Below are 110,145 nucleotides of genomic sequence, written 5' to 3' on the forward strand. Positions count from 1 at the left end.
GAAGCGGCCCTTGCCTCCAGCCAGGGCGCACCTTCCCGCTTGGCGCGGGCGGTGCTTTGCCACCATTGGGCCCATTCGCCGGCCGGCGCGATGCCGTCCACCGTGTCGGGGCCGGTGATCATCGCGGCCTGCGCGGGGTCGGCGATGCCGGGCGCCACGCCGCCGTTCTGCACGGTCTCAATCGCTTTCAGCAGCACGCGGCGGTTCGCCATGATGACCTTGTCGGAGGTGGCCAGGTGCTCGCGCGTGCGGTCCTGGATCGCGCCCATGCTTTCCACGGCCCACTGGTCGTGCACATTGATGTCTTCCTCGCCCATGCCCAGGTAGGTGCTGCTCATCTGCTCCTCGGCATTGAAGCCCCAGCCGTTGTGGCGGCCGGCTTTGGGGACGTAGTCGGGCAGCGCGATGAACTGCTGGCGCTGCGCGCGCATGCTTTCGCGGTCCAGCGGGCCGGCGAAGCTCGTGAAGAAGGTGTACCAGTAGGTGTTCGTGTCGTCCACCGGCACATGCATCTGGGTGATGGTCATGGTTTCCGACAGCGGAATCACAAAGGTCGCCGGGAAGATGGCGTTGGTCACGCGCACGTGGGTCAGCTTGTCTGTCATGGCGCGCAGCGCGGTCAGCTGCATGCCCCAGGGCTTGTTCTCGAAGCTGATGTCGGGCTGGGCGAACTCGCGCATGATGCGCGTCATCGGCCACTGCTCGCCGTCCTTGCTGCCGGCGCTGGCGCTGCGGAACTGCTTGCCGGCCGGGTTCTGGCCGATTTCGTCCAGCGGGTTGTCCTGCAAAAAGCGGTGCAGAAAAGACGGGTGCGCCGGGTCTATGCCGACCTCGAAGGCCTGCAGCCAGTTGGCGTTCCACAGGCCCTTGAAGGCAAAGCTGTGCGTGGCCGGCGCGTTGAAGCAGTCAAACGCGGGGAAGGGCGGCGGTGTGCTGCCTTCGTCGCCCAGCCAGGCAAACAGCACGCCGGCTTTTTCAACGACGGGGTAGCTGCGCTGGCGTATGCGTTCGCACAGCTTGCTGCCGGTGGGCTCGGCCGGTGTTTCGAGGCAGCGGCCGTCGGTCGCGAATTTCCAGCCGTGAAAAGGGCAGCGCAGGCCGCCGCCTTGTTCCAGGCTTTCCCGCCGTCCGAAGGACAGGTCGGCGCCGCGGTGGGCGCAATCGCGGTCCAGCAGGCCCCAGGCGCCCGAGGCGTCCTTGAACAGCACGAGGTCCTGGCCGAAGAGCTTCAAGGCCTTGACTGGGCGGATTTCCATGCGCGGGTCCAGCGCCGGGTTGAACTCGTCCACCAGCGCGGCGGGTTGCCAGTACTGCCGCAGCAGCCGGCCGCAGGGGGTGCCGGCGGTGATGCGGGTCAGCAGTTCGTTTTGTTCGGCATTCATGCGTGGGCCTTGTGGTGCAGGATAAACCTTGAAACGGTATCCCAAATTTAAAATTCAGTGTACATTCACCGCCATGAACTTGCAAGAAACCGTTTTGATGCAGTTGCGGGACCTGATCCTGCGTGGCGAGTTCGAGCCCGGCCAGCGCCTGGCCGAGCAGCAACTGGCCGAGCGCCTGGGCGCCTCGCGCACGCCGGTGCGGGCCGCGCTGGTCACGCTGGAGCAGGAGGGCTTGGTCGAGGCCAACGACACCGGCAAATACCTGGTGCGCCAGTTCACGCCCCGCGAAGTGGCCGACGCGATCGCGGTGCGCGGCCACCTGGAAGGCATGGCGGCGCGCCTGGTGGCTGAACACGGCGTGTCGCGCCAGCTGCAGCTCGATCTGCAGTCCTGCCTCGACGAAGGTGACCGCGCGCTGGCGGCCAACCCGCTGGGCTATGAGAACTACGCCGCCTATGCCGCCATGAACGACCGCTTCCACGCGCTGATCCTGGAGGCCAGCGGCAACCGTGCACTGCAGCGCGCCATCGAGCTCAACGACAAGCTGCCTTTCGCCTCAGCCTCGGCCATGCTGCCCATGCAGTCCACGCTGGAGCAGGACCGCGACTGGATGCACTACGCGCACCGCCAGCACCACATGCTGTTCGCAGCGCTCAAGGCCGGTGAGGGCGCGCGCGCCCAGGCCCTGGCGGTGGAGCACACCGAGGTCGCGCAGATGAATATGCGCATGGCCCTGGAGCGGCGCGCTGAAACCCAGAGCCTGATGCCGGGCTTGCGCCTGGTGGTCGGGGGTTAGCGCTCGCCCAACAGCAGCTTCAAGTCCACCGAATCGGCCACAGCCTTGTTGCCGGCATCGCCCAGGTGCAGGTGGTCGCCCGAGTCATAGGCCGGCAATATCCTGAGCGCGTTTTGCGGGTCGCGCACCACCGCGTCGAAATCCAGCACCGCATCGAATTCGCCGCTGGCGCGTATCCATGCATTGATGCGCTGGCGCAGCGCATCTTTCGCTGGGCTGTAATAGTTCGTGATCGGTGAGCCCTGCATGGTCAGTGCGCCTTCGAAGGGCGTCAAGGTGGCGCCGACGATGCGCACGCCGCGGTTGCGCGCGCGGGTGATCAGCTGGCGGTAGCCGGCGATCAGGGCCTCGGCCTGTGTGGCCGGCTCTTGCGGTTCAAGCGTACTGCCGGGCCAACTGATGTCGTTGATGCCCATCAGCAGCACCACGCTGGCCACGCCGGGCTGGCCCAGCACGTCGCGGTCAAAGCGCGCCAGTGCATTGGGGCCCATATGGTTTTTGAGAACCCGGCCGCCCGAGATGCCGGCATTGAGCACGGCCACGTTCCGGCCGGCCAGGCGGCGCGCCAGGAAATCCGGCCAGCGCTGGTCCGTACCCGGTGTGGAGGCCGCGCCGTCGGTGATGGAATCGCCAAAAGCCACCACGCTGCGTGTGCCGGGCGCGGCTTCCACCAGCACCGCGCTCAGGAAGAGGCGGCTGTTCACCACGCTGTCAGCTTTGACGCTTGCCGCGCCGGCCGCATTGCCCGCCGCGACCTGCGCGGGTTGCAGGCCGTCCCAATGGATCGTCGTGAGGGGCGTTGCCTGCGGAAAGTAGAGGCTGACGGCCAGGCGCTGCAGCGGCGCAACGTCCATCGCGACCGGGTCGCTCACGAGGGGCGCACCTGCCGGCACGGTGGCCGTGGTGTGGCCGCCAAAGGTCAAGGCCAGGCTGGGCCCGCTGGTGCTGCCATCGGCATTGCCCGCTACCGCGATGCGGGCCGCGCCAATCTGCAAGGGCTGCCTGCCGTACTCGTTGGACAGCACGATGCGTACGCGCGAGCCGCCCACGCCGGCGCGCACGACCTGGCGCACCGTCTGGTCGCGCAGGCTGGCCGGAAGGCCCAGCGGCAGGACAAAGTCACCGGCCCAGACGGGCTGGGGGCTGGCCGTCCAGGCGGGGACCCAGTTGCCGTCGGCCGCTTGCGCCTGTGGAAGCCAGGCGGCGCACAGCAGCGTGAGGCAAAGGGTGGATAGAAGGGCGCGGAATTTCAGGAAGATGTTCATGGTGGCGGCGCTCAGCAGGTGACGGTGTTGACAGGCAGCCTGGCCTTGTCGCGTGACAGGCTGTACAGCGTGATGGCAATGCCCGCGACGGTGATCGATGCTGCCAGCCAGCTCAGTCCGCCCAGGCCGAAGGAGCTGCTCACGACCAGGCCGCCCAGCCAGGCGCCCAGCGCATTGCCCACGTTGAAAGCGCCTATGTTGAGGCTGGCCGCCAGGTTCTGGCCCGCGCCGTGCGCTTGCTGCAGCACGCGCATTTGCAGCGGCGCCACCGTCGCAAAAGAGGCCACACCCAGCAAGCCGACGAAGAGCACCGCGGCCACCGGCGAATGCAGCACAAAACCCATCGCACCCAGCACCAGCGCCGTCGCGCCCAGGGTGACCAGCAGGGACATCCTGAGGCCGCGGTCGGCCAGGCGCCCGCCCAGCAGGTTGCCGATGAAGATGCCGCCGCCGAACACCAGCAGGATGGGCGACACCGCGGCCTCGCTGAAGCCGGTGAGCTGGGTCAGTATGGGCTGGATGTAGGTGAAGATCGCGAACACGCCGGCAAAACCGAACACCGTCATCAAGAGGCCCAGCATCACTTGCGGGCGGGCCAGCCCGGCCAGTTCCTGCCGGATGGAGCCGTTGCCGTTTTCCGCCGCGCTGCGCGGCACGAAGACGGCCAGCACCAGAAAAGCCAGCAGGCCGATCAGCGCCACCACCCAGAAGGTGGAGCGCCAGCCGTAGTGCAGGCCCAGCCAGGCGCCGGCCGGCACACCGAGCAGGGTGGCCAGCGACAGTCCGCTGAACATGATGGCAATCGCCGAAGCCTTGCGCTCGGGCGCGACCAGGCCGGTGGCGACGATGGAGCCCACGCCGAAGAAGGTGCCGTGCGCCAGCGAAGTGATCACGCGCGCGGCCATCAGGCTGCCGTAGTCAGGCGCCAGCGCGCAGGCCAGGTTGCCCAGCGTGAAGATGGCCATCAGCGCCAGCAGCACGGTTTTGCGCGGCAGCTTGCGCGTGGCCAGCGTCAGCACGGGTGCGCCCACCGCCACGCCCAGCGCGTAGCCGGAAATCAGCAAGCCTGCCGAAGCGATGCTGACGCCGAGGTCGGCGGAGACCTGCATCAGCAGGCCCATGATGACGAACTCGGTCGTGCCTATGCCGAAGGAGCCGACGGTGAGGGCCAGCAGGCCTAGAGGAAGTGAAGTGGTTGATTTGCGCGCATCCATGAAAGTCGCCTGTGAAAAAGAGGATGCGACTAGTGTGGAGACGGAGCGGCATCTTGACTAGAATGTCCTGAAGACAATGATTTGTGAATTGAATTCACAATAAACCGCGCCAGAATACCCACCATGCCCCGCATAGACGTCAACCGCTCCGGCGAGATGGAAGCTTTTGTCCAGGTGGTGGACAAAGGCGGTTTTTCGGCCGCGGCGCGCCAGCTGTGCATGACGCCTTCGGCTGTCAGCAAGCTGGTGACCCGGCTGGAAGCGCGGCTCGGCACGCGGCTGGTGAACCGCTCCACCCGCAAGCTGCAGCTCACGCCTGAAGGCACGACGTTTTACGAACAAAGCACGCGCGTGCTGGCCGACATGGACGAGGCCGAGCGTGGCGCGGCCGCTGGCGCCATGCCACGCGGGCGCGTCAGCATCAACGCCAGCATGCCGACCGCGCACCGCCTGCTGCTGCCGCTGGTACCGGCCTTCCACGAGCGCTATCCCGACATCTCGCTGGACATCACGCTGACCGATCGCGTGGTCGACCTGCTGGACGAACGCACCGACGTGGCGATACGCTGGGGGGCGCTGGCGTCGTCGCAACTGGTGGCTCGGCACCTCGGCGACACGGCGCAGCTCATCGTCGGCAGCCCCGCCTACCTGGCACGCCACGGCACGCCGCGCACGCTGCAAGACCTGGAGGCGCACCAGCGCCTGGCCCACACCTTCAAGCGCAACATGCATTACTGGCCGGTGCGCGTGGACGGCCAGATCCAGCAACTGCCGATCACCGGCTATGCGCGCGCCAGTGACGGCGAGGCGCTGCGCCACCTGGTGCTCGCGGGTGCGGGGCTGGCCCGCATGTCCATGTTCCACATCCGCCGCGACCTTGATGCGGGCCGCCTGGTGACGGTGGCAGAGGACCTCAACCCGGGTGAGCGCGAGCCCATCCACGCGGTGTTTGTCGGCCGGGGCGGCCGCCTGCCTGCGCGTGTGCGCGTGCTGCTGGACTTCCTGGTGGAGCAGGTCACGCAGGAGGTGCTCGATGCCGGCGGCGTTGGTCCGGATTACCAGCCCTGACAGCCCCGGGGGCGGCTTGCAGGAATACCCCATCAGTACTTGCCACTAGATAGCTTCCCTATGGTTGCCGCGGCACAACTTGCCTAGCATTGGTAACAAGTCGTAAGGCAACAAGGGCCGCTCCGGCCATGGAGGATGTCTATGCACCGCATTCCTGTTCGCATCCTGGGTTTTGCCCTGTTGCTGCTGTCGCTGGCCGGCTCCGGCTTTGCGCAGGAGCGTTTCACGCCTTCCGCCGACGGCCAGGAGGTCACCGACAGCCGCACCGGCCTGATCTGGCGCCGCTGTGCCGAGGGCATGGTCTTCAAGGGCAAGGCCTGCACCGGGCAGGCAGCTTTCCTGAGCCAGCCCGATGCGGCCACGCGCGCCAAGGCGGCTTCCGCGCCGGGGGTCGAATGGCGACTGCCCATCCTCAAAGAACTGTCCAGCATCGTTTCTGCACGGGAAGCTGACGTCGACAAGGCGGCGATAGACCCCAATGCTTTTCCCGCCACGCCGGTCGCGCGCTTCTGGACTTCCAGCAGCACCGGCCCCGGCTATTTCACCTTTGTGGGGTTCAGCGACGGCAGCGCCGGTGAAGCCCCGCGCGCCACGACCGCCGCGGTGCGGCTGGTGCGCGGCGGCAAATAAGAAGAATTAGAAAGAAGAAAGGGTCTCAGTCCGCCGCCACCTGCAGCACCAGCTTGCCGAAGTTCTCGCCGTTGAAGAGCTTGAGCAGCGTCTCCGGGAAAGTGTCCAGGCCGACGACGATGTCTTCCTTGCTTTTCATGGAGCCGGCCTTGAGGTAGCCGGCCATCTCGGCCACGCCGACGTGGTAGCGGTCGGCGTAGTCGAACACCACGATGCCTTCCATGCGGGCGCGGTTCACCAGCAGCGACAGGTAGTTGGCCGGGCCCTTGACGGGTGTGGTGTTGTTGTACTGGCTGATCGCGCCGCAGATGATGATGCGGGCCCCGCGCGCCAGGCGCGCCAGCACCATGTCGAGGATTTCGCCGCCCACGTTGTCGAAGTAAATGTCTATGCCTTTGGGGCAGTGTTCCTTGAGCCCGGCGCGCACGTCGCCGTTCTTGTAGTCGATGCAGGCGTCAAAGCCCAGTTCCTTGACCACCCAGTCGCACTTGGCCTTGCCGCCGGCGATGCCGACCACGCGGCAGCCCTTGAGCTTGGCGATCTGGCCTACCGTCTGGCCCACCGCACCGGCCGCGCCCGACACCACCACGGTTTCGCCCGCCTTGGGCAGGCCGACTTCCAGCAGGCCGAAGTAACCGGTCATGCCGGGCAGGCCCAGCACATTGAGCCAGGAGGTCAGGCCCAGGCGCGGGTCTATCTTGAACATGCCGCTGCGTTTGACCTGGTCGGCCGGGATCAGGCAGTACTCCTGCACGTCGAGCGCGGCGTTCACATAGTCGCCCACGGCAAAGGCCGGGTTCTGCGAGGCGATCACCTTGCCCACGCCGCCGGCGCGCATCACGGCGCCGATTTCCACCGGCGGGATGTAGCTCTTGGCGTCGTTCATCCAGCCGCGCATGGCCGGGTCCAGCGACAGGTACAGGGTCTTGACGAGCACACCGCCCGGGCCGGGTTCGGCGACGGGCTCGGTGGTGAAGTTCCAGTTGTCGCGGGTGGGCAGGCCGACGGGGCGGCTGGCCAGGCGTATCTGGTGGTTGCTCAGGCTGGTGATGGCGCTCATGGTAGGTGTCTCCGCTGAATCCGTTGAGAAGGGTGTCGCGGCAATGGTAGTGGCGGCATGGCCTTGCGTCAGTCGCGCAGGCGATTCGCGCAGCGGGCCGCGACGGTTTCGGTTTATGCTTTAGAGATGAAACTCCACAACTATTTCCGCTCTTCTTCGTCGTTTCGTGTACGCATCGCGATGGAGCTCAAGGGCCTGAGCTACGACTACATTCCCGTGCACATCGCCAAAGGCGAGCACAAGCAGCCGCCTTACGCCGCCCTGGCCGCCGACACCCTGGTGCCGCTGCTGGAAGTCGACGGCGAAAAACTTTCGCAGTCCATGGCCATCATCGAATACCTCGATGAAAAACACCCCACGCCGGCCCTGTTGCCCGCCGACGCGCTGGGCCGTGCCAAGGTGCGCGCGCTGGCCCAGTCCATTGCCTGCGAAATCCACCCCATCAACAACCTGCGCGTCCTCAAATACCTGGTCAAGGAACTCAAGCTCGACGAAGCTGCCAAGAACGCCTGGTATGTGCACTGGTGCCGCGAAGGGCTGGAAGCCTTTGAGCGCCAGCTGACCCAGTTGCCCGCCTCAACATACTGCTACGGCGACACGCCCACGCTGGCCGACTGCTGCCTGGTGCCCCAGATCTTCAACGCCAAGCGATTCAACGTGAGCTTTGATGGGCTGCCGCGCACCATGGCCGCCTTTGACGCTTGCATGGCGTTGCCGGCTTTCCAGAAGGCCCAGCCTTCTTCCTGCCCCGACAACGAAGCCTGAGCTCGCCGTGCATGCGGATTGGCTGATTCCCGACTGGCCTGTGCCGGCCGGTGTGCGGGCCGTGTTCACCACCCGTGCCGGCGGCCTGTCGGATGCGCCTTATGACAGCATGAACCTGGGCGACCACGTCGGCGACCTGCCGGCCAAGGTGGCTGCCAACCGTTCTTTACTGCGCCAGGCTTTGGGCGGCCACGTGGTGTTCCTGCAGCAGGTGCATGGCAGCGAGGTGCTCGCGCTCGATGCCGCCACGGACGACGGCCAGCAGGCCGATGCCTGCGTGACCCGGGATGCCGGCGTGGCCTGCACCATCATGGTGGCTGATTGCCTGCCGGTTCTGTTCGCGACTGAAGACGGCGCGATGGTGGCCGCCGCGCATGCAGGCTGGCGCGGGTTGGCAGGCGACAAAGGCGGAAAGGGTGTTCTTGAGTCGGTGCATGCCGCGATGAAGACCGATGCCCACATCCTCGCCTGGTTGGGCCCCTGCATAGGGCCTTCGTCTTTTGAGGTCGGCCCTGAAGTCAAGGCGGCATTCGAGGCTGTTCAGCCAGAGGCTGCCAGCCTGTTCGTACCCACCGGCGCGGGCAAATACCTGGCCGACCTGCCGGGCTTGGCGCGGCTGCGCCTGCAGGCGATGGGCATTACCGATATTTATGGCAATGACGGCAGCGATGCCTGGTGCACGGTGCTGAATCCTTCGCGGTTTTTCTCGCACAGGCGCGACGCCGGTCCCACCGGCAACGGCTTCGGCACGACGGGACGCATGGCCGCCTGCATCTGGCGCGCCTGAAGCGCTTCCGTCAGGGATTTTTGGGCGTTGCTTCCGCGGCAGGCACTTGGACTTCGGCGGTTTTTTCGCGTGCGGCCTCCGCATCTGCAGTTTGCTGCAGGAGTTCTTGCGCCGCGCGCTTTTTGAGGGCCTTGCTGCGCGCGGGCGCGCCCATCAGGTAAACCACCAATGCCACAGGGCCCAGTCCATAGAGTACAAAGGTAAACACCGCCCCGAGGACCGTGCCGTTGCTGTTAGTAGCTTCGGCAACGCTCATCATGAGCACCACATAAATCCAGGCGATGACAACCAAATACATAAATACTTGAAACTCTGCGTGCGGTCAGTAATTTTTAAAGCAAATCCTACGATACTGATGGTGTGCTCAAAAGAGTCACCGAGACTCAACATGATCGGGGAGACAGATGAATTCTGACGCAAACCGGGCCCAGGCGGCCCGTCAGATGCAAGAGACCTTTGCCGCGGGCCTGCAGCAGGCCATGGGCGCAATGGCAAACGGCGGCATGCCGCCTGGCTTTGGCTTCCCCAACGGCGCGAATGGGGCTCAGAGCGCCCAGGGCCAGCCCCTGCTGCAGTTCGACCCCACCAAGCTCCAGGAATTGCAGCAACGCTACATCGCGGACGCTTCAGCCCTGTGGAACCAGGGCCTGCAAGACGGCGCCGACACTCTGGTGGCCTCCGACCGGCGGTTTTCCAATGAAGCCTGGAAGGCCAACCCGGTCTCGAAATTCTCCGCTTCCACCTACCTGCTGAATGCGCGCACGCTGATGGAACTAGCCGACGCCGTGCAGGCGGACGCGAAGACGCGCGCGCGTGTGCGCTTTGCCGTCGAGCAGTGGATGGCGGCCACCGCGCCCAGCAATTTCCTGGCGCTCAATGCCGAGGCCCAGCAAAAAGCCATCCAGAGCCAGGGCGAAAGCATTGCACAGGGCATCACCAACCTGCTGCACGACATGAAGCAGGGCCACGTGTCCATGACCGACGAACGTGTCTTCGAGGTCGGCAAGAACGTCGCCACCACCGAAGGCGCGGTGGTGTTTGAAAACGAATTCTTCCAGCTGCTCGAATACAAGCCGCTCACGCCCAAGGTCTATGAAAAGCCCTTTCTGCTGATCCCGCCCTGCATCAACAAGTTCTACATACTTGATTTGCAGCCCGAGAATTCGCTGATCCGCTATGCGGTCAGCCAGGGCCACCGCACCTTTGTGGTCAGCTGGCGCAACCCCGACGAGTCCATGGCCGGCAAGACCTGGGACGACTACATCGAGCATGCCGCCATCAAGGCCATCGAGGTGGTGCAGGAGATCACCGGCGCCAAGACGCTGAACGCCCTGGGCTTTTGCGTCGGCGGCACCATCCTGGGCACGGCGCTGTCGGTGCTGGCCGCACGCGGCAAGAAGCCGGTGGCCAGCGCCACCTTGCTGACCTCATTCCTCGACTTCAGCGACACCGGCATCCTGGACATCTTCATCGACGAAACCTCGGTCAAGTACCGCGAAGCCGAGATGGGGCAGGGCGGTTTGCTCAAGGGCCAGGACCTGGCGTCCACCTTCAGCTTTTTGCGGCCCAACGACCTGGTCTGGAACTACGTGGTGGGCAACTACCTCAAGGGCGAAACGCCGCCCCCCTTCGACCTGCTTTACTGGAACAGCGACTCCACCAACCTGCCCGGGCCTTTTTACGCCTGGTACCTGCGCAACACCTATTTCGAGAACAACCTCGTCAAGCCCGGCAAGGCCGTGGTCTGCGGACAGAAGGTCGACCTGCGCAAGGTCGACATCCCGGTCTACCTCTACGGCTCGCGCGAAGACCACATCGTGCCGGTTGGCGGTGCCTACGCCTCCACCCAGCACCTGCCGGGCCCCAAGCGTTTTGTGATGGGCGCTTCGGGCCACATCGCCGGCGTGATCAACCCGCCGGCCAAGAAAAAACGCAGCTACTGGACGCGCGACAAGCTGCCCCAGGGCAAATACCCCGCCACCCAGGCCGAATGGCTCAAGGGCGCGACCGAGCACCCCGGCAGTTGGTGGACGGACTGGTCGGACTGGCTCAAGGGCCATGCCGGCAAGCAGGTCACCGCGCCCAAGGCCTACGGCAGCCGCAAACACCAGGTCATAGAACCCGCGCCGGGCCGCTACGTCAAGGCCAGGGCCTGAGGCACCGCGCGCGCAGCCCTGTCATCATCTTTTAAAAACCATCTCCGAAACTTCATAAGGGAAACACATCATGGAAGACATCGTTATCGTTGCAGCCGGCCGCACCGCCGTGGGTAAATTCGGCGGCTCGCTGGCCAAGATTCCCGCGACCGAATTCGGCGCGGCCGTCATCAAGGGCGTGCTGGAGCGTTCCGGCCTCAGCGCCGACCAGATCGGTGAAGTCATCCTGGGCCAGGTGTTGACGGCCGGTGTCGGCCAGAACCCGGCGCGCCAGTCCGTCATCAAGGCCGGCTTTCCCAACGGTATCCCGGGCTTGACCATCAACGCGGTTTGCGGCTCCGGCCTCAAGTCGGTGATGCTGGCGGCCCAGGCCGTGGCCACGGGCGACAGCGAAATCGTGATCGCCGGCGGCCAGGAAAATATGAGCGCCGCGCCGCACGTGCTCAACGGTTCGCGCGACGGCCAGCGCATGGGCGACTGGAAGATGGTCGACTCCATGATCGTCGACGGCCTGTGGGACGTCTACAACCAATACCACATGGGCATCACCGCCGAGAACGTCGCCAAGAAATACGGCATCGACCGCGCGGCGCAGGACGCGCTGGCCCTGGCCAGCCAGACCAAGGCCGCGGCCGCGCAGGACGCCGGCAAATTCAAGGATGAAATCATCCCCATCACCATTCCCCAGAAGAAGGGCGACCCAGTGGTGTTTGCCGCCGACGAGTTCATCAATCGCAAGACCAGCGCCGAAGGCTTGGCCGGCCTGCGCCCAGCCTTCGACAAGGCCGGCGGCGTGACGGCCGGCAATGCCTCGGGCCTGAACGACGGCGCCGCCGCCGTGATGGTCATGACGGCCAAAAAAGCCGCGGCGCTGGGCCTCAAGCCCCTGGCGCGCATCGCCAGCTATGCCACCACCGGCCTGGACCCGGCCTACATGGGCATGGGCCCGGTGCCGGCCTCGACCAAGGCGCTGCAGCGCGCGGGCTGGAAAGCCCAGGACCTGGACCTGCTCGAGATCAACGAAGCCTTCGCGGCCCAGGCCTGTGCGGTCAACAAAGAAATGGGCTGGGACACCAGCAAGGTCAACGTCAACGGCGGCGCCATCGCCATCGGCCACCCGATCGGCGCCTCCGGCTGCCGCATCCTGGTGACGCTGCTGCACGAGATGGCGCGCCGCGACGCGAAAAAAGGCATCGCCAGCCTGTGCATAGGCGGCGGCATGGGGGTTGCCCTCACACTGGAGCGCTAAGCTTGCGGTAACTATGTTCCAACAGGCACATATCGTGCATACGAAGCGATAGCGTTCAGGGAACGCAGTGGAACAGTTCTACGGTATTCAGAGAATTCACAAAATCATTCAAGGAGATCGCAATGGCAAAAAAAGTAGCGTACGTCACGGGCGGCATGGGCGGCATTGGAACCGCCATCTGCCAGCGCCTGGCGAAAGACGGGTTCACGGTGATCGCGGGCTGCGGGCCCACGCGCGACTACACCAAGTGGATTGACGAGCAAAAAGCGCTGGGCCACACTTTTTACGCCTCGGTGGGCAATGTCGGCGACTGGGATTCCACCGTCGCGGCCTTCGACAAGGTCAAGGCCGAACACGGCCCCGTGTCGGTGCTGGTCAACAACGCCGGCATCACGCGCGACGGCCAGTTCCGCAAGATGAGCAAGGCAGACTGGGACGCGGTGATCTCCACCAACCTCAACAGCATGTTCAATGTGACCAAGCAGGTCATCGAGGGCATGATCGAAGCGGGCTTCGGCCGCATCGTCAACATCTCGTCGGTCAACGGCCAGAAGGGCCAGTTCGGCCAGGTGAACTACTCCACCGCCAAGGCCGGCCTGCACGGCTTCACCATGGCGCTGGCGCAGGAAGTCGCGGCCAAGGGCGTGACGGTCAATACGGTGAGCCCCGGCTACATCGGCACCGACATGGTCAAGGCCATCCGCCCCGACGTGCTGGAAAAAATCGTGGCGGGCGTTCCGGCCAAACGCCTGGGGCAGCCCGAAGAAATCGCCTCCATCATTGCGTGGATCGCATCCGAAGAAGGCGGTTATGCCACCGGCGCCGACTTCTCGCTCAACGGCGGCCTGCACATGGGCTGAGTGCCGCGGGCGCGCTTGCCGCGCTTGTTGAAAAACCCGCTTCGGCGGGTTTTTTTATGGCCCGACGACCGCCGCGCCTGGGGGTTACGCGAAAAAGTCAGGGCAGAGCTTCGAAAGAAACATAGCGTCCCTTGACCTCAAGCGCGGTGTCGGGCTTTTCCGGCGTCTCCGCCGCTTGCTGGAATCCCAGCGACAGGAAGATGCCGTGCTCCGGCAGCCATACGTACTCCGAGCGGCGTTCGGCGGACTGCTCGCTGGTATGGCTGCGGCAACTGATCTTTGAATAGGCGCCGCTGAAGCCGGCGCCAATGCTCGTGCCGTCCAGCTGGCCCGAGCGCTCGCAATGCTGGCGGCGCTGGTAGCGCGTGGTTTGCAGCGTCAGGCTCTTGCCGTCTGTGTCGGATAAGCGGTCCATCACCAGGTCCAGCTTCCATGCGGCGGAGTCGGGTGCCCCGCCTTCGGGTTTGCCGCTGAGGGATTCAGCGGAGTCGTTGTACCAGCCGACCCGCCCCAGCAGGTCATGCACCAGCGGCGCGACTTCGCGGCTGCGCGTGTGCACCGAAAACAGGTTGCGAAAAAGGACGTAGCGCTCCTGGTAGATCACGCTGCGGCCTCCCAGGTCATACCAGTCGTCCTGGCGCATGACCAGGCCATTGCCCATGGGTTGCAGCGTCACGCGGATTTCAACTTCCACCAGTCCGGCCGGCGAGGAATAGCTGCGCCGGGTGGCGTACTTGAATGAGCGTGTGACGGGTTTGCCGAACGACGGATCCAGCACGGCTGCCGTGGCGACCACCTGGGGCGAAATGTCCGAGAGTGCCAGCGGCTGGTAGGGATGCAGGTAGGCGGCTACAGCCAGCACTACCGCGATCAACATCAACGGCGCCCACCAGTAGCCGATCAGCCGGTTTCGCGTGACGGAGGGCGTTGAAGTCGGCATGCGGCAATTGTAGGCAGCGCCATGCCGCCGGCCCCCTGGTTTACCCTCGATGGCGAGAGTTCGATTGGCCCTCTCCATGGCAAACGTCCTGCAAGGGCGTGGGGGTTTTGGCGGATGCCCGGCCGCGCATCTGTAGTAAATTCATTGAACGTGTTCTACGGGGACAGCCCGCTTGCCGGGCTGCGTCGCAGGCCTTCCTTGGAGCCTGAAAGGGTTCTTCACCGTTTCCAGAAGGAATCCCTCTCGCATGCCCCATAGCGTCTCCCTGATCAGCACCATCGCCGCCGGCCTGGGCCTGGCCCTTGTGTTTGGTTTTCTCGCGGTGCGGCTTCGTCTGCCCGCGCTGGTGGGCTACCTGCTGGCGGGCGTGATCATCGGGCCCTTCACGCCCGGCTTCGTGGCCGATGCGGAGATCGCCAGCCAGCTCGCCGAAATCGGCGTGATGCTGCTGATGTTCGGCGTGGGCCTGCATTTCTCGCTCGACGACCTGCTGGCGGTGCGCAAGATCGCGGTGCCCGGCGCCGTCGTGCAGATGACGGTGGCGACCGCGCTGGGCATGGGCCTTGCGCACTGGTGGGGCTGGAACCTGGGCGGCGCGCTGGTGTTCGGCCTGTCGCTTTCGGTGGCCAGCACCGTGGTGCTGCTGCGCGCGCTCGAGAGCCGCGGCATCCTCGATTCGGTCAACGGGCGTATCGCCGTGGGCTGGCTGGTCGTCGAAGACCTTGCCATGGTCCTGGTGCTGGTGTTGCTGCCGCCGCTGGGCGGCTGGCTGTCGGGCAAGGTCGATGCCGACGTCAACGCGCTGTGGAAAACGCTGGGCATCACGCTGCTGCAGGTAGGCGGTTTTGTGGCCCTGATGCTGGTGGTGGGACGCCGCTTCTTCCCCTGGGTGCTGTGGCAGGTGCAGCGCACCGGTTCGCGCGAGCTGTTCACGCTGTGCGTGGTGGCCGCCGCCGTGAGCATCGCCTTCGGCGCCACGGCGCTGTTCGGTGTGTCTTTTGCGCTGGGCGCTTTCTTCGCCGGCATGGTGATGCGGGAATCCGAGTTCAGCCACCGTGCCGCCGAAGAATCGCTGCCCCTGCGCGACGCTTTCGCCGTGCTGTTCTTCGTGTCGGTGGGCATGCTGTTCGACCCCTGGGTGCTGCTGGAGCGGCCGCTGCAGGTGCTGGCCGTGGTCGGCATCATCATCGTGGGCAAGACGCTCGCGGCCGGCGTGCTGGTGATGGCCTTCCGCTATCCGCTCAACACCGCGCTCACGGTCTCGGCCAGCCTGGCGCAGATCGGCGAGTTTTCCTTCATCCTGGTCGGCCTGGGCGCTTCGCTGGGCCTGCTGCCGCCCGAGGGGCAAAGCCTGGTGCTGGCCGGCGCCCTGATCTCGATCGCGCTCAATCAGCTGGTGTTCAAGGCGGTGGAGCCGCTGCAGCAGTGGATACTGGCCAAGTCGCCGCTGGCGCGCAAGCTCGAAGCGCGTGACGACCCGACCGCCGAACTGCCGGCCACCACGGACGAAAAATACCTGTCGCACCACGTGGTGCTGGTCGGCTACGGGCGGGTGGGGCGTCGCATCGCCGAGGCGCTCAAGGAAAATCACATCCCTTTTGTGGTGGCCGAGCAGAACCGCGAAGCGGTGGAGCGGCTGCGGGCGCAGGGCATGGCCGCCGTGTCGGGCGACGCGGTGGAGGCCGAGGTGCTGGTGCAGGCGCACATCGCGCAGGCGCGCATGCTGGTGATCGCCACGCCCGACACGCTGGACGTGCGGCAGATGGTGGCGACGGCACGGGCGCTCAACCCGGCCATTGAAATCGTGGTGCGCACCCACAACGAGGCCGAAGCGCGGCTGCTAGCCAGCGAGAAGGCCGGCAAGATTTTTCTCGGTGAGCATGAACTCGCGCAGTCCATGACCCGCCATGTGCTGGAGCGCTCCGGCGCGGCCGCGTCGGCCGCAACACCAGGCGCAAGCCACTAGCGCTGCCTCAGGCCGCGGCCAGCGCCGTGTCCATGAAAGGCGTGATGTTCTTCATCGCGCGCGCGACGTAGTCTTCTTTTTCTCCCACGGGTGCGACGTAGTGCATCGCGCTGCGCGCTTCCTCCAGGCCCACCAGGCGGGCAATCACCCAGGCGGCCAGGTACTGCGACGCCAGGCAGCCGCCCGCCGTGGCGACATTGCCCCTGGCCACGAAGGGCTGGTTCAGCACCTCGACACCGGCTTCCTCGACCCAGGGTTTGGTCGTCAGGTCGGTGCACGCCGGCACACCATTGATCAGGCCCAGTTTTGCCAGCACCAGCGTGCCCGAGCACTGCGCGCCCAGCAACTGGCGTGAAGGGTCCAGCCGCAATTGCGCCATCAAGGCCGCATCGGCGACCACTTCGCGCGTGCGCATGCCGCTGCCGACGATGACCGCGTCGGCCGTGCCGGCCTCGGCAAGCGAGGCTTGCGCTTCAAGCACCACGCCGTTCATGGACCGGACGCGCACGGCCGGGCTGGCGATGGAGACTCGCCAGCCAGGCAGCTTGACCCGGTTGAGGATGCCGAGCGCGATCAGCGAGTCGAGTTCGTTGAAGCCTTCGAAGGTGAGGATGGCGATGTGCATGGTGGAGGATTCTTTGTGATGGATATGGACGCGCGGCCTTAATTTTTGGCCCTGGCCCGCAGCACGGCCGAGCGTACCAGCGCCAGCCTGTCGTTGCCGAAATACATGTCCTCGCGGACAAAAAAGGTGGGCGAGCCGAAGGCGCCGCGGCGTATGGCTTCGTCGGTGTTGGCTTTGAGCTGCTCCTTGATGCCGGATGTGGCGATGCCCGCCGCGAACGCTTCAGCGTCAATCCCAACCTGGCGGCAAATGGCGGCCAGTACCTCGTCCTGCGAGATGTCTTCCTCGCGCGTGAAGTAAGCGGCGAAGGTGGCTTCAATGAAGGCCAGGTAATGCGGGCTGGCCGCCGCATCCTGCGCGATCCACAGGCAGCCGCGCATGGCCTTGACGCTGTTGACCGGAAATACCTTGGGCGGGAAGGCGATCTTCAGGCCCGCTTCGCGCGCGTTGTCTTGCACGTCCTTGAGCGTGTAGCGGTTTTTGGGAGTGTCCTTGTCTTCGCGCGCTGCGTAAATGCCTTTGTTGACGCTGTTGAAGATCCCGCCCACCAGCACCGGCTTCCAGGCTATGGTTTCCTGAAGCTCGGCCGCCAACGGCTGGATGTTGCGAAAGGCGATGTAAGTCCAGGGGCTGGAGCAGTCGAAGAAAAATTCAATCATGGTCTGTCTCTTGTGGGGGAAATCAGGAAGCCTTGTGAGCGCCTTCGCGCACGCTTTGCGCGGTCTGCCCGAACAGGGCCTTGCGCGCCTCTTCGGTCAGCGCCGGCGCGCGCAGCTCCTTGCCCAGGTCCAGTCCGCGTCTGACGGCGGGCCGTTCAAACAGGGCGTCGTACCAGCGCTGCACGTGGGGAAACTTTTGCAGGTCCACCTGCTGGGCCTTGTGCGTGCGGACCCAGGGGAAAATGGCCATGTCGGCAATGGAGTAATCGGTGCCGGCCACATGTGCGCCCGTGCGCGCCAGTTGCGCATCGAGCACGCCGTAAAGCCGGTCCACCTCTTTGCCGTAGCGCTCCATGGCGTAGGGGATTTTCTCGGGTGCGTACAAAAGAAAGTGGCCGTTTTGTCCCGCCATGGGGCCCAGCCCGCCCATCTGCCACATCAGCCATTGCAGGGCCTGGTAGCGCTCACGCAATCCCGTGGGCAGGAAGCGGCCGGTTTTTTCGGCCAGGTAGAGCAGGATGGCGCCGCTTTCAAACACCGGTACGGGGGCGTCGCCGCCGGCGGGCGCATGGTCGACGATGGCCGGCATGCGGTTGTTGGGGCTGATGGCCAGGAACTCCGGCGTGAACTGCTCACCCTTGCCGATGTTGACGGGCACCAGGCGGTAGGGTAGGCCGCATTCTTCGAGCATGATGGAAATTTTCCATCCGTTGGGTGTGGGCCAGTAGTGCAGGTCGATCATGGGGTTCTCGAGGTTCTTGAATGTTGGGAGCTTAGATCAAGGATGCCAGTTGCGGATGGTCGGCGGCGATGCGCAGGGCTTCGCTACCGCCGGGCTCCATCATCCGGAAATCCGAAAAATCAAATCCCGGCCCGACCATGCAGGCCACGAGCGTGTGGCCCGTTGTGTCTCCGGCGTTGGGCCTGGCGGCTTGCCACAGGCCGGCCGCGACGACGTGCTGAGGAATGGTGGCAGCGCTTACAGGGCCCAGCATCGCGCCGTGCAGGCGGCTGTCCGCCGCGTCCCAGGTCCAGAGTTCCAGCGGCGCGCCTTCCAGGTGTACCCATACCTCGTCGGACAGCACGCGGTGCCAGCGCGAGTGCTGCGCGGCTTCGAGCAGGAAATAAATCGAGGTCAGGGCGCTGCGCGCGGGCCTGCCGTCCTGCGGCATGACCTGGCCTTCGGAGCGGAACACCTCGCGATACCAGCCGCCTTCAGGGTGGGGCTGGAGTTGCAACTGTTCAATCAGTTGCTGCGCGCGCGATGTGGGTGTGGAGGCAGAATGGCTGGGCTGGGGCATGAGGCGCAGTGTGCCTCAAAGCCGGGCCGGATTTCTCAGGCAGCGGCGATTGCCCCTTGGCCTCTGCAGGACAGGCGCTACTGCAGGACGCTATTCGAGGTCTTCGATAGCCAGGCTGTGGTACTTCTGCGCGTAGGAGAAGGGCACCTTGCGCACCACGGTCATGATGCGCTCCGTGGCCTCCTTGTTCGGCACGGGAATCATCAGCGCATGGTGGCCCTCGCGGGCCAGGTCCACGTATTTATGGACGGTGGCGCCTTCGGTGCCGACACGCGGCAGGCGCACGTCCGAATGGCCGTCGGCGGGACTGATGCTCTCGATGACCTCTTCCGGCGTCAGCAGCATGACGCCGTCGCTGCTCACCTCCAGCTCTTGCGCCACCTGCCTGGCATCCTCGGCATCCGGGAACATGATGAAGGCGTAGCCGGTGGGGTAAAACGTGCCGCCCATACTGAGCATTTTTTTGGTCATTTCAAAGTGCTTCATGGCGAGTCCTTTCATGCATTGCGTTGCATCAACGAATCATTAAGGCGCGGAAACCCAGGGGTTTCCGGTCAGCGCTTACATCCTCTTCCTGTAAGACGCGGTCGTCAAGTCTGTGCCGTTGGGTGCATGGGGTTTCCCCCTTCAAGCAGGGGCCGCGGAACCGGCTTTGCCGGGCCGCAGGCGCAGCGCCCCCTCGGGGGGCAGAGAGTTACACGAAGTGAACGAACGTGGGGGCTAAAGATCCTCGAGCTTGATCGTCGGCTCGGCCATCACGCGCACCGTGCTTTGCAGCCCGCGCAGGATCTGGTTGGCAAAAAAGCTGCTCTGGGTGTCCGGCTCCAGCGCCGCCACCACCAGGTTGGCCATGGGCTGGTTGAGCGGCACGTAGTAGCTGCCGCGCGGAACATCGACCACGCCGCGCGTCAGGCTGACCTGCACCTTGATGATGGCGTTGCCGTCGGCGATTGCGCCGCGCACGTCCTGGCGTTCGCCTGAGGTGCTGGCGGTCTCGCGGTAGCTGTCGCCCAGCATGGAGCCCTGTTCGGCAACGCGCATGACCTGCACGCCGTGCAGCCGCAGCCGGTCGACCGCCACGGTGGAGGCCGCCGACAGCCAGTAGCCGCAAGGGCGGGCCCGTGCCTTCAGGGTGCGCAGCGCCAGCGCCGAATCCCAGTCCACGTTGACGGCCTTGTCGGCGCCGGTGACCGGGTCCAGCATCAGCAGTTCGTACTGGGCGGCGGTGGGGCCGGCCTCGATGACGGCCTGCTCCTTGCAGGCCTGGGCGCTGACTTCCTTGTCGAGGTAGGGGCGCAACTGGTGCAGTTCATTGGCGCGCTGGGCGGTGCTGGCCAGCACGCTGGTGATCGCGGTGACCTGGGTGTGCACCCGCCGCTGGATGTGCAGGCGGCCTATGCCGACGCCGCGCGTTTCGATCAGCAGGCTGACGGCGTTTTTCAGGCCGTTCACGTTGCGGCCGGTGTCGGGCTGCGTGCCGCCCATGGAGATTTTTTTGTCGGCCAGGTCGCTGGACGTGGTGTAGTACCACTCGCTGCTGAGGTTCTGGCTCTTGAGCGCGGCCAGCATTGGGCGGCGGTACCACTCCTCGGCGGCCTTGGTCAAAAACTCGGGCAGGTTGGCGGTGGTGGCGTACTGGAACAGCGCGTCGAATTTCTGCACCGTGCCGAATTTCTGCAGGTAGCGGCCCACCACCGTGTATTCATGGGCGTCGACCACCACGGTCGGGTTGTAGTCGCGGGCCAGCCGGGCCAGGGCCTGGGCCTCGGGCGTGTTGAGCAGCAGGTGGTCGCGGTTCATGTCCAGCCCGCCGCTGGTGGCGCGCTGGTCGCCGGCGGCGCCGTCGGGATTGCCGCGCGGGACGATGACCACGTTGATGCGCTCCAGCACCGGCTGCAGCAGGCCCTGGGCGAGTTCACGGGCGATCACCAGCAGGGCCTCGCTGCCGGCAGGCTCGTCGCCGTGCTGCTGGCCGACCAGCAGCACCGTGGGTTTGCCCGCGGCCTGCATGACGGCGGGGTCGGTGCCGCCGGCACGAGTGAGGACCAGCGCTTCCAGCGTTTCGCCGCGTTGCGAGCGGCCTATGGGCAACACACTGGCCCGGATGCCCGGCGTGCGCGTGGCGGCCGCCGCCTGTTCACGCAGCCAGGCCTGGATTTCGGCCTGGGTGGTGAAGGCGCTACGGCCGGCTTGCAGGCCGGGGGTGCTGTAGCTCACCGATGGCGCCGGGAAGCGGGCGGCCACCGCGGCACTGTAGGGGGCGGGCATGTCGGCCTGCGGGGCGGACGGGAAAGGTTGTGCGGCCGGCGCGACGGGCGTCACCTGCACGGTTGCGGGCGGAGTCGCTGCGGACGGGCGCTGGGCGGCCGGCGCGGGGGCCGCAACGGCGGCAGGCTGGCCGGAGGGCGGTGTCCAGGGCGGCAGCGGAACCGAGCTGCAGGCGGCCAGCAGGGCCAGCGGCATCAGCAGCGCAAGCGGGCGCAGGCCGTGATTACGCGAGGCGGAAAACTGTGTCTTGTGTGATTGCGGCAGGGTGGTCGTCATGGATTTCTGCGCCTCAAGCGTGGCCGGGGGCTATGGATGGGACCGCTCATGTTACCCGCCTTGCGCGGCCCGCGCCGTGTTGGTTTGCGCCGCCGCCACAGTGCCGTGGCCTGCTTCGTGTTTTCCTACATGACGCCTCCGGGGCGTCCCACACCAAGCCTATTGCGCACCGCCTAAATTGGCTCAGCGGTCGGCTTCTGGCGGCCGCCTTCATTTGTAAAGCCGATAAACCAACGACCAACCCCCAAGAGGAAGCCCATGAGCAAAGCACCTGCGAAAAAACACGATGCCGTCGACCTGCTCGACGCCGACCATATCGCCGTCAAAAAACTTTTCACGGCTTACAAAAAGCTGTGTGACGGCAATGCGCCCGCCGAAGACAAGCGCGAAGTCGCCGACCAGATCTGCCAGGAACTGACGGTGCACGCGCAGATTGAAGAGGAAATCTTCTATCCCCAGGTCCGGGCGGCCATCAACGACGACCCGCTGCTTGACGAAGCCGAAGTGGAGCACGCCACGGCCAAGGACCTGATCGCGCAAATTTCGGGCATGGACCCCGAAGACGACCTGTATGACGCCCGGGTCACGGTGCTGGGTGAATACATAGATCACCACGTCAAGGAAGAGCGTGAGGAAATTTTCCTCAAGGCCCGCAAGTCCGAACTGGACCTGGTGGCCCTGGCCGAGGAGCTCAGCCAGCGAAAAATGGAGCTGATGGACGAGCTCAAGACCGCTCATGCCTAGCCTTTGGCGGCTGGCGTCCCGGCGGCAAGAAGGTTCTTAAACCCCGCACTGCCGCCGGCAACGCCCTTTCTGGGAAAATGGGGCATGTCCGTTCCGTTTTCCCCTGCCAGCCTCTCCGGTGTTCCCGTTTCGGCGTCCAGCCATCCCTGGCGCCTGAGCGTGGCGCCCATGATGGACTGGACCGACAGGCATTGCCGGCATTTTCACCGGCTGCTGTCGCGCCATGCCTTGCTGTACACCGAGATGGTGACCACGGGCGCCTTGATCCACGGCGACGTGGAGCGCCATTTGCGCTTCAATGCCGAAGAGCATCCCGTGGCACTGCAACTGGGCGGCAGCGAACCCGCGGACCTGGCGCGTTGCGCCCAGCTGGGTGAGCAATGGGGCTATGACGAAATCAACCTGAACTGCGGTTGCCCCAGCGAGCGCGTGCAGCGTGGGGCTTTCGGCGCCTGCCTGATGGCCGAGCCGCAACTGGTGGCCGACTGCGTCAAGGCCATGGTCGACGTGGTAGACGTTCCGGTCACGGTCAAGCACCGCATCGGCATCGACAAGGCCGAGAGTTATGAGTTTGTGCGCGACTTCGTCGGCACCGTCAGCGAGGCCGGCTGCAAGGTCTTTATCGTGCATGCCCGCAACGCCTGGCTCAAGGGCCTCTCGCCCAAGGAAAACCGCGAGGTGCCGCCGCTGCGCTATGAACTCGTGCACCGCCTCAAGAAGGAATTCCCGCAACTGGTGATCTGCATTAACGGCGGCATCAACACGCAGGAAGAGGTGGCCGGGCATCTAGCCGCACTCGACGGCGTGATGATAGGCCGCGAGGCCTATCACAACCCCTGGTCGCTGGCCTCCTGGGACAGCGCCTTCTTCGGCGCCGCCGAATCCCCGCTGACCCGTGAAGCCGTGGAAGCGCAGATGTGCGACTACATGGTGCGCGAGGCCGCCGAGCACGGCACGCCCAAGAGCGCCATCGCGCGCCACATGCTGGGCTTGCGCAACGGCCTGCCCGGCGCGCGGCGCTGGCGCCAGGTCTGGAGCGACCACCGCCTGCGCGACATGCCGCCGCATGCCGTGATGGCGCTGGCGCATGAAATGCCGTCCTCATCGCCGTCGGTGCTTGCCGATGCCACCGCCATGGCCGATGCCTGATTCCGCGCAAAAACAGGCGCGCCAGGCGCTGGCCCTGCTCTGGCTGGTGCCGGCGCTCTGGACGGTCAACTACATCGTGGCGCGCAAGGCGCCGGGCGTGATCGGCCCTTATCTGCTGGCCTTCGGGCGCTGGGGCCTGGCGGCGTTGTTCCTGCTGGTGCTCACCCGGTCGGAGCTGTGGCGCCAGCGCGGCCACATCGCCAAGGTGTGGTGGCAGTACCTGGTGCTTGGCACTCTGGGCATGGTGATCTGCGGCGCCTGGGTCTACCAGGGCGCGCGCTCCACCGGTGCGATGAACATCGCGCTTATTTATGCGGCGTCGCCGGTGCTGATAGGACTGGGCGCGGTGATCTGGCTCGGCGAGCGCCTGGGCTTGCGCCAGGGCCTGGGTGTGGTGCTGGCCATCGCCGGTGTGGTGCATGTCGTGGTCAAAGGCCAGTGGACAGCGCTGGCCGGTGTGCAGTTCTCGGCGGGAGACCTGTGGATCGTGGCCGCCACGGTGTCCTGGGCGGCTTATGCCTTGCTGCAAAAGCAGTGGCCCAGCCCGCTCGGCGCCACGGCCCGCCTGGCGGCCATCTGCATTGGCGGCACGCTGGTGCTGGTCCCCTTGACGGCCTGGGAGATGTCACGAGCCGACGCCTTGCCTTTGAGCGGCTACGGCCTGCTGCTGATCGTGGTGGCCGCGATCGTGCCGGGACTGGGCGCCTACTGGATTTACGGCTGGGCGCAGAAAATCCTCGGCGCCAGCCGTGTAGCGGTGTCGCTTTACCTGGGCCCTCTGTATGCGGCGCTGGCCGCCTGGGGTGTGCTGGGCGAACCGTTGGGCTGGCACCACGCGGTGGGTGCCGCATTGATCTTGCCGGGGGTATTTTTTGTAACGGGCGTCGGCAAGGGGCTGACTAAAAAACATTCAAGGCCGATACTGACAAAAGGCGCTTGAAATTGCTGACACACGTTGGCGGTTTCATCTTGCGGCCTCGCTGCCCGTTCATGAAATGCGCGTGCATGAGCCTTGCTTTCTTTATGCGACCCGGCTTGTGGCGCTGATGCCAGTGGGCGAATTTCTCTTCAGTAAATTAGCCTGTAGCTGCTTGATTTCCTGAGCGCACAGCTATTGAAAACATAGCAACGCCGTCGAGGCGATACGTTCGATGCGCACCGAAGCCTGCGTGAGAACATGCACATACACATCCTCCGGTTTCTTTAAAAAAATTGACTGTACGTATTCGCGCATTTGGAAAATAATGGAGTCGATAGTTCATTGGAACTTTCCATTGATGCTGCGGTCTATCACTCACTCGATGTGAGACAACAGTTCGATGCATAGCGCGGAATCCGGGGCGGATTTTCATCACGGGCCAGGGTTCCTTCGGTTCCCGCGCGTATAGGAGGATTTATGGATGTCGTCCGTAATTTTCTGACGCGTTATGAACAGACGCGAGAAGAGGAACTGTCCATCGAGGACTACCTCGACGCCTGCAAGCGCAGTCCTCTCGTCTACGCCACCGCGGCCGAGCGCATGCTCGCCGCGATCGGCGAACCCGAACTGCTGGACACGCGGCATGACCAGCGCCTGTCGCGCCTGTTCGGCAACAAGGTCATCAAGATCTACCCGGCATTTCGCGACTTCTACGGCCTGGAGGACCCCATCGAGCAGGTGGTTTCCTACTTTCGCCATGCCGCGCAGGGCCTGGAAGAGAAAAAGCAGATCCTCTACCTGCTGGGCCCGGTGGGCGGCGGCAAGTCGTCGATCGCCGAGCGGCTCAAACAGCTGATGGAGCAAGTGCCTTTTTATGCCTTGAAGGGTTCGCCCGTCAACGAGTCGCCGCTCAGCCTGTTCAACAACGCCGAGGACGCTCCCCTGCTCGAATCCCAGTACGGCATTGCGCCGCGCTACCTGCAGCGGGTGATGTCGCCGTGGGCGGTGAAGCGCCTTGAGGAGTACGGCGGCGACATCCGCCGCTTCCGTGTGGTCAAGCGTTTTCCTTCCATCCTGAAGCAGTGCGCGATCTCCAAGACCGAGCCCGGCGACGAAAACAACCAGGACATTTCTTCGCTGGTTGGCAAGATCGACATCCGCAAGCTGGAAACCTATGCCCAGGACGATCCGGATGCTTACAGCTATTCAGGCGGGCTGTGCCTGGCCAACCAGGGCCTGCTGGAATTTGTCGAGATGTTCAAGGCGCCGATCAAGGTGCTGCACCCCTTGCTGACCGCCACCCAGGAGGGCAACTTCAAGGGCACCGAAGGCTTTGGCGCGATTCCCTTCGACGGCATCGTGATGGCGCACTCCAACGAAAGCGAGTGGAAGGCGTTCAAGAACAACAGGAACAACGAGGCTTTCCTGGACCGGATCTACATCGTCAAGATTCCGTATTGCCTGCGCGTTTCGGAAGAAGTGAAGATTTATGAAAAACTGATCCACAACTCGTCGCTGCACAACGCCATCTGCTCCCCCGGCACCTTGAAGATGATGGCGCAGTTCGCCGTGCTGACGCGCCTCAAGGAACCCGAGAGCTCCAGCATCTTCAGCAAGCTGCAGGTGTATGACGGCGAAAACCTCAAGGACACCGACCCGAAAGCCAAGAGCTACCAGGAGTACCGCGACTACGCGGGTGTCGATGAGGGGATGAACGGCATCTCGACGCGCTTTGCCTTCAAGATTTTGTCCAAGGTGTTCAACTTCGACTCCACCGAGATCGCGGCCAACCCGGTGCACCTGATGTATGTGCTGGAGCAGCAGATCGAGCGCGAGCAGTTCCCGCCCGAAACCGAGCAGAAGTACCTGGCCTACATCAAGGAAATCCTGGCCATGCGTTACGCCGAGTTCATCGGCAAGGAAATCCAGACCGCCTACCTGGAATCGTATTCGGAGTACGGGCAGAATATTTTCGACCGCTACGTGACCTACGCCGACTTCTGGATCCAGGACCAGGAATACCGCGACACCGATACCGGGGAAATCTTCGACCGCTCGTCGCTCAATGCCGAACTCGAAAAAATCGAAAAACCGGCCGGCATCAGCAACCCGAAAGACTTCCGCAACGAGATCGTCAATTTCGTGTTGCGCGCACGGGCCAACAACGCGGGCAAGAACCCGGTCTGGACCAGCTATGAAAAGCTGCGCACCGTGATCGAGAAAAAAATGTTCTCGAACACCGAAGACCTGTTGCCGGTGATTTCCTTTAATGCCAAGGCCAGCGCGGACGAGCAGCAAAAGCACGAGGATTTCGTCAACCGCATGGTCGCCAAGGGGTATACCACGCGGCAGGTCCGCTTGTTGTGCGACTGGTACCTGCGTGTACGCAAGAGTTCCTGAGGCCCGCGGCGCGCCGTGGCGGGCGCGTCATGTGTATGTGACCGGAGATCACCGTGCTCCAGCAAGTCATTGACAGGCGCTTGTCGGGAAAGAACAAGTCCATCGGCAACCGCGAGCGTTTTCTGCGCCGCTTTCGCGAGCAGATACGCGATACCGTGCGCCGTGCCGTTGCGGGCCGCAGCATCCACGACATCGAGCAGGGCGAAGACGTCACCGTGCCGCGGCGAGACGTTTACCAGCCGGTGTTTGGGCACACCGGCGGCACACGCGAGACCGTGCACCCCGGCAACCGCGAATACGTGCGCGGCGACCGCATCGCGCGGCCCCAGGGCGGCAGCGGCGGCGGCTCGGGGGGCGAGGCCAGCCCTGACGGCGAGGGTGAGGACGACTTTGTCTTTCGCATCACGCGCGAAGAGTTCATGCAGTACTTCTTTGATGATCTTGCGCTGCCCGACCTCATACGCACCCAGCTCTTGCCCGATGCGCCGGAATGGAAATCCCGCCGCGCCGGTTTCATCTCGGACGGAACGCCGACCAACCTGCACGTGGTGCGTTCGCTGCGGGTCGCGCTCAGCCGGCGCATCGCCATAGGCGGGGAGACGCGGCGGCAGGTGCATGAGCTCGAGGCGCAACTGGCGCTGGCCCTGCGCGACGCGCCGGATCTGCCCGACGAGATTCTTTCCCTGAGGACGCAGATAGACACGCTTCGCCGTCGCCTCAAGACCATTCCCTTTTTCGATCCTTTCGACCTGCGTTACCGCAACCGGGTCAGGGTGCCGCAGCCCACCTCCAAGGCGGTCATGTTTTGCCTGATGGACGTCTCGGGTTCCATGGATGAAACGCGCAAGGACATCGCCAAGCGTTTTTTTATCCTGCTGTACCTGTTCCTCAGGAAACATTACGAAAAGACCGACGTCATCTTCATTCGCCATCACACCCAGGCCACCGAAGTGTCCGAAGATGAATTCTTCCAGTCCACCGAGACTGGCGGCACCGTGGTGTCCAGCGCGCTGGCCTTGATGCACCAGATCATCCAGGAGCGCTACCCGCCCGGCGACTGGAACATCTATGGCGCCCAGGCTTCGGACGGCGATAACTGGCACCAGGATTCGGCGCGCTGCCGTGAACTGCTGGTCAACAAGCTGCTGCCGGTTTCACGCTATTTCGCCTATGTCCAGGTGGGCGAGGAAGACCAGAACCTCTGGGAAGAGTACACCCAGGTGCAGGAGGCCAACCGGAACTTTGCGATGCGCAAGGTGGGCGGCGCGGACGAGATATTCCCGGTGTTCAGGGAGTTGTTCAAAAAAGGCGTGAAGCCATGACAAAGAGCGCGAAGAAACCTGCCGAAGTGGCGGCGCCGGGCTTGGCTGGCACCGGGCGCCGGCATGCCTGCCTGCCCAGTCCGTCCGACTGGTCCTTCGAGTTGATCGAGCTCTACCACGGTGAGATTGCGCGAAAGGCAAAGTCCTTCGGCCTGGACACCTACCCGGTGCAGCTCGAGGTCATCACCGCCGAGCAGATGATTGACGCCTATGCCTCGGTGGGCATGCCGGTGAACTACCGGCACTGGTCCTTCGGCAAGCAGTTCATCTCGACGGAAAAAAATTACCGGCGCGGCCAGATGGGGCTGGCTTATGAGGTCGTGATCAACTCCAACCCCTGCATCGCCTACCTGATGGAAGAAAACACCATGCCCATGCAGGCGCTGGTGATGGCGCATGCCTGCTACGGCCACAACTCCTTCTTCAAAGGCAACTACCTGTTCCAGATGTGGACCGACGCTGCGGCCATCGTGGACTACCTGGTGTATGCGCGGGCCTATATTGCAGAGTGTGAGGAGCGCCACGGCTGGGAGGCGGTCGAGCAACTGCTGGATTCCTGCCATGCCCTGATGAGCCACGGCGTGGACCGCTACCAGCGTTCGCAGAAACTGTCGCTGGCGGAGGAAGAGGCCCGCCGCAAGGACCGCGAGGCCTATCTGCAGCAGCAGCTCAATGACCTGTGGCGCACGGTGCCCAAACCGGCCGACAAGCCGGCCGAAAAAACGAGTCGCCGTTTTCCGCCGGAGCCGCAGGAAAACATTCTGTATTTCATCGAGAAAAACGCGCCCCTGCTGGAGCCCTGGCAACGCGAGGTGATCCGCATCGTGCGCAAGATCGGCCAGTATTTTTACCCGCAGCGCCAGACCCAGATCATGAATGAAGGCTGGGCCACCTTCTGGCACTACACGCTGCTCAATTCCCTGTACGACGAGGGCTTGCTGACCGACGGTTTCATGATCGAATGCCTGCGATCCCACACCAACGTCATTTACCAGCCGCCGGTAACGCATCCGGGCTACAACGGCGTCAACCCCTACGCGCTGGGGTTTGCGATGTTCAGCGACCTCAAGCGCATCTGCGAGTCCCCCACGGAAGAAGACCGGCAGTGGTTGCCGGACGTGGCCGGTTCCAACTGGCTGGAGACGCTGGACTATGCGATGCGGCATTTCCGCGATGAAAGTTTCATCGGGCAATACCTTTCGCCGCGCCTGATACGTGAATTCCGCCTTTTTTCAGTGGTGGATGACGCGAGCAGGTCCGAGCTTGAGGTGGCGGCCATCCATGACGATGCCGGTTACCGGCACGTGCGCGAGGCGCTGTCGCGCCAGCACGACCTGAACTACCGCGAGCCCAACATACAGGTCTGGGACGTGGACGTGCGTGGGAACCGTTCGCTGACCTTGCGCCACAGCCGCCACAACGACCGGACGCTGACGGACGACGTCCAGGAGGTGATCAAGCACATCGCGAGCCTGTGGGGTTTTCGCGTGCAGCTTGAAAGTGTGGACAAGCACGGCAAGGTGGTGCAGCACTGGGAGGCGCTGCCGCAGGCCTGACGCCTCAGGCAGTGAGCCGCACCTCAGCCCGCGGCTTCCAGCCCGTTCCTGAAGTGCTCGCGCATGCGCTGCGCGGTGCCGTCGGCGTCGCGCGCGGCCAGCGCCTGCATGATGGCGCGGTGCTCGGCCAGGGATTCTTCGATGCGGCCGCTTTTGAGCAGCGAATTGTGGCGGTTGAGCTTCATCACCTTGCGCAGGTCGGCCACCATCTGGTCGCGCCAGCGGTTGTTGGCGATCTCCAGCAGGCGCATGTGAAAGGCCTCGTTGATCTCGAAAAAGCGTTCGCGGTTGCCGACGGCTTTCTCCAGCTCCTCATGCAGGCCCTGCAGTTCCTTGAGCTGCGATGGCGTTGCCTGCGTGGCCACCACGCCGGCCGCGTCGCTTTCCAGCAGGGAGAGCAGGTGGTAGACGTCGGCCAGGTCGCGTTCGGAGACTTCCGTCACGTAAGCGCCGCGCCGTACCTTCATGGTGACAAGGCCTTCGGTGGCGAGCACCTTGAGGGCCTCGCGCAACGGCGTGCGGCTGATGCCGTATTCCTCGGCCAGCTTGAGTTCGTCAATCCAGCTGCCCGGCGTCAGCTCGCGGTTGAAAATGCGCTGGCGCAAAAGCTCGGCGACTTCTTCATAAAGCGCTCGAGGAGTCAGGGACACGGCGGCCATGGACATAGGTGTTTTTAGTGGATAAGGCGAGCTTGGTGCAGGCTGCTTCCTGTCAGCGCTACAGGCATCTTACTCGAAACTGAATTTTGCATCAATAATTATAAATGATGTAAACTTGGAGCGATCACGAATCCCATCTCCAGGGTCCTGGTGTGCATCGCCAGCCTCTGCAGATCCTGTTACGGTAAACATCCATGTCCAAGCGTCCGCCCGAATCTGAATTTCCCGCCGCCAGCCTTGAGGCCTGGGCCAAAGCGGCCGCCAAGTCGGCCCCAGGCGGAGACCTGGATGCGCTGAACTGGCAGACGCCGGACGGCATCAGCGTCAAGCCGCTGTACACCGCCGAAGACACTAAAGACCTTCCCCATACCAACACGCTGCCGGGTTTTGAGCCTTTCATCCGCGGCCCGCAGGCCACCATGTATGCGGTGCGCCCCTGGACGATCCGCCAGTACGCGGGCTTTTCCACGGCAGAAGAGTCGAATGCCTTCTACCGCAAGGCGCTGGCCGCCGGCGGGCAGGGCGTGTCGGTGGCGTTTGACCTGGCCACGCACCGCGGCTACGACAGCGACCACCCGCGCGTGACCGGCGACGTGGGCAAGGCCGGTGTGGCCATCGATTCGGTCGAGGACATGAAGATACTGTTCGACCAGATCCCGCTGGACAAGGTCAGCGTCTCCATGACCATGAACGGCGCGGTGTTGCCGGTGCTGGCGGGTTATGTGGTCGCAGCCGAAGAGCAGGGCGTGAGCCAGGACAAATTGAGCGGAACCATACAGAACGACATCCTCAAGGAGTTCATGGTCCGCAACACCTATATCTTCCCGCCCCAGCCCAGCATACGCATCATCGGCGACATCATTGAATACACGGCGCAGAACATGCCGAAGTTCAATTCGATCTCGATTTCGGGCTACCACATGCAGGAAGCCGGCGCCAACCAGGCGCTGGAACTGGCCTTCACGCTGGCCGACGGCAAAGAGTATGTGAAGACCGCGCTGGGCAAGGGCCTGGACGTGGATGAATTCGCCGGGCGCCTGAGCTTTTTCTGGGCCATCGGCATGAACTTCTACCTCGAAGTCGCCAAGATGCGCGCCGCCCGCCTGCTGTGGTGCCGCATCATGAAGGGCTTCAATGCCAAAAGCCCCAAGAGCCTGATGCTGCGCACGCACTGCCAGACTTCCGGCTGGAGCCTGACCGAGCAGGACCCGTACAACAACGTGGTGCGCACCACCATAGAGGCCATGGCCGCGGTCTTTGGCGGCACGCAGAGCCTGCATACCAACTCGTTTGACGAGGCGATTGCCTTGCCCACCGAGTTCAGCGCGCGTATCGCCCGCAACACCCAGCTCATCATCCAGGAAGAAACCCATATCCCTCATGTGATTGACCCCTGGGCCGGCAGCTACATGATGGAAAAGCTCACCCAGGACATGGCCGATGCCGCCTGGGCCATCATTGAAGAAGTCGAAGCCATGGGCGGGATGACCAAGGCCGTCGACAGCGGCTGGGCCAAGCTCAAGATCGAGGCCGCCGCGGCTGAAAAGCAGGCGCGCATCGACAGCGGCAAGGACGTCATCGTCGGCGTCAACAAGTACAAACTCAAGACCGAAGACGCCATCGAATCGCGCGACATCGACAACGTGGCCGTGCGCGATGGGCAGATCACTCGCCTGAAAGCCATCAAGGCCAAACGCGACAGCGCGGCGGTGCAGGCCGCGCTGGACGCCTTGACGGCGGCGGCCGAGAATAACAATGGCAACCTGCTGGACCTCAGCATCAAGGCCGTGCGCCTGCGCGCCACGGTGGGCGAGGTCAGCGATGCCCTCGAGAAAGTTTACGGGCGCCACCGCGCCGATACACAAAAGGTGACCGGTGTGTACGCTGCCGCTTATGACTCCGCCGAAGGCTGGGAAACCCTGAAGACCGAGATCAATGCCTTTGCCGAAGCGCAGGGCCGCCGACCGCGCGTGATGATTTCCAAGCTGGGCCAGGACGGCCACGACCGCGGGGCCAAGGTGGTGGCCACGGCTTTCGCAGACCTGGGCTTCGACGTGGACATGGGGCCGCTGTTCCAGACACCCGAGGAATGCGCGCGCCAGGCGATTGAAAACGACGTGCATGCGGTGGGTGTCTCCACACTGGCGGCCGGCCACAAGACGCTGGTGCCGGCCATCATCGCCGAACTCAAGAAGCAGGGCGCCGACGACATCATCGTGTTTGTCGGCGGCGTGATTCCGCGGCAGGACTACGAGATGCTGTATGAGGCCGGCGTGAAAGGCATCTACGGCCCGGGCACACCAATCCCGGCCAGCGCGAAGGACGTGCTGGAACAAATACGGAAAGCCGTTAATGCCTGACCCTCAAAAAAAAGATCCTGTTGGGCGGTGGGTCTGCGCTGGCCTACTTTTCATTATTGTGTTCCCCCTTGGGATTTTCATGATGATCGCGGGCCAGATTTTTGGGGCGATTCTTATGTTGTTGCTGCTGTTTGGGTTGGTTGGTGCTTTGCTTTTTGGCTCTGATGAGCTGCTGGAAAAACTGGCACGGTTGCCGAGTTTCTGATGTCGCGGGTTGTTGATTTTCATGATGACGTGTTGGGGCAGAGTGCGGGCGCTGCCCCGCGCCGCGCCATCGCCAAGGCCGTCACGCTGGTGGAGTTCATCCGTGTTGATTCTGGCCGGCACCGCGGATGTGCGGGACCAGATTCAAGCCGCTGTTGCGAAAGGAGTGTGCGGTGACGGATATCAGTTCCCGCCTGTCCTTGCAGCCGGTTGTTGCCGGCGACTTCGAGGACATGCTGGCCTTGCGCATAGACGCGATGCGGCCCAGCCTGGAGCGTGTCGGCCGCTTTGACCTCGCACGGTCGCGCGAGCGCCTGTCCGCGGGGTTTTTTCCGCAGTACATGCAACACATCCTGCTGGACGGTGAGCGCGTGGGTTTTTTCACGCTCAAGCCCGAAGGCGAGGCGACCCTGCGGCTTGACCATCTTTACCTGCGCAGCAAGGCCAGCGGCCAGGGCATAGGCGCCTGGGTGCTTGGCCAGGTGCTGGCCCAGGCGCGCGAGCGCGGTCTGGCTGTCAGGCTGACCGCGCTGAAAGAAAGCGATGCCAACCGCTTCTATTTGCGCCACGGTTTTGTGCTGCAAGGAGAAGAGGGCGTCGACCTGCATTACGAATGGCCCGCGGTGGAGCGCGTGGCGTGATGGCAGCGCCTGATTTCCTCCAGGCCATCATGGGCCCGGACGCGATGGCCCAGCGCCGCGCCATCGCCAAGGCCATCACGCTGCTGGAGTCCACCCGCGCCGACCACCGCGCCCAGGGCGACGAACTGCTGACAGCCTTGCTTCCCCACACCGGCAAGGCCATGCGCCTGGGCATCAGCGGCGTGCCCGGGGTCGGAAAATCCACCTTTATCGAAGTGCTGGGCTTGTACCTGATCGCACAGGGTCACCGTGTCGCGGTGCTCACCGTCGACCCTTCCTCTTCCGTCTCGGGCGGCTCCATCCTGGGCGACAAGACCCGCATGGAAAAGCTCTCGGTGCACGAGCGTGCCTACATCCGGCCCAGCCCCTCCAGCGGAAACCTGGGCGGCGTGGCCGAAAAGACGCGCGAGGCCATGCTGGTCTGCGAAGCCGCCGGCTACGACGTGGTGATCGTCGAGACCGTGGGCGTGGGCCAGAGCGAAACCGCCGTCGCCAACATGACCGACATGTTTGTGCTGATGCAGCTGCCCAATGCCGGCGACGACCTGCAGGCGATCAAAAAAGGCGTGATGGAGCTGGCCGACCTGGTCATCATCAACAAGGCAGACATCGACGCCGACGCGGCCATGCGGGCCGAGGCGCAGATCACCTCGGCGATGCGCCTGTTCGGCCTGGTCAACAACGCCATGGACAGCGCGCAGGCCGCCAACTTCGACAAAAACTGGCATCCGCAGGTCATCCAGCTCAGCGCACTTCATAACAAAGGCGTGGACGTCTTCTGGAAAGCCGTGACGCAGTTCAAGGCTTTGCAGGCCGCCAACGGCCGCCTCGCTGCCCGGCGCCAGCAGCAGTCGCTCTCCTGGATGTGGGAGCGCATAGATGCCGGCCTCAAGCAGGCTTTCCGCCGGGACCCGCAGGTGCGCGAGCGCCTGCCCGGCCTGCTGGCCGAGGTGGCGCGCGGCGAAGTCGCGGCCTCGACAGCCGCCCGTAGTTTGCTGGCGCTTGCCGCCAAGGGATGGGACCAATGAAGAAGATAGCCATCCTCTGCGTTCTGCTTTTGCAGGCCTGCCTGGCCTGGGCGGGTGGCATGGTCGCCGGCGAGCCTCAGAGCTTTGTTTTCACGGACAAGGGCTATTTCGCGGACAAACCGGTCACCGTGCATTACTACAAGGCACGCAGCGCCGGCCCCGATGCCAGGGTGATGATGGTGATCCATGGCGCGGAGCGCCAGGGTTCGCGCATGCGCGACAACTGGATGCCTTTTGCCGAGAAAAACAAGCTCATCGTGCTGGCCCCGGAGTTCGACGAGGCGCGATTTTCTTCCCGGCTGTTCAATATGGGCGGCATCGAGACGCGCGACCGCAGCAAATGGTCCTTCCAGATCATCGAACATCTTTTTGACTTCGTCCGTGCCGAAGAGCGGCTCACTGCACCCGATTACCTGCTCTTCGGCCACTCGGCCGGCGGGCAGTTCGTGCATCGCTTCATGCTGCTGACGGATGCGCCCCGCGTTTCCGTCGCCGTGGCGGCCAATGCCGGCAGTTACACCATGCCCCGCTATCCAGGCCTGATGGACGACAAGTTTCCTTACGCGCTGGACGAGAGCATCGTCAGCCCCGACAAGCTCAAGCAGGTTTTTGCGCGCAAGCTGGTCGTGTTGCTCGGTGAAGCCGACATCCAGACCGACGCGGCCAACCTTCCCAAGGCCAGGCAGGCCACGGCACAGGGCGTAAACCGGTTTGAGCGCGGCTCCAACTTCTTCGCGCAGGCCCAGGCGCAGGCGCAGAAGCTGGCTACACCCCTGGCCTGGGAGCGCGTCACGGTGCCGGGCGTGGGGCACGACTCGCGCCGAATGAGCCAGGCCGCCGCGCGCCTATTGTTTGATTCAACCAAGTAAGTTTTCACTGTCGACACTGCGGAACACACCATGCAAGAAATCCTTGAGCAACTCGAAAAGAAACGCGCCGCGGCACGCCTGGGCGGCGGCCAGAAGCGCATAGATGCGCAGCACGGCAAAGGCAAGCTGACGGCGCGCGAGCGGCTGGAGCTGCTGCTGGATGAAGGCACGTTTGAAGAATGGGACATGTTCGTCGAGCATCGCTGCACCGACTTCGGCATGCAGGACAACAAGATTCCCGGCGACGGTGTGGTCACCGGCTACGGCATGATCAACGGCCGCCTGGTGTTTGTTTTCAGCCAGGATTTCACGGTGTTCGGCGGCGCCTTGAGCGAAGCCCATGCCGAGAAGATCTGCAAGGTCATGGACCAGGCCATGAAGGTGGGGGCACCCGTCATCGGCCTCAACGACTCGGGCGGCGCCCGCATCCAGGAAGGCGTGGCCTCGCTGGGCGGCTATGCCGACGTGTTCCAGCGCAACGTGATGGCTTCCGGCGTGGTGCCGCAGATCAGCATGGTCATGGGCCCCTGCGCAGGCGGCGCGGTGTATTCGCCGGCCATGACCGACTTCATCTTCATGGTCAAGGACAGCTCCTATATGTTTGTCACGGGCCCCGAGGTCGTCAAGACCGTGACGCATGAAGAGGTCACGGCCGAGGAACTGGGCGGTGCCACCACCCACACCACACGCAGCGGCGTGGCCGACCTGGCGTTCGAGAACGACGTCGAGGCGCTGCTGATGCTGCGCCGCCTGTACAACTACCTGCCGCTGAACAACCGCGAAAAAGCGCCCATACGCCCCAGCGCCGACCCGGCCGGCCGCATGGACCTGAGCCTGGACACGCTGGTGCCTGAGAACCCGAACAAGCCGTACGACATGAAGGAACTCATCGTCAAGACGGTGGACGACGGTGATTTTTTCGAGATCCAGCCCGAGTATGCAAAGAACATCATCATCGGTTTTGCCCGCATGGAAGGGCAGACGGTGGGCATCGTCGCCAACCAGCCCCTGGTGCTGGCCGGTTGCCTGGACATCAAGAGTTCCATCAAGGCCGCGCGCTTTGTGCGCTTTTGCGATGCCTTCAACATCCCGGTGATCACCTTTGTCGACGTGCCCGGCTTCATGCCAGGCACCAGCCAGGAATACGGCGGCATCATCAAGCACGGCGCCAAGCTGCTGTACGCGTATGCGGAATGCACCGTGCCCAAGATCACCGTGATCACGCGCAAGGCCTACGGCGGCGCCTATGACGTGATGGCGTCCAAGCATCTGCGCGGCGACGTCAACTTCGCCTGGCCCAACGCCGAGATCGCGGTGATGGGCGCCAAGGGTGCGGTGGAAATCATCTTCCGTGAAGACAAGGGCGACCCGGCCAAGCTGGCCGCCAAAGAGGCCGAATACAAGGCCCGCTTCGCCAACCCCTTTGTGGCCGGTGCGCGCGGCTTTATCGACGACGTGATCCTGCCGCACGAAACCCGAAAGCGCATCTGCCGCTCGCTGGTCATGCTGCGCGACAAAAAGATCGAGAACCCGTGGCGCAAGCACGGGAACATCCCGCTGTAAGCCATGTCCGGAATTTCCGCCTTGGACATTTCTGGCCCGACACCCGGCAGCTACCGTGCAGGGGCCATGCGCTGGCTGCAGCTGGCGATCGGCCTCCTGTTGCTGGTCGACTGCCTTTACCTCGTGACGGTCAAAGTCACGCACCTCGGCGTGATCGTGCCGGCAGTCATCGCGACGGCGCTGATCGCGCTTTCATTGTTCGCCGAACGTTGGCATAGGTGGCTGCGCGGACGCCGCTGGCGATTGTTCGCCTGGCGGCTGGTACTCATCGGGTTCTTCCTGTGGCTGGCTTCCCTGCTGGTCTTTTTTGTCGTCCTGCAGCGGCTGCAGCCCTCGGCTGCGGGAGATGCAGACCCGCGGGTCATCGTGGTTCTTGGCTCAAGCACGCCGAACGGGCAAGCCTCCCCGACCCTGGCGGAGCGCCTCAAACTGGCCTATAGCCTCGCCGGGCAACATCCCCGGGCGCGGGTCGTGGTCAGCGGCGGAACGGACTTCAAGCAGAAGATTCCTGAAGCACGTGTGATGGCCGACTACCTGGTCGGCCTTGGGCTGGATGCCGCGCGCATCAATCTGGAAGACCAAAGCACGAGTACGTATGAAAACCTGGTGTTTTCGGCGCGTCTGTTGGAGGCTGCGGGTGTGAAACGGGATGTGCCCATGGTGCTGGTGACCAGCGACTTTCACACGCTGCGCGCCGGCTGGATTGCCGAAAAATCGGGCTGGTCCCATGTGCGCACGGCGGGTGCCTTGACACCGCTTTATATGCGCTACAACGCATGGACACGCGAGTATTTCGCCTGCTTTTCAGGCTGGTTGCTGCGGGAATACTGAGCTGCCGCGTATCAAAAAAGAAAATCGACTGGAAATATCATGTTTACCAAAATACTCATTGCAAATCGAGGTGAGATCGCTTGCCGCGTGATCAAGACCGCCCGCAAGATGGGCATCAAAACCGTCGCGGTGTATTCCGACGCCGACAAGGACGCACGCCACGTCGAACTGGCTGACGAGGCCGTCAACATAGGCCCGGCGCCCAGCCGTGATAGCTATCTGCAGGCCGACAAGATCATCGCGGCCTGCAAGCAGACGGGCGCGCAAGCCGTGCATCCAGGTTATGGATTCCTTAGCGAGAACGCGGGCTTTGCCAAGCGGGTCGAAGAAGAAGGCATTATCTTCATAGGCCCCAAGCATTATTCGATTGCCGCCATGGGCGACAAGATCGAGTCTAAAAAGCTGGCCGGCGCGGCGGGGGTCAACTGCATTCCCGGCGTGAATGATGCGATTGAAACCGCCGAGAAAGCGGTGGAAATTGCCAAGGGAATTGGCTACCCGGTGATGATCAAGGCCAGCGCGGGTGGCGGCGGCAAAGGCTTGCGTGTGGCCTTCAACGACAAAGAGGCGTTCGAGGGCTTCACTTCCTGCCGCAATGAGGCGCGCAACAGCTTTGGTGACGACCGCGTCTTTATCGAGAAGTTTGTCGAAGAACCCCGCCACATCGAGATCCAGTTGCTGGGCGACAGCCACGGCAATGTGGTCTACCTCAACGAGCGCGAATGCTCCATCCAGCGGCGCCACCAGAAGGTGATCGAAGAGGCGCCGTCGCCCTTCATCAGCGACGCGACGCGCAAGGCCATGGGCGAGCAGGCGGTTGCGCTGGCCAAAGCCGTGAAATACCAGAGCGCCGGTACGGTGGAGTTTGTGGTCGGCAAGGACCAGAGCTTTTACTTCCTCGAAATGAACACCCGGCTTCAGGTCGAGCACCCGGTGACGGAATGCATCACGGGGCTGGACCTGGTGGAGCTGATGATCCGTGTGGCGGCCGGCGAGAAGCTGCCGATCGCGCAGAAAGACGTGCAGCGCAATGGCTGGGCCATCGAATGCCGCATCAACGCCGAAGACCCGTTCCGCAGCTTCCTGCCTTCGACGGGCCGGCTGGTGCGCTTCCAGCCGCCCAAGGAAACCATGTTCGCGGCCGACACCTCGCAGCTGTTCGGCGTGCGTGTGGACACCGGCGTGCAGGACGGCGGCGAGATCCCGATGTTTTACGACTCGATGATCGCCAAGCTCATCGTGCATGGCAAGGACCGCAAGGAGGCGATCGCGAAAATGCGCGAGGCGCTCAACGGCTTTGTGATCCGCGGGATCTCGAGCAACATTCCTTTCCAGGCGGCCTTGCTGGCGCATCCAAAATTCGTCGCGGGCGATTTCAACACCGGTTTTATCGCCGAGAACTACAGCAAGGGCTTTCACGCCGAGGACGTGCCGCACGAGGACCCGTCTTTCCTGCTGGCGTTGGCGGCCTATGTCAATCGCCGCATGCTGGGCCGCGCGGCCGGCATCAGCGGCCAGTTGCCGGGCCATGGCGTGACGGTGGGCGAAGAATTCGCCGTGGTCGGCCTGGGTGCGGCCGGGCAGAACACCACACACCCGGTGACGGTGCGCAACTACCAGGCGCAAACCGGTTCCGGCACGGTCGAGGTGGGTGCGCAGAGTTATGAAATCTGCAGCAACTGGCACCTGGGCGGCGCGCGCATCCGCGGCACCGTCAACGGCCAGCCTTTTGCGGCGCAGGTGGAGCGCGGCGTGGGCCGCAATCCGCTGGCCATCCGCATCGCCCACAACGGCACACGCCTGGACGCGCTGGTGCTGACGCCGCGCGCGGCGCAGCTGCATGCCCTGATGCCTTACAAGGCGCCGCCCGACATGAGCCGTTATGTGCTGTCGCCCATGCCAGGCCTGCTGGTGGACGTGGCGGTGCAGGTGGGACAGAAAGTACAGGCCGGCGAGCGCGTGGCCGTGATTGAAGCCATGAAGATGGAAAACGTGTTGTTCGCTGTGGCCGACGGTGTGGTCGGCAAAGTGCTGGCCGCCAAGGGCGAATCGCTGAGCGTGGACCAGCCGATTGTGGAATTCGTCTGAATATGTGGCCCCCACGGTCGCTCGCTTCGCGTAGCTTCCTGCCCCCCGAGGGGGCCGCTGCGCCTGCGGCCCGGCAAAGCCGGTTCCGCGGCCCCTGCTTGGAGAACTCCCCGCCCCTGTCAACTTGGGTTGCCGGCGATAGTAATTGTTGGTTGAGGAAAATTAAATGACGCGTCCATTCAAGGTACTGGGTATCCAGCAAATCGCCATAGGCGCCGCCAGCAAGGACCGCCTGCGCACGCTGTGGGTCGACATGCTGGGGCTGGAAATCACCGGCAACTTCGTCAGTGAGCGTGAGAACGTGGACGAGGACATCTGCGCCATCGGCAGCGGCCCGTTCAAGGTCGAGGTCGACCTCATGCAGCCGCTGGACATGGACAAGAAACCCGCGGTGCACACCACGCCGCTCAACCACGTGGGCCTGTGGATAGACGACCTGCCCAAAGCCGTGGAATGGCTTACGGCCAAGGGCGTGCGTTTTGCGCCGGGCGGCATACGCAAGGGGGCCGCGGGATTTGACATCTGCTTTTTGCACCCCAAGGCCAGCGACGAATTTCCGATTGCGGGTGAGGGCGTGCTGGTCGAGATGGTGCAGGCGCCGCCTGAAGTCATCAAGGCCTTCGCGGCCCTGGGGTAAACGCGGAGAGGGCAGGGGGCGGGCCGGGCCGCCCCTGAATGAGGGCGCGCTTAAGCCCTCTTTTTCCTCAATTGGCCGCCGCGCAATTCTTCACAATGGTTTCAAGAGAAGCACAGCCTGCGCTTCCACCTGAAGAAGACTCTCTGATGAATCCCGGCACGCTGTTGAATCCTGGCACCCGGCTGCTCCGTCGCCTGCAGCTTGGGGGAAAGCTCGCGTGGCTTGCGGTTTTGTCGGCCCTGCCGCCTTTGCTCGTCGTGCTGCAGTTCACGCTGGCATCCAGGCCGGCTGAGGGCCTGGCTGCGCTGGCAACGGCATGCGGCTTGATTCTCGCGCTGCTGCTTTACTTTCTGCTCGCCTTCCGTTGCGTGATGGCCGACGGCATCGATCAGCTGGCCAGGGCCACGGGCAAGATGGTGGCCGGCGATTTGCGCCTCGAGCCCGCAGGCCGCGGCGCCGACGAGTTGGGCCGCCTGCTGGCCTCCACGTCCGCACTCAGCCACACACTCTCGGGCATGGTGGCCAATGTGCGCAGCAACGCGGCATTTGTGGCGCATTCGGGCCAGAGCATGGCCAGAGGCAACCGTGAGCTGTCGGACCGTACCGAACAGCAGGCCGCCAACCTGGAGCAGACGGCGGCCAGCGTCGAACAGCTGTCTTCCACCGTCCGGGACAACGCCGGCAGGGCCGGCCAGGCCAATCTGCAGGCAGCCCAGGTGCGGGACCTGGCGGAGGCCGGCGCCTCGGCCATGACCGAGGCCGTCGCTTCCGTGGAGGCTATTCATGGCGGCGCCAGGCGCATGGACGAGATCGTCGGCGTGATCGACAGCCTGGCTTTCCAGACCAATATCCTGGCCCTCAATGCCGCGGTGGAGGCTGCCCGAGCGGGCGAGTCGGGCCGTGGTTTCGCGGTGGTGGCCGCCGAGGTGCGCTCGCTTGCCAAACGGTCGGCCGAGTCGGCGAAGGAAATCCGCCAGCTGATCGGCGAGTCTTCGCGCCAGGTGGAGGCCAGCGTGCAAACCATACGCACGGCGGGAAGCAGCATCACGCACATGGTTTCCGGCATCCGCGACGTGGCGACCAATATGGCGCAGATTTCGAAGTCCAGCACCGAGCAAAGCGCCAGCCTGGGCGAAATCACGACGGCGGTCCGGCAGCTCGACAAAATCACCCAGGACAACGCGCAGATGGTGGAGCGCGCCGTGGCACAAGCCACCAGGCTTGAGGGACGGGCAAGCACCCTGGTCCAGTCGGTGGCCGGCTTCAGGCTGCAGCAGGGATCGGCCGAGGAGGCGTGTGCCATGGTGGGGCGGGCCATCGCGCATGGCCGCAACATGCCCAGGGATGTTTTCCTGCGCGACCTCACCAACCCCGCCAAGGGTTTCCATGACCGCGACATGTATGTCTTTGCGCTGGACAGCCGCGGCACCTACCTGGCGTTTGGCGGCAACCCGGCCAAGCTGGGCACGCGTGTGCAGGACATCCCCGGCATCGACGGGCAGGGGCTGCTGGAGGCCATTGTTTCGCAGGCCGGCGAGGAGCCGGGCTGGGTCGAGTACGACATCACCAACCCGGCCACGGGCAAGGTCCAGACCAAGATGTCCTTTGTGCAGCAGGCCGGGGATATCTTCGTGGGCTGCGGCGTCTACAAAAACATCGTGTCAGCCTGAGGCGGCGGGGCCGCGCTTGGCGCGGGCGCGTGCCAGCGCGGCTTCGATCACGGCGCGCTTGCGCTCGGTGCTGCCGTCATCGGTTGACGAAGCGGATGCGGGAGCGGCCGGCCTGTCGTCCGCTTGAAACTGCTGGGAGCTTTCGGTGGTTTCCTGCGGGATGGCGGCGCTTTCCCTGGGGTAACGCCGGCTGTGAAACTCATAGCGGCTGCGCGCCGTGTCGGCTTGCTGCGGCGACCATGCGTCCCAGCCGGTGCGCGCGCCAGTGATGTTTTCCAGGCTGATGCAGTCGACCGGGCATACCGGGATGCACAGCTCGCAGCCCGTGCACCAGGGCTCGATCACGGTGTGCATCATCTTGTTGCTGCCCATGATGGCGTCGGTCGGGCAGGCCTTGAGGCACAGGGTGCAGCCTATGCACCAGTTCTCGTCGATGACGGCCATGGCGCGCGGGCCTTCCGTGCCGTTGGCGGGATTCAGGGGCAGGACGGGTTGGCCGGTGATGGCCGCAAGGCGCCGAACGCCTTCGGCGCCGCCCGGCGGGCATTGGTTGATGGCGGCGTCACCGGAGGCCATGGCCTCGGCATAGGCCGCGCAATCGGGATAACCGCAGCGGGTGCACTGGGTCTGGGGCAGGGCGGCATTGAGCCGCTCAGCCAGGCGGGAGGCTATGGGGGAAGTCACCGGCCTATTGTCCTACCAGTCATGGCCCCAGGGCCTGCCGCTAGCGGCGTGTTCAGGCTTGTTTGCTGTGCGCGGTCTTTTTTGTCGCTGGCTTTGCAGCGGGCTTGGCGGTGGATTTGGCGGCAGGCTTTGCCGCTGCGGCCCGTTTCGCCGGAGCAGAAAGCTTGTTGTTCTCAAGAATAAAAGCCTTGACCTGCGGGTAGACGATGTCGCGCCAGCGGCGGCCGCTGAAGATGCCGTAGTGGCCCGCGCCCTTGACTTCGAGGTGCTTTTGCAGGCCCTTGGGGATGTTGTAGCAAAGGCTGTGGGCCGCCTCTGTCTGGCCCGAACCGGAGATGTCGTCGAGTTCGCCTTCGACGGTGAAGTGGGCCGTGGTCTTGATGTCTTCGGGGCGCACGCGCTCGAGTTCGCCGTCCACGTTCTTGACGTCCCAGTTGCCGTTGACCAGCTTGAATTCCTGGAACACCGTCTTGATGGTTTCCAGGTAGTAATCGGCGTCCATGTCGAGCACGGCGTTGTATTCGTCGTAGAACTTGCGGTGTGCCTCGGCGCTGGCGTCGTCACCCTTGAGCAGGTCCTTGAAGTAGTCGTAATGGCTGCTGGCGTGGCGGTCGGGGTTCATCGCGACAAAGCCGGTGTGCTGCAAAAAGCCGGGGTAGACGCGGCGGCCGGCGCCCGGGAAGTTGCTGGGCACGCGGTAAATCACATTGTTTTCAAACCACTCGTAGCTCTTGTTCATGGCCAGGTTGTTCACGGCCGTGGGCGATTTTCGCGCATCGATGGGGCCGCCCATCATGGTCATGCTTAGCGGGGTGGTCTCGCCGCGCGAAGCCATCAGCGACACGGCCGCCAGCACCGGCACGGTGGGCTGGCAGACGCTGATGACGTGGCAGTTGCCGTAAATGCCCTGGATGTGGCGAATGAATTCCTGCACGTAGTTGACGTAGTCGTCGAGGTGGAAGGAGCCGTCGGACAGCGGCACGGTGCGCGCGTTTTTCCAGTCGGTGATGTAGACCTTGTGGTCCTTGAGCATGGTGCGCACGGTGTCGCGCAGCAAGGTGGCGTAGTGGCCGGACAGCGGCGCCACGATCAGCACCGCGGGCTCGCCCTTCAGGCCCGTCAGCGTGGCGGGATCGTCGGTGAAACGCTTGAAACGACGCAGTTCACAAAAGGGTTTGTCGATTTCCACGCGTTCGTGGATGCTGACTTCGGTGCCGTTGACGTCGACGGTGCGGATGTCGAAGGCCGGTTTTTCATAATCCTTGCCCAGCCGGTAAATCAGGCTGTAACCGGCCGCCACGCGCTGGGCGAAAGGGTTTTGCCCGAGCGGCGACAGGGGGTTGCCGTAGAGCTTGGCGGCAGCCTGTGCGAAGTCAACAAAGGGCTCCATCAAGGTGCGCTGGGTTTCATAGACTTGGTACAGCATCGGGGATCAACCTTGGTTATGTCGTTATGAAGTAAAACGTAGTATGTTGCAGTGCAATATAACAGGCAGGTGCCGCACTGATTTGAGGATAACCACCAATTCCGGGCGCTTTTCACGGGATTGGTGCCAAAGCGCCACGCAGGCGGGCCGGGGCTTGTTTACCGATAAACCGCCGCCACCTGCAAAATTGTAGGAACACTTACCATTCTGCCTCCGGCCAGCGGTTTTGCCGACCCTCTGGGACCGCAGACCCGAACAGGAAACAACAACATGCTCCCCACTATTGACGCCTCCGCGCTGGACCGACTGGCCTCCCTGAAGAAATCCGACAGGATGCCGGTGCTTTTTGTGGGCCACGGCAGCCCCATGAACGCCATCGGCGACAACGAATACCGGCGCAGCTGGCAGGCGCTGGGCGCCGAATTTGGGACGAAATACCCCAAACCGCAGCTGATTTTGTGCATTTCCGCCCATTGGCTGACCGAAGGCTGGTGGCTGACCGGCATGGACAAGCCCAAGACCATCCACGACTTCGGCGGTTTTCCGCAGGAGCTGTTCGACCAGCAATACCCCGCGCCCGGTGATCCGGCCGCCGCGCAGGCCATCAGCCAGCTGGTGCGCCAGCGGGCCTCGGCGCCGCTGGGCATCGATGAAGGCGAATGGGGGCTGGACCATGGTGCCTGGTCGGTGCTCAAGCCCATGTTCCCGGATGCGGACATTCCGGTGATCCAGCTCAGCATGGACTACGGCCGCGCACCCGAGGACCACTACGCGTTGGCAAAACAGCTCAAGGCCTTGCGCGAGCGCGGGGTGCTGGTGGTGGCCAGCGGCAACATCGTGCACAACCTGCGCCAGATGCAGCGCGGCGCGACGGGCAGCCAGGCTTACGACTGGGCGCTGGAGTTTGACCAGATCACGGGCGGCTACCTGCAGCAGGGCAACCTTGATGCGCTGCAGAACTTCCAGAAGCTGGGCCAGGTCGCCAAAATGGCACATCCCACCCATGAGCACTACTTGCCCCTGCTGTATGCCGCAGGCGCCGCCGACGGGAAGGAGGCTATGCGCTTTTTCAACACCAGCTTCCAGGCGGGGTCGATCTCGATGCGCTCGGCGGTGTGGGGTTAGGCGTTCAGGTGCTCATCCGCAGCCAGGGCCAGCGCTCTTGGTAGGCCCTGGCCTTCTTTTCAAACAGCGGCAGGTGAGGGCACAGCGGATTCGGTCCGAGCCGGCCCTGGTACAGGTCGTCCAGGCTGTTGGGCGCATAAAGCTCAAGGCCTGAGCTACCCGCCTTCACGCCCACACAGGTGCTGGTGACCAGGAAACGGTCAATGCCGTCCCGGGAACTGTTGAGGGCTGGATAGGGAAAACTGAAGTAGTCCTGGTACCAGGTATGGACCCGGGCCTGGTTTTTCGCTTCCACCGTGATGCCCTGGCTGGCAAAACAGGACTGCACCCGATCATTGACCCGGACTTCAGCCGCCTCCGAAAGATCGGCGGGGTCGAAGTAGAACAGGTCGTAGTCCTTGATGTGGGCTTCGGGCGGGTTGCCTGAGCGCAGGTTCCAGACAGTCTGGAAGAGGCAGCCCGCGACCAGCCAGGCATCCGGCAGGCCCAGGGCGGGCAACTGCGCCAGGATGCGCTGGTTGTGGCGGTTTTGCAGGGCGTCCCGGATGAAGCCATCCGGGCTGGCAGGCTCAGAAGGCGTCAGGAAAATCAGACGACCTTGGCGATCGACGCGCAGACGTAGTCGATGTTCTTGCTGTTGAGCGCGGCCACGCACATGCGGCCAGTGTCGGTGCCGTAGACGCCGAATTCATTGCGCAGGCGCACCATCTGGTCCTTGTTGAGGCCGGAATAGCTGAACATGCCGATCTGGGCGGTGATGAAGCTCATGTCTTCCTTGACGCCGGCGGCCTTCAGGCCGTCCACGAGCTTTTGGCGCATGGCCTTGATGCGCACGCGCATTTCGCCCAGCTCCTGCTCCCATTGGGTGCGCAGCGCCGGCGTATTGAGCACCATGGCCACCACCATGCCGCCGTGGATCTGCGGGTTGCTGTAGTTGGTGCGAATGACCAGCTTGAGCTGCGACAGCACGCGGTCAGCCTCTTCTTTGGACTCGCAGAGCACCGACAGGGCGCCCACGCGTTCGCCATAGAGGCTGAAGCTCTTGGAAAAAGACGTCGACACGAAAAAGCTCAGGCCGGCGGCCACAAACTTGCCGATGACGGCGCCGTCTTCCGCAATGCCGTGGCCAAAGCCCTGGTAGGCCATGTCGAGGAAAGGCGTCAGCTTGCGCGCCTTGACGGCGGCGATCACTTGGTCCCACTGGGCGGCGGTGATGTCGTAGCCGGTCGGGTTGTGGCAGCAGGCGTGCAGCACGACGATGGTGCCTTCGGCGGCCGCATTGAGGGCGGCGAGCATGCCCTCGAAGTTGACGCCGCGCTTGGCTGCGTCGTAGTAAGGATAGCTTTCAACGACAAAACCGGCCTGGCTGAACAGCGCGCGGTGGTTTTCCCAGCTTGGGTCGGAAATCAGCACCTTGGCATTGGGGCTGAGCTTCTTGAGGAAGTCGGCGCCCACCTTGAGGCCGCCGGTGCCGCCAATGCCTTGCACGGTGGCAACGCGGCCGCTCTTGACGGGCTCGCTGTCAACGCCGAACACCAGGCCCTTGACGGCGGCGTCGTAGGCGGCGATGCCGTCGATCGGCAGGTAGCCGCGGGCCTTGGGGTCGGCCATCATCTGTTTCTCGGCCGCCTGCACGCACTGCAGCAGGGGGAGTTTGCCGTTGTCGTCGTAGTACACGCCTACGCCCAGGTTGACCTTGGCGGGATTGGTATCGGCATTGAACTGCTCATTCAGGCCCAGGATGGGGTCACGCGGGGCCATTTCGACAGCGGTAAACAAAGACATGAAATATCCTCAGAGAAGTGAAAAGAAGGCGAAAGCGACGATAGGGGATTCAGGCCACGGATTTAGGTCACAAGCTGACCGGAAAAAAAGGCTACAAGAGGTATCAAAAAGGCGATCCGGCGGCTATTGGGGATTGCAATTCCCATTTTCGGCCGAATGTCGTATTCTGTTTGGTTGCCCTGAATTTTAACGGGGCTTGATCGAGGTTTTATGCCAGAAGCTATAGAAGTCATAACCGAGGTGGCAGGTTCGGCCCCCGGCGAGGGCCAGTTCATCCGTTTCCCGGATTCGCCGTTCGAATTGTTCCAGCCCTATCCGCCGGCGGGCGACCAGCCGCAGGCGATTGAGCAGCTGGTAGAGGGCGTCAACGACGGCGAGGTGTTCCAGACCCTGCTGGGTGTGACCGGTTCGGGAAAGACCTTCACCATGGCCAATGTGATCGCCCGCCTGGGCCGCCCGGCCATTGTGTTTGCGCCGAACAAGACGCTGGCGGCGCAGCTGTACAGCGAATTCCGCGAGTTTTTCCCCAAGAACGCGGTTGAATACTTCGTCAGCTATTACGACTACTACCAGCCCGAGGCCTATGTGCCGCAACGCGACCTTTTCATTGAAAAGGACTCGGCCATCAACGAGCACATCGAGCAGATGCGCCTGTCGGCCACCAAGAGCGTGCTGGAGCGGCGCGACACCATCATCGTCGGCACGGTCAGCGCGATTTACGGCATAGGCGCGCCGGAAGATTACACGCAGATGCGCTTTATCGCGCGCATAGGCGACAAGATGGGCCAGCGCGACGTGATCGCGCGGTTGATCCGCATGCAGTACACGCGCAACGAGCAGGACTTCGCGCGCGGCACTTTCCGGGTGCGCGGCGATGTGATCGACGTCTTCCCGGCCGAGCATTCCGAGCTGGCCATACGCATCGAACTGTTCGACGACGAGATCGAATCGCTGCAACTGTTCGACCCGCTGACGGGCCGCATCCGCCAAAAAATCCCGCGCTTTGTGGTCTATCCCAAGAGCCACTACGTCACGCCGCGCGACAAGGTCATGACGGCGGTGGAAACCATCAAGCTGGAGCTGTCCGAGCGCGTGGCACAGTTCATCGCCGACGGCAAGCTGGTGGAGGCCCAGCGCATCGAGCAGCGCACCCGTTTCGACCTGGAAATGCTCAGCGAAATCGGCCACTGCAAGGGTATCGAGAACTACACCCGCCACCTGAGCGGTTCGCCACCGGGATCGCCGCCCTCGACACTATGCGACTACCTGCCCAAGGACGCGCTGATGTTCCTGGACGAAAGCCACGTCATGATCGGCCAGCTCAACGCCATGTACAACGGCGACCGGGCGCGCAAGACCACGCTGGTGGAATACGGCTTCCGGTTGCCCAGCGCGCTGGACAACCGGCCGCTGAAGTTTGAGGAGTTCGAGGCCAAGATGCGGCAGGCCATTTTTGTCTCGGCAACGCCCGCGGCCTACGAGCAGGAGCACGCCGGCAAAGTGGTGGAGCAGGTCGTCAGGCCGACCGGCCTGGTCGATCCGCAGGTCGAGGTGCGGCCGGCCACCCACCAGGTCGACGACGTGCTGCAGGAAATCCGCATCCGGGTCGAGAAAAACGAGCGGGTGCTGATCACCACGCTGACCAAGCGCATGGCTGAGCAGCTGACCGACTATCTGAGCGACAACGGCGTCAAGGTGCGTTACCTGCACAGCGACGTGGACACCGTCGAGCGCGTGGAAATCTTGCGCGACCTGCGGCTGGGCGCTTTTGACGTGCTGGTCGGCATCAACCTGCTGCGTGAGGGCCTGGATATTCCCGAAGTGTCCCTGGTGGCCATCCTGGACGCCGACAAGGAGGGTTTTTTGCGCGCCGAACGCAGCCTGATCCAGACCATAGGCCGGGCCGCCCGCAACCTGAACGGCCGTGCCATCCTGTATGCCGACCGGATCACCGACTCCATGAAAAAAGCCATGGGCGAGACCGAACGGCGGCGCAACAAGCAGATCGCCTTCAACCTCGAGCACGGCATCACGCCACGCAGCGTGGTCAAGCGCATCCGTGACCTTATCGACGGTGTCTACAGCGAGAAGTCAGGCAAGGAAGCCGAAAAGCTCGAGATGCAGAAGGCGCTGGTCGAGGACATGAGCGAAAAGGACATCGCTCGCGAAATCAAGCGCCTGGAAAAGCAGATGATCGAACACGCCAAGAACCTGGAGTTCGAGAAAGCCGCCCGGGTCCGAGACCAGTTGCACAGCCTCAAGGAGCAGGCTTTCGGTGCCCCTGGCACCGACAACGTGCCGCCCGTGACCGTTGCGGGCCAAGCCCGGCTCTGAGCCGCAACCGCGCCAGTGAAGCCCCTCATCGCACCATATTGGTGCAATGAGGGGCTGAGTCTACGGGTTAGCCCCATGTTTTTGGCGCCGCCAGCGGGAAAAACCCTGCTTGTGTTATACTTGACGAAAACAGTCAAGAACAATACCAGAACAACAAAAAGCCCCCGCGATACCGGTTGACTGACCTGGGCGGCTGGAGGAAGAGTTCCCTGTAAGCCACAAGCTTGCAGGGTGAAAACGACAGTCAAGCCATTTAAAGGAGCTTGTTATGCGCCTCACAACCAAAGGCCGCTTTGCGGTCACCGCGATGATTGATTTGGGACTGCGCCAAAACAACGGCCCGGTCACCCTGGCTGCGATCAGCCAGCGCCAGCAGATTTCCCTTTCTTACCTCGAACAGCTCTTCGGCAAGCTGCGCCGCCACGAACTGGTGGAATCCACCCGTGGCCCCGGCGGCGGTTACACCCTGGGTCGCAAGGCTTCCGAAATCACCGTGGCCGACATCATTGTGTCGGTGGACGAGCCTATCGATGCCACCCAGTGCGGCGGCAAGGAAAACTGCCTGGGCGAAGGCGGCCGCTGCATGACGCACGAGTTGTGGGCATCGCTGAACAGCCGCATGGTGGAGTTCCTGGATTCCGTGACCCTGCAAAAACTGGTCGAAGACCAGCTTGCCAAGGGCGTGGTGATCGAGAACACCCCCCAGGTGAAAAAAGCCATTTTCACGGCGCCGGCGGTCAAGCCGATTCGCGTGAACGCGCCGAACTCGGTCTTTGCCCTGGGCAATGCATTTTCCAAATCCTGATGGATCCAGGCCGGGCGTTCGCCCGGCTTCATCCCTTTGTGAACTGAAGCATTGACCCTTGATCGCGCTGCCAGCCAGCCCGTGAATTAAAAAAGCTAGCCACATGGACACCCCACACTTTCCCATCTACATGGATTACAGCGCCACGAACCCCTGCGACCCGCGGGTGGTGGACGCCATGATTCCCTGGTTGCGCGAACACTTCGGCAACCCCGCTTCCCGCAGCCACGCCTGGGGCTGGGAGGCGGAAGCCGCCGTCGAGAAGGCGCGGAGTCAGATCGCCGACCTTATCGGTGCCGACCCTCGCGAGATCGTCTGGACCAGCGGCGCCACCGAGTCCAACAACCTGGCACTCAAGGGCGCGGCCCATTTCTACAAAACCAAGGGCAAGCACATCATCACGGTCAAGACCGAGCACAAGGCCGTTCTTGACACCTGCCGCGAGCTGGAGCGCCAGGGTTTTGAAGTGACTTACATGGACGTGCAGGCCGACGGCCTGCTGGACCTGGAAGCCCTCAAGGCCGCTATCCGCCCCGACACCATCCTCGTCAGCGTCATGTTCGTCAACAACGAAATCGGTGTGATCCAGGACATCCCGGCCATTGGCGCCCTGTGCCGTGAAAAAGGCATCATCTTCCATGTGGATGCCGCCCAGGCAACCGGCCGCATCGACATCGACCTAGCCACCTTGCCGGTCGACCTGATGAGCCTGACTTCGCACAAGACCTACGGCCCCAAGGGCATTGGCGCCCTGTACGTGCGCCGCAAGCCGCGTGTGCGCCTGGAAGCGCAAATGCACGGCGGCGGCCATGAGCGCGGCATGCGTTCGGGCACGCTGCCCACGCACCAGTGCGTGGGCATGGGCGAGGCCTACCGCATCGCCAAGGCCGAGATGCACGAAGAAAACAAGCGCATCCGCGCCCTGCACGAGCGCATGCTCAACGGGCTCAAGGATGTGGAAGAGGTATTCCTCAACGGCCATGCCGACAAGCGCGTTCCGCACAACCTGAACATGAGCTTCAATTTCGTCGAAGGCGAGTCGTTGATCATGGGCATCAAGGGCCTGGCGGTTTCCAGCGGTTCGGCCTGCACTTCGGCCAGCCTGGAGCCAAGCTATGTGTTGCGCGCCCTGGGCCGCAGCGACGAACTGGCGCACAGCAGCCTTCGCATGACGATTGGCCGCTGGAGCACCGAAGAAGAAATTGACTACGCGGTCGCCACCATCAAGGAAAACGTGGCCAAACTGCGCGAACTGTCTCCCCTGTGGGAGATGTTCAAGGATGGTGTTGATTTGTCCACCATCCAGTGGGCTGCTCACTGAGCGGCGCGTCGAACAGCTTAAAGAGGTAAACAAAATGGCATACAGCGAAAAAGTGGTGGACCACTATGAAAACCCCCGCAATGTCGGCTCTTTTGAAAAGGGCGACGAATCGGTAGGCACCGGCATGGTCGGCGCGCCGGCTTGCGGCGACGTGATGAAGCTGCAGATCAAGGTCAACCCGGTAACGGGCGTGATCGAAGACGCGCGCTTCAAGACCTACGGCTGCGGTTCCGCGATCGCTTCCAGTTCGCTCGTGACCGAGTGGGTCAAGGGCAAGACGCTGGACGAAGCGGCCAGCATCAAGAACAGCGCGATTGCCGAAGAACTGGCATTGCCGCCCGTCAAGATTCACTGCTCCATCCTGGCGGAAGACGCCATCAAGGCCGCCGTGAACGACTACAAGCAAAAGCACGCGCACTGATCAACGCATTCCCGTCACCTGTTTCATTTTTGAGTGATTTAAATGTCCGTAACCCTCACTGATGCGGCTGCCCGGCACGTGACCCGCTACATGACCAAGCGCGGCAAGGGCGTCGGCGTGCGCCTGGGTGTCAAGACCACCGGTTGCTCGGGCCTCGCTTACAAGCTGGAATACGCCGACGAGATCGCGCCCGAAGACGTCGTGTTTGAAGACAACGGCGTCAAGGTGCTGGTCGACCCGAAGAGCATGGCCTACATCGACGGCACCAAGCTGGATTTTGTCCGTGAAGGCCTGAACGAAGGCTTCAAGTTCATCAACCCCAACGAGCGCGACCGTTGCGGCTGCGGTGAAAGTTTCCGGGTTTGACGGGCGAGCGATCTTACGCGTGCTGCACCCTTACCGAAGCCGCCTCCACTGATTGTGCTGGCGGCTTTTTCTCGGCATGAATCTTCAATCCAATGACTTCGAGCTTTTCGGTGTGCCCCAGCGCTTCGCGCAGGATCGCGCCGTGCTGGACGCGCGCTGGAAGGACCTGCAGCGCGAGGCGCACCCCGACAAGTTCGCCGCCCAGGGCGCGGCGGCGCAGCGGGTGGCCATGCAATGGTCGGTGCGCATCAATGAAGCCTACCAGCGCCTGAAGGACCCGCTCAGGCGCGCCAGCTACCTCTGCGAACTGAACGGCGCGCCCATCAACGCCGAAAACAACACGGCCATGCCGCATGATTTTCTGGTGCAGCAGATGCAGTGGCGTGAAGCGCTCGATGAAGCCGAGACTGCCGGGGATTTTGAAGAGATCGCCTCGCAAGCCGCCATGAATGGACGCGAGAAGCTGTCAAAGATAGAGCAACTGCTGGACATGGACAGGGATTTTCCCGCTGCCGCCCGGCAGGTTAGAAGCCTTATGTTTATTGAGCGCTTTGCCAGCGAGGTTGATGCGCGCATCGACCAGCTGGGACAATAAAAGCATTACAGAGAAGTACAACGACCGCGCATGGCACTCCTGCAAATTTCCGAACCCGGCCAGACGCCTGACCCGCACCAGCGGCGCATCGCAATCGGCATTGACCTGGGCACCACGCACTCGCTGGTGGCCAGCGTGCGCAATGGTGTGTCCGAATGCCTGCCTGACGAGCAGGGAAGGGTGCTGCTGCCGAGCGTGGTCCGTTATCTTGAGGCCGACAAGCGCCAGATCGGTTATGAAGCCCTGGCGGCGCAGGTGGATGATCCGCGCAACACCATTTCTTCCGTCAAGCGCCTGATGGGCCGCGGCATCCATGACATTGGCAGCCGGGCCCAGTTGCCTTATGAATTGAACGACAAGCCGGGCATGGTCACGCTACAGACCGTCGCCGGCGAAAAAAGCCCGGTCGAGATCAGCGCCGAGATCCTGGCCACGCTGCGCTACCGCGCCGAAGACACTTTCAACGACGACATATACGGCGCCGTGATCACCGTGCCGGCCTACTTCGACGACGCCCAGCGCCAGGCCACCAAAGACGCTGCGCAATTGGCCGGCCTGAACGTGCTGCGCCTGCTCAATGAACCCACGGCGGCCGCGATTGCCTACGGCCTGGACAACGCCAGCGAAGGCGTCTACGCCGTCTATGACCTGGGCGGCGGCACCTTCGATATTTCCATCCTGCGCCTGACGCAGGGCGTCTTCGAGGTGGTGGCCACCGGCGGCGACTCGGCACTGGGCGGTGACGATTACGACCGTGCGCTGGTCGACTGGGTGCTGGCCAAGGCCGGGCTCGCGGCGGAGACGCTCACGCCCTCCGACAAGGCGGCCCTGCAGCGCGCCGCGCGCGGCTGCAAGGAAGCCCTGTCGGCCGCAGACCCCGTGCCTTTTTCGGTGCAGTTGGCCAAGGCCCTCGTCAACTTCGAGATGAAGGCCGAAGACTTCGAAACCGCGACGGCCCACCTGACCCAGCGCACGCTGGCGGCCGTCCGCAAGGCCTTGCGCGATGCCAAGCTGGCCAAGGAAGATATCCAGGGAGCGGTCCTCGTGGGCGGCTCCACGCGCATGCCCCAGGTGCGCAAGGCGGTCGCCAGCTTCTTCGGTCGCGAGCCCTTGGTTAATCTCAACCCCGATGAAGTGGTGGCGCTGGGCGCGGCCATTTCCGCCAACCAGCTGGCCGGCAACAACACGGGCGATGAGCTGCTGTTGCTGGACGTGATTCCTTTGTCACTGGGCATTGAGACCATGGGCGGGCTGGTCGAGCGCATCGTGCCGCGCAACCAGACCATTCCCACGGCCATGGCGCAGGACTTCACCACCTACCAGGACGGCCAGACGGCCCTTGCCCTGCATGTGGTGCAAGGCGAGCGCGACCTGGTGGCCGATTGCCGCAGCCTGGCCCGCTTCGAGCTCCGCGGCATCCCGCCCATGGTGGCCGGTGCCGCTCGCATCCGCGTGACCTTTACCGTCGATGCCGACGGCCTGCTCAGCGTGAACGCGAAAGAGCAGGTCAGCGGCGTCGAGGCACGTATTGACGTAAAGCCTTCCTACGGCCTGTCGGACGAGGATATCGCGCGCATGCTGCAGGACAGCTTTTCCACCGCCCAGCAGGACATGAATGCCCGCGCCCTGGCCGAGGCCCGGGTTGATGCGGACCGCATGATCCTGGCCACGCAAAGCGCCCTGGCGGCGGACGCCGATCTGCTCAGCCCCAACGAGCGCGCGCAGATCGACAGCCTCATCGTCGGCCTGGCCGACACGCGTGCGCACGGTGACGCGGCCGCGATAGAAGCGGCCACCCAGGCGCTGGCCAAAGGCACCGAAGCCTTTGCCGCCCAGCGCATGAACCGGGGCATCAAACAAGCCCTGGCCGGTAAAAACATCGAGGCCGTCTGAACCGACTGAAAACCATGCCCATCATCAAAATACTGCCCCATCCCGAATACTGCCCCCAGGGCGCTGAAATCAGCGCACCGGCCGGCACCTCGATTTGCGAAGCCCTGCTCGACAACAAGATCAACATCGAGCATGCCTGCGACTTGAGTTGCGCCTGCACGACCTGCCATGTGGTTGTGCGCGAAGGCTTTAATTCGCTGAACGAGCTCGACGAAAGCGAAGAAGACCTGCTGGACCGCGCCTGGGGCCTGGAGCCCAATTCGCGCCTGAGCTGCCAGGCTTTCCTGGCCCAGTCCGACGTGACGGTGGAGATACCCAAATACTCCATCAATCACGCAAAGGAAAACCACTGAGTTTTCGGGAAAAAGCGGGCAAGAACCGCCCTGCGCGAGAGCGATAATCCAGCCATGCGCCAAATCGTTCTTGACACCGAAACCACCGGTCTTTCCGCTGAAAACGGCGACCGCATCATCGAAATCGGTTGCGTGGAGCTGGTGGCCCGCAAGCTCACCGGCAACAACCGCCACTTCTACCTGAACCCGGAGCGCGACAGCCATGAGGACGCGCTCAAGGTTCACGGCATCAGCAATGAATTCCTGAAGGACAAGCCCAAGTTCTCGGCCGTGGCCGAGGAATTGCTGGAATACCTGCAGGACGCCGAAATCATCATCCACAACGCGCCTTTCGACGTCAGCTTCCTCAACAAGGAGCTCGAGCTCATAGGCAGGCCGCCCATCAAGCATTGCGTGGCCAAGGTCACCGACAGCCTGATGATGGCCAAGGAGCTGTTCCCGGGCAAACGCAACTCGCTGGACGCCCTGTGCGACCGCCTGGAGGTCGACAATTCGGGCCGGACCCTGCACGGCGCCTTGCTGGATGCGGAATTACTGGCCGACGTCTACATCAACCTGACCCGCGGGCAGAATGCGCTGGTGATGGACGTGGACGATAGGGCCCAGGAAGGCCAGGTCTCGGCGCCGCAGATAGACCTGAGCACGTTTGAGCTGCCTTTGCTGGCGGCCAACGACCAGGAAGCCGCCGAACACGAGAAGCTGCTGGCCGATATCGACAAGTCCAGCAAAGGCAAGACGGTCTGGCGGGCCCTGGTTGCCTGAACTGAAGCGCAATTCCGGGGGCGGACCGAAAAACCGGCCCAAAACACCATATAATCGTAGGCTGACCAATAGGGCGGTTAGCTCAGGGGTAGAGCACTGCATTCACACTGCAGGGGTCGCAAGTTCGAAACTTGCACCGCCCACCAGAATTTGACGAACAAAAAGGCCAAGTCTTGCGACTTGGCCTTTTTTCATTTCGGCGCCAATCGGCGCCGTTTTTCATGGATTTAGAGGACTTCGCTCGCGAAATCGGCCAGGCGCGACCGTTCGCCGCGTGCCAGCGTGATATGTCCGCCATGCGGCCAGCCCTTGAAGCGGTCGACGGCAAAGGTCATGCCCGACGAGCCTTCAGTCAGGTAGGGCGTGTCGATCTGCGCCAGGTTGCCCATGCAGATGATCTTGGTGCCCGGACCCGCCCGCGTGATCAGCGTTTTCATTTGCTTGGGCGTCAGGTTTTGCGCCTCGTCGATGATCACGTACTTGTTCAGGAAGGTGCGGCCGCGCATGAAGTTCATGCTCTTGACCTTGATCCGCGAGCGGATCAGCTCGTTGGTGGCGGCGCGGCCCCATTCACCCGAGCCGCTGTCGGTTTTGCCCAGTACTTCGAGGTTGTCGTCCAGCGCGCCCATCCAGGGGCCCATTTTTTCCTCTTCGGTGCCCGGCAGGAAGCCGATGTCCTCGCCGACACTCACCGTGGCCCGCGTCATGATGATCTCGGTGTAGCGGCGGTCGTCGAGCACCTGCGTGAGGCCGCTGGCCAGCGCCATCAGCGTCTTGCCCGTGCCGGCCGTCCCGGCCAGGGTGACGAAGTCCACCTCCGGGTCCATCAGAAGGTTCATGGCGAAGTTCTGTTCGCGGTTGCGCGTGGTGACGCCCCAGACGGCATTTTTGAGGTGGTTGTAGTCCTTCAAGGTCTTCAGGACGGCGGTTTTGGCCCGGATTTCCGTCACACGGGCATACAGGGGCGGCTCTCCGGGGGCCTCAAAGAACACGAACTGGTTGATCAGCAGGCTGCCCACGATGGGTCCCGTGATGCGGTAGAAGGTGTGGCTGCCTTGCTGCCAGCTTTCGATGGTCTTGCTCTGGCGCGTCCAGAAGTCTGCCGGCAGGGCCAGCGAGCCGGAGTACAGCAAGTCGCCATCTTCCAGGGTTTTGTCGTTCTGGTAGTCGTCGGTTGCCAGGCCCAGGGCGCGCGCCTTGACGCGCATATTGATGTCCTTGGACACCAGAACCACTTCGCGCGGTGCGTATTCCTTGCGCAGGGCTTCGACCACGCCCAGGATCTGGTTGTCGGCCTTGCCCTGCGGCAGGCTCATGGGCAGCGTGTAATCCAGCGGTTTGGTCTGGAAAAACAAGCTGCCGCCGGCCTCGGGATGGCCTGTGGTGTCCAGCTTCAGGCCTTTGGCGATATCGGCGCCTTGGGCGCCTGCCAGCGCGTCCAGCGTGCGGCTGGTCTGGCGAGCATTGCGCGCCACCTCGGTCATGCCCTTTTTGTGGCCGTCGAGCTCCTCGAGCACGATCATGGGCAGGAAGATGTCGTGTTCCTCAAACCGGAACAGGCACATCGGGTCGTGCATCAGCACATTGGTGTCGAGCACAAACAGCTTCGCAGGGCCGGTGCGTTTGGCCTTCTTGGGTTTGGCCGCCGGTTGCGGCAGGGAAATGCTCTCTCTTTTATAGCTGGCGGGAGCCGGCTTTCCGGGGTGAGTGGCTTCCTTTCCTTTAAAAGCCGAAGGATGGCTGCCTTCACCCGCCGCCCGGCTATCAAACAGGTCCATCACCGGGGGCTTCTGGGCGGATTCAGCACTTTCCGTTTTTCGTGCGACTTTTGAGGGTGAGCGGGCTGGCGCGTCAAGCGCATCAGGGGAGAGCAGGGCGGCACGTTTGGTCGGGGCGGGGGGCAGGGGCATAGTGCTTAAGACTCTCTAAAAAAAGAAGGGTTCCAGAAGCGAAAAAGCCGCCTTGAAACCAGGGCGGCTTTTTCTTTTGGCGCAGTTGCGAGTGTCAACAGCATGAGTTCATTATGCACAACTCAAGTGACAGGGCAATCCTTTGTTGCTAACTGGCCTCAATATGGTTTCAGGCAGCCTTTTTGAGGGCTTTGACGGCTTTCAGCACGTCGTCCACATGGCCGGGCACTTTCAGTCCGCGCCATTCCTCTTTGAGCAGGCCGTCGGCGCCCACCAGGAAGGTGCTGCGCTCGATGCCTTTGACCTTTTTGCCGTACATGATCTTGTTTTTGACCACGCCGAACATGTGGCACATTTTTTCTTCGGTGTCCGCGATCAGCTCGAAGGGGAGCTCAAGCTTGGACTTGAACTCGTCGTGGGACTTCATGTTGTCGCGGGAGACACCGAATACGGTGGCGCCGGCCTTGACGAAGTCCTTGTAGCGGTCACGGAATTGCATGGCTTCCGTGGTGCAGCCCGGCGTGTTGTCCTTGGGATAGAAGTACAACACCACGACTTTGCCCAGGTGGGACTGGTTGGAAACCTTGATGCCGCTGGTGGCGATCGCTTCAAATTCGGGGAGTGGTTTATTGACGACGACTGCCATACTGAGTAGACCCTGACGAAAGTAGTTGTAATTAGCCGCGCCTTTTGGCAAACGGCCCGGGATTTCCATCCCGGGATGTGCTGCCAAGTGCAACCCTAGATTTTACCCTGAAAGAGAGGGCATTTCAGCCTTCTGTTCCTTCTGTTTCAATCAGCAGGGCGGCAATTACTTGCCGGCCTTCACCCGCGAGGATGTTGTAGGTCCGGCAGGCCGCGAGCGTGTCCATGGTCTCAACGCCGATGCGGTGCTCCATCAGGACGCGCAAAAACGCCGGCGGCACAAAGCGCAGGCGGGCGCCGCTGCCGAAAATCACGAGTTCGGGCCGGGTTTCGGCCAGCAAGGCGAAATGCTGTGCGGTGAGCTGCTCAAAGCGCGCGCAGTTCCAGTCGAATTTCTCGCCTCGTGAGCCGATCACCACGCTGTGCTCTATCTTTTCCGCCACCCCGTCGCGCCCCAGGCCCACCCAGCCGGGGCCGTAGCCGAGGATGGACTGGACGTCGAGGCGGTCTGGCTGAAGTTTCATGCGGAAGGTCCGGGCGTTGTGAGGGCGTGGTGCGACTGTGCGCGGGGTTTTGCGTGCTGGTGTTTGCCAGCGAAAACCCTCTTTTATGTGGTCAAATTATAGATTCCGCCCGAATTCCCCGCCGCAATGCGCCGCATCTCCCCGGTTGCCGGCATGGTGGGCGGTGCGGCCCCCGTCCACAGCTTCTGAACGTTTCATGAAATCGATCACCAAATCCGCCAAGCTTGCCAATGTGCTTTACGACATCCGCGGCCCGATCATGGACGCCGCCAAGCAGATGGAGGAAGAGGGCCAAAAGCTCATCAAGCTCAATATCGGCAACCTGGCCGTGTTTGGCTTCGATGCACCGGAGGAAGTGCAGCAGGACATGATCCGCAACCTGCCCGCCTCTGCCGGATATTCGGACAGCAAGGGCATTTTTGCGGCACGCAAGGCCGTGATGCACGAAACCCAGAAGCAGGGCATCAAGGGTGTCACGCTGGACGACATCTACCTGGGCAACGGCGCGAGCGAGCTGATTTCCATGGCCACCAACGCCCTGCTCGACGATGGCGACGAACTGCTGCTGCCGGCGCCCGACTACCCGCTGTGGACCGCTTCCACCAGCCTGTCGGGCGGCACACCGGTGCATTACCGGTGTGATGAAAGCAATGGCTGGATGCCCAACCTGGACGACATCCGCGCCCGGATCACGCCCCGGACCAAGGCCATCGCGGTCATCAACCCCAACAACCCGACGGGCGCGCTGTATTCCGACGAGCTGCTCAAAGGCATCATCGACATCGCGCGCGAGCACGGCCTGGTCATCCTCGCGGACGAGGTCTACGACAAGGTGCTGTACGACGGCGTCAAGCACACCGCCATCGCCAGCCTGTCCACCGACGTGCTCACGCTGACCTTCAATTCGCTCTCCAAGAGCTATCGCTCCTGCGGCTACCGCGCCGGCTGGATGGTGGTGTCCGGCCCCAAGAAGCAGGCGCAGGACTATATCGAGGGCCTGAACATGCTGGCCAACATGAAGCTGTGTTCCAACGTGCCGGGCCAGTGGGCCATACAGACGGCGCTGGGCGGATACCAGAGCATCAACGACCTGACCTGCGAAGGCGGCCGCCTGCGCCGCCAGCGCGACATGGCCTACGAGCTCATCACCGCCATCCCCGGCGTCACCTGTGTCAAGCCCAGCGCGGCGCTCTACATGTTCCCGCGCCTGGATCCCAAGGTCTACCCGATCAAGGACGATCGCCAGTTTTTCCTGGAGCTCCTCAAGGAGACCAAGGTGATGCTGGTACAGGGCACCGGCTTCAACTGGCCCGAACCGGACCATTTCCGCATCGTCTTCCTGCCGCATGAGGAAGACCTGCGCGAGGCCATCGGCCGCATTGCGAAGTTCCTCGAGAACTACCGCAACAACCGAACTTGACCCTGTACCCGGCCCTTCACTCTTCAGTCCCCTGCGCCCCTTGAGGCGGCAGGCCTCCAGATCACACCAAAGCAAGACTTCAGCACTATGAAACCGACGAATTTGAGCCCCATCCGCGTAGGCCTCCTGGGCATAGGCACCGTGGGCAGCGGCACCTACAACGTATTGCAGCGCAACCAGGAAGAAATCCGCCGCCGCGCCGGCCGCGGCATTGAGATCACCATGGTCGCCGACCTCGATGTGGCGCGCGCGAAAGCCGCTGTCGGTCCAGGCGTTCAGGTGGTCGACGATGCCCGCAAGGTCGTGGCCAGCCCCGACGTCGACATCGTGATCGAACTCATTGGCGGCTATGGCATCGCCAAGCAACTGGTGCTGGAAGCCATCGAGGCCGGCAAGCACGTGGTCACCGCCAACAAGGCGCTGCTGGCCGTGCACGGCACCGAGATCTTTGCCGCAGCCCACCGCAAGGGCGTGATGGTGGCCTTCGAGGCAGCCGTGGCCGGCGGCATTCCCATCATCAAGGCGCTGCGCGAAGGCCTGACGGCCAACAGCATCCAGTGGATCGCCGGCATCATCAACGGAACCACCAACTTCATCCTGTCCGAGATGCGCGACAAGGGCCTGGACTTCGACGTCGTGCTGAAAGAAGCGCAGCGCCTGGGCTACGCCGAAGCCGATCCCACCTTCGACATCGAGGGTGTGGACGCCGGCCACAAGGTCACCTTGATGTCGGCCATCGCTTTCGGCATCCCGGTGCAGTTCGACAAGGCTTACGTCGAGGGCATCACCGGCCTGGCCGCGCAGGACATCCGCTACGCCGAGCAGCTCGGCTACCGCATCAAGCTGCTGGGCATCACCAAGCGCGCCGCCAACGGCATCGAGCTGCGCGTGCACCCCAGCCTGGTGCCGGCCAAGCGCCTGATCGCAAATGTGGAAGGCGCGATGAACGCCGTGGTGGTGCAGGGCGATGCCGTCGGCACCACGCTGTACTACGGCAAGGGCGCGGGCAGCGAGCCCACCGCCAGCGCCGTGATCGCCGACCTCGTCGACATTGCGCGCCTGCACACGGCCGACCCTGAGCACCGCGTGCCGCATCTCGCCTTCCAGCCCGACGCGATGAGCGACCTGCCGGTCGTCCCCATGTCCGACGTCGTCACCAGCTACTACCTGCGCCTCAAGGTCGCCGACGAAGCCGGCGTGCTGGCCAAGGTCACCGGCATCCTCGCCGGCTCGGGCATCAGCATCGATGCCGTGCTGCAGCGCGAAGCCGATGAAGTCGGCGGCGAGGGTTCCACCCACACCGACCTCATCATCCTCACGCATGAGTGCGTGGAAGCCAAGATGAACGGCGCCCTGGCCCAAATGCAGGCCCTGCCCACGGTGCTGGCCCCCATCACGCGCATCCGCAAGGAGGAGCTGGCCTGATGCTGTACATCTCCACGCGCGGCCATGCCGACCGCAAGCGCTTCTGCGAAATCCTGCTCGAGGGCCTGGCGCCTGACGGCGGCCTCTACCTGCCCGAGCAATATCCGCAAGTGGATGCCGTGACGCTGCAGAAGTGGCGCGGCTTGTCTTACGCTGAACTGGCCTTCGAGGTTCTTTCACTGTACGTCGACGACATCCCCGCCGCCGACCTCAAGGCGATCTGCGACAAGACCTATACGGAAGCAGTGTTCGGCACCAAGGCCATCGTCCCGCTGAAAAAACTCGAAGACGGCCTTTACCTCGAAGCCTTGTCCAACGGCCCCACGCTGGCCTTCAAGGACATGGCCATGCAACTGTTGGGCAACCTGTTCGAATACGAACTGGCGCGCCGCGGCGAAGAACTCAACATCCTGGGCGCCACCAGCGGCGACACGGGCAGTGCGGCCGAATACGCCATGCGCGGCAAGAAGGGCGTGCGCGTCTTCATGACCTCGCCCAAGGGCCGCATGAGCCCTTTCCAGCAGGCCCAGATGTTCAGCCTGCAGGACGAAAACATCCACAACATCGCGGTCGAAGGTGTGTTCGACGACTGCCAGGACATCGTCAAGGCCGTGTCCAACGACCTGCCTTTCAAGCGCCAGTACAAGATCGGCACCGTCAACTCCATCAACTGGGCGCGCCTGATGGCACAGGTGGTCTACTACTTTGCTGGCTACTTCCAGGCCACAAGCAAGAACACCGAAAAAGTCGACTTCACCGTGCCCTCGGGCAACTTCGGCAATGTCTGCGCCGGCCATGTCGCCCGCATGATGGGCCTGCCGATCGGCAAGCTCGTGGTGGCCACCAACGAAAACGACGTGCTCGACGAGTTCTTCCGCACCGGCGTTTACCGCGTGCGCGGCAGCGCAGACACGCATGAAACCTCCAGCCCCTCCATGGACATTTCCAAGGCCTCGAACTTCGAGCGTTTTGTGTTCGACTTGCTGGGCCGCGACGGTGCCAAGACCAAGGCCCTGTTCCACGACCAGCTCGGCAGCCAGGGCCGTTTTGACCTGAGCGCTGAGGCGGCGTTCAAGTCAGCCGCGCAGCGCTACGGCTTTGTCAGCGGCAAGAGCACCCACGCCGACAGGCTCGCGACGATCCGCGACACGCACAAGCGCTTCGGCACCACGATTGACACCCACACCGCAGACGGCGTGAAGGTGGCGCGCGAGCAGCTCCAGCCCGGCGTGCCCATGCTCGTGCTGGAAACCGCGCTGCCCATCAAGTTCGCGGCCACGATTGAAGAGGCGCTGGGCCACGCGCCCGCGCGGCCCGCGAAGTTCGAGGGCATCGAAGATCTGCCCAAGCGCGTGCAGGTGCTGCCCGCCGATGCGGCCGTGATCAAGCGCTACATTGCCGACCATGTGCATTGACGCGGGCCGCGGTACCGCCTGGAAGGCCAAGCCATGAACGTTGTCGGCTTCGCCGGTTACTCCGGCTCGGGCAAGACCACCTTGGTGGAAAAGCTGATTCCCGCGCTCAAGGCCAGGGGCCTGCGCGTCTCGGTGGTCAAGCATGCGCATCACAAATTCGACATCGACCATCCCGGCAAGGACACCTTCCGCCACCGGGTGGCCGGCGCCTTTGAGGTGGTGGTGGCTTCGCAGAACCGCCTGGCGCTGATGCGCGAGTTTGAAAAGCCATCCGAGATGACGGTGCACCAGTTGATCGCCGAGCTTTACGGCGGCGTCGACTGGGTGCTGGTCGAGGGCTTCAAGAGCAGCGACCTGCTCAAGATCGAAGTCTGGCGTGGTCCTTCGGCCGATTACCCAGGCAAGCCCGCCCGCTACATGGACGACGATTTCATTGTCGCCATCGCCACTGATGCTCCCGATCAATTGCCCGAAGCAACCTTGCGTCCGGTGCTGGATTTGAACGACGGCGAGGCCGTGGCCGACTACCTGGTCAACAATCAGGAGCGCTTCGCTTATTCCTTCGAAGACCGTTTCGGCTAGGCCTGGGTAAAGGTAGTGAAGGCCAGCCCTGACGCCAGCCCAGTTCCGTTCATGCCTTTGTTCTGGACATCCCGACCATGAGTTCTGTTCCCGCTGCATCCGCCGCCCGCGCACCCCTGAAGCCTTTGGACCAGGCGCTGGCCGAGTTGCTGGTCCGCGCGGCAAGCTTGCCCGGTGTCGAAACCGTCTCCACCTTTGACGCCGACGGCCGCGTGCTGGCCCAGGACCTGGTCTCCAGCCTCGACGTGCCGGCCCATGACAACAGCTCCATGGACGGCTACGCGTTGCGCACGGCTGATTGGGCCGAGGGCGCTGTGTTGCCGGTCAGCCAGCGCATTCCGGCGGGCAGCAGCGGCCATGCCCTGGCACCGGCCTCGGCGGCGCGCATCTTCACCGGCGCGCCCATCCCGCCCGGCGCCGATACGGTGGTGATGCAAGAAGACTGTGAAGCCGTGAATGAGGGCGTGCGCATCAAGGCCAGGCCCCAGCCCGGCCAATGGATTCGCCGCCGCGGCGAGGACGTGGCCGCCGGCGCCGTAGTGCTGCACCGCGGTGAACGCCTGACGCCCGCCTCGCTGGGCCTGGCCGCCGGCATTGGCTTCGACAAACTCCAGGTCGCGCCCCGGGTGCGCGTGGCTTTGTTCTCCACGGGCGACGAGCTCGTCATGCCCGGCGAGGTCGCACCGGCCGACATGAAGCCCGGCGCCATCTACAACTCCAATCGTTTCTTCTTGCGCGCCTTGCTGCTGCGCCTGGGCTGCAGCGTGACCGACCTCGGCATCGTGCCCGACCGCCTATCCGCCACCGTCGCCGCGCTCAAGGGCGCCAGCGAGCAGCACGACCTGATCCTGACCAGCGGCGGCGTCTCGGTCGGCGAGGAAGACCACATCAAGCCCGCCGTGCAGGCGCTGGGCGAACTCGCCCTCTGGCAGATCGCCATGAAGCCGGGCAAACCTTTCGCTTGCGGCAAGGTCGGCGGCGCGCACTTCATCGGCCTGCCGGGCAATCCGGTGTCCAGCTTTGTGACCTTCCTGGTGCTGGTGCGGCCCTTTTTGCTCAGGCTGCAGGGCGCGACCGACGTGGCTCCCGCTTCCATCGCGCTACCGGCTCATTTCGACTGGCCCAAGGCCGACAAGCGCCGCGAGTTTTTGCGTGCCCGGCGTAATGCCGCCGGTGGGCTCGACCTGTTCAGCAACCAGAGCTCGGGCGTGCTGACTTCGGCCGTCTGGGGCGACGGCGTCATCGACAACCCGGCCGGCCAGGCGATTGCCCATGGCGACACGGTGCAGTTCATCCCGTTTTCGGCACTGATGGCTTAAGGCGCCGCATAAAGGCTTCCCGTGAAAGTCACCATCAAATATTTTGCGTCCATCCGCGAAGCCATAGGGCAGGGCAGCGAGGTGCGCGACACCGCCGCCACCACGCTGGCGACCCTGCGCGATGAACTGCTCGCGGCCACGCCAGCGCATGCCGCCAGCCTGGCGCGCGGCCGGTCGGTGCGCATGGCGCTCAACCAGGTCATGAGCGACGAAGCGGCACTGCTCAGCGATGGCTGCGAAGTCGCTTTCTTCCCGCCTGTGACCGGCGGTTGACCCGCCCGGCTCAAGCCACCAGCGCATCCAGCCGCTGAAGGCGTTCGGCCAACTCTGTAGAAGCCCGTGTCATCGGGCTGCGCAGCTCGTTGCGAAGCAGGCCGCGTTCCGCCATCAGCGCCTTGAGCGGCCCCGGGTTGGGCTCGGCAAACAGGCTGGCTATCAAGGGTTGCAGCTGCGCCCACAAGGCCTCGGCTCCCGACAGGTCACCGGCCCGGATGCGCCGCAGCACTTCCACAAAACGTTCCGTGTGCAGATGGGCGGCTGCCGCAATCGCACCCCGGCCGCCCTGCGCCATGGTGCTGAAGATATTCACGTCCTCGCCCGCCAGCACCTGCAGCCGCCCGTCGGCAATCAGGGCCTTGGTCTTGGCCGGGTCGCCGCCGCAGTCTTTGAGGGCCAGGATGCGCGGGTGGCCGGCCAGCGCCAGCAAGGTTTCAAGTTCCAGGCGGCTGCCGGTGCGGTAAGGGATGTCATAGAGGATCACCGGCACGGCGCTCACGTCGGCCAGGGCGCTGAACCATTCGATCAGGCCTGCCTGGGAGGGCCGGATATAGCTGGGCGCCGGCAGCAGGATGCCGGCCAGGTCCAGTCCACCCAGCGCCTCGATGCGCGCCGCCGTCTTGCCCAGGTGGTAGCCCGACAGGCCCATGACCAGCGGCAGGCCGTCGGCTTGTTCCGTGACAGTGCGCAGCGTTTGCAGCTGCTCGGCCTCATCCAGGGCGGCGGCCTCGCCGGTGGAGCCGCAGACCACCAGCCCGGCGATGCCCTTGGCGCGGTAATGCGCCACCAGGCGTTTCAAGGCCGCATGATCGACCTTGCCCTGGTCAAAGGGGGTGACGAGCGGGATCCAGAGACCCGAGAAATCGGTGGCGGCCTGATCGGTTTGATCGGCATTGAACGCTGTTTGCATGAAGACACATCCCAAAAAACTGACCGGCTTGAAAGGCCGTCATCAGAACAAGAGAAGGGTGTCCGCAAAAGACTTGGAAAGTAACCGGCGGTTCCATCGCTCATTCGACGACGGAACCGCAGCCCCGGTCAAATGAGCAACGGTTTTTTCGATTTGCTGGCGCACCCCCCAAGGCCGCGGGCGCTGTCGTGCGTCCGGTCGGCGAGGGGGCAGGTGTGGCCAGTCATGCGGCAAATCTTACCGTAGGCGCTGCGTTCCGGGGGCGCGAGTGGCAAAATTGCCACTATGGCTTCACCCCGTGTCCTGATCACCACCGATGACTTCAACCTCGCCGAGGAGGTGGCTGCACTGCGCGCCACCGACAAGCGGGTGGGCGCCGTCTGCACCTTCACCGGCACCGTTCGCGACCGTAACGACGGCCTGAGCGTCAGCAGCATGGAGCTGGAGCACTACCCCGGCATGACCGAAAAAGCCATCGAAGCCATGGTTGACGAGGCCATGGCGCGTTTTGATATCTTCGGCGCGCGTGTGGTCCACCGCGTCGGGCTGCTGCAACCGCTGGACCAGGTCGTCCTGGTCGCCGTGACTTCCGCGCACCGCGGCGAAAGCTTCAGGGCCTGCGAGTTCCTGATGGACTACCTCAAGACCCAGGCGCCGTTCTGGAAAAAGGAACAGACCCCAGAAGGCGCGCGCTGGGTGGATGCACGGGTCACCGATGACGCGGCGCTGGCCAAGTGGGGTATCGTGGCCCCCAATGCCTGAACGCAGGCCCTAGTTCAGGTAGCGGGGCTTTTCCATGGCATCCGGCGGCTCGGGGGTATCCGCGGCCTCTTCCAGATCGGCGACCGGCGGTGACTTGAGCCACTGGGATTTTTTGAGGCACTTGTTCAGCAGCTGCAGCAATCCCTGGGTGAGCCGGTTGCTGATGGCGATCCGCACATTGCGCCCAGGTTCGGGCAGTTTTTCGATGAAAGCCAGTTCCAGCTTGCCCGATTTCAGCAAGGACATTTTGACTTCCGTCACCAGCAGTGGTTCTGTTCCCAGCGGCAGCGCGGCATTTTCGGCTTGGTAGGGCGTCTTGAAATCGCTTGCGTGTGCCAAAGCTTCCTTCTGGAAGTTTTCCACCATGCGCTGGCGATGCCGGTCCTGGGGCGTTGCGATAGCGCCGTCATGGGTTTCCTGGGTCAACTGGTCGGCGGCGGTTTTCGTCAGGATCGGCATCAGGGAGAGTGTCATGCGGCGGGTCAGCCACAGGCGCAGTTCCTCGCTTTCATGGCTGCTGATACGCACCAGCAGCCTGTCCTGCTCCTGGTGATAGGTCACCGAGACCTGGTGGATGTTCATGGGGCGATTTTAGGGGCGCCGGGAAAATGCTTGAAAACCAGCACCAGCCCCCCAGATACTGTGCAACATCCATCCGGATGGGGCCTGAGCCAGGCCTGCCGGAATCCACGGAGCCCTCTTCATGCGACAAGACAAACTGACCACCAAATTCCAGGAAGCCCTGAGCGATGCGCAATCCCTCGCGCTGGGCAATGACAACGGCTATATCGAGCCGGTCCACCTGCTGGCCGCCATGCTGCGCCAGGACGACGGCCCGCGCGCGCTGCTGGAAAGAGCCGGCGTCAACGTGGGCGGCCTCATGCAGGCGGCCGACGCCGCCGTCAAGAAGCTGCCGCAGGTGCAGGGCCAGGACCAGCTCCAGGTCGGCCCCGACCTCGCCAAGCTGCTGCAGGCCACCGAAAAAGAAGCCATCAAACGCAACGACCAGTTCATCGCCGGTGAACTCTTTCTGCTGGCCGTGGCCGACAGCAAAGGCGACGTCGGCCGCCTGGCCAAGGAAAACGGCCTGACCCGCAAGGCGCTCGAAGCCGCGATAGACGCGGTGCGCGGCGGCCAGGGCGTGAACAGCGCCGACGCCGAAGGCCAGCGCGAAGCCCTCAAGAAATACTGCATGGACCTGACCGAGCGCGCCCGCCTGGGCAAGCTCGACCCGGTCATTGGCCGCGACGACGAAATCCGCCGCGCCATCCAGGTGCTGCAGCGCCGCACCAAGAACAACCCCGTGCTGATCGGCGAGCCCGGCGTCGGCAAGACCGCCATCGTCGAAGGCCTGGCCCAGCGCATCGTGGCCGGCGAGGTGCCGGACTCCCTCAAGGGCAAACGCGTGCTCTCGCTCGACATGGCCGCACTGCTGGCCGGCGCCAAGTTCCGCGGCGAGTTTGAAGAGCGCCTGAAAACCGTGCTCAACGAACTGGCCAAGGACGAGGGCCAAACCATTGTTTTCATCGACGAGCTGCACACCATGGTGGGCGCCGGCAAGGCTGAAGGCGCGATGGACGCGGGCAACATGCTCAAGCCCGCACTGGCGCGCGGCGAGCTGCACTGCGTGGGCGCCACCACGCTCGACGAATACCGCAAGTACATCGAAAAAGACGCCGCGCTGGAGCGCCGCTTCCAGAAAATCCTGGTCGGCGAGCCCACGGTGGAGGCCACCATCGCCATCCTGCGCGGCCTGCAGGAAAAGTATGAAGCGCACCACGGCGTGCAGATCACCGACCCGGCCATCGTGGCCGCGGCCGAGCTGAGCCACCGCTATATCACCGACCGTTTCCTGCCCGACAAGGCTATCGACCTGATCGACGAGGCCGCGGCCAAGATCAAGATCGAGATGGACTCCAAGCCCGAGGTCATGGACAAGCTCGACCGCCGCCTGATCCAGCTACAGATCGAGCGCGAAGCCGTGCGCCGCGAGAAAGACGAAGCCTCGCAAAAACGCTTCGAGCTGATCGAAGAAGAAATCACCAAGCTGCAAAAAGAGATCTCCGACCTCGACGAAATCTGGCAGGCCGAGAAGGCCCAGGCCCTGGGTTCCAAGGACGTCATGGAGGAGATCGACCGCATCCGCTTCCAGATTGAGGAGTTCACCCGCAAGGGCGACTTCAACAAGGTCGCCGAACTGCAATACGGCAAGCTGCCCGAACTCGAAAAGCGCCTGAAGGAAGCGCAGGACATCGAAGCCAGCAAGGGCAAGTCCAACGCGCCCACACTGCTGCGCACCCAGGTCGGCGCCGAAGAGATCGCCGAGGTCGTGGCGCGCGCCACCGGCATCCCTGTCAGCAAGCTCATGCAGGGCGAGCGCGACAAGCTGCTGCAGATGGAGGGCAAGTTGCATGAGCGCGTGGTCGGCCAGGAAGAAGCCATCAGCGCGGTGGCCAACGCGATCCGCCGTTCACGCTCGGGCCTGAGCGACCCGAACCGCCCGACCGGCTCCTTCCTGTTCCTGGGCCCCACCGGCGTGGGCAAGACCGAGCTGTGCAAGGCGCTGGCCGGCTTTTTGTTCGACAGCGAAGACCACCTGATACGCGTCGACATGAGCGAGTTCATGGAAAAGCATTCGGTGGCCCGCCTGATAGGCGCACCTCCGGGCTATGTGGGCTATGAGGAGGGCGGCTACCTGACCGAGGCCGTGCGCCGCAAGCCCTATAGCGTGCTGCTGCTCGACGAGGTCGAAAAAGCCCACCCCGACGTGTTCAATGTGCTGCTGCAGGTGCTGGACGACGGCCGCCTGACGGACGGGCAGGGCCGCACAGTGGACTTCAAGAACACCGTGATCGTCATGACCAGCAACATCGGCTCGCCCATCATCCAGTCCATGGTCGGCAAACCCACGGAAGAGATCAAGGACGCGGTGACGGACGAACTCAAAAACTATTTCCGGCCCGAGTTCCTGAACCGGATCGACGAAACCGTGGTGTTCCACGCCCTGGATGCGAAGAACATCGAGTCCATCGCACGGATCCAGCTCAAGGTGCTGGTCGCCCGGTTGCAGAAGATGGACCTCGCGCTGGACGTATCGGAAGCCGCGATCGCCGAGCTCGCCAAGGTCGGCTTCGACCCGGTCTTCGGCGCCAGGCCGCTCAAGCGGGCCATCCAGCAGCGGATCGAAAATCCGCTCAGCAAGCTGCTGCTGGAAGGGCGTTTCCCGCCCAAGAGCACGATACCGGTGGACGTGGACCCCATCCGCGACCCGGGCGTGTTCCGGTTCGAATCGACGGTTCACTAGGGCCTGTTGACGGCCCAGGCCACCAGTTTCATGGTGAGCCTCACAGCCCGCTCCGGCTTGCGCCGGGGCGGGTTTTTTTATGGCCGTGCCGCGGAGGAAATGCTGGAATCGTCCTACATCTCCACCGGCCCGCCCGGCCTACGATGGGCTTCTGCCCCATCGGAACCGACATGCCCAACCGCCTTGCCAGCGTCGTGATGCGCACCGCCTGCCTGGCGGCAAGCCTGGCTGTCGGCGCGCAGGCCACGGCACAAGATCCGGGCAGCAAGGAGGCAGGTGCGCCGCGCACCCTGGCCCCGGTGACCGTCAGCGCCAAGGCCAACCGCGATCCGGTCGAGAAGTCCTACCGCAAAATGATCCGGGGCATGGAACTCTTCGAGCGTGAAAAAAACCTCGCACCAAATGCCCCGCTGCGCTTCAAGCTGCTGCCGCGCCGGCGCGAGACCGACATGAACTCGATTGACATGGAGGTCATAGGCAGCAGCGTCGCCTTTCCCGTGGCCATCGCGCCTGACCACACCTTCAGCCTGCCGCGCGACCCAAAGGCTTTCTCGGAAGATGCGCAGGTCATTCCCAACCGCAAGGCGCAAAGCATGACCTGGCGCACCGAGATCCGCACGCCGGGCCTGCCGCCCAACACCCGCCGCCTGGGCGACCTGCGGCTGGAGTGCCGGGTGGGCATGGAGGCCGGCCTGGTCTCGCGCGGCGGCGGCGTTGTTGACCGGATTGCCGGCGCCGTGTTCGACACGCCCGCATACTGCGACAAGCCGGCTCCGCTCTACCTGTTCTTTTCGGAGCGCCCGCTGTTCAGCGTCACGCTGGTCGCCGGCGAGCGCCGCGAAATCCTGCCCCTGGCCATGCTTTACGCCGCCGCGAGCGACGACCCCAAACTCGACAGGGACCTGCCCGACTGCGACTGCGAGGTGCTGGTGGACCGCACCTACTTCCTGCCCCTGGGCGACCGCAGCTGGCCCAACGACACCCTGGTCGAGTTTGACTACATGGAGGGCGGATGATGCTGGCGTGCAGGCTCATTTTGTGTGCCGGCCTGGTGCTGGCGGGTTGCGCCGGCCCGGGCGGGGTGGAGGAAATCCGGCCGCCTTTTCGCGACGCCAGCCTGTCCATGCAGGGTGCGCAAGGGATGGTGGTCCCCGGGACCAGCACCAAAGCCGACGTGGCCGCCGCGCTGGGCCCCGCCACCGTGGTCAGGTTCGACACCGGCTACGAGGTCTGGGCTTACCGGGAAAAGCCGCCCAAAAGCGAAACGCCGGGGGCCGAGTTTGTGATCCTGTTCGCGCCGTCCGGCATCGTGCAGAAAACCCGGATACGGCCCCGCTACGAAGCGGCTCCTGGGTCCTAGTCGCCCAGGCCCACAAAGATGTTCTGCACGTCGTCGTTCGCATCGATGGCGGCCAGGAAGGCCTCGACTTCCTCGAGTTCCGCGGCGCTCAGGGTGGACGGGCTGACGGGATTCTTGGCCTTGTAGCCGAGCTTGGCCGACAGCACGGTAAATCCCTGCGCGGGCAGGGCGCGGCTGACGATGTCCAGGTCGGCGTGGTCGGTCAGGAACATGGTTGTGCCTTCTTCATGGCCCGGCTCGAAGTCCTGGGCGCCGGCTTCAATCGCGGCCAGTTCGGGGTCGGCGCCGGCAGCCAGCGGCTCGGCTTCAATCATGCCCACGTGGTCGAAGTCCCAGGAGACCGAGCCCGAAGTGCCCAGATGCCCCTTGCGGAACAGCACGCGGATTTCAGAGGCCGTGCGGTTCAGGTTGTCCGTCAGGCACTCGACCATCAGGGGCACGCGGTGGGGTGCGAAGCCCTCGTAGATCACATGCTCGAAATGGACGGCGTCGCCCGTGAGGCCGGCGCCCTTTTTGATGGCGCGCTCCAGGGTGTCTTTGGGCATGGAGACCTTGCGGGCCTGCTCCACCACCAGCCGCAGCCGTGCGTTCGAGGCCGGGTCCGCCCCGTTGCGCGCCGCGACCATGATTTCCTTGGCCAGCTTGCCGAATAGCCGGCCCCTGGCGTTCGCGGCCAGTTCCTTGCCTTTTGCTTTCCACTGCGCGCCCATGTCTGTTCTTCCTTGCTGTTGCCGCGCCAAGCGCCTGGCTGTGTGTTGGGGGGCCTGCGGTACGGCGCGAAGCGCGCGCCGCAGGGCCGGGGGTCCCCGGTTATACACCCATACGGTGCGGCCGCAACGGTAGGACGGCGCCGACGCGAACATCAGCGCCTTCCCGCTACAGCAAGGGTGGGGCAGCGCTAATTTTGAACACCTGCCAACACGAAAGGAGCCGACATGCCAAGAGGTGACAAATCTTCCTATTCCGACAAGCAAAAGCGCAAGGCCGAGCACATCGAGGAAGGCTATGAGGACCGCGGCGTCGGCAAGGAAGAAGCCGAGCGGCGCGCCTGGGCCACGGTGAACAAGGAAACCGGCGGCGGCAAAAAGTCCGGCTCGGGCCGCGGCAAGGCGGAGAACCACGCGCCTTCACGCAAGGGTGGGCGCCTGGGCGGTGCGGCGGCGGCTTCGCGCACCGCGGCCGAGCGTTCGGCGTCTGCCAAAAAGGCCGCGGCGACCCGCAAGCGCAACGCTTCGAAGTAAGCCTTACTTGACCGGGATCACGGTGCCGGCCGGCACCGGAACGGCCGTGACGCTGTTTTGCGGCGAGCCTTCTATGACCCGGTCCGAGTAGGTCAGGTAGACCAGCGTGTTGCGTTTGGTGTCTATCATGCGCACCACCCGCAGTCTCTTGAAGACCAGCGAAATACGCTCGCTGAACATTTCTTCCTGCTTGTCCATAGGCTTGGCGCCAAAGCTGATGACACCGGTCTGCCGGCAGGCGATGGAGGCTTCGGCCTTGTCCTCGGCCAGGCCGAAAGCGCCCTTGATGCCGCCGGTCTTGGCGCGCGACACATAGCAGGTCACGCCCGCGACCTTGGGATCGTCGTAGGCGTCCACCACGATCTTGTGGTCGGGGCCTATGAACTTGAACACGGTGTCGACGGCGCCGATTTCCTCTCCGCCGGCACCGCCGCAGGCGGACAGGAGCAAGAGCAGGCTGAGCGCGCTAAACGCGGGGCGCAACATGTGTTTGATGGTCATGGAATATCCCTCTTTGTATGTGTTGGATGCCGTGGGCTCTCGCGGCCCGGCTTTCTAATGTACAAAACCCACGCGCCGCGCGAGCCGCCTCGGTGCAAGAAGGGCAAGCAAATGTCAGCTCAGGGCTTCAAAAGGTCAAAAAAGCCGCTCGCCAGGCGCTCGCCGTTGACCATGATGTCTACCTCATGCCGGCCGGCATGGTGCATACGCGTCGTGAAGTCGCGCACCACCTGGCTGCGTGACAGCCGCACGCTTTCGCCCGCGCCCAGGCTCAGCTCCTTGAGCTTGAAGACTTTGGCCGAGCTGCTACCCGCTTTTTTGACGTAGTGGATGGTGTAGTCCACCACCAGGCGCTGGCTCTGGCGCGAGGTGGACTGCAGCGTGAACGACAGCTCCAGCCGTTCACCCAGGCTGAGTTTTTTCGGGCTGACGGAAAAGCCGCTGATGCTGGCAGCCGCCTTTTTGCCGGCGCCTATCACGCCCAGCGCCTGCCTGTCGCCCTGCTTGATCAGGGTGCGCAGCGCGTGGCGCGCGATCCACGCGGTGTGCGGGTTGTCCAGCGGCCAGCTTTTGAGGCGCTTGAGCACCCACTCGGGATGCAGCTTGGTGATGTCGTTGAGGTGGTTCGCTACCGACTTGCGCACATAGAGGCTGCCGTCGGCCTTGAGCGCCTCCAGGATGGGCGCGGCAAGCTCCGGGTCGGCCATCAGCGCGTCCAGCCTGAAAGACCAGGGCAGGCGAGGGCGGCTGCCTTCGCTGGCCAGGCGCCGCACGTGTTCGCTTTCGTCCCTGGTCCAGGTTTTCATCACGGCCAGCGTGCGCGCCGGGTCTTGGCGGATGAACTCGCGGATGGCGTATTCAGAGCTGCCGAAGATGGTGAAAAACTTCAGCGCCTCCATGGACGTCTCAAAGTCGTCACGCCCATAAAGGCCCACATAGTCCGGCAGCACCAGGGTGACAAACCCGCTGTTGATGCGCGGCGCCAGCTTGCGCAGGATGGCGACGGCTTTGCGGTAGTCGGCGGGCAGCGTGGCGTGCAGGCATTCGCTGGTACGCCGCAGGCGCTGCATCAGCGAGAGCTCGTCCAGCCCGGGCAGCGCCAGCGCGAGAAACTTCTTGCCGTCAAAACGCGGGTAAACCGCCGCGGTTTCCGCCGCGATGTGGCGGTAGCGTGCGCGGTCGAAGATGTTTTTGAGGGCGGGGGCGGCGGTGTCGGGCATGGCGCCCGATTCTGCCACCGCCGGATTTTTCAGGCTTCCAGAGAGGCACGCGGATCGAACGCCTTGAATGCCTCGGCCATGTCGTCATAAGCCTTTTTAGCGGCCTTGCTGCCGGCCGGCGGCAGCGCCAGCTGCAGCACAAAGTAAAAATCACCCGCCGGCTTGCCCGGCAGGCCCCGACCCTTGAGCCTGAGCTTGTTCCCCGGCGATGAGCCTGGCGGGATGGTGACTTCGACCCGGCCTGTCGGCGTAGCCGCCTCGACCTGCGCGCCCAGGGCGGCCTCCCAGGGCGCCACGGGCAGGTTCATGTAGACGTCGCGGCCGTCGGCGCGGTAGAGCTTGTGCGGCAGGAATTCCACGTCCAGGTAAAGGTCGCCGGCGCCGCCCTTGCCGGCTCCCGGTGCACCCTGTCCGGCCAGGCGGATGTGCTGGCCGGCGCGTATGCCCTTGGGGATGGTGAATTCAATGCTGCGTGGCTGGCCGCGCCTGCCCGGCTCGCTGAGCTGCAGCGTTCGCGTGGCGCCCTGGTATGAGTCTTCGATGGCGATCTGTATCTTCGCGTGCTGGTCTTCGCCGGCCATGTCGAAACCGCCCCGGGCGCGGCCCATGCCGCCCCCCATGTCGGCGCCCATGCTGCGAAAGATGGCGTCAAAGAAGTCGCTGTGATCGAAGCCCCCGGCATCGCCAAAGAATGGATGGCCGGCGGCTTCCTCGCGCGCCTGCCATCCCGGCGGCGGCCGGAATTCCTGGCCGGCCTGCCAGTTCGCGCCCAGCCTGTCGTAAGCCGCGCGCTTTTCAGGGTCGCGCAGCACCTCGTAGGCTTCAGAGATTTCCTTGAAGCGCGCCTCGGCGTTCTTTTCCTTGCTGACGTCGGGGTGGTATTTACGCGCCAGCTTGCGGTGGGCTTTTTTGATCTCGTCGGGCGTGGCGTCGCGCGCCACACCCATGGCCTTGTAGTAGTCCTTGTATTCCATGAAAAAACCTTCCTCGGGGATGGTTTGCCTGCCGACTCCGGCCGCCAGGTCAGTTGCACCAAGCTGGTAAATGGGGGCGGCCGCCTCAGGGTCAACCCGCAGCGCCGCTGGAGTTGCGCCTCTACCGAGCCGCTGTGGCGGTCCCTATCATCCAGCGATGACCTCCAGCCCATCCTTCTCCCCTGACAGTGCCGGCCTGCGCGCCCTGTTTGATGCCCAGCACCAGGCCAGCCGCGCGCAGGTCGAAGTGCCGCTGGCGCTGCGCCGCGACCGCCTGCTGCGCATACGCGCCTTGCTGGACGAACACGGCGCCGAACTGGCGCAGGCCGTCAACGCCGACTTCGGCGTGCGCTCGCCGCAACTCACCGAAATCGCCGATATCTTTGTGCTGCGCTCGCTGCTGTCCAGCACGCTCAGGCAGCTTCCGAAGTGGATGAAACCCGTCAAGGTGCGGACTCCGCTGTATTTGCAGCCTTCGCGCGCCTTCCTGCAACGCCAGCCGCTGGGTGTGGTGGGTGTGGTCTCGCCCTGGAACTACCCGGTGCAACTCTCGCTGGGCCCCGTCATCACCGCCCTGGCCGCGGGCAACCGCGTGATGCTCAAGCCCAGCGAACTCACGCCGCGCACCTCGGCCCTGCTGGCCACGCTGATTGAACAGTCCTTTGCGCCCGACGAGCTGTGTGTGGTGCAGGGCGACGGCCAACTGGCCGCCGAATTCGCCGGCCTGCCGTTTGACCACCTGTTCTTCACCGGCTCCACCGCCGTGGGCCGCAAGGTGGCCGAAGCCGCCGCCGCCAACCTCACGCCGACCACGCTGGAGCTGGGCGGCAAGTCGCCCTGCATCATCGATGCCTCCTGCGACATCGACAAGGCTGCCATCAAGATCGCGCACGGCAAGCTGCTCAACGCCGGCCAGACCTGCATCGCGCCCGATTACGTGCTGTTGCCGCAGGGCAGCGAAACGGCTTTCGGCGAGGCCTTTGCGCGCGCCGTGGCAACGCTGTTTCCCACCATCACCGGCAACCCCGACTACGCGGCCATCATCAGCCCGCGCCACCTGGAGCGGCTGCAGGCGCTGCTGGCGCAGGCCGAAGGCGAGGGCGCGCGGCTGCAGACCGTCCAGCCCGTGCACCCCGGTATGGCCGGCGTGGGCGGGGCATCCCGGCAGATGGCGCCGGTGCTGGCCTTTGACGTCCCCGCCACCTCGAAACTTCTCAGCGAGGAAATTTTCGGGCCCATCCTGCCGGTGATTCCTTATGGGTCGATCGACGAAGCGATCCGCTACGTCAACGCCAGGCCGCGGCCGCTGGCGCTGTACTGGTTCGGCACCGACACCGGTTCGCGCGACCATGTGCTGGCGCGCACCGTGAGCGGCGGCGTCACCGTGAACGACACGCTGATGCACATCGCCCATGAAAACCTGCCTTTCGGCGGCGTCGGCGAAAGCGGCTGGGGCGCCTACCACGGTGAAACCGGGTTCCTGAGGCTCACGCAGCAAAAGCCGGTGATGGTTCAGTCCAAATGGGCGCGCGGCGATTTGTTTTACCCGCCCTACGGCAAGCGGTTTGAGCAGGTGATGGGCTTGCTCAAGCGATTGCTTTGAGCTTTGCCTAAGGCGTAGCCCCGAACACCTGCGTCCAGTAAATCCCCAGGCTGCTCTGGGTGTTCACTACAAAGGCCGCGCCCATCTCCCTGAAAGCGGGCGACATGATGTTGGCGCAATGGCCGGGGCTGTTGATCCAGCCGCGCACGGCCGCGTCGGCATCCACCTGGCCGGCGGCGATGTTCTCGCCGATGGCGCGCCAGCGGTAACCGGCACGCGTGGCCCGGCTGTCCACCGTGCTGCCGTCGCGGCCGGTGTGGCTGAAGTAGTCATAGCGCGCCATGTCGGCGGCATGGGCGCTGGCCAGGCCGTAGAGCGCCGGGTTGAGCCGCAGCGGCGGCGCCGCCGCGAAGGCCTGGTTGCCGCAGCGCTGCGGCCGGGAACGCGCCTCGTTGACCAGTGCCAGCACCCGCGCCTGCACCTGGTCGGCCTGCGCCGCGGCGGGCGGCGCAAAGGGCTCAGCCAACACCACCCAGGTTTGTGCGCCGCGCTGGTAAAAGCCGGCCTCCAGCAGCTCGCTGCGCATGGCCGCGCCGCATGAGCTGCCCAGCGCCTTTTGCGTCAGCGCCGCGGCTCCGGTGGCGCCCCGCACCGTGATCTGCACGGTGCGCTGGGCGCGGTAGCCGCTGGCTTTGAGCGCGTCATCGAGCTTGCGGCCGCCCGCGACCAGCGCCGTGGCGCGCGACAGCGCGGCATCTTCACGCAGCGGCGCGGCCGGGCGGGCGCCTTTCCCGCAGCCCTGCTGGCGCAGCACATTGAGCGCGCGCAGCAGCGGGGCCTGGTCTTGCACCGCCGGCTGCGCCTGCGCCAGGCCGGCGGCGGTCAGCAGGATCGCCAGCGCCGCGCACACACACGCGCCCCGTGCTTTTGTCGCCGTGCTGGAAGTTCGCATGGCTGCATGATAGCCAGCGGTACGACCGGACCGGCGCGGGGGCCGAGGCAGGGCCGGTAAGATATTTTTTTGAAAAGATATGAACCCTTTCGACGCCGGCAGGCCTCTTTGTCAGCATCCACCACCAACAAGGAGTCCCTGATGTTTTTCCTGCAACGCAATCTTCCCGCCTGGGAACGGGTTTTTCGCCTGGGCAGCGCGCTGCTGCTGGCCTGCGCCGGCCTGCTGTGGTTGCCGGCCGGCTGGCCCGTGGCCTTGGCGCTGGGCAGCGCGCTGGTCATGGGGCTGACGGGCGTGATCGGGTTCTGCCCGGCCTGCGCGCTCGTCGGTCGCAAGGCTGTGGCCAAAGGCAAGCCGTGAAGGCCAGCCCCCAGCTGGTCGACGCCGCCCGCGGCGGCGACGCCCAGGCCATCGCCCAGCTGCTCACACAGTGCCAGCCGGATCTCAAACGCTTTGCGCGCCGGACCTGTTCTTCGGCCGAGGATGCCGAAGACGCGGTGCAGGCCGCGCTATGGCAGCTCTACCGCAAGATAGGCGCGCTGCGAACCGCCGCGACTTTCGCCGTCTGGCTGTTTCGCATCGTCGAGCGCGAATGCTTTCGCCTGTTTCGCGGCCGCGGCGCCGCACAGGCCCAGGAGGGCGCCGACGTGGAGGCCGTCGCCGCGCCGGCGCTACCGCTGGATTTGCGGCTGGACCTGAGCCGGGCCATCGCCGCCTTGCCCGAGGCCTATCGCGAGGTGCTGATCCTGCGCGACGTCGATGAACTCACGGCGCTCGAGGTGGCCCAGCACCTGGGCCTGGGCGTGGACGCGGTCAAAAGCCGGCTGCACCGCGCGCGTGCCATGGTGCGGGAGCGCCTGATGGCCAGCGGCTACTGGCATAAGGACGGCACCCTGGACGGCACGCCATGAACGCCGGCTATCAGTCACCGCAAGATCTGCAGCTGGCATCCGCGTTCGTGCGGCTGGCGCCCCCCGAAGCCCAGGCTTTCCTGGCGTTCGACCATGCGGCCAAGCGCGAGGGCGGCCATCTGGAGCCCCGGGTGCGCGAGCTGGTCTCGCTGGCGGTGGCGATCACCACGCAGTGCGGCTATTGCCTGGATGTGCACACCAAGGCGGCGAGGCGGCTGGGCGTGACACGCGAGGAACTGGCCGAGGTGGTGCTGGTCGCGGCGGCCGTGCGCGCGGGTGCCAGCGTGGGCCATGGCCTGCTCGCCCTGCGCCTGTTTGATGATGATGAGGAGGAGGGGGTGCTTCCCCCCGGCGGCTGAAAGCGTGGGCACTGTCTTGGCTCCCCCTTAGAATGGCCCCCAAAATAACCTGGAGGGGTGAGCCATGCCTTTTGTCGGATTGGGACTTCATTTTTTTGTGGCGGTGTTCTTCGCCGTTCACGCCCTGCGCAGCGGCCAGCAGCTGTACTGGCTGATCATCCTGTTCTCTTTCCCCCTGCTGGGCAGCATCGTCTATTTTGTGGCGATCTACCTGCCGGACTCGCGGCTTGAGCGCGGCGCGCGCAAGGTGGTGGCCGCCGCCGCGAAGACGCTCAACCCGACGCGGGAGCTCAAGGAAGCGTATGCCGCTTTCGACTACACGCCGACCGCCCAGAACCAGATGCGCTTGGCCGCGGCGCTGCTGGAGGCCGGCCAGCCCCTGGAAGCCGCCCAAAGTTACGACGCATGCCTCAAAGGGCCGTTCGCGTCCGACCTGGAAATCAGGCTGGGCGCGTCGCGTGCCTATTTCGCCTGCGAGCGTTACGCCGAGGCCGTCACCCACCTGGAATTCATCCGCAAAACCGATCCCGCCTTCCGGGCGGAGCAAATCTCGCTGCTGCTGGCCCAGGCCTACGCGGGCGCCGGCAGGGGCAGCGACGCCAGGGCGGAGTTCGAATCCGCCGTGGAGCGTTTCGGCAGCTTTGAAAGCCGCGCCGAATACGCCATCTGGGCCGCGACAAGCGGCGACACCGCCACCAGCGCGCGCCTGCAGGTCGAACTGCAGCGCTCCATGGAACGCTGGAACCGGCATACCCGCGAGCTCAACAAGCCTTTGCTGCGCCGATTGAACGCCGCGTTCGAAGGCCGCTGACAGCGGCAACCCCGGGCGCCATTGCTGACCTCCATCGCATGCGTCTGGCCCGCCCCTCATTGAAAGCCCGCCTGCTGCTGATGCTGGTGGCCGTTCCCTTGATCACCTGGTTCGCGGTCAAACCAGTGCGGGTGGTCGCGCCGGGGCTGATGGGCATGCACTGCCTGAACGCGTCGGTATGCGTCGACGATCCTTCCCGCATGGTGCAGGCCGCCGGCCTCTACGCCGGGGGCATGGCTTTTGTGCCGGAGCTGCTGGGCCCCTTCAAGGGCAAACCCCGCGTTATCTTTTGCGCGTCGCAGGCCTGCGCCGACGCGTTCGGCCTTGGTGCGCGCGCGGCGGTGACCCTGGGTACCTGGGGCACGGTGATAGGCCCGCGCGCCTGGGAATCTTATTTTGTGCGCCATGAATTGATCCACTATGCGCAGGCCGAGCGCATAGGCACCTTGCGCCTGCTGTTCAAGCCGCAGTGGTTCGTCGAGGGCATGGCCTACGCGCTAAGCCAGGATCCGCGGGAGCCGCTGACCGAGCCTTTTGAAAGCCAGCGTAGGCTCTTTCTGGCCTGGTACGCGACCGTTGGCAAGCAGGCGCTGTGGCAGGCGGCCCGTGACCTTTAATCCAGCGGTTTATTTCTGGAAATGGCTGGGCGGCTGCCCCAAGGCCGCCTTGAACATCGCGGTGAAGGCGCTGTCGCTGGCATAACCGCTGGCCGCCGCCACGGCGCTGACCGATTGCCCGCGCGTGAGCAGGGGCAGGGCGTGGGCCAGGATGGCCTGCTGGCGCCACTGCTGGTAGCTCAGGCCCAGCTCATCGCGGAACAGCCTGGCCACGGTGCGTTCGCTGGCGCCGGTGTCCGCGGCCCATTCGGCCAGGGTGGCCCGCTGCGACGGCGCGCGCAGCACCGCTTCGCACAGGGCGCGCAGCCGCTTGTCGCCGGTTTGCGGGTGCGGCATGGGCACGCCCAGCGCCTGGATGTCGGCATGCGTGAGCTCGTCCAGCACCAGGCCGCTCAGCAGTTGCTCGCGCGTGGGTGCCAAGGGAGTCCCCGGTGAGGCGGCGTCTAGTGCGCTGATCGATTCGCGCAGCAGCGGCGACACCACCAGCACGCGGCAGCCGCTCCAGCCCTTGGGCGTCGCGCTGGCGTCGATGTAGAGAGTGCGGAACTCGGCGGCCTCCAGCACGGTGATGTGGTGCTGCGCGCCGGGCGCGATCCATACCGCGCGCGAGGGCGGCACGATGTAGGTGATTTCGCCGCCGGCGCCGTCGCTTTCGGCCGTGACCTGCACGACGCCGGTGGCGCAATAGGCCAGTTGCGCCCAGTCGTGGGAGTGCGGCTCGAAGTGGGTGTCGGCCGGCATGGAGCGGGCGCGTACACGCACCGGCCGCCTGGGGCTGGGGGTAAAGCTATCGGTATCACCCACCGGCATGAGGCGAAGGCCGGGGCTACGTGCATGGTCAATGACCACTCGGGTGGTTTTGTCTGAAATTCGATGAATCATGGCTATTTGTCGCATTTCAGCAGGCAGGGCCAATACTACGATAGCGCCATGAATACTTCAAGCACCGCGACCGCGCCCGCCGGCAACGCGATTTCCCTCAAGCAGGACGCTGGCGTGATCGGCCTGGTCGGCACGGCCCACCTGATCAGCCATTTCAGCCAGCTGCTGCTGGCGCCGCTGTTTCCCTGGCTCAAGGAAGCCTTCAACGTCAGCTACGCCGAGCTCGGCTTCCTGATGACGATTTTTTTCGTCGTTTCGTGCGCGGTGCAGGCGCTCTCGGGTTTTGTGGTCGACCGTTTCGGCCCGCGCCCCATCCTGTTCGGCGGCCTGACCCTGCTGGGCCTGGCGGCTTTCGGGTATTCCATCAGCACCAGCTACTGGATGATGGCCGGCTTTGCCGTGATGGCCGGCATCGGCAATGGCGTCTTCCACCCGGTCGACTACACGCTGCTCAACCGCAAGGTCAGCGCGCCGCGCCTGGGCCATGCCTACAGCGTGCACGGCATCACCGGCAGCCTGGGCTGGGCGCTGGCCCCGGCCATGCTGGTGCCGCTGACCTTCGCGTTTTCCTGGCGCGTGGCGCTGGCCTGTGCGGGAGTGCTGGCCTTTGTCGTGCTGGCGGTGCTGGTCTTCAACCGCGACAAGCTCACGCTGGCCGTGACGGCCCCGGCCAGGGGCGCGCCGGCGGCCGACAGCTCGCTGGGCTTCCTGAAGATTCCCGCGGTCTGGATGTGCTTTGCATTTTTCTTCTGGTACGCCATCGTGCTCAGCGTGGTGCAGGCTTTCGCGCCTGAAGCCGCGCGCCACCTGCATGAGGTGCCTTTGCCGCTGGTCGCCATGTGCCTGACGATCTACATGGTGTGCAGCGCCGGCGGCATGGTGTTCGGCGGCTTTCTCGCGTCGGACCCGGCGCGTTGCGAGCGCATCGTGGGCATAGGCTTTGGCGTGGCGGCCGTGTTCGCGCTGCTGCTGGCCCTGGGCAGCTACCCGGCATGGGTGGTGCCCGTGCTGTTCGGCGTCATGGGTTTTGCCTCGGGTATTGCCGGGCCTTCGCGCGACCTGCTGGTCAAGCGCTCGACGCCTGAAAACGCCTCGGGCCGGGTCTACGGCGTGGTGTATGCCGGCCTGGACATAGGCCAAGCCGTGTCGCCGCTGGTTTTCGGCGCGATGATGGACCACGGCCAGTACCGCGGTGTGCTGCTGGGCCTGGCGCTGATGCAGGCGGTGCTGATCGCCAGCGCCTTCAATGTGCGCCGCGTGCGCCGCACCGCGCTGCCGGCCGCGGGGCAGATGCCGACGGTCGTCTAGAAAACCACGGGCGAGCCGCGGTTTGTGTGCGCGGCAGCAACGGTTTTCGGGTGAACTTGCGCGCTCCGATGGCTTGAACAGGGGGCCAGGCCTATACTGATTTTCATGAGCCACACCCGGTATGCGACGGCCTTTTTACCTCGTGCCCTGCTGGGTGCCGTGTGCCTGTTGCCCACGCTGGCCGGCGCGCAGATCGCGCCGCTGAAGTACGAACTGAGCGGCGACGTCGGTGGCGCCGTCTACGGCACACAAAGCGTGATCCGCAGCAAGGGCAACGAGACCCGTTTGCTGCCCTACGGTTTTTTTGACTACGGCCGCCTCGCCGTGCGTGTGGACACCTTGAGCCTGAAGACCGTGAAATTCGGCTACGGTTACCTGGAGTTTGCGGGCCGTGTTAGCCAGGACGGCTGGCGCGCCGACACCGCCGCGCTGTCGGGCCTGAAAGACCGCAAGACACCAATCCCGCTGGGCATAGGCACTTTCCAGGAAACGCCTTACGGCGCCCTGTTCCTGAACGCCTTTGTCGACGCCAACAAGTCGCACGGCACATTGTTGGAGGCCACCTACGCGGCGGAGTTCAAGCTCGGAAGCTGGTCCTTCTTTCCGCAGGTGGGGCTGGAATACAGCAACGCCAAATACAACAACTACCTTTATGGCGTCAGCGCGGCGGAGTCGGCTGCCAGCGGCTTCTCGGTGTACAACGCGGGCGCTTCCACCGCGCCTGTGCTGGGCCTGGGGGTGGACGTGCCGCTGGGTGAGCCGTGGACGCTGACCATGCAAGTGCGTCGCAAGTGGCTGGATTCCTCGGTGCGCAACAGTCCGTTGGTCAGCCGCCGCACACAGGACACGGGTTTTATCGCGGTGTCCTACCGTTTCCGATAAACCGGTTACGTCAAACCGCCGACTTGTGCCTCGCGATACAGGTGTCCAGCACCTCGCCGCTGTCGCGCTGCCACCAGTTCCCGGCAGAAAAAATCTCCACCTCGCTGTAGCCGGCGAAGCCCTGGGCTTCCACCCAGCCGCGGATTTTCGGGATGTCGATGACACCGTCGCCCATCATGCCGCGGTCATTGAGCAAATCCGCCGTCGGCGTCAACCAGTCGCAGACGTGAAAGGCCAGCAGCCGCTCCTTGCCGGCGCGCCGGATCTGGGCTTGCAGCTTGGGATCCCACCAGACGTGGTAGACGTCCACCGCGACGCCGAGCGCGCCTGTCTTTGAAGGGTCGAGCGCATCGCAGACGTCGAGCGCATGTTCGAGGGTGTTGATGCAGGCGCGGTCCGCCGCGTACATGGGGTGCAGCGGTTCGATGGCCAGCGGCATCTTGCTGGCCCTGGCGTGTTCAAGCAAGGCGGCGATACCGTCATGCACCTGGCTGCGCGACAGCGCGATGTCCTTATGCGCCGCCTTGCCCGCCAGCGCGCCGGGCAGGCCGCCCACCACCAGCACCAGGCAGGCGGCGTTCAGTTCGCAGGCCTCGTCGACGGCGCGGCGGTTGTCGTCATGCGCCGCTTTGAGGCCGGCCGCATCGGCCGCGGGAAACATGCCGCCCCGGCAGTAACCCGAGAGCGCCAGCCCGTGGGTTTTGACGAGTTTGGAAATCACCGGCAGGCCGGCGGCGGCCACCTGGTCGCGCCAGGGTGAGACCGCGCGTATGCCGCGCGCGGCGCAGGCTTCCAGGATCTCCGTCAGCGGCTGCTCGACGCCGCGGTTTTTGCGCACGGTCGCGGTGTTGATGGAGAGCCAGCGGTGGTCTTGGGAAAAGTTTCTCATGGGGGGACTTTCATCAGGTCGATGAAGGCGGCGCGGTTTTGCGCCGGCGCAGTTCGCGGATGATGGCCGCGTTGTCGAGCTCGCCGTCGCCGGCGTCGACGGCCGCGCGCAACAGGGCCGCATGGGTTTCGGACAAGGGCAGCTCCTGGCCTTCGGCCGCGGCGCCCTGGATCATCAGCATGACGTCCTTGAGATGCTGGTGAATGCGTGACTGCGGCGCAAAGTCTTCCTCCACCATCATCCTGCCCTTGGCTTGGGCCGCGCCGGACGTGGCGGGGCTGGCCAGCACCAGCGCCAGGAACTGCTCAGGGCCTATGCCCAGGCTTTCGGCGAAGACCATGCCCTCGGCCAGCGCCGCCCGGTTCAGGCCCAGCACGAGGTTGGTCGCGAGCTTGGCCCTGGCACCCATGCCGGCGCCGCCGACGTGGATGCGGTTGCCTGAAATGGCGGACAGCACCGGCTCGCATGCCTGCAGTGCGCCGGCCTCACCCCCCAGCAGCAGGGTGGCTTCACCGGCGGCTATTTGCTGGCTGGAGCCCGAGAGCGGCGCTTCAATGAAGGCAATGCTGCGCGCCCCCAGCCGCGCGGCCAGGGCTTGGAGCTCATGAGGGGTGCCGGTGGAGCAGTCGATGATGCTGCGAACGCCGAAGACGGACAGCAGGCCTCCCGGCCCTTCGACCACCTTGAGCACGTCGCCGGTGTTGAAGACGGCCAGGACCATGCAGGAAGCCGCGTTGGCCACTTCGGCCAGGGAGCCGGCAGCGCGGCCGCCTTGGGCAGTCAGGGTTGCCCGGGCTTCTTCGCGCAGGTCGAAGCCGGTGACCTGGAAGCCGGCGGCCATCAGGCGCCGCGCCAGCGCGGTGCCGACCAGGCCCAGCCCGACAACGCCGATGGAGTTTGCCGCCGTCATGGTGTCACGCCGCGAGCGACGCGCCTCCACAGACCTGGATGTCCTGGCCGGTGATGGCCGCGGCATCGGGCGAGAGCAGGAAGGTGACCAGCGCGGCGATCTCCCGCGGCTGGATCAGGCGGCCCAGCGGCGGTAACTTCGGCGGGACCGTCGTGCGCGCAGGGTCGGCGAGCATGGCCGTTTCGGTGGCGGCCGGGGACACCACATTGACGGTGACACCCGAAGCCACGGTTTCGGCGGCCCAACTGCGCGCCAGCGCCACCAGCGCGGCCTTGGTTGCCGCGTACTGGCTGCGGCCGGCCATGCCGCGCGCCACGCGGCTGCCGATGAGCACCACGCGGCCTGTGCCTGCTTGCGCCATGGCGGGCACCACCAGGTTGGCGATGCGCATGACAGCATCCACGTGGAGCTGCCACATCAGCGCCGAGTCTTCACCGGAAAGCGCACCGAGCGGGCCCACGCGCAGCACGCCGGCGGCGTGGATGAGCGCCTGCACGCTGCCGGCTGAACGCACGGCGCGCTCCGTGGCTTCGGTGTTGCACAGGTTGACGTCGGTGGAGGAAAACGCCGGATGCACGATGCGCCCAGGCGCCAGGTCCAGCCCGACGACGTCCCAACCCTGGTCAAGCAGTGCCTGCGCAATGGCCAGGCCAATGCCGGAGCTGCTGCCCGTGACCAGGGCGCGTTTCACATCTTCAGTGGCCATGGTTGTGCATGTTATTCGACACGGATGTTGCCGTCGGTGATGATCTTCTGTGAGCGCGCCATGTCGCTGTTCTGGAATTTCGCGAAGTCCTCCGGCGTGCCGGGCGTCAGCACCAGGCCTTGCTGGAGGAGTTTCTCGCGCATGTCGCTTGCCAGCGCCTTGTTGGTCTCGGCGTTGAGTTTCTGCGTGATCTCGGCCGGCAATTTCGCCGGGCCCCACAGGCCGTACCAGCTGTAAAACTCATAGCCGGGAATCGTCTCGGCCACGGTCGGCACATCGGGCAGGTTGGGCACGCGCTTGTCGCCGGTGATGGCCACGACGCGCAGCAAGCCGCTCTTGTGGTACTGCAGCGAGCCGAGGATGGGGTCGATGAAACCGTCGATCTGGCCGCCGATCAAGTCCTGGAAAGCCGGCGCCGTGCCTTTGTAGGGCACCACGGTGTACTCGATGCCGCCGGCGCGCTTGAGCAATTCGGTGGACAGGTGGCCGGCCGAGCCGATGGAGCCGACCGCAAACGTCATCTTGCCGGGGTTGGCCTTGGCGTGGGCAATCAGCGACTTCACGTCGGTGATCGGCAGGTTCTTGTTAATGGCAATCGACAAGGGCGCCTTGGCAACGAGCGAGACGGGCGTGAAGTCTTTCACCACACCGTAGGGCACGGACTTCATGGTCATGGGTGCGGTGGTGAAAGTGGAAGCATTGAAGAGCAGGGTGTAGCCGTCCGCAGGCGCCTGCGCGACCACATGCGCACCGATGGTGCCGTTGCCGCCCGCACGGTTTTCCACCACAAAGGGCTGGCCCATCTGCTCACCGAGCTTCTGCGCCAGCTGCCGGCCCACCGCGTCCAGCGTGCCGCCGGGCGGGAAGGGAATGATGACCTTGACCGGGCGGCTGGGATAGGCCTGCGCCGCGGCGCCAAAGGCTGCGGCGGTGAGGCCGGCGGCCAGACAAGCTTTGAGGAAAATGCGCGTCTTCATGGTTTGTCTCCAGATGAATTCACTGTTGAATGAGATGACAGAAATATCGCAACAAACTTTCAAGCGGGCGCCGCGGAACCGGCTTTGCCGGGCCGCCAGCGCCGCCCCCTTGAGGGGGGAGGCCGCTACACGAAGTGAGCCGGCAACGGGGGGGGCCATTAGTCAATGCCATGCAGCGCCAGTAGCGTCTTCATGCGTCTTACGGCCAGTTCGGGTTGCTCCAACAGGTTGGCGGCATCGGCGAGGCGGAACAACTCGGCCAGGTGCTGCAGCGAACGCGTGCTCTGCTGGCCGCCCACCATCGTGAAGTGCTTCTGGTGGCCGTTGAGCCAGGCCATGAAGACCACGCCGGTTTTGTAGAAACGCGTGGGCGCGGCAAAGATGTGGCGTGACAGCGGCACGGTGGGGCCGAGGATGGCGTGGAAAGCATCGACATTGCCCTTGGCGAGTTCGCCGAGTGCGGCGCTGGCGGCGGGCGCGATGGCATCAAAGATGCCCAGCAAGGCATCGCTCTGGCCGTGCGTCGCTTCCTTGCCGAAACCGTCGCCGGCGATCAGCTCGGCGTAGTTGAAGTCGTCGCCGGTGTACATGCGCACGCCCGCGGGCAGCTTTCGGCGCATGGCGATTTCCTTGTCCTTGTCGAGCAGCGAGATCTTGATGCCGTCGACCTTGTCAGGGTGGGCATTAATGATGCCGAGCGCCGTATCCATGGCCCTTTCAACGTTGTTGCTGCCCCAGTAGCCGGCCAGCGCCGGGTCGAACATGTCGCCCAGCCAGTGCAGCACGACGGGTTGTTTTGCCTGGCTCAGGATGCGGTCGTAAACACGTTCGTAATCCGCCGGGCTTCTGGCGACGCGGGCCAGCGCGCGGCTTGCCATGACGATCAGCTTGCCGCCGAGTTTTTCGATCGCGGCCATCTGCTCCTCGTAGCCGGCGATGACTTCGTCTACGTTCTTGACGTGTTCCAGCACCAGGTGGTCGGTGCCGCAGCCGGAAGCCACCAATGCGCCCGGCATGTCTTTGGCGGCGTCCAGCGAGCGGCGTATCAATTCCAGAGAGGTCGGCCAGTCCAGGCCCATGCCGCGCTGGGCGGTGTCCATGGCCTCGGCCACGCCCAGGCCCAGCGACCACAGGTGGCGGCGGTAGGCGATGGTGGCGTCCCAGTCGACCGCGCAGGCCAGCCAGGGGTCCACTGCCGCCAGCGGGTCGGCGACCACGTGCGCGGCGGAATAGGCGATGCGGTTGAAACGCGTGCCGGGCGCAGGCGCGGCCGGCGCCTTGCCGCGCAAGGTGTAGGGCTGCAGGCCGCCGCCGGTCGAAGGCAGGGAGAGTGTCAGTGCCATGGAAATCCCCTTCAGACTTTGAGCGGCGGCACGTCGATCCAGCGCCGCTCTTTCCAGCTTTGCAGGGCCGCCTCGACCAGTTGCACGCCCTTGGCGCCTTCGGGCAAGGTCCACTTGTAGGGCTCGTTCTCGACCACGTGGCGGATGAAGTGCTCCCACTGGATCTTGAAGCCGTTGTCGTAGGTTTGCGAATCCGGGACCTCCTGCCATTGGTCGAAGAAATTCATCATCTGTTTCTCGTCGGGGTTCCACACCGGGCGCGGCGTGGTCACGCGCGACTGGGCGCGGCAGCTCGACAGGCCGGCCACGGCCGAGCCGTGTGTACCGTCCACATGGAAGGTGACCAAGTCGTCGCGGCGCACGCGGGTGGCCCAGGACATGTTCATCTGGGCGATGACAGGTTCGCCGCCGTGGCCGACAAGTTCGGCCGTGGCATAGGCCGCATCGTCGGCGGTGGCCTTGTAGGGCTTGCCGGCTTCGTCCCAGCGCTGGGGAATGTGTGTGGCGCCTATGCAGGAGATGGACTTGACCTCGCCGAACAGGTTGTCCAGCACGTAGCGCCAGTGGCACATCATGTCCAGGATCATGCCGCCGCCGTCTTCGGTGCGGTAGTTCCAGGAGGGGCGCTGTATCGGCTGCAGGTCGCCTTCGAACACCCAGTAGCCGAACTCGAGCCGCACCGACAGCATCTTGCCGAAGAAGCCGGCGCGGCGCAGCATGTCGAGCTTACGCAGGCCGGGCAGGAAAAGTTTGTCTTGCACGGCGCCGTGTTTCAGGCCGGACTTTTCGGCCAGCCGGGCAATCTCGACGGCCTCGTTGAGGTTGGTGGCGATCGGTTTTTCGCAGTAGACGTGTTTGCCGGCGCGGATGGCCTTGGCTAGCAAGGTCGGGCGCATCTGCGTGGTGCCGGCGTCGAAGAAGATCGTGTCGTCCTTGTTTTTCAAGGCTTCGTCCAGGTCGGTTCCCCAGCGGGTGATGCCGTGGGCCTTGGCCAGGGCTTCGATCTTTTCGGCGTTGCGGCCTATCAGGATGGGGTCGGGCATGGCCTTGCCGCCGTTGGAAAGCGTGACGCCGCCCTGTTTGCGGATCGCCATGATGGAGCGGATCAGGTGCTGGTTCATGCCCATGCGCCCGGTCACGCCGTGCATGATGATGCCGAGTCGTTGTGTGCTCATGTGTGTATTCCTTGTTGCGGAGGTTTTAGTAGTCGGAACGCATCGCGTCCCAGGAAATATGGCCGCCGGCCTGGCCGGTGGCGAAGCCGGGGCTGTCGAGCGAGCCCAGCGAAATCTGCCCGCCCTTGATGCGCAGCCGCACTGCGTCAAAGCTGTATTCGTACAGCGTGTCGTGCGCCAGCAGCAGGTTCTGCTGCTCGGCCTCGGGGGCGGCCATCAGCCCGTTGACGTAGTGGTGGCCGTTGCGCTCCACATGCGCCAGGCCCAGCCAGCCGACCAGCGCCAGGTCTTGCTGCACGCCCAGGCCGGCCTGCATGGTGAGGTCTTCGCCCGAGAGGAAGTGGTGCGTGCCCGGTGCCTGTGCATTCCACAGCGCGCAGCGCGCGGCGTTGATGACCGACTTGTAGAAGCCCTTGCAGCTTTTGCTGGACACACCGGTGTAGCCCAGCGCCCTGGCCTGGACGAAGGCATCCAGCGTGGCATCGGATTCATCCACCAGCAGGGGAACGTGTCTGGCCAATGCCGACACGTCCTGCGCCAGCGCCTGGTCGCGGCGCAGCGGCTGCTCCACGAAGGCGGTGCAGGCCAGCAGCGGCGCGAGCTGGGGGGTGGCGCTGAGCCGCGCGAAGAAGTCAGCGAAGGCGCCGGCGCTGGCGTATTGCTCGTTGCCGTCCAGCGTGACGACGCGCGCCACGCCTTCCAGCACATGGCTGATGGCCGTCAGGCGCTCCATGTCGGTTTCGGTGTCGCCGCTGAGCTTGATCTTGAAATGACGGTGGCCGTAACGCGTGACGGCCGACTCCAGCGAGGTGGGCAGGCCGTCGGCGGGCTCCTGGGCCGGTTTGTCCGCTTGGGTGATCGCGTCGGCCAGCCCGACGGTATGCCGCGCCGCGATCTGTTTGCGCGGCATCTGCAGCGACAGAAAGCGCGCCATGTCGAAATCGCGCAGGTCGGCGGCCAGGCCGCTGCCGCGCAGGTCCATGCCGGCCACGTTGGCGCTCATGCCGGCGGCAAAGCTGCAACTGAGCTTGAGCAGCAGTGCGTCGAGGATGGCGCGGTCCAGCAGGGCGGGGCCGTAGCTGGCGGCCAGCGGGTTCAGGCCGGCGGCCGCGCCGCTGGCCAGCAGTGCCTGGTAATGGTGCGCAAAGTGCTGCCAGGCGGTCCGGGCCGAGGTATCGGCGCTGTAGGCGGCGCGGGCGGCCGTGAGCGCATCGCGCAACTGCTGGAAGTTGTCTTCGTTCGACAGGGTCGGGTTTTTGTCGAACCACTTCGGGATCATCATTTCCGCCGCGCATCCCTCTGAGGTCGACCCGTCGGCGAAGCGTATGCGGGCCCGCGCATAGACCTGGGGACAGGAAGTCACGGTGGCCGCGCCAAAGCGGAAGGGCAGGCGCAGCACCACGTCGCGCTCGGAAAAGCGGATGTCGTCGATACGGAAACGCAGAGCTTCGTCCATGGCGTGCGGCTTCAGTGGTCCAGCGTGCCCTGCGAATAAAAATGCGCGCGCACCTTTTTGGCATAGACCGCGAACTCGGGCGAGCCCATCATGTCCAGTGTGCGCGGGCGCGGCAGGTCTATGTCATAGATCGCGGCAATGGAACCCGGCCGCTCGCTCATCACGATGACGCGGTCGGACAGGAACACGGCCTCGGGAATGCTGTGGGTGATCAGCAGTACGGTCTTTTGCGAAGCCGACCAGATGCGCTGCAGCTCCAGGTTCATCTTCTCGCGCGTCATCGCGTCCAGCGCGCCGAAGGGTTCGTCCATCAGCAGCACCGAGGGGTCGTGCAGCAGCGCCCGGCAGATCGAGGCGCGCTGCTGCATGCCGCCCGACAGCTGCCAGGGGTATTTGTTTTCAAATCCCTTGAGGCCGGCCATCTCGATCAGCTGCATTGCCTTGGCCAGCGAATGTTCTTTGGGCATATGGCGCATTTCGGCCTGCAGGAGGATGTTCTTGAGCACCGTGCGCCAGGCCAGCAGCACCGCGCTCTGGAACACGATGCCCACGTCTTTTTGCGGGCCATTGATGGGCTTGCCCGCCAGGGTCAGCGTGCCGCCCGAGATGGGCAGCAGGCCGGCCACCATTTTCAGCAGCGTGCTTTTGCCGCAGCCCGAAGGCCCGACGACGGAGATGAATTCGCCTTCGCGGATCGAAAAATCCAGGGGCTTGAGCGACTCGACCGGGCCGTCCTTGGTCTGGTAGGTCTTGGAGACACCGCGGGCTTCTATCAGGTGGTCGTTGGGCATGGATGCGATACGCCTTCTTCAGTTCTTCTTCAGTTCGCTGGAAGAAAGTCGAGATTCACATAGTCTTCGGGCTTGCCGCGCGTGGAGGCATCCATGCCGCCGTATTGCACCAGCAAGTCCAGTGAGTCGCTGACGTTTTTCATCGTGACGCGGAAGGGGCGCTGGCTGGCGGTTTCCTTGGTGTGGTACAGCGCCACGCTTTGTTTCATGCCAACGATCAGCGTGTCGCGCACGCCGGCCTTGGGGTTGGCCTTGAGCATCGCGTCGACGGCCGCTTCAGGGCTTTTCTCGGCAGCCTCGGCGGCGCGCGTGGAGGCGCGCATAAAGCGTTTGACCAGGTCGGGGTTCTCGGTCAGCAGGTTTTTGTTGGCGATGATGCCGGAGCTGATCTGGTTGATGCCCGAGTCGGCGAAGCGTATCGGGTAGACCTGCTTGCCGGTGGCATCCTGCAGCTTGATGGCTTGGTCCATGACGTAGCCCAGCAGCAGGTCGGCTTGGCCGTTCATCACGGCATTGAGCTTGGTCTGGCCGTCGCCCGAGACGATCTTGACCTGGTCGGCCTGGATGTTGTTGACTTTGAGGAACAGCGGCCACATCTGCGACATCGAGTCGCCCGGCGTGGTGGCCACCGTCTTGCCGATGATGTCTTTGGGCGTCTTGATGTTCTTGTCGGCAAAGCCCATGACCGACATGGGGCTCACCTGGAACAGCACGCCGGTGGACTTGAGCGGCGCGCCCTTGGCGGCGGCCTTGATCATGGTAGTGACGTCGATGTAGCCGAAAGTGGCCGACTTGGCCGCCACGGCCTGGGCGGTGACGGCCGAGCCGCGGCCTTCCTGGATGTCGAGGTCTATGCCTTCCTCGGCGTAGAAGCCGCGCTCCTTGCCGAGGAAAAAGGGCGCGTGCTCGCTGTAGAGGTACCAGTTGAGCATCAGCGTGACTTTTTCGGGGGCCTTGGTCTGCGCCTGGGCGGGAGCGGCCAGCGTCAAGGCCAGCGCCAGCGCGCCCGCAGTGGCGGTGAGCAAAGAGGGAAAGCGTTTTTTCATGATGTGTCTCCTGGGGTTGCCGTGATGGAACGTGGATAGGGGAACGCGAACGAACGAAAAGAACGGGAAAGACTGGAGGAACTCAGAACACCTGGCGCTGCGAGGCATGCCAGGGAATCATCAGCCGCTCGACCAGGTCTATGGCCGCGAACAGCAGCACACCGATGGAGGACAGCACCACCAGCGCGGCGAACATCAGGGGCAGGTCGAAGTTGCCGTTGGCCACCTGCAGCACGTAGCCGATGCCGGAATTCGAGCCGACGAATTCGCCGACCACCGCGCCCACCACGGCCAGCGTGATGGAGACCTTGAGGCCGCTGAAGATGGCGGGCAGGGCCTGCGGCAGGCTTATCTTGAAGAAAGTCTGCAGGCGGCTGGCGCCCATGGAGCGCGCCAGGTCCAGCATGTCGGGCTCGACCGACTTGAAGCCCATGACAGTGGACACCACGACCGGGAAAAAGCCCAGCAGGAAGGCCGAGATGATCTTGGGAAAGATGCCGAAGCCGAACCACACGACAAACAGCGGCGCGATCGCGACCTTGGGGATGCTTTGCGAAAACACCAGCAGCGGGTAGACATAGGACTCGACGACGCGGGAGTAGGCGATCACCATGGCCAGCGGGATGCCGATGAGGATGGTGAGTGCGAAGCCGCCCAGCGTGGCCTGGGTGGTCTTCCAGCTTTCGCGCAGCAGGCGGCTCCATTCGGACACCAGCTGCTCCACGACCTGCTCGGGGCGCGGGATCAGGTAGGCCGGGATCTTGAAGACGCGTATGGCCAGGTCCCACAGCACCAGCAGCAGGATGATCAGCAGGAAGGGCCTGAGTGCCGGTAACAGCAGCAACTTGCGCAGCATCGGATAAGTCTCCTGGTTGCCCATGCGGCATGGCGCCGCGGGCCGGCACGTCCGTATGTAACTATATGGTGAATTGTTGGGGCTGCGCTGGAGGCTGTCAACGGCCCCTAGGGAAACTCCGGGGGTGGGCAGGCGGGCAGGCCGGCGCTCAGTGCATCACGTAGCCGAGCACCATGTCCGTCATGTGCGACAGGCGCTGGGCCATGGCCTTGGGGGCGCGCAGATCACGCCCGAAGATGGTCGAGAGCGTCTGGTTGTTCGAGAGGTAGAAGTAACAAATCGACGCAATCGAGATGTAGAGCTGGATGGGGTCTATGCCGGCCCGGAACAGCTCCTGGCGGCGCCCGCGCTCAAGCACCGTGTCCAGCATTTGCACCAGCGGCGAGTTCATTTCCTGGATGCGCGAGGACTTCTTCAGGTGCGCCGCGTTGTGCTGGTTTTCACTGTTGAGCAGCGAGATGAACTCGGGGTGCTCCAGGTAGTAGTGCCAGGTGAAGGAGACCAGTTCGCGTATCGCCTCGACCGGATCCATTTCATCGAGGTGCAGCTTCTGCTCGGCCGCGCGTATGTCGGCGTAGGTGTTCTCCAGCACCGCGAGGAAGAGGTCGTCCTTGCTCTTGAAGTAGTAATAGATCAGGCGCTTGTTGATGTCGGCGCGCTCGGCGATACGGTCCACCCGGGCGCCGGCCAGGCCATAGAGCGCGAACTCGTCGCGCGCGGCCAGGAGTATGGTTTGCTGCGAGCGGTCCGCGTCGCGTGAGCGGGGTTCCTGTGCGGAGGAGGGTGTGGCTGCCATGTTGCAAATTTAACTGTTTGGTGAATTATTGCAAGTCCTGTGGGCCAAATTGCCGAAGGCCGCGCCGTGGACACTATCGTCGCAACCGCTATCGCCGCATAATCAAAACAGGCTTTGGCCATTCGCGCCCAGGCCGCAACGCAAGCCAAGGAGGCCCATCATGAGCAATTCGAACACCCCCAAAGACGGTGACTTCGCGCACTGGGTTGAAGAAAAATCTGAAGCACTCAGGTTTGAGCTTGGCGAAAAATTCCCCGTTCCACCCACCATCCTCGTCTCGCCCTCGGTGCATGCGGAAACCGGCCGGCAAAAACTCGAGGAAGTGCTGCTGGAGCACGAAGAGCCGACGCAGGAGTTCCTCGACGAACTGGCCGCCCTCGAAGCGGCCCCACCGCTGAGCGATGAAGAGTTGGATCGCCAGGCTCTGGCTGCCGGCGGCAGCGATGGCGACGCCGCGACGCCTGAATAGCCCCCACGCTCCCCCACTTCGTGTGGGTCGCTGCTCCCGGAGGGGGGGGCGCTGCGCCTGCGGTCTGGCAAAGCCAGTCCCGCGGCCCCTGCTTGGTTGAGAGCCCCACATTCAGTCCCCGTGCCTGTATCTGTTCCAGCGGCACAATAGCCTTCATGACTCAACAACTTGCCGGCCACCTTCTCGTTGATTGCCTTCTGGCCCAGGGCGTCACCCACGCATTCGGCGTGCCCGGTGAAAGTTACCTGGCCGTGCTCGACGGCCTGCATGCGCGCCAGGGCAAGATCCAGTTCGTCACCTGCCGGCAGGAGGGCGGCGCGGCCTTCATGGCCGAGGCTCATGGCAAGCTGACCGGCCGGCCCGGCGTTTGCATGGTCACGCGCGGGCCGGGCGCCACGAATGCCTCCATCGGCGTGCACACGGCCTTCCAGGATTCCACCCCCATGGTGCTGCTGGTGGGCGACGTGGCGAGCGACTGCCGCGACCGCGAGGCCTTCCAGGAGGTGGACTACTTTAATTTCTTCGGCCCCAGCACCAAGGGTTTCGCCAAGCGCGTGGAACGCATCGACGACGCCGACCGCATTCCCGAATACGTAGCGCGCGCCTTTGCCACCGCGATGAACGGCCGCCCCGGCCCGGTGGTGCTGGTGCTGCCGGAAGACATGCTGACGCGCATGACGGCCGCGCAGCCGCTGCCGCGCGTGGAGGCGGTGCAGGCCTGGAGCGACCCGGGATCGCTGCGCACGCTGCGCGAGATGCTGCTCAAGTCCGAGCGCCCGCTGATCATCGCGGGCGGCGGCGGCTGGACGCCGCAGTCGGCGCAGGCGCTGCAGCGCTTCGCCGAAAACTGGAAGCTGCCGGTGGGCAATGCCTTCCGCTTCCAGGACACTTTTGACAACCACCACCCGCTTTATGCCGGCGACGTGGGCATTGGCCTCAATCCCAAGCTGGCCGCGCGCGTGAAGGCCAGCGACCTGATCATCGCCATCGGCCCGCGCCTGGGCGAAATGACGACCGGCAACTACACGCTGCTCGAAGCGCCCCGGCCGAAACAAAAACTGGTGCACATCCATGCCAGCGCCGAAGAACTCAACCGCGTTTACCAGGCCGACCTGGCCATCAACGCCACCATGAACGCCGCCGCGCGTTCGCTGGAGGTGCTGACAGCGCCGGTGACCGTTGCCTGGGAGGCCTGGACGGCATCGGCCAACGAGGACTACCTGGAGAACCTGCAGCCCACGCCTTCGGCCAATCTGCCGGGCGACATCGACATGCCGGCCATCGTCGGCCTGCTGCAAAAACATTTGCCGGCTGATGCGGTGCTGACCAATGGCGCGGGCAACTTCGCCAGCTGGGTGCATCGCTTCTTCAAGCACCACGGCCTGGTCAAGGGCCACAAGACGCAGCTGGCGCCCACCGTGGGCGCCATGGGCTACGGCGTGCCGGCGGGCATCGCCGCGGCCATCACGACGGGCCGCACGGCGTTCACGATTGCCGGCGACGGCGATTTTTTGATGAACGGCCAGGAGCTGGCCACGGCCGTGCAGCACGGTGCAAAAAGCATCATCGTGCTGCTCAACAACGGCATGTACGGCACCATACGCATGCACCAGGAAAGGGAGTACCCGACGCACGAAAGTGGTTCACGCCTGAACAACCCGGACTTCGCCGGCCTGGCGCGCGCCTACGGCTATGCCGGCGTGCGCATCACGCGCACCGCCGAATTTGAAGTCGAACTGCTGGCGGCCCTGGAACGCAAAGAGGGCACGGTGATCGAAGTGACGCTGGACCCGGAAGTCATCACCACGCGCGGTACGCTGTCGGCGATCACCACTGCGGCCGCCGCGCGGCTCGCCGGCGGCTCGGGTCTTTGATCGGGCGGACCTGGTTCACGAACGGCAAAGAGCAAGGGTATGAACGTGGTTTTCGACTTCGGCGCGGTGCTGTTCGAGTGGCAACCGGCTGAGCTTTTACGCACCCACTTGAGCCATGTCACGCCGACGGCCGAGGCGGCCCGGAAGCTGGCGGCGGACATGTTCCACCATGAGGACTGGGCGGCCTTCGACCGCGGTACGCGCGAGTTGCCCGATGTGGTGGCATCCATGGCGCGGCGGCTGGCCTTGCCGGCTGATTTGCTGCATGGGTTTCTCGCGCCTATCGGGGAGCGCCTGCTGCCCATTGAAACCACTGTGGCTTTGCTGGAGCAGTTGCAGCAGCGCCGCCGCAGCCGGGGCGACGTGCATCTCTATTACCTTTCCAATATGCCATCGCCTTTTGCGCGAGTCCTGGAAAGCCGGCACGACTTCCTGCGCCATTTCGACGGTGGCATCTTCTCAGGCGACGTGAAATTGGCCAAACCCGACCCGGCGATCTTCGAGCTGCTGGCCGAGCGCTATGGGCTGGCGCCGGCCGACACGCTGTTCATCGACGATCTCGCCGCCAATGTCGCCGCGGCCCGGCAACTGGGCTGGCAGACCATCCACTGCACGGCACCCGCCGGCTTGCCGGCCCAGGTGGCGGCACTGTTACCTGCCTGAGCTCCCATAAAAAAAGGCCGGGGTGACCCGGCCTTTTTTATGGGAAGCAGCCTCATGACAAGGCGGCCTCAAACCATGAAGGATTACTCCTTGATGTCCACGGCGTAGAAGTTGTGGCGGCCGAACGGGCTGTTCTTGTAGCCGATCACGCTCTTGCGGATGGGCTTCAATTGCACCGCGTGGGCGATGGTGAACCAGGGAGCCTGTTCCTTGAAGATGACCTGGGCCTGCTGGTAGAGCTTGATGCGCTCTGCAGGGTTGGTCACGGTCTTGGCCTTCAGGACCAGGTCTTCATACGGCTGGTAGCAGAACTTGGCGATGTTGGAACCGCTGGCCGACTGGGCCGAGGCGCAGCCGAGCAGGGTGTACATGAAGTTGTCAGGATCGCCGTTGTCGCCGGTCCAGCCCAGCATGCCCATCTGGTGTTCGCCGGCCTGCAGGCGCTTGCGATACTCGCCCCATTCGAAGCTCTTGATCTCGGCGGTCACACCGACCTTGACCAGGTCCGCTTGCATCAACTCGGCGATGCGCTTGGCATTCGGGTTGTACGGGCGCTGCACGGGCATGGCCCACAGGTCGGTGGTGAAACCGTTGGGGAAACCGGCCTGGGCCAGCAATTTCTTGGCGGCTTCGGGGTTGTACTCGTCGTCCTTGATGGCGTTGTTGTACGCGGCCATGGTCGGCGGGATCGGGTTCTTGGCGGCGACGCCGGTGCTCAGGTACACGCCGTCAACAATGGCTTTCTTGTTGATGGCCATGTTGATGGCCTTGCGCACGCGCACGTCGTCAAAGGGCTTCTTGGTCGTGTTGTAGGCGAGGTAGCCGACGTTCAGGCCGGCCTGCTCGACGATGGTGACGTTGGAGTCCTTGCGGATCGCGTCGAGGTCGGCGGGGTTGGGGTAAGGCATGACCTGGCATTCGTTCTTCTGCAGCTTGGCCCAGCGGACCGATGCGTCAGGCGTGATCGAGTACACGAGGTCGTCGATCTTGGCTTTGCCGCCCCAGTACTGCGGGAAGGCCTTGTAGCGGATGACCGCGTCTTTCTGGTACTGCACCAGGTAGAAGGGGCCGGTGCCGACCGGGTCCTGGTCGATTTTTTCCGGCGTGCCGGCTTTCAGCATGGCGTCGGCGTATTCCTTGGACTGGACTGCCGCGTAAGGCATGGCCAGGTTGGCGAGGAAGGGCGCTTCAGGCTGGTTCAGCGTGATCTTGATGGTGAGGTCGTTGACCTTTTCCACCGATTTGATCAGCTTGGGCATGCCCATGTCGCTGAAGTAGGAGTGGTTGGGGCTGGTGACCTTGAAGAAGGCGTTGTCTTCCTTCCACTGGCGCTCGAACATGAACAGCACGTCGTCGGCGTTGAAGTCGCGCGTCGGCTTGAAGGCCTTGTTGCTGGCGTGCCATTTCACGCCCTTGCGCAGCGTGAAGGTGTATTCCTTGCCGTCGGCGGAAATGTCCCATTTCTCGGCCAGGCCGGGAACGACCTTGGTGCCGCCGTATTCGAATTCGACGAGGCGGTTGTAGACGGGTTCGTTGGCATCAAACGACGTACCCGTGGTGTTGACGCCGGGGTAGAAGTTTTCGGGGCTGCCTTCAGAGCAGAACACCAGCGTCTTCGCGGAGACGGGTGAAAGTGCCAGCAGCGCTGGCAGGGCGACGGCGCACAGCAATGCGCGCTGGACCGGGCGGAGCCGGCTTGCACTTGGTTTGATCTGAATCATTTGACGATCCCTTTGGAGGTTGATGCTGCTTCGCAGCGGGGCTTGCGGCCAGTTTGCACCACATTTGTGACGTGGTGCGCCCTGGTCATTGAAAAACGTGGCCTGAAACCGGTGCGGGAAGGCATGGTTTCAGGTCACGCAGTGAGAAAGTTTTCGGCATAGTGGCACGCAACCTGCCGGTCCGCAACTTCGCGCAACTGCGGCCTTTCGGCGCGGCAGCGGTCGGTGACATGCGGGCAACGGGTCGAAAAGACGCAGCCGGTGGGCGGGTTCAGGGGCGAGGGAAGCTCGCCCTTGAGCACGATGCGCTGCTTGACGCCGGTACTGCCGGCCAGGCCCGGCGTGGAGGCCAGCAAGGCCTGGGTGTAGGGGTGCAGGGGTTTGTTGAACAGGGTGTTCTTCTCGCCTTGCTCGACCGCGTGGCCCAGGTACATCACCAGCACGTCGTGGGCGATGTGGCGCACCACGCCCAGGTCGTGCGAGATGAACAGGTAGGCCAGGCCCATGGACTGCTGCAGGTCGGCCAGCAGGTTGAGCACCTGGGCCTGGATGGAGACGTCGAGTGCCGACACCGGCTCGTCGGCCACCACCACGGTGGGGTTGAGCATCAGGGCGCGCGCGATGGCGATGCGCTGGCGCTGCCCGCCCGAAAACATGTGCGGGTAGCGGTCGTAGTGCTCGGGGCGCAGGCCCACCATGGCCAGCATGGCTCTGGCCTTGGCGGCGCGTTCTTCGGCGTTCAGGCTGGTGTTGATTTCGAGCGGAGCTTCAAGGATGGCGCCGATTTTTTTGCGCGGGTTCAGCGAGCCGTAAGGGTTCTGGAACACCAGCTGCACGGCCTTGCGCAGGCCCAGGCGCTGTTCGTGAGGGGCGCCCACGGCGTCGATGCCGGTGATGCGCAGTTCGCCACCCGTGGGGGTTTCGATCAGCGACACCATGCGGGCCAGCGTGGACTTGCCGCAACCGGATTCGCCGACGACGGCCAGGGTCTTGCCGGCGTGGACCGAGAAGGACACGCCGCCGACCGCCTGCAGGTGGTCGGACTTGCGCATGAAGCCGCGGCGGATCTCATAGACCTGCTTGAGGTTTTTGGCCTCGACGACGGGGCCTGACGGCACGGCGTTGGGGGTGAGGGCGGCGGTGCTCATTGCGCGGCCTCCATCAGCGGGGTGTCGCGCTCGATGTTGGCCTGGCGGCTCGGGTCGCCCAGCGGGTAGTGGCAACGCACCATGCCGTCTTTCCAGGCGCGCAGCAGCGGGCGCTCGTTGCGCGAATGCTCGGTGGCATAGGCGCAGCGCGGGGCGAACAGGCAGCCGGTGGGCCGGTCGTAGAGGCCGGGCACCATGCCGGGAATGGTCGCCAGGCGCGCGCTGCCGTCGCTGCGCTCGGGCAGGGCCGACAGCAGGGCTTCGGTGTAGGGATGCTGGGGCGTGTTGAAGAGGGCGTGTGCGCTTTGCTCTTCCATGATCTGGCCGGCGTACATGACCGCGATGCGCTGCGCCATTTCGGACACCACGCCCATGTTGTGGGTGATCAGCACCAGGGCCATGCCGCGTTCTTTCTGCAGGCTGCGCAGCAAATCGAGGATCTGCGCCTGGATGGTCACGTCCAGCGCCGTGGTCGGCTCGTCGGCGATCAGCAGGCGCGGGTTGCAGGCGATCGCCATGGCGATCATCACGCGCTGGTTCATGCCGCCCGAGAGCTGGTGCGGATAGGCCTTGAGGCGGCTTTCGGGCGAGTTGATGCCGACCTGTTCGAGCAGCTCGATGGCCTTGCGACTGGCGGCTTTTTTGTCCAGCCCCAAGTGCAGGCGCAGGGTTTCGGTGATCTGGAAACCGACGGTGAAGCAGGGGTTCAGGCTGGTCGTTGGTTCCTGGAAGATCATCGCCACGTCCTTGCCGATGAGCTTGTTGCGCTCGCCTTGCGACAGCTTGAGGAGGTCGTGGCCGGCGAAGCGGAGCTTGTCGGCCTTGACGCGGCCGGGGTAGGCCACCAGGCCCATCAGGGCCATCATGGTGACGCTTTTGCCGGAGCCGGATTCACCGACGATGCCGAGGACTTCGCCTTCTTCAAGCGACAGGCTGATGCCGTCGACGGCGTGCATCACGCCGTTTTGCGAGGGGAACTCGACGGAGAGGTTTTCTATTTCTAACAAAGCCATACGAAATCTTTCAGCGTTTCAATTTCGGGTCGAACGCATCGCGCAGTCCGTCGCCCAGCAAATTGAAGGCCAGCACAGTGATCAGGATTGCGAGGCCGGGGAAGGTGACCACCCACCAGGCGCGCAGGACGAATTCGCGGGCATCGGCCAGCATGGTGCCCCATTCGGGGGAGGGCGGCTGGGCGCCCAGGCCCAGGAAGCCCAGGGCCGCCGCGTCGAGGATGGCGGTGGAGACACCCAGCGAGGCCTGGACGATCAGCGGCGCCGTGCAGTTGGGCAGGATCTCGCTGAACATCAGGCGGATGCGGCTGGCGCCGCTCATGCGCGCGGCCGTCACGTAGTCGCGCGAGGTCTCGGCGATCACCGCGGCGCGCGTGATGCGCACGTAATGCGGCAGTACGACGATGGCCACGGCCAGCATGGCGTTCATCAGGCCGGGGCCGAGGATGGCCACGATCACGATGGCCAGCAGCAGGCTGGGCAGGGTCAGGATGATGTCCATCAGGCGCATCACCGCGATCTCGAAGATGCCGCGGAAAAAGCCCGCGAGCAAGCCCAGCACCGTGCCGACGACCACCGACAGCGCCACCACGGCCAGGCCGATGACCAGCGACAGGCGGGCGCCGTACATCAGGCGCGAGAGGATGTCGCGGCCGATGGCGTCGGTGCCCAGCGGGTAGGTCCATGATCCGCCGGTTTGCCAGGCCGGAGGCTTGAGGAACACCGCATTGTTGGTGATGTTGGGCGCGTGCGGCGCCAGCAGCGGCGCGAACAGCGCGATCAGCAGCACGCCGATGACGATGACCAGGCCGATCACGGCGCCGTTATTGGCGCTGAAGTAGTTCCAGAATTCGCGCAGCGGATGCGGCGGCGCGGGCGCGGTAGCGGGTTTCAAGGTGGCCGTGCTCATCGCTGGTGCCTGATGCGTGGGTTAATGATGCCGTAGGTGATGTCCACCAGCAGGTTGACGGCCATGACGATGGCGCCCAGCAGCAAAATGCCGCCCTGCAGCACGGGATAGTCGCGGCGGCTGATGGCTTCGATCAGCCATTTGCCGACGCCGGGCCAGGAAAAGATGGTTTCGGTCAGGATGGCGCCGGTGAACAGCACGCCGACCTGCAGGCCGATCACGGTGACCACCGGGATCAGCGCGTTGCGCAGCGCATGCAGGGCCACCACGCGCAGGTTGGACAGTCCCTTGGCGCGCGCGGTGCGGATGTAGTCCTCGCCTAGCACTTCCAGCATGGCCGAGCGCGTCATGCGCGCGATCACCGCCAGCGGATTGGTGCCCAGCACGATCATGGGCAATATCAGGTGCGAGGCGGCCGACCAGAACGCGCCCTTGTCGTCGGAAAGCAGTGAGTCGATCAGCAGAAAGCCGGTGGTGGGCTCGATGAAGTACTGCACCGACAGCCGGCCGGAGACCGGCGTCCAGCCGAGCTCCACGGAGAACAGCAGGATCAGCAGCAGCCCCCACCAGAAAATCGGCATGGAGTAGCCCGTGAGGGACACCCCCATGACACCGTGGTCGAGTATGGAGTTTCGCTTCACCGCAGCCAGGATGCCGGCCGGTATGCCGATCAGCAGCGCGAACAAAATCGCGCAGACGGCCAGTTCGATGGTGGCCGGAAACAGCGTGAGGAACTCGCGCAGCACGGGCTCCTGGGTGATCAGCGACTTGCCCAGGTCGCCCTTGAGCACGCGGACGATGTAGATGCCGTACTGCACCATAACGGGCTTGTCCAGGCCGAATTCCTTGAGGAGCTGGGCATGGCGCACCGGATCGATGCCGCGTTCGCCCGCCATGGTTTCAATCGGGTCTCCCGGCACCATGCGGATCAGGAAGAAGGCCAGCAGTGTCATCCCCAGGAAGGTGGGGATGATCAGGCTCAGTCGGGTAAAGATAAAGCGCAGCATTATCGCGGGATGCTAAAACAGCGGTGAGTGCGGGCCGGGGAATTTCCGTCGCGAAAGCGACATGCGGAGCGCGCGGAAATTTCCGCCGCCCCTGTCTTCAAATGCAGTGGCATCAACATGGGATCTTGTCTAGTCAGTCAGGCCCGGGGCAGTGCCGCGGGGAATTTTTTATCTTAGCAACATTAGCATCATTTTTCGGCACTGCCGCCACCGGCGGGCTACCCAGTAACCCTATGGCATCAGCACACCTACAGTGGCGCTTGCGGCGCTAATGAAGCGTGTTTCGAAGGCAAAGGAGTAATGCAGGATGCGTGCCAGAGGGCCGTCGCTGCGAGGCCGGGGCAGTGCATACGAGCATAAAAAAAGGCCGGTGAAACCGGCCTTTTCGAAATCGGCGGAAGCCGATTACTTGACGTGCTTGCCGATCAGGCCAGCCATCTCGAACATCGACACTTGCGCCTTGCCGAAAACGGCGCGCAGTTTTTCGTCGGCGTTGATCATGCGCTTGTTGACCTTGTCCTGCAGGCCCTTGGATTTGATGTAAACCCACAGCTTGCTGACGATCTCGGTACGTGGCAGAGGCTTGTCGCCAACCACGGCTGCCAGTGCGGGGCTCAAGGTCAGCGCTTTCATGAACGCTGCATTGGGCGTACGCTTTTTGGCGGGCGCTTTTTTCGCTGCTGGCTTTTTGGCCGCAACCTTCTTGGCGGGAGCTGCTTTCTTCGCGGCTACCTTTTTCGCAGGCGCTGCTTTTTTCGCAGGAGCCTTCTTCGCAGGAGCTGCTTTCTTCGCAGCTACTTTCTTTGCCGGAGCAGCCTTTTTTGCAGGCGCTTTTTTAGCCGGTGCTTTTTTCGCAGTTGCCATGATTGATTTTCCTTCTAGAAGTTGATAAATCACCACACGGATAACTACTTCCTTGTGGCAATGCGGATGCTACTGGAGAAAAACGCAGTTTCCTAGTGAAAACCCACTTTATTTGCGCCTGGATGTTGCAGATTTACCTCTGAAAATCAGGAAAACGCCCGTGAGAATCACGCCGCAGGCGGCCCATTCGCTCCCCGTGACGTGCTCTCCGGCGAAAAAAGCGCCCAGGAAAATCGCGATCAAGGGGTTCACGAAGGCGTAGCTGGTGGCCACCGCGGGCGAGGCATTGGCCAGCAAATACAGGTAGGCGCTGAAGGCGATCAGCGAGCCGAACACCACGAGATAGAGCCAGGCGAGCATCGCTTCGGGCTGCGCCGGCCAGTTCGCGGCGGCCTCGCGGTGCTCACCCAATGCAAGAGAAATCAGCATCAACACCGCGCCGCCGCACAACATTTCACTGGCGAAGCCCGCGGGGCCGGGGGCCAGCGGCAGCCGTGTGGCGGACAGCACCGAGCCCAACGACCACAGCAGCGTGGCGCCCGCGATGCAGGCCAGCCCCACCGGCGCCGCGCCGAAACTGGCGCCTTGCACCAGCATCAGCACACCCGCCAGGCCCACGGCCATGCCGAGGAACTCCAGCCGGCTGGGCCGCTGGCCCAGCAGCAGTCCCCAGGCCGACACCAGCATGGGCACGATGGCGATGAAGGTGGCGATCAGGCCCGAGCCGATGTGGACTTCGGCCGAGGCCGTCAGCCCCATGCCGCCGCCCAGCATCAGGGTGCCGATGATGGCGGCGTTGGCCCATTCGCGCCGGCTCGGCAGCTTGTGCCCGCGCGCCAGCACCCAAGCCATCAGCAGGATGCCGGCCGCCAGGAAGCGCGTGCCCATCTGGAAGAAGGGCGGAAAGCTGATCAGCGCGAAGCGGATCGCCAGGTAGGTCGAGCCCCACACCAGGTAACAGGCGAGCAGGGCGGGGATCAGGAGCGCCGGCGCCTTGCCGGCGGCGGGAGGGGAGATGAGTGCGGAGGTCATGCCGGGATGTTAGGTTGCCATGCGCGTGCGGGCCATGCAAAATTAACGGCAAAACCGCAACCGGCCTTTGAATTTAAAGCTTGAAACCCGACATGACCGAAACCACCGAATGGGACCACTACGACAGCCGCATCCTCGGCGAGCTGCAGCGCGACGCGCGCATCACCATGGCCGAGCTGGGCCGCCGCGTCCACCTGAGCCAGCCCGCGGTGACCGAGCGCGTGCGCAAGCTTGAGCTGGGCGGCGTGATCAAGGGCTACCGGGCGGAGGTCGACCTGGCGCGCCTGGGCTACGGCATACGCGCCATCGCCCGCGTGGGCAGGGTCGAATACGCCCGGGTGGTCAAGCTGATCGAGCAGACGCCCGAGGTCATCAATGCCTACAACGTCACCGGCGAGGACAGCTGGGTGCTGGAAATCGCGGTGATCGACGTCGCCCACCTGGACGCGGTGGTGACCAAGTTCTGCATCCTCACCGAGACCTCGACCTCCATCGTTCTGAACGCCCCCCGCGAAAACGCCGTCGTGCTGCCGGCCCGACGCGAGGACATCAAACCCGTCATCAAGAAAGTCACCGGAAAATGAGCACTGCCGTCCCTTCGTCTCCTGCCTCTCCTGCCTCTTCGGTTCCCGCCGCCTTCGCCACCTGCGACCTCTGCGATGCGCACAAAGGCGATACGTCGGGCGCGTTCAGGGTGCTGCCGCCGGTGTTCCAGAGTTATGGCGGTATCGCCAAATTCAGCGGCTCGGTCGTCACCGTCAAATGTTTTGAAGACAACTCGCTGGTCAAGGCCGCCGTCGAATCGCCTGGCGAAGCGCGTGTGCTGGTGGTGGACGGTGGCGGCTCGCTGCGCCGCGCCCTGTTGGGCGGCAACCTCGGCCTGGCCGCGGCCAAAAACGGCTGGGCCGGCGTGGTGATCGACGGCTGCGTGCGCGACGCCGCCGAACTGGCGCGATGCCGGGCCGGCATACGCGCCCTGGCCCTCATGCCCTTGCCCACGGAACGCCGGCAGGAAGGCCAGCGCGACATTCCCGTCCAGCTCCAGGGCGTGCGCATCTATCCGGGCGACTGGCTCTATGCCGATGAGGACGGCATCGTCGTGATGCCAGCACCCGGGCAAACTTGACGGTAGTGCTTCGATTCTTGCCAGCAGGGGCCGCGGAACCGGCTTTGCCGGGCCGCAGGCGCAACGCCCCCTCGGGGGGCAGGGAGCTACACGAAGTGAGCGACCGTGGGGGCTAACCTCTAATGCCCTTGTAGAGCATGTAGGCGGCCAACACGTAGAGGATGCTCGCGAACACCCTTTTGAGCTTGCCTACGGGCAGGCTGTGCGCGGCCTTGGCGCCCAGCGGAGCCGTCATGAAGCTGCACACGGCAATCACCACCAGGGCCGGCAGCCAGATGTAGCCGAAGGAGCTCTCGGGCAGGTTTTGCACACTTTGCCCGCTGATCACATAGCCCAGCACATTGGCCACGGCGATCGGGAAGCCCAGCGCGGCCGAGGTCGCCACCGCGCTGTGGATGGCCACGTTGCACCAGGTCATGAAGGGCACGCTGATGAAACCGCCGCCCGCGCCGACCAGGCCCGACAGGAAGCCGATGAAGCCGCCGGCCGCGAACTGGCCCGCCGTGCCCGGCATCTGCCGCGTGGGTTTGGGTTTTTTGTCCAGGAACATCTGCGTGGCGGAAAAACTCACGAACAGGCCGAAGAAGATCGCGAGGTAGGAGCCCTTGAGCAGCGCGAACACACCCAGGCTGCCGATGATGCTGCCGATCACGATGCCGGGCGCCAGCCGCTTGACGATGTCCCAGCGCACCGCGCCGCGCTTGTGGTGCGCGCGCACGCTGGAGATCGAGGTGAAGATGATGGTGGCCATGGAGGTCGCGATCGCCATCTTGACGGCCAGGTCAGGCGCCACGCCGCGATTGGACATGATGATGGTGATGAAGGGCACCATCAGCATGCCGCCGCCTATGCCCAGCAGCCCCGCGAGAAATCCGGTGCCCACGCCCAGTACGGCCAGTTCAACAATGAGAAGGGGTTCAAGCATCATGGGGTGTCAGGCATGGGGCCGCAGGCCCGCGGCGCTTCGAGGGGAAGCGCTGCGGCGGGGCGAGGTTGGAGGGAGGGGGAGGCGGGAGAGGGGCAAGGCGAGGGCGCAAATAAGGTGTCTGCGAGTGCCACTGGACCGTCATCCTGAACCGGGGTTCAGGTGGGCGAGGGCAGTCGGGTTTCGGGTTCGTCTGACGCGAGACGATCACACCTGCCGGACAATTTACCAAGCCCGTGCTCGTAGAGCATTGGTTCAAGGAAATATAAAGCCCAATACGCATCGCAGACGCCTTCATTGTAGGCCTTTGCGGCCCCGTGCGGAGCGTGGTGAAGGTATCCGTTGAAGGAGGTCGGGCAAGGGCTGCGGCCAAAGCGCGCCCGGCTTCAAAGCAGGCGGCCGTCCGTGCCCAGGGCGGTGTCCAGCCGCTGCAGCAGGGCCGCGAGCTGCGCGTTCTCGGCATTGCCGGCGGCGGGTGCGGCCGCCGGCGCAGCAGCGGCGCCCGGCGTGCGCTCGGGAAGTTCAAACGCCAGGTTCAGCGCCGCCAGCACCGCGATGCGGTCGCGCGCCTTGATCTTTCCGGCGTCGCGGATCCGGCACATGGCCATGTCGACGCGGTTGACGGCGTCCAGCATGCGCGCGTCGCCGTTTTCGGGGCAGCCCAGCAAATAGCTTTGGCCCATGATCTGCACTTCGAGCTGCTTCATGACTCGGTTCCCGCGGTGGTTTTGTTGCCGTGGCCGCTGCTTTCGGGCAGGCGTTCGAGCAGGGCGTCGACGCGGGCGCGGGCCGCGCCCAGGCGCGACTTGAGGGAGTCGCGCTCCTGGGTCAGGAGGCCGACCTGCTCCGCCAGCAGTTCGTTGGTGCGCTGCAATTCCTCGTAGCGCAGCAACAGCCGCTCGACGCGTTCGGTGATCTGGTCGATTTGGGTTTGGTTCGCCATGGCAAGCGTCATTGTAGGGTTTGCGGCGTGACATCGGGAAGGGCCGCGTAGAATCGGCCCTGTTGGTGCCCGCAGTGTGGTTCACATGCTGCAGTTCAACGGGAAGCAGGAGAGCGTCAAAGCCAGGCATATCGGGTCAACCCTGATCGCCGGCGCCCAGACCTTCAACCTGCGCTGCCCCCGCAACGGTAAAACGGACGAATGCGCTTTCCGGCTTCACGCCAGGAGCAAATTCAGCTTTCATCACTCGCCACTGAGCGCCTTGAACAAGCGCTTGGGAAGGCGATGAAGGTGGTTCCGTCAGCCCGGATACCGGCCAACAAGGTGAACGCGCACGTCCAGTCCCTGGGCTGGGCGTTTGTAACGCTCACACGCCGGCGGGGAAGCCGGCGAGGGCCCATTGCTGACTGTCTGATTCATGAAAATTGCTCCCCACGCACGCCTTGCCGTGTACCCGCCGGTGCTGGCCGCCGCATTCCCGCTGGTTTTCCTGGCCGCGTCTCCGGCCTTTTCGCAAACCGCCCCAACCGCCCAAACAACCCAAATCGCCCAGCTCACCCAGCCAGTAGCCCCGCGGCAGCTCAAGGAAATGGTCGTGAGCGCCACGCGCAGCGCCCAGCCGATCGGTGATGTCGTCGCCGACGTCACCGTCATTGACCGCGAGACCCTGGAACGCGCCGGCCCGGTCGGCCTGGCCGACATCCTGGCCCGCGTGCCGGGCGTCCAGATCACCCGCAACGGCGGCATGGGCGCGAACACCAGCGTCTTCGTGCGCGGCGGCGAAAGCCGCCACACCCCCGTCTTCATCGACGGCGTGCGGGTGGAGTCGCAGGCGACCGCCGGCGGCGCCTCCTGGAACAATATCCCGATCGCGCTAATCGACCGGATCGAGGTCTTGCGCGGCCCCAGCAGCGCCATCTATGGCTCCGACGCCGTGGCCGGCGTGATCCAGATTTTCACCAAGCGCGGGGAGGGCCTGTTTTCGCCGTCCGTGACGATGGGTTACGGCTCCTACAACACCAGCCGGGTTGAGCTTGCCGCCAGTGGGTCGGCCGGCGCTTTCGACTATGCGCTGGGCCTCTCGCAGGGGCAAAGCGACGGCTTCAACACCCGGACCATCGCGGGCCAGAACCCCGATGCCGATGGCTACAAAAGCCTGGGCGCCAACGCCAAGCTCGGTTTCCAGCTCAACCCCGACCACCGCATTGAAGCCAACGTGCTGCAAAGCCACACCGACTCCCAGTACGACGGCGGCCCGACCCGCGACTACCGCCGCATCGCCGACCTGCAGACCCTGGGCCTGCAATGGGAGGCCAGATGGTCTGATCGCTACAGCACCAAACTGGCCGTCACGCAGGGCACCGATTCCGGCGAGGAGGGCCTGAACGGCTCGACGCCGCAGATCTCTTATGACAGGAGCCGCATCAGCACGCTGCTGTTCCAGAACGAATACCGCCTGGGCGCGCACCTGCTGAGCGCCGCGCTGGAAAGCCGGCGCGACGTGTTCCGCCTGGTCGGCTCCACGGCCATCCCGGGGGGCGCGAGTGTCCTCAACAAGGACCGCTCCCTGGACGGCGTGAGCCTGGGCTACGGCTGGAGCGGCGGCGCGCACACCGTGCAGCTCGCCGCCCGCCACGACAGGGACAGCGAATTCGGCGGCAAGACCACCGGCTCC

109 protein-coding genes, 1 tRNA gene and 1 riboswitch (2 of these 111 cut by a window edge) are annotated in these 110,145 nt (G+C 64.3%); of the genes, 61 read left to right on the forward strand and 49 right to left on the reverse strand.

The annotated features are described in order from the left end of the window. Positions 1-1,382, reverse strand: the 5' portion of a protein-coding gene (locus AC1D0O_RS16725; protein WP_477654628.1) for a Rieske 2Fe-2S domain-containing protein. 34 nt of this gene lie to the left of the window's left edge; only the first 1,382 of its 1,416 coding nucleotides appear in the window; the start codon lies at positions 1,380-1,382; the stop codon falls past the left edge of the window. 73 nt (positions 1,383-1,455) lie between these two features. Here AC1D0O_RS16725 and AC1D0O_RS16730 point away from each other — a divergent pair, with 73 nt between their 5' ends. Continuing rightward, positions 1,456-2,178 carry a GntR family transcriptional regulator gene (locus AC1D0O_RS16730; RefSeq protein WP_411880947.1) on the forward strand — a complete coding sequence of 241 codons (723 nt, stop codon included), beginning with the start codon at positions 1,456-1,458 and terminating at the stop codon, positions 2,176-2,178. Here AC1D0O_RS16730 and AC1D0O_RS16735 read toward each other — a convergent pair. Together AC1D0O_RS16735 and AC1D0O_RS16740 are read right to left on the reverse strand one after the other, a co-directional pair. Then, positions 2,175-3,443 (reverse strand): SGNH/GDSL hydrolase family protein, encoded by a 1,269-nt coding sequence (locus tag AC1D0O_RS16735; RefSeq protein WP_477654629.1) that lies wholly within the window; start codon positions 3,441-3,443, stop codon positions 2,175-2,177. The genes AC1D0O_RS16730 and AC1D0O_RS16735 overlap by 4 nt on opposite strands. A gap of 11 nt (positions 3,444-3,454) precedes the next feature. Beyond that, the gene (locus AC1D0O_RS16740) at positions 3,455-4,657 is read right to left on the reverse strand and encodes an MFS transporter (RefSeq protein ID WP_477654630.1); all 1,203 of its coding nucleotides are present in this window, start codon (positions 4,655-4,657) and stop codon (positions 3,455-3,457) included. Between the two features lie 123 nt (positions 4,658-4,780). Between AC1D0O_RS16740 and AC1D0O_RS16745 the strand changes: the two genes are divergently transcribed. Further along, entirely contained in the window at positions 4,781-5,725 is a 945-nt protein-coding gene (locus AC1D0O_RS16745; protein ID WP_477654631.1) for a LysR substrate-binding domain-containing protein, read from the forward strand. A 141-nt stretch (positions 5,726-5,866) separates the two neighbouring features. After that, a complete protein-coding gene (locus tag AC1D0O_RS16750) occupies positions 5,867-6,355 on the forward strand; it encodes an Lcl C-terminal domain-containing protein (protein ID WP_477654632.1) in 489 nt (162 codons plus the stop codon). Positions 6,356-6,380: 25 nt separating this feature from the next. On the opposite strand, the gene AC1D0O_RS16755 is transcribed toward AC1D0O_RS16750, so the two are convergent. Beyond that, positions 6,381-7,415, reverse strand: a complete 1,035-nt coding sequence (locus AC1D0O_RS16755; RefSeq protein WP_477654633.1) for an NADP-dependent oxidoreductase — start codon at positions 7,413-7,415, stop codon at positions 6,381-6,383. Between the two features lie 126 nt (positions 7,416-7,541). On the opposite strand from AC1D0O_RS16755, the gene maiA reads away from it, so the two are divergent. Both maiA and pgeF read left to right on the forward strand, forming a co-directional pair. Continuing rightward, on the forward strand, positions 7,542-8,180 hold the full coding sequence (maiA, locus tag AC1D0O_RS16760; protein ID WP_477654634.1) for a maleylacetoacetate isomerase: 639 nt from the start codon (positions 7,542-7,544) through the stop codon (positions 8,178-8,180). A 7-nt stretch (positions 8,181-8,187) separates the two neighbouring features. After that, entirely contained in the window at positions 8,188-8,967 is a 780-nt protein-coding gene (pgeF, locus tag AC1D0O_RS16765; protein WP_477654635.1) for a peptidoglycan editing factor PgeF, read from the forward strand. A gap of 10 nt (positions 8,968-8,977) precedes the next feature. Here the strand turns inward: pgeF and AC1D0O_RS16770 are convergent, their stop codons facing one another. Beyond that, positions 8,978-9,265 (reverse strand): hypothetical protein, encoded by a 288-nt coding sequence (locus AC1D0O_RS16770; RefSeq protein ID WP_477654636.1) that lies wholly within the window; start codon positions 9,263-9,265, stop codon positions 8,978-8,980. A gap of 106 nt (positions 9,266-9,371) precedes the next feature. Between AC1D0O_RS16770 and phaC the strand changes: the two genes are divergently transcribed. The 3 genes from phaC to phbB all read left to right on the forward strand — a co-directional run bounded on the left by phaC (position 9,372) and on the right by phbB (position 13,232). Then, positions 9,372-11,123: a class I poly(R)-hydroxyalkanoic acid synthase gene (gene phaC / locus AC1D0O_RS16775; protein ID WP_477654637.1), complete on the forward strand. Its 1,752-nt coding sequence runs from the start codon at positions 9,372-9,374 to the stop codon at positions 11,121-11,123. A 70-nt stretch (positions 11,124-11,193) separates the two neighbouring features. After that, on the forward strand, positions 11,194-12,372 hold the full coding sequence (locus tag AC1D0O_RS16780; protein WP_436154087.1) for an acetyl-CoA C-acetyltransferase: 1,179 nt from the start codon (positions 11,194-11,196) through the stop codon (positions 12,370-12,372). Positions 12,373-12,494: 122 nt separating this feature from the next. Continuing rightward, complete coding sequence (phbB, locus tag AC1D0O_RS16785) at positions 12,495-13,232, forward strand: acetoacetyl-CoA reductase (protein ID WP_477654638.1); 738 nt, start codon at positions 12,495-12,497, stop codon at positions 13,230-13,232. A gap of 97 nt (positions 13,233-13,329) precedes the next feature. Here phbB and AC1D0O_RS16790 read toward each other — a convergent pair whose 3' ends face one another. Further along, a complete protein-coding gene (locus AC1D0O_RS16790; protein ID WP_477654639.1) occupies positions 13,330-14,172 on the reverse strand; it encodes a hypothetical protein in 843 nt (280 codons plus the stop codon). A gap of 247 nt (positions 14,173-14,419) precedes the next feature. On the opposite strand from AC1D0O_RS16790, the gene AC1D0O_RS16795 reads away from it, so the two are divergent. Continuing rightward, on the forward strand, positions 14,420-16,138 hold the full coding sequence (locus tag AC1D0O_RS16795) for a cation:proton antiporter domain-containing protein (protein WP_477654640.1): 1,719 nt from the start codon (positions 14,420-14,422) through the stop codon (positions 16,136-16,138). Between the two features lie 7 nt (positions 16,139-16,145). Here the strand turns inward: AC1D0O_RS16795 and AC1D0O_RS16800 are convergent, their stop codons facing one another. From AC1D0O_RS16800 to AC1D0O_RS16825, 6 genes are all read right to left on the reverse strand, one after another. After that, positions 16,146-16,763 (reverse strand): DJ-1/PfpI family protein, encoded by a 618-nt coding sequence (locus AC1D0O_RS16800; RefSeq protein ID WP_477654641.1) that lies wholly within the window; start codon positions 16,761-16,763, stop codon positions 16,146-16,148. A 38-nt stretch (positions 16,764-16,801) separates the two neighbouring features. Beyond that, on the reverse strand, positions 16,802-17,422 hold the full coding sequence (locus AC1D0O_RS16805; protein ID WP_477654642.1) for a DsbA family protein: 621 nt from the start codon (positions 17,420-17,422) through the stop codon (positions 16,802-16,804). 22 nt (positions 17,423-17,444) lie between these two features. Then, positions 17,445-18,164: a glutathione binding-like protein gene (locus AC1D0O_RS16810; RefSeq protein ID WP_477654643.1), complete on the reverse strand. Its 720-nt coding sequence runs from the start codon at positions 18,162-18,164 to the stop codon at positions 17,445-17,447. A gap of 31 nt (positions 18,165-18,195) precedes the next feature. Beyond that, on the reverse strand, positions 18,196-18,723 hold the full coding sequence (locus AC1D0O_RS16815) for a cupin domain-containing protein (protein WP_477654644.1): 528 nt from the start codon (positions 18,721-18,723) through the stop codon (positions 18,196-18,198). A gap of 90 nt (positions 18,724-18,813) precedes the next feature. Further along, positions 18,814-19,209 (reverse strand): RNA-binding protein, encoded by a 396-nt coding sequence (locus tag AC1D0O_RS16820; RefSeq protein WP_477654645.1) that lies wholly within the window; start codon positions 19,207-19,209, stop codon positions 18,814-18,816. 234 nt (positions 19,210-19,443) lie between these two features. After that, complete coding sequence (locus AC1D0O_RS16825) at positions 19,444-21,267, reverse strand: M14 family metallopeptidase (protein ID WP_477654646.1); 1,824 nt, start codon at positions 21,265-21,267, stop codon at positions 19,444-19,446. 258 nt (positions 21,268-21,525) lie between these two features. Between AC1D0O_RS16825 and AC1D0O_RS16830 the strand changes: the two genes are divergently transcribed. From AC1D0O_RS16830 to AC1D0O_RS16855, 6 genes are all read left to right on the forward strand, one after another. Continuing rightward, positions 21,526-22,011: a hemerythrin domain-containing protein gene (locus AC1D0O_RS16830; RefSeq protein WP_477654647.1), complete on the forward strand. Its 486-nt coding sequence runs from the start codon at positions 21,526-21,528 to the stop codon at positions 22,009-22,011. A gap of 84 nt (positions 22,012-22,095) precedes the next feature. Further along, entirely contained in the window at positions 22,096-23,160 is a 1,065-nt protein-coding gene (gene dusA, locus AC1D0O_RS16835) for a tRNA dihydrouridine(20/20a) synthase DusA (protein ID WP_477654648.1), read from the forward strand. Continuing rightward, a complete protein-coding gene (locus AC1D0O_RS16840) occupies positions 23,153-24,100 on the forward strand; it encodes a DMT family transporter (protein ID WP_477654649.1) in 948 nt (315 codons plus the stop codon). The genes dusA and AC1D0O_RS16840 overlap by 8 nt, the downstream gene beginning before the upstream one ends. A gap of 456 nt (positions 24,101-24,556) precedes the next feature. Further along, positions 24,557-26,479: a PrkA family serine protein kinase gene (locus AC1D0O_RS16845; RefSeq protein ID WP_477654650.1), complete on the forward strand. Its 1,923-nt coding sequence runs from the start codon at positions 24,557-24,559 to the stop codon at positions 26,477-26,479. Between the two features lie 47 nt (positions 26,480-26,526). After that, the gene (locus AC1D0O_RS16850; protein ID WP_477654750.1) at positions 26,527-27,801 is read left to right on the forward strand and encodes a YeaH/YhbH family protein; all 1,275 of its coding nucleotides are present in this window, start codon (positions 26,527-26,529) and stop codon (positions 27,799-27,801) included. Next, complete coding sequence (locus AC1D0O_RS16855; RefSeq protein ID WP_477654651.1) at positions 27,798-29,357, forward strand: SpoVR family protein; 1,560 nt, start codon at positions 27,798-27,800, stop codon at positions 29,355-29,357. The genes AC1D0O_RS16850 and AC1D0O_RS16855 overlap by 4 nt, the downstream gene beginning before the upstream one ends. A gap of 23 nt (positions 29,358-29,380) precedes the next feature. Here AC1D0O_RS16855 and AC1D0O_RS16860 read toward each other — a convergent pair whose 3' ends face one another. Continuing rightward, positions 29,381-30,016, reverse strand: coding sequence for a GntR family transcriptional regulator (locus AC1D0O_RS16860; protein ID WP_477654751.1), 636 nt, complete (start codon positions 30,014-30,016; stop codon positions 29,381-29,383). Between the two features lie 194 nt (positions 30,017-30,210). Between AC1D0O_RS16860 and scpA the strand changes: the two genes are divergently transcribed. The 10 genes from scpA (at position 30,211) to AC1D0O_RS16910 (ending at position 41,907) form a co-directional block, all read left to right on the forward strand. Beyond that, positions 30,211-32,376: a methylmalonyl-CoA mutase gene (scpA, locus tag AC1D0O_RS16865; RefSeq protein ID WP_477654652.1), complete on the forward strand. Its 2,166-nt coding sequence runs from the start codon at positions 30,211-30,213 to the stop codon at positions 32,374-32,376. After that, on the forward strand, positions 32,369-32,581 hold the full coding sequence (locus AC1D0O_RS16870; RefSeq protein ID WP_477654653.1) for a hypothetical protein: 213 nt from the start codon (positions 32,369-32,371) through the stop codon (positions 32,579-32,581). The genes scpA and AC1D0O_RS16870 overlap by 8 nt, the downstream gene beginning before the upstream one ends. Before the next feature lie 172 nt (positions 32,582-32,753). After that, positions 32,754-33,221: a GNAT family N-acetyltransferase gene (locus tag AC1D0O_RS16875; RefSeq protein WP_477654654.1), complete on the forward strand. Its 468-nt coding sequence runs from the start codon at positions 32,754-32,756 to the stop codon at positions 33,219-33,221. Next, positions 33,221-34,249 (forward strand): methylmalonyl Co-A mutase-associated GTPase MeaB, encoded by a 1,029-nt coding sequence (gene meaB, locus AC1D0O_RS16880; protein WP_477654655.1) that lies wholly within the window; start codon positions 33,221-33,223, stop codon positions 34,247-34,249. Before AC1D0O_RS16875 ends, meaB begins: the two co-directional genes overlap by 1 nt. Further along, positions 34,246-35,118 carry an alpha/beta hydrolase family protein gene (locus AC1D0O_RS16885; protein WP_477654656.1) on the forward strand — a complete coding sequence of 291 codons (873 nt, stop codon included), beginning with the start codon at positions 34,246-34,248 and terminating at the stop codon, positions 35,116-35,118. Before meaB ends, AC1D0O_RS16885 begins: the two co-directional genes overlap by 4 nt. Before the next feature lie 30 nt (positions 35,119-35,148). Beyond that, positions 35,149-36,681, forward strand: a complete 1,533-nt coding sequence (locus AC1D0O_RS16890; protein ID WP_477654657.1) for an acyl-CoA carboxylase subunit beta — start codon at positions 35,149-35,151, stop codon at positions 36,679-36,681. Positions 36,682-36,684: 3 nt separating this feature from the next. Next, a complete protein-coding gene (locus tag AC1D0O_RS16895) occupies positions 36,685-37,512 on the forward strand; it encodes a YdcF family protein (protein WP_477654658.1) in 828 nt (275 codons plus the stop codon). A 39-nt stretch (positions 37,513-37,551) separates the two neighbouring features. Continuing rightward, the gene (locus tag AC1D0O_RS16900; protein ID WP_477654659.1) at positions 37,552-39,600 is read left to right on the forward strand and encodes an acetyl-CoA carboxylase biotin carboxylase subunit; all 2,049 of its coding nucleotides are present in this window, start codon (positions 37,552-37,554) and stop codon (positions 39,598-39,600) included. Positions 39,601-39,766: 166 nt separating this feature from the next. Continuing rightward, the gene (locus AC1D0O_RS16905; RefSeq protein ID WP_477654660.1) at positions 39,767-40,237 is read left to right on the forward strand and encodes a VOC family protein; all 471 of its coding nucleotides are present in this window, start codon (positions 39,767-39,769) and stop codon (positions 40,235-40,237) included. A gap of 146 nt (positions 40,238-40,383) precedes the next feature. Then, positions 40,384-41,907: a methyl-accepting chemotaxis protein gene (locus AC1D0O_RS16910; protein WP_477654661.1), complete on the forward strand. Its 1,524-nt coding sequence runs from the start codon at positions 40,384-40,386 to the stop codon at positions 41,905-41,907. Here the strand turns inward: AC1D0O_RS16910 and rsxB are convergent. Together rsxB and AC1D0O_RS16920 are read right to left on the reverse strand one after the other, a co-directional pair. After that, positions 41,899-42,591: an electron transport complex subunit RsxB gene (gene rsxB, locus AC1D0O_RS16915; protein WP_477654662.1), complete on the reverse strand. Its 693-nt coding sequence runs from the start codon at positions 42,589-42,591 to the stop codon at positions 41,899-41,901. The genes AC1D0O_RS16910 and rsxB overlap by 9 nt on opposite strands. Before the next feature lie 52 nt (positions 42,592-42,643). Then, positions 42,644-44,017: a polyhydroxyalkanoate depolymerase gene (locus AC1D0O_RS16920; RefSeq protein WP_477654663.1), complete on the reverse strand. Its 1,374-nt coding sequence runs from the start codon at positions 44,015-44,017 to the stop codon at positions 42,644-42,646. Positions 44,018-44,287: 270 nt separating this feature from the next. Here AC1D0O_RS16920 and ygiD point away from each other — a divergent pair, with 270 nt between their 5' ends. Next, a complete protein-coding gene (gene ygiD, locus AC1D0O_RS16925) occupies positions 44,288-45,142 on the forward strand; it encodes a 4,5-DOPA-extradiol-dioxygenase (RefSeq protein WP_477654664.1) in 855 nt (284 codons plus the stop codon). Between the two features lie 4 nt (positions 45,143-45,146). Here ygiD and AC1D0O_RS16930 read toward each other — a convergent pair whose 3' ends face one another. Next, complete coding sequence (locus AC1D0O_RS16930; protein WP_477654665.1) at positions 45,147-45,641, reverse strand: nucleotidyltransferase family protein; 495 nt, start codon at positions 45,639-45,641, stop codon at positions 45,147-45,149. A gap of 89 nt (positions 45,642-45,730) precedes the next feature. After that, a complete protein-coding gene (locus AC1D0O_RS16935) occupies positions 45,731-46,927 on the reverse strand; it encodes an amino acid aminotransferase (RefSeq protein ID WP_477654666.1) in 1,197 nt (398 codons plus the stop codon). A 210-nt stretch (positions 46,928-47,137) separates the two neighbouring features. Here AC1D0O_RS16935 and uvrB point away from each other — a divergent pair, with 210 nt between their 5' ends. From uvrB to AC1D0O_RS16985, 10 genes are all read left to right on the forward strand, one after another. Continuing rightward, positions 47,138-49,261 carry an excinuclease ABC subunit UvrB gene (uvrB, locus tag AC1D0O_RS16940; RefSeq protein ID WP_477654667.1) on the forward strand — a complete coding sequence of 708 codons (2,124 nt, stop codon included), beginning with the start codon at positions 47,138-47,140 and terminating at the stop codon, positions 49,259-49,261. 268 nt (positions 49,262-49,529) lie between these two features. Next, positions 49,530-50,066: a Fe-S cluster assembly transcriptional regulator IscR gene (gene iscR / locus AC1D0O_RS16945; RefSeq protein WP_092128187.1), complete on the forward strand. Its 537-nt coding sequence runs from the start codon at positions 49,530-49,532 to the stop codon at positions 50,064-50,066. 103 nt (positions 50,067-50,169) lie between these two features. Beyond that, positions 50,170-51,387, forward strand: coding sequence for an IscS subfamily cysteine desulfurase (locus AC1D0O_RS16950; RefSeq protein ID WP_477654668.1), 1,218 nt, complete (start codon positions 50,170-50,172; stop codon positions 51,385-51,387). A gap of 34 nt (positions 51,388-51,421) precedes the next feature. Then, positions 51,422-51,808, forward strand: coding sequence for a Fe-S cluster assembly scaffold IscU (gene iscU / locus AC1D0O_RS16955; protein ID WP_007867013.1), 387 nt, complete (start codon positions 51,422-51,424; stop codon positions 51,806-51,808). Positions 51,809-51,850: 42 nt separating this feature from the next. Then, positions 51,851-52,174 carry an iron-sulfur cluster assembly protein IscA gene (gene iscA, locus AC1D0O_RS16960; protein WP_074575253.1) on the forward strand — a complete coding sequence of 108 codons (324 nt, stop codon included), beginning with the start codon at positions 51,851-51,853 and terminating at the stop codon, positions 52,172-52,174. Positions 52,175-52,250: 76 nt separating this feature from the next. Continuing rightward, positions 52,251-52,769 carry a Fe-S protein assembly co-chaperone HscB gene (hscB, locus tag AC1D0O_RS16965; RefSeq protein WP_477654669.1) on the forward strand — a complete coding sequence of 173 codons (519 nt, stop codon included), beginning with the start codon at positions 52,251-52,253 and terminating at the stop codon, positions 52,767-52,769. 30 nt (positions 52,770-52,799) lie between these two features. Continuing rightward, the gene (gene hscA, locus AC1D0O_RS16970; RefSeq protein ID WP_477654670.1) at positions 52,800-54,662 is read left to right on the forward strand and encodes a Fe-S protein assembly chaperone HscA; all 1,863 of its coding nucleotides are present in this window, start codon (positions 52,800-52,802) and stop codon (positions 54,660-54,662) included. 14 nt (positions 54,663-54,676) lie between these two features. Beyond that, positions 54,677-55,015: an ISC system 2Fe-2S type ferredoxin gene (gene fdx, locus AC1D0O_RS16975; protein WP_436154118.1), complete on the forward strand. Its 339-nt coding sequence runs from the start codon at positions 54,677-54,679 to the stop codon at positions 55,013-55,015. A gap of 54 nt (positions 55,016-55,069) precedes the next feature. Continuing rightward, positions 55,070-55,777 carry a DNA polymerase III subunit epsilon gene (gene dnaQ, locus AC1D0O_RS16980; RefSeq protein ID WP_477654671.1) on the forward strand — a complete coding sequence of 236 codons (708 nt, stop codon included), beginning with the start codon at positions 55,070-55,072 and terminating at the stop codon, positions 55,775-55,777. 71 nt (positions 55,778-55,848) lie between these two features. Continuing rightward, positions 55,849-55,923 (forward strand) — tRNA-Val (locus tag AC1D0O_RS16985). 81 nt (positions 55,924-56,004) lie between these two features. On the opposite strand, the gene AC1D0O_RS16990 is transcribed toward AC1D0O_RS16985, so the two are convergent. From AC1D0O_RS16990 to AC1D0O_RS17000, 3 genes are all read right to left on the reverse strand, one after another. Further along, positions 56,005-57,687, reverse strand: coding sequence for a PhoH family protein (locus tag AC1D0O_RS16990; RefSeq protein WP_477654672.1), 1,683 nt, complete (start codon positions 57,685-57,687; stop codon positions 56,005-56,007). Positions 57,688-57,856: 169 nt separating this feature from the next. Beyond that, positions 57,857-58,333, reverse strand: a complete 477-nt coding sequence (locus AC1D0O_RS16995) for a peroxiredoxin (protein WP_477654673.1) — start codon at positions 58,331-58,333, stop codon at positions 57,857-57,859. A 124-nt stretch (positions 58,334-58,457) separates the two neighbouring features. Next, positions 58,458-58,856, reverse strand: coding sequence for an Mth938-like domain-containing protein (locus AC1D0O_RS17000; protein WP_477654674.1), 399 nt, complete (start codon positions 58,854-58,856; stop codon positions 58,458-58,460). A gap of 196 nt (positions 58,857-59,052) precedes the next feature. Between AC1D0O_RS17000 and AC1D0O_RS17005 the strand changes: the two genes are divergently transcribed. The 6 genes from AC1D0O_RS17005 (at position 59,053) to AC1D0O_RS17030 (ending at position 65,290) form a co-directional block, all read left to right on the forward strand. Then, positions 59,053-60,276, forward strand: a complete 1,224-nt coding sequence (locus AC1D0O_RS17005; RefSeq protein WP_477654675.1) for a pyridoxal phosphate-dependent aminotransferase — start codon at positions 59,053-59,055, stop codon at positions 60,274-60,276. A 102-nt stretch (positions 60,277-60,378) separates the two neighbouring features. Continuing rightward, positions 60,379-61,701 (forward strand): homoserine dehydrogenase, encoded by a 1,323-nt coding sequence (locus AC1D0O_RS17010; RefSeq protein WP_477654752.1) that lies wholly within the window; start codon positions 60,379-60,381, stop codon positions 61,699-61,701. Continuing rightward, positions 61,701-63,116, forward strand: coding sequence for a threonine synthase (gene thrC / locus AC1D0O_RS17015; RefSeq protein ID WP_477654676.1), 1,416 nt, complete (start codon positions 61,701-61,703; stop codon positions 63,114-63,116). The genes AC1D0O_RS17010 and thrC overlap by 1 nt, the downstream gene beginning before the upstream one ends. A gap of 33 nt (positions 63,117-63,149) precedes the next feature. Continuing rightward, positions 63,150-63,698 (forward strand): molybdopterin-guanine dinucleotide biosynthesis protein B, encoded by a 549-nt coding sequence (gene mobB / locus AC1D0O_RS17020; protein WP_477654677.1) that lies wholly within the window; start codon positions 63,150-63,152, stop codon positions 63,696-63,698. Between the two features lie 77 nt (positions 63,699-63,775). Beyond that, entirely contained in the window at positions 63,776-65,017 is a 1,242-nt protein-coding gene (locus AC1D0O_RS17025) for a molybdopterin molybdotransferase MoeA (RefSeq protein WP_477654678.1), read from the forward strand. A gap of 21 nt (positions 65,018-65,038) precedes the next feature. Continuing rightward, entirely contained in the window at positions 65,039-65,290 is a 252-nt protein-coding gene (locus tag AC1D0O_RS17030) for a MoaD/ThiS family protein (RefSeq protein ID WP_477654679.1), read from the forward strand. 10 nt (positions 65,291-65,300) lie between these two features. On the opposite strand, the gene dapA is transcribed toward AC1D0O_RS17030, so the two are convergent. After that, a complete protein-coding gene (dapA, locus tag AC1D0O_RS17035) occupies positions 65,301-66,203 on the reverse strand; it encodes a 4-hydroxy-tetrahydrodipicolinate synthase (RefSeq protein ID WP_477654680.1) in 903 nt (300 codons plus the stop codon). A gap of 285 nt (positions 66,204-66,488) precedes the next feature. Here dapA and AC1D0O_RS17040 point away from each other — a divergent pair, with 285 nt between their 5' ends. Further along, on the forward strand, positions 66,489-66,965 hold the full coding sequence (locus tag AC1D0O_RS17040) for a molybdenum cofactor biosynthesis protein MoaE (RefSeq protein WP_477654681.1): 477 nt from the start codon (positions 66,489-66,491) through the stop codon (positions 66,963-66,965). Between the two features lie 9 nt (positions 66,966-66,974). On the opposite strand, the gene AC1D0O_RS17045 is transcribed toward AC1D0O_RS17040, so the two are convergent. Then, on the reverse strand, positions 66,975-67,547 hold the full coding sequence (locus tag AC1D0O_RS17045) for a hypothetical protein (protein WP_477654682.1): 573 nt from the start codon (positions 67,545-67,547) through the stop codon (positions 66,975-66,977). A 121-nt stretch (positions 67,548-67,668) separates the two neighbouring features. Between AC1D0O_RS17045 and clpB the strand changes: the two genes are divergently transcribed. From clpB to AC1D0O_RS17060, 3 genes are all read left to right on the forward strand, one after another. Further along, positions 67,669-70,269, forward strand: a complete 2,601-nt coding sequence (clpB, locus tag AC1D0O_RS17050; protein WP_477654683.1) for an ATP-dependent chaperone ClpB — start codon at positions 67,669-67,671, stop codon at positions 70,267-70,269. Positions 70,270-70,439: 170 nt separating this feature from the next. After that, complete coding sequence (locus AC1D0O_RS17055) at positions 70,440-71,285, forward strand: hypothetical protein (RefSeq protein WP_477654684.1); 846 nt, start codon at positions 70,440-70,442, stop codon at positions 71,283-71,285. Continuing rightward, entirely contained in the window at positions 71,282-71,629 is a 348-nt protein-coding gene (locus AC1D0O_RS17060; protein ID WP_477654685.1) for a hypothetical protein, read from the forward strand. The genes AC1D0O_RS17055 and AC1D0O_RS17060 overlap by 4 nt, the downstream gene beginning before the upstream one ends. On the opposite strand, the gene AC1D0O_RS17065 is transcribed toward AC1D0O_RS17060, so the two are convergent. Further along, positions 71,626-72,339: a YebC/PmpR family DNA-binding transcriptional regulator gene (locus tag AC1D0O_RS17065; protein WP_477654686.1), complete on the reverse strand. Its 714-nt coding sequence runs from the start codon at positions 72,337-72,339 to the stop codon at positions 71,626-71,628. The two genes, AC1D0O_RS17060 and AC1D0O_RS17065, sit on opposite strands and share 4 nt — an antisense overlap. A gap of 225 nt (positions 72,340-72,564) precedes the next feature. Here AC1D0O_RS17065 and AC1D0O_RS17070 point away from each other — a divergent pair, with 225 nt between their 5' ends. Further along, positions 72,565-72,870 carry a plasmid stabilization protein gene (locus tag AC1D0O_RS17070; protein WP_477654687.1) on the forward strand — a complete coding sequence of 102 codons (306 nt, stop codon included), beginning with the start codon at positions 72,565-72,567 and terminating at the stop codon, positions 72,868-72,870. 3 nt (positions 72,871-72,873) lie between these two features. On the opposite strand, the gene AC1D0O_RS17075 is transcribed toward AC1D0O_RS17070, so the two are convergent. The 3 genes from AC1D0O_RS17075 to AC1D0O_RS17085 all read right to left on the reverse strand — a co-directional run bounded on the left by AC1D0O_RS17075 (position 72,874) and on the right by AC1D0O_RS17085 (position 75,565). Then, positions 72,874-73,371, reverse strand: a complete 498-nt coding sequence (locus AC1D0O_RS17075; protein ID WP_477654688.1) for a CreA family protein — start codon at positions 73,369-73,371, stop codon at positions 72,874-72,876. A 119-nt stretch (positions 73,372-73,490) separates the two neighbouring features. Beyond that, positions 73,491-74,591 (reverse strand): DNA alkylation repair protein, encoded by a 1,101-nt coding sequence (locus tag AC1D0O_RS17080; RefSeq protein WP_477654689.1) that lies wholly within the window; start codon positions 74,589-74,591, stop codon positions 73,491-73,493. 29 nt (positions 74,592-74,620) lie between these two features. Beyond that, positions 74,621-75,565 carry a DnaJ C-terminal domain-containing protein gene (locus tag AC1D0O_RS17085; RefSeq protein ID WP_477654690.1) on the reverse strand — a complete coding sequence of 315 codons (945 nt, stop codon included), beginning with the start codon at positions 75,563-75,565 and terminating at the stop codon, positions 74,621-74,623. Positions 75,566-75,722: 157 nt separating this feature from the next. Here AC1D0O_RS17085 and AC1D0O_RS17090 point away from each other — a divergent pair, with 157 nt between their 5' ends. Beyond that, positions 75,723-77,168, forward strand: a complete 1,446-nt coding sequence (locus AC1D0O_RS17090; protein WP_477654691.1) for a coniferyl aldehyde dehydrogenase — start codon at positions 75,723-75,725, stop codon at positions 77,166-77,168. 7 nt (positions 77,169-77,175) lie between these two features. Here AC1D0O_RS17090 and AC1D0O_RS17095 read toward each other — a convergent pair whose 3' ends face one another. Then, on the reverse strand, positions 77,176-78,060 hold the full coding sequence (locus tag AC1D0O_RS17095; protein WP_477654692.1) for a CAP domain-containing protein: 885 nt from the start codon (positions 78,058-78,060) through the stop codon (positions 77,176-77,178). 141 nt (positions 78,061-78,201) lie between these two features. Between AC1D0O_RS17095 and AC1D0O_RS17100 the strand changes: the two genes are divergently transcribed. From AC1D0O_RS17100 to AC1D0O_RS17120, 5 genes are all read left to right on the forward strand, one after another. After that, positions 78,202-78,420, forward strand: a complete 219-nt coding sequence (locus tag AC1D0O_RS17100) for a YgaP-like transmembrane domain (RefSeq protein ID WP_477654693.1) — start codon at positions 78,202-78,204, stop codon at positions 78,418-78,420. Next, positions 78,417-78,971, forward strand: coding sequence for an RNA polymerase sigma factor (locus AC1D0O_RS17105; protein ID WP_477654694.1), 555 nt, complete (start codon positions 78,417-78,419; stop codon positions 78,969-78,971). Before AC1D0O_RS17100 ends, AC1D0O_RS17105 begins: the two co-directional genes overlap by 4 nt. Then, positions 78,968-79,330, forward strand: coding sequence for a carboxymuconolactone decarboxylase family protein (locus AC1D0O_RS17110; RefSeq protein WP_477654695.1), 363 nt, complete (start codon positions 78,968-78,970; stop codon positions 79,328-79,330). Before AC1D0O_RS17105 ends, AC1D0O_RS17110 begins: the two co-directional genes overlap by 4 nt. A gap of 64 nt (positions 79,331-79,394) precedes the next feature. Then, a complete protein-coding gene (locus AC1D0O_RS17115; protein WP_477654696.1) occupies positions 79,395-80,141 on the forward strand; it encodes a hypothetical protein in 747 nt (248 codons plus the stop codon). 38 nt (positions 80,142-80,179) lie between these two features. Next, positions 80,180-80,758, forward strand: coding sequence for a hypothetical protein (locus AC1D0O_RS17120; protein ID WP_477654697.1), 579 nt, complete (start codon positions 80,180-80,182; stop codon positions 80,756-80,758). A 9-nt stretch (positions 80,759-80,767) separates the two neighbouring features. Here AC1D0O_RS17120 and AC1D0O_RS17125 read toward each other — a convergent pair whose 3' ends face one another. Further along, the gene (locus tag AC1D0O_RS17125; protein WP_477654698.1) at positions 80,768-81,640 is read right to left on the reverse strand and encodes an AraC family transcriptional regulator; all 873 of its coding nucleotides are present in this window, start codon (positions 81,638-81,640) and stop codon (positions 80,768-80,770) included. Positions 81,641-81,688: 48 nt separating this feature from the next. Between AC1D0O_RS17125 and AC1D0O_RS17130 the strand changes: the two genes are divergently transcribed. Continuing rightward, positions 81,689-82,948: an MFS transporter gene (locus AC1D0O_RS17130; protein ID WP_477654699.1), complete on the forward strand. Its 1,260-nt coding sequence runs from the start codon at positions 81,689-81,691 to the stop codon at positions 82,946-82,948. Positions 82,949-83,053: 105 nt separating this feature from the next. Continuing rightward, a complete protein-coding gene (locus AC1D0O_RS17135; RefSeq protein WP_477654700.1) occupies positions 83,054-83,830 on the forward strand; it encodes a MipA/OmpV family protein in 777 nt (258 codons plus the stop codon). Positions 83,831-83,840: 10 nt separating this feature from the next. Here AC1D0O_RS17135 and AC1D0O_RS17140 read toward each other — a convergent pair whose 3' ends face one another. The 11 genes from AC1D0O_RS17140 to AC1D0O_RS17190 all read right to left on the reverse strand — a co-directional run bounded on the left by AC1D0O_RS17140 (position 83,841) and on the right by AC1D0O_RS17190 (position 94,775). Next, positions 83,841-84,719, reverse strand: a complete 879-nt coding sequence (locus tag AC1D0O_RS17140) for a sugar phosphate isomerase/epimerase family protein (protein WP_477654701.1) — start codon at positions 84,717-84,719, stop codon at positions 83,841-83,843. Positions 84,720-84,732: 13 nt separating this feature from the next. Beyond that, complete coding sequence (locus AC1D0O_RS17145; RefSeq protein WP_477654702.1) at positions 84,733-85,629, reverse strand: NAD(P)-dependent oxidoreductase; 897 nt, start codon at positions 85,627-85,629, stop codon at positions 84,733-84,735. A 4-nt stretch (positions 85,630-85,633) separates the two neighbouring features. Then, positions 85,634-86,335, reverse strand: coding sequence for an SDR family NAD(P)-dependent oxidoreductase (locus tag AC1D0O_RS17150; protein WP_477654703.1), 702 nt, complete (start codon positions 86,333-86,335; stop codon positions 85,634-85,636). 11 nt (positions 86,336-86,346) lie between these two features. Further along, positions 86,347-87,312 (reverse strand): Bug family tripartite tricarboxylate transporter substrate binding protein, encoded by a 966-nt coding sequence (locus tag AC1D0O_RS17155; protein ID WP_477654704.1) that lies wholly within the window; start codon positions 87,310-87,312, stop codon positions 86,347-86,349. Positions 87,313-87,470: 158 nt separating this feature from the next. Then, positions 87,471-88,655 carry a dihydrodipicolinate synthase family protein gene (locus AC1D0O_RS17160; protein WP_477654705.1) on the reverse strand — a complete coding sequence of 395 codons (1,185 nt, stop codon included), beginning with the start codon at positions 88,653-88,655 and terminating at the stop codon, positions 87,471-87,473. A gap of 11 nt (positions 88,656-88,666) precedes the next feature. Beyond that, complete coding sequence (locus AC1D0O_RS17165; protein WP_477654706.1) at positions 88,667-89,830, reverse strand: Gfo/Idh/MocA family protein; 1,164 nt, start codon at positions 89,828-89,830, stop codon at positions 88,667-88,669. Between the two features lie 25 nt (positions 89,831-89,855). After that, complete coding sequence (locus tag AC1D0O_RS17170) at positions 89,856-91,286, reverse strand: enolase C-terminal domain-like protein (RefSeq protein WP_477654707.1); 1,431 nt, start codon at positions 91,284-91,286, stop codon at positions 89,856-89,858. A gap of 11 nt (positions 91,287-91,297) precedes the next feature. After that, positions 91,298-92,077, reverse strand: coding sequence for an ABC transporter ATP-binding protein (locus AC1D0O_RS17175; RefSeq protein ID WP_477654708.1), 780 nt, complete (start codon positions 92,075-92,077; stop codon positions 91,298-91,300). A gap of 29 nt (positions 92,078-92,106) precedes the next feature. Then, entirely contained in the window at positions 92,107-93,123 is a 1,017-nt protein-coding gene (locus tag AC1D0O_RS17180; protein WP_477654709.1) for an ABC transporter substrate-binding protein, read from the reverse strand. 82 nt (positions 93,124-93,205) lie between these two features. Further along, positions 93,206-93,979, reverse strand: coding sequence for an ABC transporter permease (locus AC1D0O_RS17185; protein ID WP_477654710.1), 774 nt, complete (start codon positions 93,977-93,979; stop codon positions 93,206-93,208). Between the two features lie 148 nt (positions 93,980-94,127). Next, a complete protein-coding gene (locus AC1D0O_RS17190) occupies positions 94,128-94,775 on the reverse strand; it encodes a TetR/AcrR family transcriptional regulator (RefSeq protein WP_477654711.1) in 648 nt (215 codons plus the stop codon). A gap of 160 nt (positions 94,776-94,935) precedes the next feature. Between AC1D0O_RS17190 and AC1D0O_RS17195 the strand changes: the two genes are divergently transcribed. The 3 genes from AC1D0O_RS17195 (at position 94,936) to AC1D0O_RS17205 (ending at position 97,781) form a co-directional block, all read left to right on the forward strand. Next, positions 94,936-95,244 (forward strand): hypothetical protein, encoded by a 309-nt coding sequence (locus tag AC1D0O_RS17195; RefSeq protein ID WP_477654712.1) that lies wholly within the window; start codon positions 94,936-94,938, stop codon positions 95,242-95,244. 155 nt (positions 95,245-95,399) lie between these two features. Beyond that, complete coding sequence (locus tag AC1D0O_RS17200) at positions 95,400-97,118, forward strand: thiamine pyrophosphate-binding protein (RefSeq protein ID WP_477654713.1); 1,719 nt, start codon at positions 95,400-95,402, stop codon at positions 97,116-97,118. A gap of 39 nt (positions 97,119-97,157) precedes the next feature. Further along, the gene (locus AC1D0O_RS17205; protein ID WP_477654714.1) at positions 97,158-97,781 is read left to right on the forward strand and encodes an HAD family hydrolase; all 624 of its coding nucleotides are present in this window, start codon (positions 97,158-97,160) and stop codon (positions 97,779-97,781) included. An 83-nt stretch (positions 97,782-97,864) separates the two neighbouring features. Here the strand turns inward: AC1D0O_RS17205 and AC1D0O_RS17210 are convergent, their stop codons facing one another. The 7 genes from AC1D0O_RS17210 to yedA form a co-directional block, all read right to left on the reverse strand. Further along, entirely contained in the window at positions 97,865-99,502 is a 1,638-nt protein-coding gene (locus AC1D0O_RS17210) for an ABC transporter substrate-binding protein (protein ID WP_477654715.1), read from the reverse strand. Positions 99,503-99,636: 134 nt separating this feature from the next. Continuing rightward, positions 99,637-100,650: a peptide ABC transporter ATP-binding protein gene (locus tag AC1D0O_RS17215; RefSeq protein ID WP_477654716.1), complete on the reverse strand. Its 1,014-nt coding sequence runs from the start codon at positions 100,648-100,650 to the stop codon at positions 99,637-99,639. Further along, positions 100,647-101,663, reverse strand: coding sequence for an ABC transporter ATP-binding protein (locus AC1D0O_RS17220; protein WP_477654717.1), 1,017 nt, complete (start codon positions 101,661-101,663; stop codon positions 100,647-100,649). The genes AC1D0O_RS17215 and AC1D0O_RS17220 overlap by 4 nt, the downstream gene beginning before the upstream one ends. A 10-nt stretch (positions 101,664-101,673) precedes the next feature. Next, entirely contained in the window at positions 101,674-102,573 is a 900-nt protein-coding gene (locus tag AC1D0O_RS17225) for an ABC transporter permease subunit (protein ID WP_477654718.1), read from the reverse strand. After that, positions 102,570-103,580 (reverse strand): ABC transporter permease subunit, encoded by a 1,011-nt coding sequence (locus tag AC1D0O_RS17230; RefSeq protein WP_411879545.1) that lies wholly within the window; start codon positions 103,578-103,580, stop codon positions 102,570-102,572. The genes AC1D0O_RS17225 and AC1D0O_RS17230 overlap by 4 nt, the downstream gene beginning before the upstream one ends. A gap of 405 nt (positions 103,581-103,985) precedes the next feature. Next, complete coding sequence (locus AC1D0O_RS17235; protein ID WP_122956824.1) at positions 103,986-104,444, reverse strand: SWIB/MDM2 domain-containing protein; 459 nt, start codon at positions 104,442-104,444, stop codon at positions 103,986-103,988. A 108-nt stretch (positions 104,445-104,552) separates the two neighbouring features. Beyond that, on the reverse strand, positions 104,553-105,476 hold the full coding sequence (yedA, locus tag AC1D0O_RS17240) for a drug/metabolite exporter YedA (RefSeq protein WP_477654719.1): 924 nt from the start codon (positions 105,474-105,476) through the stop codon (positions 104,553-104,555). A 92-nt stretch (positions 105,477-105,568) separates the two neighbouring features. Between yedA and AC1D0O_RS17245 the strand changes: the two genes are divergently transcribed. Together AC1D0O_RS17245 and rraA are read left to right on the forward strand one after the other, a co-directional pair. Next, positions 105,569-106,060 carry an Lrp/AsnC family transcriptional regulator gene (locus AC1D0O_RS17245; protein WP_007873193.1) on the forward strand — a complete coding sequence of 164 codons (492 nt, stop codon included), beginning with the start codon at positions 105,569-105,571 and terminating at the stop codon, positions 106,058-106,060. Continuing rightward, positions 106,057-106,602 carry a ribonuclease E activity regulator RraA gene (gene rraA, locus AC1D0O_RS17250; RefSeq protein ID WP_477654720.1) on the forward strand — a complete coding sequence of 182 codons (546 nt, stop codon included), beginning with the start codon at positions 106,057-106,059 and terminating at the stop codon, positions 106,600-106,602. Before AC1D0O_RS17245 ends, rraA begins: the two co-directional genes overlap by 4 nt. 112 nt (positions 106,603-106,714) lie before the next feature. Here rraA and AC1D0O_RS17255 read toward each other — a convergent pair whose 3' ends face one another. The 3 genes from AC1D0O_RS17255 to AC1D0O_RS17265 all read right to left on the reverse strand — a co-directional run bounded on the left by AC1D0O_RS17255 (position 106,715) and on the right by AC1D0O_RS17265 (position 108,470). After that, on the reverse strand, positions 106,715-107,530 hold the full coding sequence (locus tag AC1D0O_RS17255; protein WP_477654721.1) for a sulfite exporter TauE/SafE family protein: 816 nt from the start codon (positions 107,528-107,530) through the stop codon (positions 106,715-106,717). Positions 107,531-107,913: 383 nt separating this feature from the next. Beyond that, the gene (locus tag AC1D0O_RS17260) at positions 107,914-108,234 is read right to left on the reverse strand and encodes a cell division protein ZapA (protein WP_477654722.1); all 321 of its coding nucleotides are present in this window, start codon (positions 108,232-108,234) and stop codon (positions 107,914-107,916) included. Beyond that, positions 108,231-108,470: a DUF904 domain-containing protein gene (locus tag AC1D0O_RS17265; protein WP_477654723.1), complete on the reverse strand. Its 240-nt coding sequence runs from the start codon at positions 108,468-108,470 to the stop codon at positions 108,231-108,233. The genes AC1D0O_RS17260 and AC1D0O_RS17265 overlap by 4 nt, the downstream gene beginning before the upstream one ends. 46 nt (positions 108,471-108,516) lie before the next feature. Continuing rightward, positions 108,517-108,805, forward strand: a riboswitch (cobalamin riboswitch). Between the two features lie 83 nt (positions 108,806-108,888). Between AC1D0O_RS17265 and AC1D0O_RS17270 the strand changes: the two genes are divergently transcribed. Beyond that, a protein-coding gene (locus AC1D0O_RS17270; protein WP_477654724.1) for a TonB-dependent receptor domain-containing protein crosses the window boundary here: on the forward strand, positions 108,889-110,145 show its 5' portion. 702 nt of this gene lie beyond the right edge of the window; 1,257 of the gene's 1,959 nt are visible here — the first part of the coding sequence; the start codon lies at positions 108,889-108,891; the stop codon falls past the right edge of the window.

This window comes from Polaromonas sp. P1_F2, from assembly GCF_056405735.1.

What these genes read in the sequence shown, in the direction of transcription:
- AC1D0O_RS16730 (WP_411880947.1), top strand. Translation starts at nt 1,456, where the DNA reads ATGAACTTGCAAGAAACCGTTTTGATGCAGTTGCGGGACCTGATCCTG.
- AC1D0O_RS16735 (WP_477654629.1), bottom strand. Translation starts at nt 3,443, where the DNA reads ATGAACATCTTCCTGAAATTCCGCGCCCTTCTATCCACCCTTTGCCTC.
- AC1D0O_RS16740 (WP_477654630.1), bottom strand. Translation starts at nt 4,657, where the DNA reads ATGGATGCGCGCAAATCAACCACTTCACTTCCTCTAGGCCTGCTGGCC.
- AC1D0O_RS16745 (WP_477654631.1), top strand. Translation starts at nt 4,781, where the DNA reads ATGCCCCGCATAGACGTCAACCGCTCCGGCGAGATGGAAGCTTTTGTC.
- AC1D0O_RS16750 (WP_477654632.1), top strand. Translation starts at nt 5,867, where the DNA reads ATGCACCGCATTCCTGTTCGCATCCTGGGTTTTGCCCTGTTGCTGCTG.
- AC1D0O_RS16755 (WP_477654633.1), bottom strand. Translation starts at nt 7,415, where the DNA reads ATGAGCGCCATCACCAGCCTGAGCAACCACCAGATACGCCTGGCCAGC.
- maiA (WP_477654634.1), top strand. Translation starts at nt 7,542, where the DNA reads ATGAAACTCCACAACTATTTCCGCTCTTCTTCGTCGTTTCGTGTACGC.
- AC1D0O_RS16770 (WP_477654636.1), bottom strand. Translation starts at nt 9,265, where the DNA reads ATGTATTTGGTTGTCATCGCCTGGATTTATGTGGTGCTCATGATGAGC.
- phaC (WP_477654637.1), top strand. Translation starts at nt 9,372, where the DNA reads ATGAATTCTGACGCAAACCGGGCCCAGGCGGCCCGTCAGATGCAAGAG.
- AC1D0O_RS16780 (WP_436154087.1), top strand. Translation starts at nt 11,194, where the DNA reads ATGGAAGACATCGTTATCGTTGCAGCCGGCCGCACCGCCGTGGGTAAA.
- phbB (WP_477654638.1), top strand. Translation starts at nt 12,495, where the DNA reads ATGGCAAAAAAAGTAGCGTACGTCACGGGCGGCATGGGCGGCATTGGA.
- AC1D0O_RS16790 (WP_477654639.1), bottom strand. Translation starts at nt 14,172, where the DNA reads ATGCCGACTTCAACGCCCTCCGTCACGCGAAACCGGCTGATCGGCTAC.
- AC1D0O_RS16795 (WP_477654640.1), top strand. Translation starts at nt 14,420, where the DNA reads ATGCCCCATAGCGTCTCCCTGATCAGCACCATCGCCGCCGGCCTGGGC.
- AC1D0O_RS16800 (WP_477654641.1), bottom strand. Translation starts at nt 16,763, where the DNA reads ATGCACATCGCCATCCTCACCTTCGAAGGCTTCAACGAACTCGACTCG.
- AC1D0O_RS16805 (WP_477654642.1), bottom strand. Translation starts at nt 17,422, where the DNA reads ATGATTGAATTTTTCTTCGACTGCTCCAGCCCCTGGACTTACATCGCC.
- AC1D0O_RS16810 (WP_477654643.1), bottom strand. Translation starts at nt 18,164, where the DNA reads ATGATCGACCTGCACTACTGGCCCACACCCAACGGATGGAAAATTTCC.
- AC1D0O_RS16815 (WP_477654644.1), bottom strand. Translation starts at nt 18,723, where the DNA reads ATGCCCCAGCCCAGCCATTCTGCCTCCACACCCACATCGCGCGCGCAG.
- AC1D0O_RS16820 (WP_477654645.1), bottom strand. Translation starts at nt 19,209, where the DNA reads ATGAAGCACTTTGAAATGACCAAAAAAATGCTCAGTATGGGCGGCACG.
- AC1D0O_RS16825 (WP_477654646.1), bottom strand. Translation starts at nt 21,267, where the DNA reads ATGACGACCACCCTGCCGCAATCACACAAGACACAGTTTTCCGCCTCG.
- AC1D0O_RS16830 (WP_477654647.1), top strand. Translation starts at nt 21,526, where the DNA reads ATGAGCAAAGCACCTGCGAAAAAACACGATGCCGTCGACCTGCTCGAC.
- dusA (WP_477654648.1), top strand. Translation starts at nt 22,096, where the DNA reads ATGTCCGTTCCGTTTTCCCCTGCCAGCCTCTCCGGTGTTCCCGTTTCG.
- AC1D0O_RS16840 (WP_477654649.1), top strand. Translation starts at nt 23,153, where the DNA reads ATGCCTGATTCCGCGCAAAAACAGGCGCGCCAGGCGCTGGCCCTGCTC.
- AC1D0O_RS16845 (WP_477654650.1), top strand. Translation starts at nt 24,557, where the DNA reads ATGGATGTCGTCCGTAATTTTCTGACGCGTTATGAACAGACGCGAGAA.
- AC1D0O_RS16855 (WP_477654651.1), top strand. Translation starts at nt 27,798, where the DNA reads ATGACAAAGAGCGCGAAGAAACCTGCCGAAGTGGCGGCGCCGGGCTTG.
- AC1D0O_RS16860 (WP_477654751.1), bottom strand. Translation starts at nt 30,016, where the DNA reads ATGGCCGCCGTGTCCCTGACTCCTCGAGCGCTTTATGAAGAAGTCGCC.
- scpA (WP_477654652.1), top strand. Translation starts at nt 30,211, where the DNA reads ATGTCCAAGCGTCCGCCCGAATCTGAATTTCCCGCCGCCAGCCTTGAG.
- AC1D0O_RS16870 (WP_477654653.1), top strand. Translation starts at nt 32,369, where the DNA reads ATGCCTGACCCTCAAAAAAAAGATCCTGTTGGGCGGTGGGTCTGCGCT.
- meaB (WP_477654655.1), top strand. Translation starts at nt 33,221, where the DNA reads ATGGCAGCGCCTGATTTCCTCCAGGCCATCATGGGCCCGGACGCGATG.
- AC1D0O_RS16885 (WP_477654656.1), top strand. Translation starts at nt 34,246, where the DNA reads ATGAAGAAGATAGCCATCCTCTGCGTTCTGCTTTTGCAGGCCTGCCTG.
- AC1D0O_RS16890 (WP_477654657.1), top strand. Translation starts at nt 35,149, where the DNA reads ATGCAAGAAATCCTTGAGCAACTCGAAAAGAAACGCGCCGCGGCACGC.
- AC1D0O_RS16895 (WP_477654658.1), top strand. Translation starts at nt 36,685, where the DNA reads ATGTCCGGAATTTCCGCCTTGGACATTTCTGGCCCGACACCCGGCAGC.
- AC1D0O_RS16900 (WP_477654659.1), top strand. Translation starts at nt 37,552, where the DNA reads ATGTTTACCAAAATACTCATTGCAAATCGAGGTGAGATCGCTTGCCGC.
- AC1D0O_RS16905 (WP_477654660.1), top strand. Translation starts at nt 39,767, where the DNA reads ATGACGCGTCCATTCAAGGTACTGGGTATCCAGCAAATCGCCATAGGC.
- AC1D0O_RS16910 (WP_477654661.1), top strand. Translation starts at nt 40,384, where the DNA reads ATGAATCCCGGCACGCTGTTGAATCCTGGCACCCGGCTGCTCCGTCGC.
- AC1D0O_RS16920 (WP_477654663.1), bottom strand. Translation starts at nt 44,017, where the DNA reads ATGCTGTACCAAGTCTATGAAACCCAGCGCACCTTGATGGAGCCCTTT.
- ygiD (WP_477654664.1), top strand. Translation starts at nt 44,288, where the DNA reads ATGCTCCCCACTATTGACGCCTCCGCGCTGGACCGACTGGCCTCCCTG.
- AC1D0O_RS16935 (WP_477654666.1), bottom strand. Translation starts at nt 46,927, where the DNA reads ATGTCTTTGTTTACCGCTGTCGAAATGGCCCCGCGTGACCCCATCCTG.
- uvrB (WP_477654667.1), top strand. Translation starts at nt 47,138, where the DNA reads ATGCCAGAAGCTATAGAAGTCATAACCGAGGTGGCAGGTTCGGCCCCC.
- iscR (WP_092128187.1), top strand. Translation starts at nt 49,530, where the DNA reads ATGCGCCTCACAACCAAAGGCCGCTTTGCGGTCACCGCGATGATTGAT.
- AC1D0O_RS16950 (WP_477654668.1), top strand. Translation starts at nt 50,170, where the DNA reads ATGGACACCCCACACTTTCCCATCTACATGGATTACAGCGCCACGAAC.
- iscU (WP_007867013.1), top strand. Translation starts at nt 51,422, where the DNA reads ATGGCATACAGCGAAAAAGTGGTGGACCACTATGAAAACCCCCGCAAT.
- iscA (WP_074575253.1), top strand. Translation starts at nt 51,851, where the DNA reads ATGTCCGTAACCCTCACTGATGCGGCTGCCCGGCACGTGACCCGCTAC.
- hscB (WP_477654669.1), top strand. Translation starts at nt 52,251, where the DNA reads ATGAATCTTCAATCCAATGACTTCGAGCTTTTCGGTGTGCCCCAGCGC.
- hscA (WP_477654670.1), top strand. Translation starts at nt 52,800, where the DNA reads ATGGCACTCCTGCAAATTTCCGAACCCGGCCAGACGCCTGACCCGCAC.
- fdx (WP_436154118.1), top strand. Translation starts at nt 54,677, where the DNA reads ATGCCCATCATCAAAATACTGCCCCATCCCGAATACTGCCCCCAGGGC.
- dnaQ (WP_477654671.1), top strand. Translation starts at nt 55,070, where the DNA reads ATGCGCCAAATCGTTCTTGACACCGAAACCACCGGTCTTTCCGCTGAA.
- AC1D0O_RS16990 (WP_477654672.1), bottom strand. Translation starts at nt 57,687, where the DNA reads ATGCCCCTGCCCCCCGCCCCGACCAAACGTGCCGCCCTGCTCTCCCCT.
- AC1D0O_RS16995 (WP_477654673.1), bottom strand. Translation starts at nt 58,333, where the DNA reads ATGGCAGTCGTCGTCAATAAACCACTCCCCGAATTTGAAGCGATCGCC.
- AC1D0O_RS17000 (WP_477654674.1), bottom strand. Translation starts at nt 58,856, where the DNA reads ATGAAACTTCAGCCAGACCGCCTCGACGTCCAGTCCATCCTCGGCTAC.
- AC1D0O_RS17005 (WP_477654675.1), top strand. Translation starts at nt 59,053, where the DNA reads ATGAAATCGATCACCAAATCCGCCAAGCTTGCCAATGTGCTTTACGAC.
- thrC (WP_477654676.1), top strand. Translation starts at nt 61,701, where the DNA reads ATGCTGTACATCTCCACGCGCGGCCATGCCGACCGCAAGCGCTTCTGC.
- mobB (WP_477654677.1), top strand. Translation starts at nt 63,150, where the DNA reads ATGAACGTTGTCGGCTTCGCCGGTTACTCCGGCTCGGGCAAGACCACC.
- AC1D0O_RS17025 (WP_477654678.1), top strand. Translation starts at nt 63,776, where the DNA reads ATGAGTTCTGTTCCCGCTGCATCCGCCGCCCGCGCACCCCTGAAGCCT.
- dapA (WP_477654680.1), bottom strand. Translation starts at nt 66,203, where the DNA reads ATGCAAACAGCGTTCAATGCCGATCAAACCGATCAGGCCGCCACCGAT.
- AC1D0O_RS17040 (WP_477654681.1), top strand. Translation starts at nt 66,489, where the DNA reads ATGGCTTCACCCCGTGTCCTGATCACCACCGATGACTTCAACCTCGCC.
- AC1D0O_RS17045 (WP_477654682.1), bottom strand. Translation starts at nt 67,547, where the DNA reads ATGAACATCCACCAGGTCTCGGTGACCTATCACCAGGAGCAGGACAGG.
- clpB (WP_477654683.1), top strand. Translation starts at nt 67,669, where the DNA reads ATGCGACAAGACAAACTGACCACCAAATTCCAGGAAGCCCTGAGCGAT.
- AC1D0O_RS17055 (WP_477654684.1), top strand. Translation starts at nt 70,440, where the DNA reads ATGCCCAACCGCCTTGCCAGCGTCGTGATGCGCACCGCCTGCCTGGCG.
- AC1D0O_RS17060 (WP_477654685.1), top strand. Translation starts at nt 71,282, where the DNA reads ATGATGCTGGCGTGCAGGCTCATTTTGTGTGCCGGCCTGGTGCTGGCG.
- AC1D0O_RS17065 (WP_477654686.1), bottom strand. Translation starts at nt 72,339, where the DNA reads ATGGGCGCGCAGTGGAAAGCAAAAGGCAAGGAACTGGCCGCGAACGCC.
- AC1D0O_RS17070 (WP_477654687.1), top strand. Translation starts at nt 72,565, where the DNA reads ATGCCAAGAGGTGACAAATCTTCCTATTCCGACAAGCAAAAGCGCAAG.
- AC1D0O_RS17075 (WP_477654688.1), bottom strand. Translation starts at nt 73,371, where the DNA reads ATGACCATCAAACACATGTTGCGCCCCGCGTTTAGCGCGCTCAGCCTG.
- AC1D0O_RS17080 (WP_477654689.1), bottom strand. Translation starts at nt 74,591, where the DNA reads ATGCCCGACACCGCCGCCCCCGCCCTCAAAAACATCTTCGACCGCGCA.
- AC1D0O_RS17085 (WP_477654690.1), bottom strand. Translation starts at nt 75,565, where the DNA reads ATGGAATACAAGGACTACTACAAGGCCATGGGTGTGGCGCGCGACGCC.
- AC1D0O_RS17090 (WP_477654691.1), top strand. Translation starts at nt 75,723, where the DNA reads ATGACCTCCAGCCCATCCTTCTCCCCTGACAGTGCCGGCCTGCGCGCC.
- AC1D0O_RS17095 (WP_477654692.1), bottom strand. Translation starts at nt 78,060, where the DNA reads ATGCGAACTTCCAGCACGGCGACAAAAGCACGGGGCGCGTGTGTGTGC.
- AC1D0O_RS17100 (WP_477654693.1), top strand. Translation starts at nt 78,202, where the DNA reads ATGTTTTTCCTGCAACGCAATCTTCCCGCCTGGGAACGGGTTTTTCGC.
- AC1D0O_RS17110 (WP_477654695.1), top strand. Translation starts at nt 78,968, where the DNA reads ATGAACGCCGGCTATCAGTCACCGCAAGATCTGCAGCTGGCATCCGCG.
- AC1D0O_RS17115 (WP_477654696.1), top strand. Translation starts at nt 79,395, where the DNA reads ATGCCTTTTGTCGGATTGGGACTTCATTTTTTTGTGGCGGTGTTCTTC.
- AC1D0O_RS17120 (WP_477654697.1), top strand. Translation starts at nt 80,180, where the DNA reads ATGCGTCTGGCCCGCCCCTCATTGAAAGCCCGCCTGCTGCTGATGCTG.
- AC1D0O_RS17125 (WP_477654698.1), bottom strand. Translation starts at nt 81,640, where the DNA reads ATGATTCATCGAATTTCAGACAAAACCACCCGAGTGGTCATTGACCAT.
- AC1D0O_RS17130 (WP_477654699.1), top strand. Translation starts at nt 81,689, where the DNA reads ATGAATACTTCAAGCACCGCGACCGCGCCCGCCGGCAACGCGATTTCC.
- AC1D0O_RS17135 (WP_477654700.1), top strand. Translation starts at nt 83,054, where the DNA reads ATGAGCCACACCCGGTATGCGACGGCCTTTTTACCTCGTGCCCTGCTG.
- AC1D0O_RS17140 (WP_477654701.1), bottom strand. Translation starts at nt 84,719, where the DNA reads ATGAGAAACTTTTCCCAAGACCACCGCTGGCTCTCCATCAACACCGCG.
- AC1D0O_RS17145 (WP_477654702.1), bottom strand. Translation starts at nt 85,629, where the DNA reads ATGACGGCGGCAAACTCCATCGGCGTTGTCGGGCTGGGCCTGGTCGGC.
- AC1D0O_RS17150 (WP_477654703.1), bottom strand. Translation starts at nt 86,335, where the DNA reads ATGGCCACTGAAGATGTGAAACGCGCCCTGGTCACGGGCAGCAGCTCC.
- AC1D0O_RS17155 (WP_477654704.1), bottom strand. Translation starts at nt 87,312, where the DNA reads ATGAAGACGCGCATTTTCCTCAAAGCTTGTCTGGCCGCCGGCCTCACC.
- AC1D0O_RS17160 (WP_477654705.1), bottom strand. Translation starts at nt 88,655, where the DNA reads ATGGCACTGACACTCTCCCTGCCTTCGACCGGCGGCGGCCTGCAGCCC.
- AC1D0O_RS17165 (WP_477654706.1), bottom strand. Translation starts at nt 89,830, where the DNA reads ATGAGCACACAACGACTCGGCATCATCATGCACGGCGTGACCGGGCGC.
- AC1D0O_RS17170 (WP_477654707.1), bottom strand. Translation starts at nt 91,286, where the DNA reads ATGGACGAAGCTCTGCGTTTCCGTATCGACGACATCCGCTTTTCCGAG.
- AC1D0O_RS17175 (WP_477654708.1), bottom strand. Translation starts at nt 92,077, where the DNA reads ATGCCCAACGACCACCTGATAGAAGCCCGCGGTGTCTCCAAGACCTAC.
- AC1D0O_RS17180 (WP_477654709.1), bottom strand. Translation starts at nt 93,123, where the DNA reads ATGAAAAAACGCTTTCCCTCTTTGCTCACCGCCACTGCGGGCGCGCTG.
- AC1D0O_RS17185 (WP_477654710.1), bottom strand. Translation starts at nt 93,979, where the DNA reads ATGCTGCGCAAGTTGCTGCTGTTACCGGCACTCAGGCCCTTCCTGCTG.
- AC1D0O_RS17190 (WP_477654711.1), bottom strand. Translation starts at nt 94,775, where the DNA reads ATGGCAGCCACACCCTCCTCCGCACAGGAACCCCGCTCACGCGACGCG.
- AC1D0O_RS17195 (WP_477654712.1), top strand. Translation starts at nt 94,936, where the DNA reads ATGAGCAATTCGAACACCCCCAAAGACGGTGACTTCGCGCACTGGGTT.
- AC1D0O_RS17200 (WP_477654713.1), top strand. Translation starts at nt 95,400, where the DNA reads ATGACTCAACAACTTGCCGGCCACCTTCTCGTTGATTGCCTTCTGGCC.
- AC1D0O_RS17205 (WP_477654714.1), top strand. Translation starts at nt 97,158, where the DNA reads ATGAACGTGGTTTTCGACTTCGGCGCGGTGCTGTTCGAGTGGCAACCG.
- AC1D0O_RS17210 (WP_477654715.1), bottom strand. Translation starts at nt 99,502, where the DNA reads ATGATTCAGATCAAACCAAGTGCAAGCCGGCTCCGCCCGGTCCAGCGC.
- AC1D0O_RS17215 (WP_477654716.1), bottom strand. Translation starts at nt 100,650, where the DNA reads ATGAGCACCGCCGCCCTCACCCCCAACGCCGTGCCGTCAGGCCCCGTC.
- AC1D0O_RS17220 (WP_477654717.1), bottom strand. Translation starts at nt 101,663, where the DNA reads ATGGCTTTGTTAGAAATAGAAAACCTCTCCGTCGAGTTCCCCTCGCAA.
- AC1D0O_RS17225 (WP_477654718.1), bottom strand. Translation starts at nt 102,573, where the DNA reads ATGAGCACGGCCACCTTGAAACCCGCTACCGCGCCCGCGCCGCCGCAT.
- AC1D0O_RS17230 (WP_411879545.1), bottom strand. Translation starts at nt 103,580, where the DNA reads ATGCTGCGCTTTATCTTTACCCGACTGAGCCTGATCATCCCCACCTTC.
- AC1D0O_RS17235 (WP_122956824.1), bottom strand. Translation starts at nt 104,444, where the DNA reads ATGGCAACTGCGAAAAAAGCACCGGCTAAAAAAGCGCCTGCAAAAAAG.
- yedA (WP_477654719.1), bottom strand. Translation starts at nt 105,476, where the DNA reads ATGACCTCCGCACTCATCTCCCCTCCCGCCGCCGGCAAGGCGCCGGCG.
- AC1D0O_RS17245 (WP_007873193.1), top strand. Translation starts at nt 105,569, where the DNA reads ATGACCGAAACCACCGAATGGGACCACTACGACAGCCGCATCCTCGGC.
- rraA (WP_477654720.1), top strand. Translation starts at nt 106,057, where the DNA reads ATGAGCACTGCCGTCCCTTCGTCTCCTGCCTCTCCTGCCTCTTCGGTT.
- AC1D0O_RS17255 (WP_477654721.1), bottom strand. Translation starts at nt 107,530, where the DNA reads ATGATGCTTGAACCCCTTCTCATTGTTGAACTGGCCGTACTGGGCGTG.
- AC1D0O_RS17260 (WP_477654722.1), bottom strand. Translation starts at nt 108,234, where the DNA reads ATGAAGCAGCTCGAAGTGCAGATCATGGGCCAAAGCTATTTGCTGGGC.
- AC1D0O_RS17265 (WP_477654723.1), bottom strand. Translation starts at nt 108,470, where the DNA reads ATGGCGAACCAAACCCAAATCGACCAGATCACCGAACGCGTCGAGCGG.